General features: G+C 71.4%; 96 protein-coding genes and 1 tRNA gene (1 of these 97 cut by a window edge). 56 read left to right on the top strand and 41 right to left on the bottom strand.

All coding sequences use genetic code 11. The annotated features are described in order from the left end of the window. Positions 1–256: 256 nt before the first annotated feature. The 11 genes from pstB to ACFW6B_RS18830 all read right to left on the bottom strand — a co-directional run bounded on the left by pstB (position 257) and on the right by ACFW6B_RS18830 (position 12,018). Entirely contained in the window at positions 257–1,033 is a 777-nt protein-coding gene (pstB, locus tag ACFW6B_RS18880; protein WP_386597396.1) for a phosphate ABC transporter ATP-binding protein PstB, read from the bottom strand. 47 nt (positions 1,034–1,080) lie between these two features. Then, a complete protein-coding gene (pstA, locus tag ACFW6B_RS18875) occupies positions 1,081–2,139 on the bottom strand; it encodes a phosphate ABC transporter permease PstA (protein ID WP_386597394.1) in 1,059 nt (352 codons plus the stop codon). Further along, complete coding sequence (gene pstC / locus ACFW6B_RS18870; protein WP_386597392.1) at positions 2,136–3,143, bottom strand: phosphate ABC transporter permease subunit PstC; 1,008 nt, start codon at positions 3,141–3,143, stop codon at positions 2,136–2,138. The genes pstA and pstC overlap by 4 nt, the downstream gene beginning before the upstream one ends. Before the next feature lie 100 nt (positions 3,144–3,243). After that, entirely contained in the window at positions 3,244–4,374 is a 1,131-nt protein-coding gene (gene pstS, locus ACFW6B_RS18865) for a phosphate ABC transporter substrate-binding protein PstS (RefSeq protein ID WP_386597390.1), read from the bottom strand. Between the two features lie 458 nt (positions 4,375–4,832). Then, entirely contained in the window at positions 4,833–5,246 is a 414-nt protein-coding gene (locus ACFW6B_RS18860; RefSeq protein ID WP_386597388.1) for an NUDIX hydrolase, read from the bottom strand. A gap of 10 nt (positions 5,247–5,256) precedes the next feature. Then, positions 5,257–6,309 carry a CHAD domain-containing protein gene (locus tag ACFW6B_RS18855; RefSeq protein WP_386597386.1) on the bottom strand — a complete coding sequence of 351 codons (1,053 nt, stop codon included), beginning with the start codon at positions 6,307–6,309 and terminating at the stop codon, positions 5,257–5,259. Then, on the bottom strand, positions 6,290–8,521 hold the full coding sequence (locus ACFW6B_RS18850; RefSeq protein WP_386597384.1) for an RNA degradosome polyphosphate kinase: 2,232 nt from the start codon (positions 8,519–8,521) through the stop codon (positions 6,290–6,292). Before ACFW6B_RS18850 ends, ACFW6B_RS18855 begins: the two co-directional genes overlap by 20 nt. 308 nt (positions 8,522–8,829) lie before the next feature. Then, positions 8,830–9,753, bottom strand: coding sequence for a hypothetical protein (locus ACFW6B_RS18845; RefSeq protein ID WP_386597383.1), 924 nt, complete (start codon positions 9,751–9,753; stop codon positions 8,830–8,832). Further along, positions 9,750–10,706, bottom strand: a complete 957-nt coding sequence (locus ACFW6B_RS18840; protein ID WP_386597381.1) for a hypothetical protein — start codon at positions 10,704–10,706, stop codon at positions 9,750–9,752. Before ACFW6B_RS18840 ends, ACFW6B_RS18845 begins: the two co-directional genes overlap by 4 nt. Beyond that, positions 10,703–11,635 (bottom strand): ABC transporter ATP-binding protein, encoded by a 933-nt coding sequence (locus ACFW6B_RS18835; protein ID WP_386597379.1) that lies wholly within the window; start codon positions 11,633–11,635, stop codon positions 10,703–10,705. Before ACFW6B_RS18835 ends, ACFW6B_RS18840 begins: the two co-directional genes overlap by 4 nt. Next, the gene (locus ACFW6B_RS18830) at positions 11,632–12,018 is read right to left on the bottom strand and encodes a GntR family transcriptional regulator (protein ID WP_386597377.1); all 387 of its coding nucleotides are present in this window, start codon (positions 12,016–12,018) and stop codon (positions 11,632–11,634) included. Before ACFW6B_RS18830 ends, ACFW6B_RS18835 begins: the two co-directional genes overlap by 4 nt. A gap of 235 nt (positions 12,019–12,253) precedes the next feature. Here ACFW6B_RS18830 and ACFW6B_RS18825 point away from each other — a divergent pair, with 235 nt between their 5' ends. From ACFW6B_RS18825 to ACFW6B_RS18805, 5 genes are read left to right on the top strand one after another with little or no spacing between them, the layout of a single operon-like run. Further along, positions 12,254–12,796: an RNA polymerase sigma factor gene (locus ACFW6B_RS18825; protein WP_386597375.1), complete on the top strand. Its 543-nt coding sequence runs from the start codon at positions 12,254–12,256 to the stop codon at positions 12,794–12,796. Further along, a complete protein-coding gene (locus tag ACFW6B_RS18820; RefSeq protein ID WP_386597373.1) occupies positions 12,793–13,704 on the top strand; it encodes a zf-HC2 domain-containing protein in 912 nt (303 codons plus the stop codon). The genes ACFW6B_RS18825 and ACFW6B_RS18820 overlap by 4 nt, the downstream gene beginning before the upstream one ends. Next, positions 13,701–14,561 carry an ABC transporter ATP-binding protein gene (locus ACFW6B_RS18815; RefSeq protein ID WP_386597372.1) on the top strand — a complete coding sequence of 287 codons (861 nt, stop codon included), beginning with the start codon at positions 13,701–13,703 and terminating at the stop codon, positions 14,559–14,561. Before ACFW6B_RS18820 ends, ACFW6B_RS18815 begins: the two co-directional genes overlap by 4 nt. Beyond that, on the top strand, positions 14,558–16,132 hold the full coding sequence (locus ACFW6B_RS18810; protein WP_386597370.1) for an ABC transporter permease: 1,575 nt from the start codon (positions 14,558–14,560) through the stop codon (positions 16,130–16,132). Before ACFW6B_RS18815 ends, ACFW6B_RS18810 begins: the two co-directional genes overlap by 4 nt. Positions 16,133–16,140: 8 nt before the next feature. Further along, positions 16,141–16,842, top strand: coding sequence for an ABC transporter (locus ACFW6B_RS18805; protein WP_386597368.1), 702 nt, complete (start codon positions 16,141–16,143; stop codon positions 16,840–16,842). Positions 16,843–16,878: 36 nt separating this feature from the next. On the opposite strand, the gene mshD is transcribed toward ACFW6B_RS18805, so the two are convergent. Next, positions 16,879–17,805, bottom strand: a complete 927-nt coding sequence (mshD, locus tag ACFW6B_RS18800) for a mycothiol synthase (RefSeq protein ID WP_386597367.1) — start codon at positions 17,803–17,805, stop codon at positions 16,879–16,881. A gap of 466 nt (positions 17,806–18,271) precedes the next feature. Between mshD and ACFW6B_RS18795 the strand changes: the two genes are divergently transcribed. After that, the gene (locus ACFW6B_RS18795) at positions 18,272–20,068 is read left to right on the top strand and encodes a bifunctional metallophosphatase/5'-nucleotidase (RefSeq protein WP_386597365.1); all 1,797 of its coding nucleotides are present in this window, start codon (positions 18,272–18,274) and stop codon (positions 20,066–20,068) included. Between the two features lie 110 nt (positions 20,069–20,178). Here ACFW6B_RS18795 and ACFW6B_RS18790 read toward each other — a convergent pair whose 3' ends face one another. The 4 genes from ACFW6B_RS18790 to ACFW6B_RS18775 all read right to left on the bottom strand — a co-directional run bounded on the left by ACFW6B_RS18790 (position 20,179) and on the right by ACFW6B_RS18775 (position 23,859). Beyond that, positions 20,179–21,621 carry an ATP-binding protein gene (locus ACFW6B_RS18790; protein WP_386597363.1) on the bottom strand — a complete coding sequence of 481 codons (1,443 nt, stop codon included), beginning with the start codon at positions 21,619–21,621 and terminating at the stop codon, positions 20,179–20,181. Further along, positions 21,621–22,352 carry a response regulator transcription factor gene (locus ACFW6B_RS18785; protein WP_386597362.1) on the bottom strand — a complete coding sequence of 244 codons (732 nt, stop codon included), beginning with the start codon at positions 22,350–22,352 and terminating at the stop codon, positions 21,621–21,623. The genes ACFW6B_RS18790 and ACFW6B_RS18785 overlap by 1 nt, the downstream gene beginning before the upstream one ends. Positions 22,353–22,431: 79 nt before the next feature. Beyond that, positions 22,432–22,611: a hypothetical protein gene (locus ACFW6B_RS18780; protein ID WP_386597360.1), complete on the bottom strand. Its 180-nt coding sequence runs from the start codon at positions 22,609–22,611 to the stop codon at positions 22,432–22,434. A gap of 15 nt (positions 22,612–22,626) precedes the next feature. Then, positions 22,627–23,859, bottom strand: coding sequence for a S1C family serine protease (locus ACFW6B_RS18775; protein ID WP_386597358.1), 1,233 nt, complete (start codon positions 23,857–23,859; stop codon positions 22,627–22,629). A 516-nt stretch (positions 23,860–24,375) separates the two neighbouring features. Here ACFW6B_RS18775 and ACFW6B_RS18770 point away from each other — a divergent pair. Further along, the gene (locus ACFW6B_RS18770) at positions 24,376–26,133 is read left to right on the top strand and encodes a trypsin-like serine protease (protein ID WP_386597356.1); all 1,758 of its coding nucleotides are present in this window, start codon (positions 24,376–24,378) and stop codon (positions 26,131–26,133) included. Between the two features lie 112 nt (positions 26,134–26,245). On the opposite strand, the gene ACFW6B_RS18765 is transcribed toward ACFW6B_RS18770, so the two are convergent. Together ACFW6B_RS18765 and ACFW6B_RS18760 are read right to left on the bottom strand one after the other, a co-directional pair. Continuing rightward, positions 26,246–27,268 (bottom strand): LacI family DNA-binding transcriptional regulator, encoded by a 1,023-nt coding sequence (locus ACFW6B_RS18765; protein WP_386597353.1) that lies wholly within the window; start codon positions 27,266–27,268, stop codon positions 26,246–26,248. 23 nt (positions 27,269–27,291) lie between these two features. Then, positions 27,292–28,110 carry a winged-helix domain-containing protein gene (locus ACFW6B_RS18760; RefSeq protein WP_386597352.1) on the bottom strand — a complete coding sequence of 273 codons (819 nt, stop codon included), beginning with the start codon at positions 28,108–28,110 and terminating at the stop codon, positions 27,292–27,294. A gap of 253 nt (positions 28,111–28,363) precedes the next feature. Between ACFW6B_RS18760 and ACFW6B_RS18755 the strand changes: the two genes are divergently transcribed. From ACFW6B_RS18755 to ACFW6B_RS18715, 9 genes are all read left to right on the top strand, one after another. Then, positions 28,364–29,248 carry an alpha/beta hydrolase gene (locus ACFW6B_RS18755; protein ID WP_386597350.1) on the top strand — a complete coding sequence of 295 codons (885 nt, stop codon included), beginning with the start codon at positions 28,364–28,366 and terminating at the stop codon, positions 29,246–29,248. Positions 29,249–29,324: 76 nt separating this feature from the next. After that, positions 29,325–29,579: a MoaD/ThiS family protein gene (locus tag ACFW6B_RS18750; protein WP_355759864.1), complete on the top strand. Its 255-nt coding sequence runs from the start codon at positions 29,325–29,327 to the stop codon at positions 29,577–29,579. An 8-nt stretch (positions 29,580–29,587) separates the two neighbouring features. Next, the gene (locus ACFW6B_RS18745) at positions 29,588–30,733 is read left to right on the top strand and encodes a hypothetical protein (RefSeq protein WP_386597347.1); all 1,146 of its coding nucleotides are present in this window, start codon (positions 29,588–29,590) and stop codon (positions 30,731–30,733) included. Positions 30,734–30,918: 185 nt separating this feature from the next. Further along, positions 30,919–31,662, top strand: a complete 744-nt coding sequence (locus ACFW6B_RS18740; protein ID WP_386597345.1) for a DUF2993 domain-containing protein — start codon at positions 30,919–30,921, stop codon at positions 31,660–31,662. A gap of 312 nt (positions 31,663–31,974) precedes the next feature. Beyond that, a complete protein-coding gene (locus ACFW6B_RS18735; RefSeq protein WP_350310325.1) occupies positions 31,975–32,055 on the top strand; it encodes a putative leader peptide in 81 nt (26 codons plus the stop codon). A gap of 154 nt (positions 32,056–32,209) precedes the next feature. After that, positions 32,210–33,055, top strand: a complete 846-nt coding sequence (locus ACFW6B_RS18730; protein WP_386597342.1) for a sulfurtransferase — start codon at positions 32,210–32,212, stop codon at positions 33,053–33,055. 30 nt (positions 33,056–33,085) lie between these two features. Beyond that, positions 33,086–33,373, top strand: a complete 288-nt coding sequence (locus tag ACFW6B_RS18725; RefSeq protein WP_054232391.1) for a DUF1416 domain-containing protein — start codon at positions 33,086–33,088, stop codon at positions 33,371–33,373. A gap of 199 nt (positions 33,374–33,572) precedes the next feature. Then, complete coding sequence (locus tag ACFW6B_RS18720) at positions 33,573–33,836, top strand: DUF3099 domain-containing protein (RefSeq protein ID WP_386597338.1); 264 nt, start codon at positions 33,573–33,575, stop codon at positions 33,834–33,836. Between the two features lie 73 nt (positions 33,837–33,909). Continuing rightward, positions 33,910–34,302, top strand: a complete 393-nt coding sequence (locus tag ACFW6B_RS18715) for a VOC family protein (RefSeq protein WP_386597336.1) — start codon at positions 33,910–33,912, stop codon at positions 34,300–34,302. 48 nt (positions 34,303–34,350) lie between these two features. On the opposite strand, the gene ACFW6B_RS18710 is transcribed toward ACFW6B_RS18715, so the two are convergent. After that, positions 34,351–34,713, bottom strand: a complete 363-nt coding sequence (locus tag ACFW6B_RS18710; RefSeq protein ID WP_386597334.1) for a DsrE family protein — start codon at positions 34,711–34,713, stop codon at positions 34,351–34,353. A 146-nt stretch (positions 34,714–34,859) separates the two neighbouring features. On the opposite strand from ACFW6B_RS18710, the gene ACFW6B_RS18705 reads away from it, so the two are divergent. The 9 genes from ACFW6B_RS18705 to ACFW6B_RS18665 all read left to right on the top strand — a co-directional run bounded on the left by ACFW6B_RS18705 (position 34,860) and on the right by ACFW6B_RS18665 (position 42,983). Continuing rightward, a complete protein-coding gene (locus ACFW6B_RS18705) occupies positions 34,860–35,627 on the top strand; it encodes a hypothetical protein (RefSeq protein WP_386597331.1) in 768 nt (255 codons plus the stop codon). Beyond that, complete coding sequence (locus ACFW6B_RS18700; protein ID WP_386597329.1) at positions 35,624–36,514, top strand: hypothetical protein; 891 nt, start codon at positions 35,624–35,626, stop codon at positions 36,512–36,514. Before ACFW6B_RS18705 ends, ACFW6B_RS18700 begins: the two co-directional genes overlap by 4 nt. After that, positions 36,511–37,488 carry a hypothetical protein gene (locus ACFW6B_RS18695; RefSeq protein ID WP_386597327.1) on the top strand — a complete coding sequence of 326 codons (978 nt, stop codon included), beginning with the start codon at positions 36,511–36,513 and terminating at the stop codon, positions 37,486–37,488. Before ACFW6B_RS18700 ends, ACFW6B_RS18695 begins: the two co-directional genes overlap by 4 nt. Positions 37,489–37,750: 262 nt before the next feature. Beyond that, complete coding sequence (locus ACFW6B_RS18690; protein ID WP_103552303.1) at positions 37,751–38,326, top strand: FABP family protein; 576 nt, start codon at positions 37,751–37,753, stop codon at positions 38,324–38,326. Positions 38,327–38,631: 305 nt separating this feature from the next. Next, on the top strand, positions 38,632–39,303 hold the full coding sequence (locus tag ACFW6B_RS18685; RefSeq protein ID WP_386597324.1) for a hypothetical protein: 672 nt from the start codon (positions 38,632–38,634) through the stop codon (positions 39,301–39,303). Beyond that, entirely contained in the window at positions 39,296–40,876 is a 1,581-nt protein-coding gene (locus tag ACFW6B_RS18680; protein WP_386597322.1) for an N-6 DNA methylase, read from the top strand. Before ACFW6B_RS18685 ends, ACFW6B_RS18680 begins: the two co-directional genes overlap by 8 nt. Then, positions 40,873–41,514 (top strand): restriction endonuclease subunit S, encoded by a 642-nt coding sequence (locus ACFW6B_RS18675; RefSeq protein ID WP_386597320.1) that lies wholly within the window; start codon positions 40,873–40,875, stop codon positions 41,512–41,514. Before ACFW6B_RS18680 ends, ACFW6B_RS18675 begins: the two co-directional genes overlap by 4 nt. Positions 41,515–41,548: 34 nt before the next feature. Next, positions 41,549–41,974: a Fur family transcriptional regulator gene (locus ACFW6B_RS18670; RefSeq protein WP_386597318.1), complete on the top strand. Its 426-nt coding sequence runs from the start codon at positions 41,549–41,551 to the stop codon at positions 41,972–41,974. A 43-nt stretch (positions 41,975–42,017) separates the two neighbouring features. Continuing rightward, positions 42,018–42,983 carry a YgfZ/GcvT domain-containing protein gene (locus ACFW6B_RS18665; protein WP_386597315.1) on the top strand — a complete coding sequence of 322 codons (966 nt, stop codon included), beginning with the start codon at positions 42,018–42,020 and terminating at the stop codon, positions 42,981–42,983. Between the two features lie 22 nt (positions 42,984–43,005). On the opposite strand, the gene dtd is transcribed toward ACFW6B_RS18665, so the two are convergent. Next, positions 43,006–43,431, bottom strand: a complete 426-nt coding sequence (gene dtd, locus ACFW6B_RS18660; protein WP_386597313.1) for a D-aminoacyl-tRNA deacylase — start codon at positions 43,429–43,431, stop codon at positions 43,006–43,008. A gap of 194 nt (positions 43,432–43,625) precedes the next feature. On the opposite strand from dtd, the gene ACFW6B_RS18655 reads away from it, so the two are divergent. The 3 genes from ACFW6B_RS18655 (at position 43,626) to ACFW6B_RS18645 (ending at position 46,975) form a co-directional block, all read left to right on the top strand. Continuing rightward, positions 43,626–44,282, top strand: a complete 657-nt coding sequence (locus ACFW6B_RS18655; RefSeq protein WP_386597311.1) for an AmfC protein — start codon at positions 43,626–43,628, stop codon at positions 44,280–44,282. A 145-nt stretch (positions 44,283–44,427) separates the two neighbouring features. Continuing rightward, entirely contained in the window at positions 44,428–45,525 is a 1,098-nt protein-coding gene (locus ACFW6B_RS18650; RefSeq protein ID WP_386597309.1) for an asparaginase, read from the top strand. 85 nt (positions 45,526–45,610) lie between these two features. Beyond that, positions 45,611–46,975, top strand: a complete 1,365-nt coding sequence (locus ACFW6B_RS18645; protein WP_386597308.1) for a GNAT family N-acetyltransferase — start codon at positions 45,611–45,613, stop codon at positions 46,973–46,975. Between the two features lie 208 nt (positions 46,976–47,183). On the opposite strand, the gene ACFW6B_RS18640 is transcribed toward ACFW6B_RS18645, so the two are convergent. After that, positions 47,184–47,369, bottom strand: coding sequence for a hypothetical protein (locus tag ACFW6B_RS18640; protein ID WP_037622368.1), 186 nt, complete (start codon positions 47,367–47,369; stop codon positions 47,184–47,186). Between the two features lie 193 nt (positions 47,370–47,562). Here ACFW6B_RS18640 and ACFW6B_RS18635 point away from each other — a divergent pair, with 193 nt between their 5' ends. Continuing rightward, the gene (locus ACFW6B_RS18635) at positions 47,563–48,492 is read left to right on the top strand and encodes a GntR family transcriptional regulator (RefSeq protein WP_386597305.1); all 930 of its coding nucleotides are present in this window, start codon (positions 47,563–47,565) and stop codon (positions 48,490–48,492) included. Here ACFW6B_RS18635 and ACFW6B_RS18630 read toward each other — a convergent pair. Then, positions 48,482–48,676 (bottom strand): hypothetical protein, encoded by a 195-nt coding sequence (locus tag ACFW6B_RS18630; RefSeq protein ID WP_386597303.1) that lies wholly within the window; start codon positions 48,674–48,676, stop codon positions 48,482–48,484. The two genes, ACFW6B_RS18635 and ACFW6B_RS18630, sit on opposite strands and share 11 nt — an antisense overlap. Before the next feature lie 189 nt (positions 48,677–48,865). On the opposite strand from ACFW6B_RS18630, the gene ACFW6B_RS18625 reads away from it, so the two are divergent. From ACFW6B_RS18625 to ACFW6B_RS18605, 5 genes are all read left to right on the top strand, one after another. Next, positions 48,866–49,750: a GntR family transcriptional regulator gene (locus ACFW6B_RS18625; protein ID WP_386597301.1), complete on the top strand. Its 885-nt coding sequence runs from the start codon at positions 48,866–48,868 to the stop codon at positions 49,748–49,750. Then, the gene (locus ACFW6B_RS18620) at positions 49,699–50,487 is read left to right on the top strand and encodes an HAD family hydrolase (RefSeq protein WP_386597299.1); all 789 of its coding nucleotides are present in this window, start codon (positions 49,699–49,701) and stop codon (positions 50,485–50,487) included. The genes ACFW6B_RS18625 and ACFW6B_RS18620 overlap by 52 nt, the downstream gene beginning before the upstream one ends. Before the next feature lie 203 nt (positions 50,488–50,690). Next, entirely contained in the window at positions 50,691–51,770 is a 1,080-nt protein-coding gene (locus ACFW6B_RS18615; protein WP_386597297.1) for a phosphotransferase, read from the top strand. A 2-nt stretch (positions 51,771–51,772) separates the two neighbouring features. After that, positions 51,773–52,432, top strand: coding sequence for a TetR/AcrR family transcriptional regulator (locus tag ACFW6B_RS18610; protein ID WP_386597295.1), 660 nt, complete (start codon positions 51,773–51,775; stop codon positions 52,430–52,432). Positions 52,433–52,473: 41 nt separating this feature from the next. Then, on the top strand, positions 52,474–54,594 hold the full coding sequence (locus tag ACFW6B_RS18605) for a HelD family protein (protein WP_386597293.1): 2,121 nt from the start codon (positions 52,474–52,476) through the stop codon (positions 54,592–54,594). A gap of 89 nt (positions 54,595–54,683) precedes the next feature. Here ACFW6B_RS18605 and ACFW6B_RS18600 read toward each other — a convergent pair whose 3' ends face one another. Continuing rightward, positions 54,684–55,967, bottom strand: a complete 1,284-nt coding sequence (locus ACFW6B_RS18600; protein ID WP_386597292.1) for a hypothetical protein — start codon at positions 55,965–55,967, stop codon at positions 54,684–54,686. Between the two features lie 293 nt (positions 55,968–56,260). Further along, positions 56,261–57,157: an aminoglycoside phosphotransferase family protein gene (locus tag ACFW6B_RS18595; RefSeq protein WP_386597290.1), complete on the bottom strand. Its 897-nt coding sequence runs from the start codon at positions 57,155–57,157 to the stop codon at positions 56,261–56,263. A 127-nt stretch (positions 57,158–57,284) separates the two neighbouring features. Between ACFW6B_RS18595 and ACFW6B_RS18590 the strand changes: the two genes are divergently transcribed. The 3 genes from ACFW6B_RS18590 to ACFW6B_RS18580 all read left to right on the top strand — a co-directional run bounded on the left by ACFW6B_RS18590 (position 57,285) and on the right by ACFW6B_RS18580 (position 58,911). Further along, on the top strand, positions 57,285–57,797 hold the full coding sequence (locus ACFW6B_RS18590; RefSeq protein ID WP_386597288.1) for a helix-turn-helix domain-containing protein: 513 nt from the start codon (positions 57,285–57,287) through the stop codon (positions 57,795–57,797). Positions 57,798–57,853: 56 nt separating this feature from the next. Continuing rightward, entirely contained in the window at positions 57,854–58,456 is a 603-nt protein-coding gene (locus ACFW6B_RS18585) for a hypothetical protein (RefSeq protein WP_386597286.1), read from the top strand. Between the two features lie 116 nt (positions 58,457–58,572). Beyond that, a complete protein-coding gene (locus tag ACFW6B_RS18580; RefSeq protein WP_386597408.1) occupies positions 58,573–58,911 on the top strand; it encodes a DUF2516 family protein in 339 nt (112 codons plus the stop codon). A gap of 219 nt (positions 58,912–59,130) precedes the next feature. Here the strand turns inward: ACFW6B_RS18580 and ACFW6B_RS18575 are convergent, their stop codons facing one another. From ACFW6B_RS18575 to ACFW6B_RS18565, 3 genes are all read right to left on the bottom strand, one after another. Next, positions 59,131–60,459: a PP2C family protein-serine/threonine phosphatase gene (locus ACFW6B_RS18575; protein ID WP_386597284.1), complete on the bottom strand. Its 1,329-nt coding sequence runs from the start codon at positions 60,457–60,459 to the stop codon at positions 59,131–59,133. A 314-nt stretch (positions 60,460–60,773) separates the two neighbouring features. Continuing rightward, entirely contained in the window at positions 60,774–61,913 is a 1,140-nt protein-coding gene (locus tag ACFW6B_RS18570) for an NlpC/P60 family protein (RefSeq protein WP_386597406.1), read from the bottom strand. A 314-nt stretch (positions 61,914–62,227) separates the two neighbouring features. After that, positions 62,228–63,076: a class I SAM-dependent methyltransferase gene (locus ACFW6B_RS18565; RefSeq protein ID WP_386597282.1), complete on the bottom strand. Its 849-nt coding sequence runs from the start codon at positions 63,074–63,076 to the stop codon at positions 62,228–62,230. Between the two features lie 345 nt (positions 63,077–63,421). Here ACFW6B_RS18565 and mshA point away from each other — a divergent pair, with 345 nt between their 5' ends. Both mshA and ACFW6B_RS18555 read left to right on the top strand, forming a co-directional pair. Further along, positions 63,422–64,759, top strand: coding sequence for a D-inositol-3-phosphate glycosyltransferase (gene mshA / locus ACFW6B_RS18560; RefSeq protein ID WP_386597280.1), 1,338 nt, complete (start codon positions 63,422–63,424; stop codon positions 64,757–64,759). A 63-nt stretch (positions 64,760–64,822) separates the two neighbouring features. Further along, entirely contained in the window at positions 64,823–65,314 is a 492-nt protein-coding gene (locus ACFW6B_RS18555) for a YbjN domain-containing protein (protein ID WP_386597278.1), read from the top strand. A gap of 35 nt (positions 65,315–65,349) precedes the next feature. On the opposite strand, the gene ACFW6B_RS18550 is transcribed toward ACFW6B_RS18555, so the two are convergent. Next, positions 65,350–66,123 carry an AraC family transcriptional regulator gene (locus ACFW6B_RS18550; protein WP_386597404.1) on the bottom strand — a complete coding sequence of 258 codons (774 nt, stop codon included), beginning with the start codon at positions 66,121–66,123 and terminating at the stop codon, positions 65,350–65,352. Positions 66,124–66,190: 67 nt separating this feature from the next. On the opposite strand from ACFW6B_RS18550, the gene ACFW6B_RS18545 reads away from it, so the two are divergent. Then, entirely contained in the window at positions 66,191–66,715 is a 525-nt protein-coding gene (locus ACFW6B_RS18545) for a DUF2000 family protein (RefSeq protein WP_386597275.1), read from the top strand. Between the two features lie 90 nt (positions 66,716–66,805). On the opposite strand, the gene ACFW6B_RS18540 is transcribed toward ACFW6B_RS18545, so the two are convergent. Then, on the bottom strand, positions 66,806–68,173 hold the full coding sequence (locus tag ACFW6B_RS18540) for an MDR family MFS transporter (protein ID WP_386597273.1): 1,368 nt from the start codon (positions 68,171–68,173) through the stop codon (positions 66,806–66,808). 194 nt (positions 68,174–68,367) lie between these two features. On the opposite strand from ACFW6B_RS18540, the gene ACFW6B_RS18535 reads away from it, so the two are divergent. Together ACFW6B_RS18535 and ACFW6B_RS18530 are read left to right on the top strand one after the other, a co-directional pair. Next, complete coding sequence (locus ACFW6B_RS18535) at positions 68,368–69,129, top strand: phosphoglyceromutase (protein ID WP_386597271.1); 762 nt, start codon at positions 68,368–68,370, stop codon at positions 69,127–69,129. A 154-nt stretch (positions 69,130–69,283) separates the two neighbouring features. Next, the gene (locus ACFW6B_RS18530; protein WP_386597269.1) at positions 69,284–69,598 is read left to right on the top strand and encodes a hypothetical protein; all 315 of its coding nucleotides are present in this window, start codon (positions 69,284–69,286) and stop codon (positions 69,596–69,598) included. A 370-nt stretch (positions 69,599–69,968) separates the two neighbouring features. Here the strand turns inward: ACFW6B_RS18530 and ACFW6B_RS18525 are convergent, their stop codons facing one another. Then, on the bottom strand, positions 69,969–70,526 hold the full coding sequence (locus ACFW6B_RS18525) for a hypothetical protein (RefSeq protein WP_386597267.1): 558 nt from the start codon (positions 70,524–70,526) through the stop codon (positions 69,969–69,971). Positions 70,527–70,748: 222 nt separating this feature from the next. Here ACFW6B_RS18525 and ACFW6B_RS18520 point away from each other — a divergent pair, with 222 nt between their 5' ends. Next, positions 70,749–71,720, top strand: a complete 972-nt coding sequence (locus ACFW6B_RS18520; RefSeq protein ID WP_386597265.1) for an SGNH/GDSL hydrolase family protein — start codon at positions 70,749–70,751, stop codon at positions 71,718–71,720. A gap of 124 nt (positions 71,721–71,844) precedes the next feature. Here ACFW6B_RS18520 and ACFW6B_RS18515 read toward each other — a convergent pair whose 3' ends face one another. Both ACFW6B_RS18515 and ACFW6B_RS18510 read right to left on the bottom strand, forming a co-directional pair. Then, the gene (locus ACFW6B_RS18515) at positions 71,845–72,030 is read right to left on the bottom strand and encodes a hypothetical protein (protein ID WP_386597263.1); all 186 of its coding nucleotides are present in this window, start codon (positions 72,028–72,030) and stop codon (positions 71,845–71,847) included. A gap of 129 nt (positions 72,031–72,159) precedes the next feature. After that, on the bottom strand, positions 72,160–73,257 hold the full coding sequence (locus tag ACFW6B_RS18510; protein ID WP_386597261.1) for a glycosyltransferase: 1,098 nt from the start codon (positions 73,255–73,257) through the stop codon (positions 72,160–72,162). Between the two features lie 600 nt (positions 73,258–73,857). Here ACFW6B_RS18510 and ACFW6B_RS18505 point away from each other — a divergent pair. Next, the gene (locus ACFW6B_RS18505; RefSeq protein ID WP_386597258.1) at positions 73,858–74,331 is read left to right on the top strand and encodes a hypothetical protein; all 474 of its coding nucleotides are present in this window, start codon (positions 73,858–73,860) and stop codon (positions 74,329–74,331) included. A 29-nt stretch (positions 74,332–74,360) separates the two neighbouring features. Here the strand turns inward: ACFW6B_RS18505 and ACFW6B_RS18500 are convergent, their stop codons facing one another. Beyond that, positions 74,361–74,894, bottom strand: coding sequence for a hypothetical protein (locus tag ACFW6B_RS18500; protein WP_386597256.1), 534 nt, complete (start codon positions 74,892–74,894; stop codon positions 74,361–74,363). 168 nt (positions 74,895–75,062) lie between these two features. Beyond that, entirely contained in the window at positions 75,063–78,734 is a 3,672-nt protein-coding gene (locus ACFW6B_RS18495) for an AAA family ATPase (RefSeq protein WP_386597254.1), read from the bottom strand. 226 nt (positions 78,735–78,960) lie between these two features. On the opposite strand from ACFW6B_RS18495, the gene ACFW6B_RS18490 reads away from it, so the two are divergent. Beyond that, positions 78,961–79,542 (top strand): calcium-binding protein, encoded by a 582-nt coding sequence (locus ACFW6B_RS18490; protein ID WP_386597251.1) that lies wholly within the window; start codon positions 78,961–78,963, stop codon positions 79,540–79,542. A gap of 91 nt (positions 79,543–79,633) precedes the next feature. Here the strand turns inward: ACFW6B_RS18490 and ACFW6B_RS18485 are convergent, their stop codons facing one another. Continuing rightward, positions 79,634–79,786 (bottom strand): hypothetical protein, encoded by a 153-nt coding sequence (locus ACFW6B_RS18485; RefSeq protein WP_328451008.1) that lies wholly within the window; start codon positions 79,784–79,786, stop codon positions 79,634–79,636. A 267-nt stretch (positions 79,787–80,053) separates the two neighbouring features. Further along, positions 80,054–80,743, bottom strand: coding sequence for a phosphate signaling complex protein PhoU (phoU, locus tag ACFW6B_RS18480; RefSeq protein ID WP_386597249.1), 690 nt, complete (start codon positions 80,741–80,743; stop codon positions 80,054–80,056). A gap of 249 nt (positions 80,744–80,992) precedes the next feature. On the opposite strand from phoU, the gene ACFW6B_RS18475 reads away from it, so the two are divergent. Then, complete coding sequence (locus tag ACFW6B_RS18475) at positions 80,993–82,270, top strand: sensor histidine kinase (protein WP_386597247.1); 1,278 nt, start codon at positions 80,993–80,995, stop codon at positions 82,268–82,270. Further along, complete coding sequence (locus tag ACFW6B_RS18470) at positions 82,267–82,947, top strand: response regulator transcription factor (RefSeq protein ID WP_037622332.1); 681 nt, start codon at positions 82,267–82,269, stop codon at positions 82,945–82,947. The genes ACFW6B_RS18475 and ACFW6B_RS18470 overlap by 4 nt, the downstream gene beginning before the upstream one ends. A 184-nt stretch (positions 82,948–83,131) precedes the next feature. Here the strand turns inward: ACFW6B_RS18470 and ACFW6B_RS18465 are convergent, their stop codons facing one another. Further along, on the bottom strand, positions 83,132–83,788 hold the full coding sequence (locus ACFW6B_RS18465) for a DUF461 domain-containing protein (protein ID WP_386597244.1): 657 nt from the start codon (positions 83,786–83,788) through the stop codon (positions 83,132–83,134). Between the two features lie 871 nt (positions 83,789–84,659). On the opposite strand from ACFW6B_RS18465, the gene ACFW6B_RS18460 reads away from it, so the two are divergent. The 6 genes from ACFW6B_RS18460 (at position 84,660) to ACFW6B_RS18435 (ending at position 91,355) form a co-directional block, all read left to right on the top strand. Next, positions 84,660–85,142 carry a CarD family transcriptional regulator gene (locus ACFW6B_RS18460; RefSeq protein WP_003953493.1) on the top strand — a complete coding sequence of 161 codons (483 nt, stop codon included), beginning with the start codon at positions 84,660–84,662 and terminating at the stop codon, positions 85,140–85,142. Positions 85,143–85,495: 353 nt separating this feature from the next. Continuing rightward, entirely contained in the window at positions 85,496–86,248 is a 753-nt protein-coding gene (gene ispD / locus ACFW6B_RS18455; protein ID WP_386597242.1) for a 2-C-methyl-D-erythritol 4-phosphate cytidylyltransferase, read from the top strand. Further along, positions 86,238–86,780, top strand: a complete 543-nt coding sequence (gene ispF / locus ACFW6B_RS18450) for a 2-C-methyl-D-erythritol 2,4-cyclodiphosphate synthase (protein WP_386597240.1) — start codon at positions 86,238–86,240, stop codon at positions 86,778–86,780. Before ispD ends, ispF begins: the two co-directional genes overlap by 11 nt. 243 nt (positions 86,781–87,023) lie before the next feature. Beyond that, positions 87,024–88,424: a cysteine--tRNA ligase gene (gene cysS, locus ACFW6B_RS18445; RefSeq protein ID WP_386597238.1), complete on the top strand. Its 1,401-nt coding sequence runs from the start codon at positions 87,024–87,026 to the stop codon at positions 88,422–88,424. Positions 88,425–88,543: 119 nt separating this feature from the next. After that, the gene (gene rlmB / locus ACFW6B_RS18440) at positions 88,544–89,485 is read left to right on the top strand and encodes a 23S rRNA (guanosine(2251)-2'-O)-methyltransferase RlmB (RefSeq protein WP_386597236.1); all 942 of its coding nucleotides are present in this window, start codon (positions 88,544–88,546) and stop codon (positions 89,483–89,485) included. A gap of 124 nt (positions 89,486–89,609) precedes the next feature. Continuing rightward, positions 89,610–91,355: a DoxX family protein gene (locus ACFW6B_RS18435; protein WP_386597402.1), complete on the top strand. Its 1,746-nt coding sequence runs from the start codon at positions 89,610–89,612 to the stop codon at positions 91,353–91,355. A 140-nt stretch (positions 91,356–91,495) separates the two neighbouring features. Here the strand turns inward: ACFW6B_RS18435 and ACFW6B_RS18430 are convergent, their stop codons facing one another. From ACFW6B_RS18430 to ACFW6B_RS18420, 3 genes are all read right to left on the bottom strand, one after another. Then, on the bottom strand, positions 91,496–92,227 hold the full coding sequence (locus ACFW6B_RS18430; protein ID WP_386597234.1) for an NDP-sugar synthase: 732 nt from the start codon (positions 92,225–92,227) through the stop codon (positions 91,496–91,498). A 185-nt stretch (positions 92,228–92,412) separates the two neighbouring features. Then, the gene (locus ACFW6B_RS18425) at positions 92,413–92,862 is read right to left on the bottom strand and encodes a hypothetical protein (protein ID WP_386597232.1); all 450 of its coding nucleotides are present in this window, start codon (positions 92,860–92,862) and stop codon (positions 92,413–92,415) included. A 245-nt stretch (positions 92,863–93,107) separates the two neighbouring features. Then, a complete protein-coding gene (locus tag ACFW6B_RS18420) occupies positions 93,108–94,244 on the bottom strand; it encodes an ABC transporter ATP-binding protein (RefSeq protein ID WP_386597228.1) in 1,137 nt (378 codons plus the stop codon). 238 nt (positions 94,245–94,482) lie between these two features. Between ACFW6B_RS18420 and ACFW6B_RS18415 the strand changes: the two genes are divergently transcribed. Continuing rightward, positions 94,483–94,556, top strand: a tRNA-Thr gene (locus tag ACFW6B_RS18415). A gap of 51 nt (positions 94,557–94,607) precedes the next feature. On the opposite strand, the gene ACFW6B_RS18410 is transcribed toward ACFW6B_RS18415, so the two are convergent. Continuing rightward, positions 94,608–95,087 carry a GNAT family N-acetyltransferase gene (locus tag ACFW6B_RS18410; RefSeq protein WP_386597226.1) on the bottom strand — a complete coding sequence of 160 codons (480 nt, stop codon included), beginning with the start codon at positions 95,085–95,087 and terminating at the stop codon, positions 94,608–94,610. A gap of 137 nt (positions 95,088–95,224) precedes the next feature. Here ACFW6B_RS18410 and ACFW6B_RS18405 point away from each other — a divergent pair, with 137 nt between their 5' ends. Further along, positions 95,225–95,878: a rhomboid-like protein gene (locus tag ACFW6B_RS18405; protein WP_386597224.1), complete on the top strand. Its 654-nt coding sequence runs from the start codon at positions 95,225–95,227 to the stop codon at positions 95,876–95,878. 9 nt (positions 95,879–95,887) lie between these two features. Beyond that, on the top strand, positions 95,888–96,046 hold the beginning of the coding sequence (locus ACFW6B_RS18400; RefSeq protein ID WP_386597222.1) for an NAD(P)/FAD-dependent oxidoreductase. It continues 1,248 nt past the right edge of the window; 159 of the gene's 1,407 nt are visible here — the first part of the coding sequence; it begins with the start codon at positions 95,888–95,890; its stop codon lies beyond the right edge, outside the window.

The following is a 96,046-nucleotide window of genomic DNA, read 5'->3' as shown; positions in this document are numbered from 1 at the left end:
CCGTCCCCGGGGGCTCCGCCCCCGGACCCCCGCTCCTCAAACGCCGGAGGGGCTGGATTTCCAGGCGGCCGAGGGGCTGGAAATCGCGTCCGTGAGGGGATGAAGAGCCGGTGGGTGGGGTGGGAGAGGCAGGGGGCCTGCCCTCGGGAGCCAGGGGTGGGGAAAAGGCGGCGGGCCCGCCCCCGGGAGCCAGGGGCGGGCCCTTCTTGTCCTCGCGGTGGCACCGCCATGCAGCACCGCGAGGGGTTCGGTCCGGTCAGCCGAAGCGACCGGAGATGTAGTCCTCCGTGGCCTGGACGGACGGGTTGGAGAAGATGCGCTCCGTGTCGTCGATCTCGATGAGGCGGCCGGGCTGGCCCACCGCGGCGAGGTTGAAGAACGCGGTGCGGTCGGAGACGCGGGCGGCCTGCTGCATGTTGTGCGTCACGATGACGATCGTGAAGCGCTCCTTCAGCTCACCGATCAGGTCCTCGATGGCGAGGGTGGAGATCGGGTCCAGGGCCGAGCAGGGCTCGTCCATGAGGAGGACCTGCGGCTCCACCGCGATCGCCCGCGCGATGCACAGACGCTGCTGCTGACCGCCGGACAGGCCGGACCCGGGCTTGTTCAGCCGGTCCTTGACCTCGTTCCAGAGGTTCGCGCCCTTCAGGGACCGCTCGACGACGTCGCTGAGTTCGGCCTTCTTGTAGTTGCCGTTCAGCTTCAGGCCCGCCGCCACGTTGTCGAAGATCGACATGGTGGGGAAGGGGTTGGGGCGCTGGAAGACCATGCCGATGGTGCGGCGCACGGCCACGGGGTCTATGCCGTTCCCGTACAGGTCCTCGTCGTCGAGCAGCACCTTGCCCTCGACGCGGCCACCGGGGGTGACCTCGTGCATGCGGTTCAGGGTGCGCAGGAAGGTCGACTTGCCGCAGCCCGAGGGGCCGATGAAGGCCGTCACGGAACGGGGCTCGACCGTCATGGAGATGTCTTCGATCGCCTTGTGGGCGCCGTAGTAGGCGGTCAGACCGCTCACGTCGATTCGCTTGGCCATGTCAGTCACTGCTTCTTTCGGAAGGATCGGGTCGCTGATCGGCCGCGTCAGCGGCCCGTCTTGGGCGCCTTCCAGCGCGCGATGGCGCGGGCACCCATGTTGAGGATCATCACGAACAGGATGAGGGCGAGTGCGGCAGCCCAGGCCCTGTTGGTGGACGGTTCGGTTCCGGCGGCGTACTGCTGGTAGATGTACAGCGGCAGCGAGGCCTGCGGGCCGTCGAACGGGTTGTTGTTGATGAAGCCCGTGCCCCACACGAGCAGCAGCACCGGGGCGGTCTCACCGGTGATGCGCGCGACGGCGAGCATCACGCCCGTGGTGATGCCGCCGATGGAGGTCGGCAGGACCACCTTGAGGATGGTGCGCCACTTCGGGATGCCGAGGGCGAGGGAGGCCTCGCGCAGCTCGTTCGGGACGAGCTTCAGCATCTCCTCGGTGGAGCGGACCACCACGGGCATCATCAGGATCGACAGGGCCATCGCGCCGGCGAAGCCGGAGTAGCCCATGCCCAGGATCAGGATCCAGAAGCTGAGGACGAACAGACCGGCGACGATCGACGGGATGCCCGTCATGACGTCGACGAAGAAGGTGACGGCCTTGGCGAGCTTGCCGCGCCCGTACTCGACGAGGTAGATCGCGGTGAGCACGCCGATCGGCACGGCGATGAGCGAGGCGATGCCCACCTGCTCCAGGGTGCCGATGAGCGCGTGGTAGATGCCGCCGCCGGTCTCGGCGTCGGCGACCACGCCCATGGAGTGGCTCAGGAAATAGGCGTCGAAGACCTTCACACCGCGCTCGACGGTCTCCCAGATCAGGGAGACCAGCGGGACGACGGCGACGATGAAGCAGACCCACACCATGCTGGTGGCGACGCGGTCCTTGGCCTGGCGGCGGCCCTCGACGCGCGAGGCGATCACGTACGTGCCGAGGACGAAGAGGATCGCGGCGATCAGGCCCCACTGGACCTTGCTGTCCAGGCCGGCGGCCAGGCTGACGCCCGCTCCGACCGCGACGGATCCCGCCGCGATGGCCCACGGGGACCACTTGGGGAGGCTGCCGCCGCGCAGCGTGCTGGCGTGCTTGCGGGTGACGGGTGCGTTGCTCATGCGTTGGCCCCCGAGTACTCCTTGCGGCGGTTGATGATCAGGCGGGCCGCGCCGTTGACCAGCAGGGTGATCACGAACAGGACGAGACCCGAGGCGATCAGGGCGTCCTGGCCGAACTCGGTGGCCTCGTTGAACTTGGCCGCGATGTTCTGCGCGAAGGTGCCGCCGCCGGGGTCGAGCAGGCTGGCCTGGATGTCGAAGCTCGGGGAGAGGACGGTGGCGACGGCCATCGTCTCGCCGAGCGCGCGGCCGAGGCCGAGCATCGAGGCGGAGATCACGCCGGAGCGGCCGAAGGGCAGCACCGACATGCGGATGACCTCCCAGCGCGTGGCGCCGAGGGCCAGTGCGGCTTCCTGGTGCATCTGGGGCGCCTGGCGGAAGACCTCACGGCTCACGTTCGTGATGATCGGGAGGATCATGATCGCGAGCAGGACGCCGACGGTGAGCATGGAGCGGGGTGCTCCGCCCTGCCAGGTGAAGATGCCGGTCCAGCCGAAGTACGTGTCGAGCCAGCCGAACAGCCCGTTCATGTGCGGTACGAGGACGATGGCGCCCCAGAGGCCGTACACGATGGAGGGGACGGCGGCGAGCAGGTCGATCACGTACGCGATGGGCCCGCCGAGCCTGCGCGGCGCGTAGTGCGTGATGAACAGGGCGATGCCGACCGCGACCGGGACCGCGAGGGCCATGGCGATGATCGCGGAGACCACCGTGCCGAAGGCCAGCACCGCGATGCCGAAGACCGGCGGTACGAGGTTGGTGTTCCACTCGAAGGTGGTGAGGAAGTTGCCCTCGTTCTTGCCGATCGCGAGCGAGGCGCGGTAGGTGAGGAAGACCGCGATGGCGGCCATGATCACCAGGAGGAGGATGCCCGAACCGCGGGAGAGGCCGAGGAAGACGCGGTCTCCGGCGCGGGTGGCACCGCGGGCGGCGCGCTTGCGCGAGGTGCCCGAAGTCCGTGGGGAGGGGGGAGGTGCTTCAGTGCTCTGTGTCGATATGTCCATCGTGAGTCTCCGGTCTGCGGAGCCGGTTCGGGTGCCGGCTCCAGGCGGCGGTGCACCGGACGGTGCGGTCCGCCTCGGTGAGGCGGACCGCACACTCGGGTCAGCTCAGGTTCGAGATGACGGAGCGGACCTTGGTGATGATCTCGTCGGGGATCGGCGCGTACTGGGCGGCGGTGAGCTGCTTCTGGCCGTCCTCGCTCGCGGTGTAGGTGAGGAAGGCCTTGGTCGCGGCCAGGGTGTCGGCCTTGTTGCCCTTCTCGCAGAGGATCTCGTAGGTGACCAGCGTCAGCGGGTAGGCGCCGTCGGCGGTCGGCTTGTAGTTCAGCTCCAGGGCAAGGTCGTTGCCGGTGCCGACGACCTTGGCGCTGGCGATGGCCTTGGTGGCGTTCTCGACGGTGGCCTTGGCCGGGGTGGCGGCGTCCGTCTTGAGGGCGACGGCCTTGATGTCACCGGTGGCGTAGGAGAGCTCGAAGTACGAGATCGCGCCGGGGGTCTGGTTCACCTGCTGGGCGAGACCGGAGGAACCCTGCGCGGACTGGCCGCCCTTCGCCTGCCAGGCCTTGCCGCCGGAGTAGTTCCAGTCGGACGGGGCGACGGCCTTCAGGTACTTGGTGAAGTTGTCCGTGGTGCCGGACTCGTCCGAGCGGTGGAAGGCCTGGATCTTGGTGCTGGGGAGCTTCGCGTCGGGGTTCAGCTTCTGGATGGCCTCGTCGTCCCACTTCGAGATCTTGCCGTCGAAGATCTTGGCGAGCGTGGAGGCGTCCAGGACGAGGTCGTCGACACCGTCGAGGTTGTAGCCGATCGCGATGGGGCCGCCGACCATGGGCAGGTCGACCGCGTTGTTGTTGTTGCAGACCTTCTTGGCGGCCGTGGCCTCTTCGGGCTTGAGCGGCGAGTCCGAACCGGCGAACGCGGTCTGGCCCTGGGTGAACGCGGTGACGCCGGCGCCCGAACCGGTCGGGTTGTAGTTGAGCTGGACGTCCTTGCAGGCGGCCGTGAAGGCCTTGACCCAGGCGTCGATCGCGTTCTTCTGCGCGGAGGAGCCGGAGGCCTGCAGCTGACCCTTGGCGTCGTCACACTTGATGGCGCTGTTGTTGCCGGCCGAGGACGAGCTGCCGCCACCGCTGGTGTTACCGGTGTCGTCAGAACCGCACGCCGTGAGGGCCAGGGCGCCGGAGACGGCGAGAGCACCGAGGGTAAGGGCCCGCCGGTTCATGCGCTGAAGCTTCACTTCGGGAGTTCCTTCCAGGAGCCGCCGTCAGGTGGCGGCGTGCGATGTCTGAGTACTGCGGTCCGTAGCGGCGCGAAGGCCCGCCCCGGGGGCGTCCTTCTCACCGCGTAAGGCCGAAATTAAGCAGATCAGGTGAAGGCGCCGAAGGCCGTAAATGAACGAGGGGTGAACCCCTGACGGCGGTGCGGTGAGGTCACGGAACGCTCACGTCGAGGACACGGCCGCGTCCCGGCCGAGTGGGCCGGAAGGGAAACTCCAGGTAATCGAACGGGTGTGTACGTGACGTGCGGAGCCCACGTTCCCGTCATAGCTCATTCGCCCCGGCTTCCTCATGAGCAACAGCGACAGGCGCGCTCACTACGGTGCGTGCCCGTCAGCGGCTCCCCAGGCTCGATTCCGCGCATGACCGGACGCCGCACCGGATGCCACGGGCGACGCCCTACATACAGGGGAACACGTCAGGCCGGACGCAGCGCGTCCAGCAGCGCGTCGACCAGATCGCGGTCGCGCGGCTGGGTGATGCGGTGACGTGCCGCGGTGGGGGAGAGCCACAGCACGCGGTCGACCTCGTCGTTCGGGACGAAGCTGCCCTCGGCCGCCTCGGCGGCCCAGTAACGGACCTCCTTGGAGCGCCCGTCGACGAGGTAGTGGAGCGTGGGGAGCACGGGGCCGGGGACGGCGCCGTGGCCCGTCTCCTCCTCGACCTCGCGCAGCGCGCCGGCCAGGAACTCCTCGCCGCGCTTCAGCTTGCCCTTCGGGTGCGACCAGTCGTCGTACTTGGGCCGGTGGACGAGGCAGATCTCCAGGGTGGAGTCGACCGGGGAGCGGCGCCACAGGACGCAGCCCGCCGCGTGGATGGTGTCGTCGGCCATGGGGTCTCCCTCAGGGGGTGCGTACGGCTTCCTTCTGCCATGCCTGCTGGAAGGCGAACCGCGCCGCCTCCACCTCGTGCCGCTGGTCGGCGTGCAGCACGCCGAGCGCGTAGGCCGTCGCCGGCGCGATGCGCGGGGTGCGTGCCGCCGAGGCCGCGGCGGAGGCCGCCTCCGCCGCGTCCCGGTGCCGGTTCAGCGCCTTGCCCGCGCCGAGCAGGCGTACGTCGACGGGGTGCTCCTCCCGGTGCAGCACCTCACCGGCGTAGCGGTGCAGCCGCAGCAGCAGCCGGACCTGGTGCCAGGGCGCGTCCTGCGGCTGGGGGGCGGTGTCGGCGGAGAGGCCGTGCACCAGGGCCTCCGCGTTGTAGGGGCGGCCCGCGACGACCAGCGGCAGGGCGCTGACGGCGTCGGCCAGCCGCTCCTGGGCCGCCGTGGCCAGCGGACGCAGGTCGGCGCTGTCCGCGGCCGGGGCGAGCGGAACCTCGCTGGCGAGTAAGGCGACGCTGTCGGCGACGGCGTGGAAACGGGAGGAGCCGAGCGCCTGGAGGGCCGCCGAGTGGGCGCGGGTGCGGGCCAGCGTGAGCTGGCGGTCGAGGAGCGCGCCCGCCTTCGCCGCGCCGACGGTGAGACTGCCGGTCCTGGGGGCCGGGGCCCGCCCGGCCTGGCCGGGCAGGGCGGCCGTGCCTGACAGCCGGTTCAGCGCGCCGATCAGCCGCTCCAGGCGTGCGGCGTAGGCGTGTTCGCGCGCCAGGGTGCCCGAGAGCCAGGCCAGTTCGGGGCGCATCCCCTCCGACCAGTCCGCGTCGAGGAGCGGCCGGAAGGTGTGCAGGCTGCCGCTGATGCGGCGGGCGGAGTGGCGCAGGGAGCGCGCCGCGTCGCCGGATTCCCCTCCTCCGCTCGCCGCGCCGCCGGTCTCCCGGTGCTGGCGCAGCGAGCGGAGGAATTCCGTGGCCTGGGCCCGCAGGTAGCCCGCCAGGGCGTCACCGATCGGGGCGTCTCCCTCGTCGAGGGGGGCCGCTTCGGCCACGGAGCCGGTGGGGGGATCAAGGTGCTGCTGTGCCACGCCGGCGCCTCCGGGCGTCTATGAGCATCTCCTGGACGTTCCGCAGGGGTTGTCCCTCCGCGTCGGTCGCGTGGCGGATCCACTCGCCGTCGGGGCCGAGGTGCCAGGAGGCCGTGGTGTCGGACATGCCGGTCTCCAGCAGCCGGTTGAGGGCTGCGCGGTGAGCCGGGTCGGTGACTCTGACCAGGGCTTCGATCCGCCGGTCGAGGTTGCGGTGCATCATGTCGGCGCTGCCGATCCACACTTCGGGTTCGCCTCCGTTGCCGAAGGTGAAGATCCGGGAGTGCTCCAGGAAGCGGCCGAGGACGGAGCGGACCCGTATGTTCTCGGACAGGCCCGTGACGCCGGGGCGGACGGCGCATATCCCGCGCACCCACACGTCGACCGGCACGCCGGCCTGGGAGGCGCGGTACAGCGCGTCGATGAGCGCCTCGTCCACCATCGAGTTGACCTTGATGCGGACGAAGGCGGGGCGCCCGGCCTTGTGGTGCTGCACTTCCTTGTTGATCCGCGCGACCAGGCCGTCGCGCAGCGACTTGGGTGCGACGAGCAGACGGCGGTAGGTCTCGCGGCGCGAGTAGCCCGAGAGCCGGTTGAAGAGGTCGGAGAGGTCCGCGCCGACCTGGGGGTCGGCGGTGAGCAGTCCCAGGTCCTCGTACAGCCGGGCGGTCTTCGGGTGGTAGTTGCCGGTGCCGACGTGGGAGTAGCGGCGCAGGGTCTCGCCCTCCTGCCGGACCACGAGCGACAGCTTGCAGTGGGTCTTCAGCCCGACGAGGCCGTACACCACGTGGCAGCCGGACTCCTCCAGCTTGCGGGCCCACTTGATGTTGGCCTGCTCGTCGAAGCGGGCCTTGATCTCGACGAGGACGAGGACCTGCTTGCCGGACTCGGCCGCGTCTATGAGCGCGTCCACGATCGGCGAGTCGCCGGAGGTGCGGTAGAGCGTCTGCTTGATGGCGAGCACGTCCGGGTCGGCGGCGGCCTGCTCCAGGAACGCCTGCACCGAGGTGGAGAAGGAGTCGTACGGGTGGTGCAGCAGGACGTCGCGCTCGCGCAGCGCGGCGAAGATGTCGGGCGGCGACGCCGACTCGACCTCCGCGAGGTCGCGGTGGGTGCCGGCGATGAACTTGGGGTACTTCAGCTCGGGCCGGTCGAGGGAGCCGATGCCGAAGAGGCCGGTGAGGTCCAGCGGGCCCGGCAGCGGGTACACCTCGGCCTCGGAGATCTTCAGCTCGCGCACGAGCAGGTCGAGGACGTAGCGGTCGATGGACTCCTCGACCTCCAGGCGCACCGGCGGGCCGAAGCGGCGCCGCATGAGCTCCTTCTCCAGGGCCTGCAGGAGGTTCTCGGCGTCGTCCTCCTCGACCTCCAGGTCCTCGTTGCGGGTGAGGCGGAAGGTGTGGTGCTCGAGGACCTCCATGCCCGGGAAGAGCTCCTCCAGGTGGGCCGCGATCACGTCCTCGATGGGGACGTAGCGGTTCGGGGAGGCCTCCAGGAAGCGGGAGAGCAGCGGCGGGACCTTGACGCGCGCGAAGTGGCGGTGGCCGCTGACCGGGTTCCGCACGACGACGGCGAGGTTCAGGGACAGGCCGGAGATGTACGGGAAGGGGTGCGCGGGGTCGACCGCCAGCGGGGTCAGGACCGGGAAGATCTGGTGCCGGAAGAGGGTGAACAGGCGGGCCTGCTCCTTCTCGGTCAGCTCGCTCCAGCGGACCAGGTGGACGCCCTCCTCCGCGAGCGCGGGGGCGACGTCCTCCTGGTAGCAGGCGGCGTGCCGGGCCATGAGCTCGCGGGAGCGGGCCCAGATCATCTCCAGGACCTCGCGGGGCTGGAGGCCCGAGGCGGACTTGGTGGCCACGCCGGTGGCGATGCGGCGCTTGAGACCGGCCACCCGGACCATGAAGAACTCGTCCAGGTTGCTGGCGAAGATCGCCAGGAAGTTGGCGCGCTCCAGGAGGGGCGTGTTCGGGTCCTCCGCGAGTTCGAGTACGCGCTCGTTGAACGCGAGCCAGCTGCGCTCGCGGTCCAGGAACCGGCCTTGCGGCAGCATGATCCCGTCCTGCCCCGAGTCCTCGTACGCGTCGAGGTCGGCGTCGAGGTCGGGCTCCAGATCGGACACGTTCGCCGCCACGGTGTGCGGGCGGTGGGCGGCGATGGAGCCGACGGAGGGCTGCGGGTGCTGCACGGGTGCCTGGGCGCTTCGCTGGTTCATGGCCCCATTCTTCCGTGCCGGGGGCGAGACCGGCGCGTCGGAGAGGGCGGGCGTCAGCGCGGTGATTCGGAGGTTCCCGTTCCGATTGGCTGGCGCGTGCCGCCCCCTCGTGGACGCTGAGGGCTCGTCCTCCGGCGGGAGGGAAGGCTCGGGCACGGCGGGCTGCATTCCCCGAGCGTCGCAAGGTCACCTGAATCGATGGTTACGGCGACATGACGTGCGGGATATGTGGGGGAGGCTCCCGGACGTCTGCACGCCCGGGAGCCGTGCGCACACCCGCCCGCGTCGGCCGCCGGTGGCACCGCGGGTCACGCATGGCGGCGGCGCAGCAGCGCGAAGGCCGCGGCGGTCGCGAGCCCCGCGAGGGCCAGGAGCAGACCGCTCTCCACGAGCTGGAGGGGCCAGAAATGGGACTCCGGCTGATAGGTGGCCCAGATGCCGGACCGTCCGCCGGCGCCCGGCTCCGTACCGCCTCCGAGCACCATGGCGCCGCGCGGGAAGGGAAGGGGTGCCTGTCCGGTGATCGTCTCGGCGGGCCACAGGTGCATTCGCAAGGTGTCCAGCGCCTCGTGCAGGACGTACGCCGCGGCGAGGGCGGCCGCGGCGGCGGGCAGCGCCCTGCGCAGGACCAGGCCCGCGAGCGCGCCGAGGGCGAGACCCGCGAGGGCGTACGCGACGGCCACCGGCCCGGAGGAGACGAAGACGTTCGTCTCGAACCAGCCGTCGATCATTTCCCCCTTCCCGGCACGATAAGTCCACCCGGTCAGCAGTACCGCCGACGCGGTGCCCGCCGTGAGCAGGACCGCTGGGACGGCGAGCCTGGTGGCGAGCCAGCGGGCCGGGGTGACGGACTGGGTCCACGCCAGCTGCGCGGTGCCGTTCTCCAGCTCGCGGCCGATCAGCGCGGCACCGGCCCAGACCGCGACCGCGAACGCCAGGTACGTGACGCAGGCCGAGATCAGGCCGAGGCTGTAGCCGTAGAACTGGTACGCGGTGGTCACCGGGAAGGTTTCGCAGGTCAGCGGAAACGGTTCCGAGGTGTCGCAGTCGCCGACGGCGCCCACGTGAGCGGCGGCGGCTGCGTGCAGCCGGATCAGGGCCACCACGACGGTGAGCAGGCCGGCGGCCCAGACGTACAGGGCCGTGCGGTGCAGGCGCAGCACGGTCCAGGTCAGGCCGGACAAGCGGTGCGGGGCCGGGCCGGACGGGCGGTGCAGGGTCAGGGTGCTCATGAGGTCGACGTCCTCCTCAGGATGCCGAAGGCGACGGCGACCAGGATCACGGTGGCGGCCAGCAGGACGCCGGTCTCCAGGAGCTGGCGGGGCCAGTAGTCGGGGGAGGGCAGGTACTCGCGGGTGAAGCGGACGACGTCGTGCCGGGCGAGGCAGGCGCGGTCGAAGTAGCAGTCCGGGTTGGGGATCTCCGCACCCGTCGAGGTGATCGCCCGGCTCCGGACGGAGAGGTCGGGCTGCTGGTAACTGCCTTGGAAAGGCCAGGAGTTCGCGCGGAACGCGATGACCGCGTACTGCGCGAGACCCGCGACGGCCAGGGCGGGCAGGGTGCGGCGCAGCGCGAGCCCGGTGACGGTGCCGATGGCCAGACCGAGGAGCGGGGCGGCGACCGTGGCCGGGCCGATGGAGAAGTACACGGCCCGTGGTCCGATGCCGGCCAGCAGGAGATTGCCGTGGGCGGACCACAGCATCCGGTACAGCACGACCAGCAGGACCGTGCCCGCGGTGACGAACAGGGCGGGCACCGCCAGTTTGGCGGCGAGCCAGCGTGCCGGGGTGACGGACTGGGTCCAGGCCAGGCGCGCGGTGCCGTTCTCCAGTTCGCGGGAGGTCAGCGAGCCGGCCGCGAAGACGGCGACGGCGAAGGAGGCGATGTTCAGCAGGGAGGCCGGGTCGTAGAAGAGGTCGTTGTAGACGCCCGAGAACGTCGAGCCGGTGATGCCGCCGGACCAGGCGTCCCTTTGCACGCCCGCGTAGCCGAACGTGTCGAGCAGGTGCTGCGTGTGGTCGGCGCCGGGGCCCAGCAGCCACAGCAGCAGTCCGGCGGTGAGCACGACGAAGCCGCTCCAGATCCACAGCGCGGTGCGGTGCAGCCGCAGGACCGTCCAGACCAGGCCGTGCGGCGCGGGCAGGTGACGGCGTACGGGGGCCGCGGCCGGTGCGACGGCGCTCATCGGGCCACCGCCGCGGGGGCCGGGGCCGTGCCGGGGGTGAGCAGCGCGGGGGTCCGGGGGGACCGCAGATGGGCGAGGAGCAGTTCCTCCAGGGAGGGGCGCTCGGCCTGCCAGCGCTCGTCCACCGGTCCGTCGTCGCGTATCAGGGCGGTGAGGCCGCGGCCGGCGGCACGGGACTCGACGACGAGGTGCGGGTCGAGGTCGGCGGGGGTGCCGCGTCCGGTCACCACGGTGTGCGCGAGGAGCAGGTCGTCCAGGCCGCCGCCGAGCCGGATGCGTCCGCCTCCCAGGAGCAGCAGGTGGTCGCAGGCGTCGGCCAGTTCGGTGACGATGTGCGAGGACATCAGGACGGTGGTCCCGCGTTCGGCGGCGTCCGCCATGAGCGTGCCCAGCAGTTCGTGGCGGGCCAGCGGGTCGAGGTCGGCCATCGGCTCGTCCAGCAGCATCAGGTCGGGCCTCTTGCCGAGCGCGAGGGCCAGTGCCACGCGGGTCCGCTGACCGCCGGAGAGCTTTCTGACCTTGGTCCCGGGGTCGAGCGAGCCCTGCTCCACGACGGCGGCCGCGTACGAGGCGTCCCAGCGGGCCGGGTTGAGCTCGGCGCCCAGGCGCAGGGTCTCGGCGATCGTGAGCTGGGGGTGCAGGGGCTTGTCCTGGGCCAGGTAGGCGATGCGCTCGCGCGCCTCGGCCGGGCCGCCGCCGAGCACGGTGAGGGTGCCGGCGGAGGGGCGCAGCAGCCCGGCCGCCGTCGCCAGCAGCGTCGACTTGCCCGCGCCGTTGGGGCCGACGAGGGCGCTGACCCGTCCGGCCGGGAGGCTGAAGGAGCAGTCGTCCAGGGCCGCGGCGGAGCGCCGGCCGTGCCGCACGGTGAGACCGCGTGCCTCGACGGCGACGGTGGTGCTGGTGGTGCTGGTGGTGCTGGTGGAGCTCACTGGTCCCCCTTCGGGAAGTGTGTGTCCAGTACGGAGCCGAACAGCGCCGCCACGTCCTCGCGGTCGAGGCCGGCGGCGTGGGCGCGGCGGGCCCAGGCGTCGAGCTCCTCGCGCAGCGGCGAGTCCGCCGGGGCGGCGCCGAGCGTTCTGCGGACGAAGGTGCCGAGGCCGCGCCTGGCCTCGACCAGGCCCTCGCGCTCCAGTTCGCGGTAGGCCTTCAGGACGGTGTTCGGATTGATCGCGGTGGCTTCCACGACCTCGCGGGCCGTGGGGAGCCGGTCGCCCGGTTCCAGGAGACCCAGCCGCAGTGCCTGCTTGGTCTGCTGGACGATCTGGAGATAGGTGGCGACGCCGCTGCGCCGGTCGATGCGGTACGTGACCACTCGGACAACCACCCTTTCACTAATTGAGTAGTGAAAGGGTGGTGCAAGATGGTGCCCGAGGTCAAGTCGCCCACAGGCGGACGGCGTTGCCCCGGTGCCGGATCAGAGCCCGCTCCGGTGGTGAATCCGCTGGTGGGCGCGGTGACGGATCCGGCCGTCCGCCGGTTGGGGAAGGCGTTCGGAAAATCCCGGCCGAGGTGTGAACCGATCGGCGGGGCTCGTCCGATGAGGGGATGTGAGGGAAACGAGAAGCGACGGAGAGCTGCTGCGTGCCATCGCGGCGGACGGGGACCGTCGCGCCTTCGAAGAGCTGTACCGGCGGTACGCGCCATGGCTGGCCGCGCGGCTGCGCGGCCGGTGCGCCGACGCCGGGATCGTCGACGACGTCGTCCAGGAGACCTTCCTCGCCGTGTGGCGCGGCACCGCCCGCTACCGCGAGGAGGGCGACCCGGCCGGCTGGCTGTGGCGCATCGGCTCACGGCGTCTGGTCGACTCCATGCGCGGCGACGGCGCGCGCGGCCGGCTCCGCACCGCGCTGGCCAGGCTCCGCCACCGCGACGAGGTGTCCGCCGAGGAGCGCGTGCTGGCAGGCGTCGAACACGGCGACCTGGCGGGCGCGCTGACCAGACTCTCGCCGGAACTGAGGGCGGTGCTCCAGGCCACGGTGATCGACGGACTCAGCACCAGGGAAGCGGCCGTCCTGCTCGGAATCCCACCGGGCACGGTCAAGACGCGGGCACTGCGTGCGCGCAAGCAGTTGCGGGAGGCGCTGGCATGATCGACGACCGTCACGGAAGCGACGACGACCGGATGAGCGGCGACAGCCGTACGGCCTGGCACGTGCCGGAGGAAGACATCCGGGCCTACGTGCGCGGCGAGTTGGCGGCACCCCGCCTGTGGTCCGCCGACACCCACCTCACCACGTGCGCCCGATGCCGACGGACACTGGCCGAGGTCAGCGACCCGGTCGCCCTGGACGCCGGGTGGGAGCGGCTCGACGCCGAACTCGACGCCCCGCGGCCGGGCCCGGTGGAATGGCTGCTCGTCCGCCTCGGCGTCGCCGACCACACGGCACGGCTGCTGACCGCCTCTCCCGCCCTGCGCCGCTCCTGGCTGGGCGCGATCGCCGCCCTCCTGATCATGACCGTGGTCGCGGCCGACGTGCTGCGGGCCGGGAACACCCCCGTCCTCTTCCTGGCCCTCGCACCGCTGCTCCCGCTCGCCGGGGTCGCGGTGTCCTACGGCCCGGGCATCGACCCGACGTACGAGATGGCCGTCGTCTCACCGATGCACGGCTTCCGGCTCCTGATGATCCGCACGGTCGCGGTACTGACCGTGTGCCTGGGGTTCAGCGGCCTCGCCACCCTCGCCCTTCCCTCCTACGGACTGCACGCCCTGGCCTGGCTGCTGCCCGCCCTCGCCCTGACCGCGACCGGACTCGCGCTCACCTCCCGGCTCGGCCCCGTCCTCGCCCCCTCCCTGGTCGGAGGCGGCTGGGTCGCCCTGCTGCTCGCGGCCCGGGCGACCACGGAACCCGGCACCACCCTCGCCCCCTTCACCGCGGCAGGACAGGGCGTCTCCGGCGCCGTCGCGGTACTGGCCGCCGCACTCCTCTATCTCGCACGGGACCGCTTCGACGCGTCGCACCTCCCGTTCACCGACTTCACCGACAGGAACGCCGCATGATTCCCACCGTCTCCGCCTCCGGGCTGACGCTCCGCTTCGGCGGGACGCTCGCGCTCGACGACGTCTCCCTGCGCCTCCAGGAAGGAGTCACCGGACTCCTCGGACCCAACGGCGCCGGAAAGACCACCCTGCTGCGCGTGCTCGCCACCGCCGTGCCCGCCGACCGGGGCTCCTTCACGGTCCTCGGCCACGACCCCGGCACCACCGCGGGACGCCTGGACGTGCGGCGCGCGCTGGGCTACCTCCCGCAGACACCCGGCTTCCACCAGGACTTCTCCGCCTTCGAGTTCGTCGACTACGTGGCCATCCTCAAGGAGCTGACCGACCGCGGGGCCCGGCACCGCGAAGTGCGCCGCGTCCTGGACTCCGTCGGCCTGTCCGACGTACGGGGCAAGCGCATCAAGCGGCTCTCCGGCGGCATGCGCCAGCGGGTCGCGCTCGCCGCCGCACTGGTCGGCGACCCCGGCTTCCTCGTCCTGGACGAACCGACCGTCGGCCTCGACCCCGAACAGCGCATGCGCTTCCGGGAACTGATCGCACAGGCGGGAGAAGGACGCACCGTCCTGCTCTCCACCCACCAGACCGAGGACGTCGCGATGCTCTGCCACCGCGTGATCGTCATGGACGCCGGCCGCATCCGCTTCGAGGGCACCCCCGCCGAGCTGACCGAGCGGGCGGCCGGCCGGGTGTGGAGCAGCACGGAACGCCACCCGTCGGCCCGAGCCGGATGGCGCACGGGCACGGGCACCTTCCGCAACGTCGGAGATCCCCCCGAGGGCGCCGACCTTCTCGAACCGACCCTGGAGGACGGCTACTTGCTCACGCTGGACGCCCAGACCGCGGAGGTGGCGGCATGAGCACCACCACCGACACACCCGCCCGGACGGCGACCCCCGCCGGGGCGGAGCCGGCCGGCCGGGGCCGGGAGTCCCGGACAGCGGCGGTCCTGGCCCTCGCCCGCTTCGAGGCCCGCGAACTGCTGCTCCAGATCCCGGTCCTGCTCTTCCTCGCGCTGTACGTCGCCTACACCGGCTGGGAGATGTTCTCCGGCCGTGAGGGAATGGACGACTTCCCCGTCCTCCAGGACGTCGACCGGTCCACCCAGTCGGCACCCCTGCTGCTCGCCATCGCCGTGTTCGTCTGCGTCAACCGCGCCGTGCTGCGGTCCCGGAGGCAGTCCACCGACCGGCACTTCGACATCCTGCCCGTGGAGCACTGGCGGCGCACGGTGGCCCATGCGCTGTCCGCCCTGCCCTTCGCCGCGCTCACCGCGGTGGTCGTAGGCTTCCAGTACGGCTGGGCGGCGCTGAAGCCGGGCGCCGTCGGCCACGGCTCACCCGCCGAACTGGTCGTGGGCCCGCTGCTGGTCCTGCTGGCCGGTGTCCTCGGCGTCCTGCTCGCCCGGGTGATACCGGTCGGGTTCGTCGCGCCGCCCTTCGTGATCGGCGCGTTCGTCCTCACGACCCTGGTCTCCGCGGCGACCCAGGGGAAGCACTGGGTGCGCTGGCTCGGACCGTTCGTCGAGGACGAGGGCACCGACCCCTTCCCCTCCGAGCTGCTGGGCCGCCCGGCCGCCTGGCACGCGCTCTATCTGACGGGCCTCACGGTCCTGCTGCTCTGCCTCGCCGTGCTGGTGAGCGGTGGCCGGACACGACTGGTCAAGGCGGTGACCGCTCTCGCCCTCACCGCGACGGCCGTGGGCGTGGCCGGGCAGTCCCCCGACGAGCCGGCCTCGCTGATCGCGGCCCGCACCAAGGTGTCCGTGAGCCCGGAGAAGGAGCAGACCTGTGTGCGGCACGGACGGTCCACGTACTGCGCCTTCCCGGAGTGGACCGGCCGCACGGCCGACTGGGCCGACGCAGCCGACCGCATCCAGTCCCGTGCGGGCGGTGCGGCCGGCGGACAGCGGCTGACGGTGCGCCAGCGGGTCGACGCCCGCTACGGCCTTCAGAGCGATTCCGCGATCACCCCCTCCAGCGCACCGGCAACGGTGACCGTGGGCACGCGCTGGGGCGGCAACCGCCTTCCCGAGTTCGCGGTCGGCGTCGCCTCGGTCCTGATCACCGGCAACGAGGAGGCCGCCGGCGGCATGTGCGACGCACGCGTGGTGACCACGATGTGGCTGGCCCTGAGCACACAGCCCGACCCGCTCCAGTCCCTCCGCGACGTCCGGCTCGACGACAGCATCAGGGGCTCCGCGGTCGCACTGACCCCCACGGGCGCCGTGTCCATGTCCGCCCAGCAGACCACCGTGGTGCGCGAACTGCTCATGAAGCCGCACTACAGCGTCGCCGCGAAGGTGAAGGCGCACTGGACGGAACTGACATCCGCGAAGACCCCCACCGCACGGGTGGCCGAGCTGCTCGGCGTACCCGCCGGAGGCGAGGGGACCGCGGCGGACTCGGGGAGCGGCTCGTGCGAGGAGTAGTGAAGACGGTGACAACGGCTTCCGGCGGCCGCCCCGCAGCGGCCGCAGGACCCCCTCCCGCGCACGTCGTGGCCCTCTCCCTGATCCGTCCCGTCTGGCGCGGTCTGCCCCGGGGCGCCCTGCTGACCGGCGCCGCCCTCGGACTGCTGCTGGCCGGCTCCTCCCGGACGGTCGAAGGTCCCCCCGATCCATGGCTGTGTCTCAACCTGCTGAGGGCCGCCGCCCTCGCCTTCGCCCTCGGGCTGGCGTTCCTGCTCGACGATCCGGCCCGGCACACCACGGCCACGGCGCCGACCAGACGTCCGGTGCGGACCGGGCTGCGCCTGGGGATCGGCGTGCCGGTCATGGCGGTCTGCTGGACGGCCGCACTGTTCCTCGTCCCCGCAAAGGGCCGGCCCCCCGTGGGCGCGATCACGCTGGAAGCGGCCGTCGTCATGGTCCTCGCGCTGGCCTCCGCGCTCCTGGCCGTGCGGTACTCGCAGTCCACCGAACCGGGCATCACGATATCCGCCGTGCTCGTGGGCGTGTTCTTCGCCGCCGCCCTGCTGCTCCCCGAGCGCTGGGAGCTCTTCGTCGGCCCGTCCGACCCGCACTGGGACGACGCGCACCGGCGATGGGCGGGCGTCCTGGTCGTGGCGGTGCTGACGGGAGCCCGCTCCCTGGCCGAACCCCTGCGGCGACGCCGGACAACCGTCCTCGCACACCGCTGACTTCGGTCTCGGGACCGGTGCTCGCGCGCCGGTGGCTCAGGACTCCGTCCGGTACATCAGGTCCGTCTCGTGGGTGATGAAGCCGAGACGCTCGTAGACCGTCACCGCCGCCTTGTTGTCGGCGTCGACGTAGAGCATCGCGGTGGGCAGGGCCTGCGCGGCGAGGTGGCGCAGTCCGATCGTGGTCAGCGCCTTGCCGAGTCCGCCGCCCTGGGCGCCGGGCCGGACACCGAGGACGTACACCTCGCCCAGTCCCTCCTCGGCGTGGACCTTGGTCCAGTGGAAGCCGACGAGTTCGTCGCCGCGGAAGGCCAGGAAGAAGCCGGCGGGGTCGAACCACGGTTCGGCGGTCCGGTCGTCCAGGTCCCGCTGGGTGAGGGAGCCCTGCTCGGGGTGGTGGGCGAAGGCGGCGGCGTTCACGGCGAGCCAGGCGTCGTCGTCCTGGCCCGGTACGAAGGTCCGGACGGTGACACCTTCCGGCAGCTTCGGCTCGGGCAGGTCGAGGCCCTCCAACGGGCGCCGCATCTGGCGCAGTTCGCGGAAGAGGGTGAGGCCCAGGACCTGTGCGAGATGCCGGGCGGCGGAGTGACCGCCGTGGGCCCACACCCGCAGCCGCTTCCCGGACTCGATGAGCATCGCCGAGCCGAGCGCCCGCCCGTGTCCGTGCCCCCGGTGCGCCGGGTGGACGACCAGCTCGGCGGCCGGGGCCTCGACCGGATCGGTGTCCTCCAGCTGCGCGTAGCCGACCAGTTCGTCGCCGACGGTCAGCAGCAGATGCCGGACGCCCTCACGGCTCCCGCCCTTGAGCTGGAGCCGCCCCTGCTCGGACACGGCCTGCTGTCCATCGGCCCGAGCGGCCTGCGAGAGCAGCCGGAGCACGTCCTCGGCCTGGTCCGGGGAGAGTGCGGAGTAGGTCTCGATGGAGCGGGAGAAGGCGAAGGGCGCCGCGTCGTCGCTGGTCATGGATACGAGGGTACGGCTCGGCGGTGAGGGGACAAGGAGTTGGGCGACGTGGACACGGGGCGTGGCGGGGAGGGGGCCGCTGGGAGGGGGAGGGGAGGGGGGAAGGGGGTTTCGGCCGGAGGCGCCGGAGCGGGCCTCGGCCGTGGCGGACGGATCGGGCCCCGTGGATCGGATCCCATGAACCGGGCTTCGGGGATCGGGGCGGAGGGGATGAGGGCGTGGCCGTTGTGAGCTGCGGTGACGCGGTTTTCGGCTCTCGGTGTGGTGATGGCAACCAGCCCGTAACTCTGAAACCCCTTCCGCGCTACGCGCGTTGATTCTAAAGTGCGTGCGAGCCCATGGCTGTTCATCGGCCCGCACACGGTGCGCGCCGCACACGGCCCGCACCACCCGCTCGGCTCACGCTCGGCACGCCGTGCTCGCGCACGGCACCGTTTCGGCCTCTCACCGTTCTCCAGGGGGAACCTTGCCGCCCACGATCCGGTCCAGACACAGTCATCGCCTCCTCGCGGCCGCCGCGGGGCTCGCCACCGTCGGGGCGCTGGCCGCCGCGATCCCGGCGAGCGCGCACCAGGACCAGGGGACGCCGTCGTACCACCACGGCAGCGGCCGCTACCAGGACGTCCAGCTGCTGTCCTTCAACGACCTGCACGGCAACCTGGAGCCGCCGACCGGTTCCTCGGGCCGGGTCACGGAGCTTCAGGCCGACGGCACGACGAAGACCGTCGACGCGGGTGGTGCCGAGTACCTGGCCACGCACCTGCGCGACGCCCGCAAGGGCAACAAGTACTCGATCACGGCGGCCGCCGGTGACATGGTCGGCGCCTCCCCGCTGATCTCCGGCCTCTTCCACGACGAGCCGACGATCGAGGCGCTCAACGGCCTCGACCTCGACGTCACTTCGGTCGGCAACCACGAGTTCGACGAGGGTGCCAAGGAACTGGCCCGGCTGCAGAAGGGCGGCTGCCACCCGACGGACGGCTGTTACGACGGCAAGAAGTTCAAGGGCGCCGACTTCCCCTACCTCGCGGCGAACGTGACCGATGAGAAGAGCGGCAAGCCGATCCTCAAGCCCTACTGGGTGTGGAAGAAGAACGGCGTCAAGGTCGGCTTCATCGGCATCACGCTGGAGGGCACGCCGAACATCGTGTCCGCCGAGGGCGTCAAGGGCCTGAAGTTCGGCGACGAGGTCGAGACGATCAACAAGTACGCCAAGGAGCTCCAGCGCCAGGGCGTGAAGTCGATCGTCGCGCTGATCCACGAGGGCGGCGCGCCCGCGTCGACGGCGTACAACTACGACTGCGACAGCCCCGGCGCCGGCGACGGCATCTCCGGGCCGATCGTCGACATCGCGAAGAACGTCACGCCGGCCGTGGACGCGCTGGTCACCGGCCACACCCACCAGGCGTACGCGTGCACCGTTCCCGACCCGGCGGGCAAGCCCCGCATGGTCACCTCGGCCTCCTCCTTCGGCCGGCTGTACACGGACACCACGCTGACGTACGACCGCTGGACCGGCGACATCGCCCGTACGGCGGTGAAGTCCGCGAACCACGTGGTCACCCGTGACGTCGCGAAGGCCGCCGACATGACGACGCTGGTCACCAAGTGGAAGGCGCTCGCCGCGCCGATCGCCTCCCGTCCCCTCGGCTACATCGCGGGCGACATCGGCAACACCGGCACCGAGTCCCCGGCCGGCGACCTGATCGCCGACGCGCAGCTCGCGTACGCCAAGTCCGTCGACCCGGAGGCCGACCTCGCGTTCATGAACCCGGGCGGCATCCGCGCCGGACTCACCTACGCCGCCGGCGGCGGTGAGGGAGACGGTGTGGTGACCTACGGGGAGGCGTACACGGTCCAGCCGTTCGCCAACACCGTCAACCTGGCCGACCTCACCGGCGCCCAGGTGATCACCGCGCTCCAGCAGCAGGTCAGCGGCGCCAACGAGGCCGCCCCGAAGATTCTCCAGATCTCCAAGGGCCTGACGTACACGCTCGACCTGACCAAGACCGGCGCGGCGCGTGTCGTCGCCGACTCGGTCAAGCTCGACGGCACCGCGATCGACCCGGCCGCCACCTACCGCGTCGCGATGAACTCCTTCCTGGCGGGCGGCGGCGACGGCTTCGCCGAGCTCGGCAAGGGCGGCAACGTCCGCGTCGGCGGCGACGACCTGGCGGCCCTCGAGGCCTACCTGACGGCCAACTCCTCGGCCGCGACGCCGTACCCGGTGCCGGCGGCGAACCGGATCACGGTCCTGAAGTAGCCGGGACCACCGACCGGTCCGGCGCTCGTCCGCCGGCCCGGTCCGCGCACCGATGACGAGCGAGCCCCCACCCGTGGCCGGGTGGGGGCTCGCTCGCGACCGAGAGCAGGTCAGGGGGTGTCGGGCGGGGCCGTCGGAGCCCCCGGAAGCCGTACGGCAGCGATCGTGCCGCCGCCCTGCGCGGGTCTCAGCGTCACCTCGCCGCCGCACTGCTGGACCGTGCGGGCCACGATGGACAGGCCCAGGCCCGAGCCGGGCAGCGCCCGCGCGTCCGGAGAACGCCAGAAGCGGTCGAAGACGTGCGGGAGTTCGTCGTCGGGGATACCGGGTCCGTGGTCGCGCACGGTCAGTTCGCCGTCCTTCAACAGGACGTCGATCATGCCGCCCGGGGGGCTGAACTTCACGGCGTTGTCGAGGACGTTCACGATCGCCCGCTCCAGGGCGGAGGGCTCCGCGCGGACGAACCAGGGCTCCAGATCGGCCGTGATCGTCAGTTCCGGGCCGCGCAGCCGGGCCCTGCGCAGGGCCGCCTCCACGGTGTTCCGGAGCGCCACGACCTCCACCCGGTCGGCGGTGGGTCCCGCGTCCGAACGCGACAGCGTCTGGAGGTCGCCGATCAGCGCCGCCAGCTCGGTCATCTGCGCCGTCACCGACGCGAGCAGGGCCTTGCGGTCCGCAGGGGGGATCGGACGGCCGGTCTCCTCGCTGCGGGTGAGGAGTTCGATGTTCGTCCGCAGGGAGGTGAGCGGGGTCCGCAGCTCGTGCCCGGCGTCGGCGATGAGCTGCTGCTGCAGCTCGCGTGAGTTCGCGAGGGAGGCGGTCATCGAGTTGAAGGAGCGGGAGAGCCGGGCGATCTCGTCGTCGCTCTCCTCGTCCACGGGGATGCGGATGGTCAGGTCCTCGGTGCGGGCGACGTGCTCCACGGCGTCCGTGAGCTCGTCGACCGGCCGCAGCCCGGCCCGCGCGACCCAGAGCCCGGCGGCGCCGGCGCCCACCACTCCGATGCCGCCGACGAGCAGGAGGATGAGGGCGAGGTCGTTGAGGGTCTTCTGGGTGTCCTGAAGAGATACGCCGACTGTCAGTGCCACATCCGGATAGAGCTGAGCGCCGGGGCCGAATCCCACCACCAGGGGCGTGGTCCGGACCCGTACGTCGTTGCCGTCCGCATCAGTGGTGTTGTGGAACGTCTGCTTGCCCTGATCGGGGTTCGCGGCGATGCTCCTGTCCAGTGCCGAGGTCTTCACGACCCCTGCGGAGCTATCGAACACACATGCGGTGCCGTTCGGTTTGACCAGCTGTACGTAGTAGTCCCTGGGGCGCATGAGGTCGGTCGTGTCGTTCACGTGCTTCGGGCAGGTTGCCAGCAGCGCCGTGATCTGAGGCTCGGTCAGCCTGAAGTGCGCGTCATCGAGCTGGGCGTCGACCTGCTCGTACAGCTTCCCCTGCACGATGAACCAGCACGTCACCGAGACCGCCGCCACCGCGAACGCCACCGCGGCAGCGACCAGCAGGGCCAGGCGTGAGCGCAGGGGCAGGGACCTGAACCTGCGCATCACTCCGCGCCGCCGGACCGCAGTACGTACCCCACGCCCCGCACGGTGTGGACCAGACGCGGTTCGCCGCCCGCCTCCGTCTTGCGGCGCAGGTACATGACGTAGACGTCGAGGGAGTTCGACGACGGCTCGAAGTCGAAGCCCCAGACGGCCTTCAGGATCTGTTCGCGGGTGAGGACCTGGCGCGGGTGGGCCAGGAACATCTCCAGCAGGGTGAACTCGGTGCGGGTCAGCTCCACCGGGCGCCCCGCACGGGTGACCTCGCGCGTCGACAGGTCCATGCGCAGGTCGCCGAAGGCCAGCGCGTCGTCCTCGACCACCGCGCCGGCGGACGCCGCGTACGAGCTGCGCCGCAGCAACGCGCGGATGCGGGCGAAGAGTTCGTCGAGCTCGAAGGGCTTGACGAGGTAGTCGTCCGCCCCGGCGTCCAGCCCGGTGACCCGGTCGCCGACCGTGTCCCTGGCCGTCAGCATGAGGATCGGCGTGGTGGTGCCCGCGCCGCGCATCCGGCGGGCCGCGGTGAGGCCGTCCATCCGGGGCATCTGGATGTCGAGGACGACCAGGTCGGGCTGGTAGGCCGTCGCCTTCTCCAGGGCGTCCGCGCCGTCGACCGCGACCTCGGTGTCGTACCCCTCGAAGGCGAGGCTGCGCCTGAGTGCGTCGCGCACGGCCGGCTCGTCGTCGACGATCAGGATGCGCTGGGTGTCACGGTCGCCTTCGGCGGAGCTCATGGCTGTCGGGTTCCTCGGGTGGGGTGGGCGTGATCGGGTGCTTTCAGCCTCGCACGTTCCTCGGCTGTCCCGGAATGGATCAGCTTCGTACGGTGCGGCGGCGGCCGGGGGCCCGGCTCGGCCTGGGCCGGGAGACGGCGGGGACCAGCTCGGGGGCGCGCCGGGCGGGCCGGTGCAGTTCGCGGGCGACCGCCAGGGCGAGGCCGAGGGCGGCCGCGTCCCCCGCGGCGGCGGTGTGCTGGACGCTCTTGATCTTCATGGCGGTCTCCGGGTCCTAGTTGTCGGAACCGCCGGCCCGCAGGCCGGCGAGGTCGGACTTGACGGTGTTGATCGGGATGGCGAACCCGAGGCCGACGCTGCCCGCGCTCGACGAGTCCGACTGGGAGTCCGAAGCGGCCGAGTACATCGCGGAGTTGATGCCGACGATGTTGCCGTTCATGTCGATGAGGGCGCCGCCGGAGTTGCCCGGGTTGAGCGAGGCGTCGGTCTGCAGGGCCTTGTACGTCGTCGTGGAGGAGCCCGTGTCGCCGTTGAACTGCCGGCCGCCGAACTCGAACGGCCACCGGCCGTTGCCGCCGTCCTGCTGTTGCTGCCCCTGGCTCTCGTCGGTGGAGACGGTCACGTCCCGGTCGAGGGCGGAGACGATGCCGCTGGTGACGGTGCCGGTCAGGCCCTCGGGAGAGCCGATCGCGACGACCTGGTCGCCGACCTGGACGCCGTCGGAGTCGCCGAGCGTCGCCGGCTTCAGCCCGGACGGCGCGTCGTCCAGCTTGATCAGCGCGAGGTCCTTCTTGCTGTCGGTGCCGACCACGCTCGCGGCGTAGGACTTGCCGTCGTTCAGCTGCACCTTGATCTGGGAGGCGCCCGAGATCACGTGGTTGTTGGTGATGATCTCGCCGCCGGTCGTGATGATCACGCCCGAGCCGGTGGACGAGCCCGCGTTCGAGGTCGCGCCGATCTCGACGATGCTCGGGCTGACCGCCTTGGCGACGCCGGAGACCGTGCCGCGCTGGCTGGTGGGCACCACGTTGGTGCTGGTGGTGCTGCTGACGGCGGCGGTGTCGTCGCCGGTCAGCTCCTGGAAGGCGTACGCGGTGCCGCCGCCGATCGTCGCGGCGACGATCGCCACGGCGGCGAGCAGGGCGAAGGGACCCTTGGCGCGCCGCCTGGCGGCCGGGGCCGCGGGGGCTTCGGGGCCGCCGGGGCCACCGGGGGCTCCAGGGGCTCCAGGGGCCACCGTGGCGAACACCGCGGTGGTGCCGGCGGGGTCGGGCTCGGGATGGCCGGCGTACGGACCGGCGGTGCGGCCGCCGTCCCCGCCGTGACCGGAGCCCGGCCACACGGTGGTGCCCGGCTCGATGTGGACCGGTCCGGCCGGGTCGTACGCCGGGGGCGGGGGCCATTCGGGGTTCACGGGGGAGGAGGCGTGCGACTGCTGCTCCGGGTACGCGGACCCGTGGTGGTCGCCCTGGGGGTACTCGCCGCTACGGCGGAAGCTCTCGGTCATGGAAAAGAGACTGTCCCCCGATGATGAGAGCTCCCTGAGTGGCCTCTGAGAAGCCCGACAGAACCTCGTATGCCCGATATAAAGAAGCTTCCTGCGAGCCGGCTGGGAGACCCCTGCGGGAGACCTGGGGACTGTCTGTGAGCCCTCCGGGTGCCTCTGCCGGGCGTTCCGGCCGGGCTTCCGCCGCCCCGTCCCGCCGGTCTTCCGCCGTCCCGCCCCGCCGGGCTTCCGTCCTGTGCCCGGTCGCGCACCGTGTGCGCCTTCGCCGCTCTCCGGAGAACGGCGGGTTGCGTACCGGTGATGTCTCGGAACGCCGGGGGCGAACACTTTTCCGACCCCTGTGAAGGCCGTGTGCCGGGAGACCGGTGATGCCTAGGATTCCCGGGCCGGAGGGGGGCTCCGCGGTTACGCCCGATGTCGATGCGCGCTCGCCGTCGACGGTCGGGCCGGTGCGTCGTACGCCCTTCTCGGGCCTCGGACGAGAAGTCACACGCACCCGACACCCAGGAGTCCTGAGTGATACCTGCTCTGCGCGCCCGCTGGAGACGCCCCGCCACGGCGTTGCCGACGGCCGCTCTCGCGCTGGCGCTGACCTGCGTCGGCGCCCTCGCGGCACAGCCCGCCTCCGCGGCCGGTGACCCGGCCGGACTGCCCGACGCGAACGTCGCCCGGTCCACGGCGGCGCCCGCGCCGGCCACCTCCGACAAGGAGCTGCGCCACCGCGTCGTCGAGGCCGCCAAGACCCAGGCGACCCCCACCGCGGCGCCCAGGAAGACACCGTTCATCATCGGCGGCAGCCAGACGACGATCTCCTCCGCGCCGTGGATGGTCCAGCTCTCCTACTACGACAGCACAGCGCAGACCGGCTACTTCTGCGGCGGCACCCTCGTCGCCCCGAACAAGGTCCTGACGGCGGCCCACTGCGTCGCGGGGCTCGACTGGACGGACAACGGCGCGGTCGTCGCCGGTGCCACCGGTCTGCTGGACAGCGCCAACGGCACCGTCGCGGGCGTCTGGCGCCAGTGGAACCACCCGCGCTTCAGCAGCTCGACCCTCCAGAACGACATCGCGGTCCTCACCCTGGACCGTCCGCTGGAGCAGCAGTGGGCGAAGCTGGCGGCCGCGGGCGACAGCGCCTCCTACCGGGCCGGCAACTCCGCCACCGTCTACGGCTGGGGCCTGACCTCGGGCGCCGCGGACGCCGACCTGTCGGCGAACCTGCGCAAGGTCACCCTGCCGCTGGTGTCGGACTCGACCTGCAACACCGCGATGAGCCGGGTCCTCGGCGAGGACGACTTCGTCGAGGGCTCGATGTTCTGCGCGGGCACCCCGGCGACCGGCACCGACGAGGGCACCAAGAGCCCGTGCAACGGTGACTCCGGCGGCCCGGTGATGTTCGGCGGCAGGATCATCGGCATCGTCTCCTGGGGTGTCGCCGGCTGCACCGCCGAGGGCGCCTACCCGGTGTTCACCAAGGTGTCCTCGTACACCTGGGCGGCGCAGCCCCGCGTCGACGACGCGGACCTGACGTTCGACGGCCGTGCCGACCTGCTGGAGCGCACGCCCTCCGGCGGTCTGTTCGAGCAGGACAGCAGGGGCACCTCCCTCACCGCCCGCGCCTACCAGGGCAGCGGCTGGCAGAACGCGAGCTGGGCCCTCCAGGCCGATCTGGACCGGGACTTCTACCAGGATCTGATCATCCGGGACAAGGGCGACGGCAAGCTCTACCGCAGCTACCTGAACCACGGCTCGGGCGACTTCGAGTGGATGCAGATCAGCTCGGTGTGGGGCGGTTACAAGTCGTACGCAGTCCCGGGCGACCTGACCGGTGACGCCCGCCCCGACCTGGTCGCGGTGGACTCCGACGGCTCGGTCTACCTCTACCCGGGCAAGGGAACCGGCCAGTTCTACAGCCGGGTCAAGGTCGTCGACAGGGCGTGGAAGAACGTCAGGATCTTCGGTCACGGCGACCTGTCCGGTGACGGCCGCGCCGACCTGCTGGTCCGCAACAGCTCGGGCGTCCTGTACCTCTACCGGGGCACGCAGGTCGAGAAGACCCCGTTCGCCGCGCGCGTCCAGGCCCGCACGGGCTGGAACTTCACCTCGTACGTGGCCAACGGCGACGTGACCGGCGACGGCATCGCGGACGTCATGGCCCGCGACTCGGGCGGCACGCTCTGGCTCTACCCGGGCACCAACAAGGCCTCCGGCGACCTGTTCGGCACCCGCAAGAGCCTCGGCACCGGCTTCAACCAGTACAACCTGCTGTTCTAGGGCCCGCCGGGCCCGGTACGGCGGCTACGGCACCAGGAGATCCCCGCGTCCCCCAGGGGCGCGGGGATCCGCGCTGTCGTGCGCGGTGAGGGGCGGCGCGGGCCGCAGGGGCCTACTCGCAGCCGCAGGACTGGCGTACCACCAGGCGGGAGGGGAACAGCTTCAGCCGCTCGCGGCGGGAGCCGGGCACCCGCAGTCCGTCGTCCAGTACGAGGTCCACGGCCGCGCGGGCCATCGCCGAGCGGTCCGACGCGATCGTCGTCAGCGGGGGGTCGGTCAGGGCCGCTTCCTTGACGTCGTCGAACCCGGTGACCGCGAGCTGTCCCGGCACGTCGATGCGCAGCTCGCGCGCGGCGCGCAGGACACCGATCGCCTGGTCGTCCGTGGAGCAGAAGATGGCCGGCGGCCGGTGCGGTCCGGCGAGCAGTTCGAGGCCGACCTTGTAGGCGTCGTAGCGGTTGTACGGGGCCTCGAAGAGGCGTCCCTCGGTCGACTTGCCGGCCTCCTGCATGGCGCGCCGCCAGCCCTCGACGTGGTCGGAGACGGGGTCGCCGACGGCCGGGGTCTCGGCCGTGCCGCCGAGGCAGGCCACGTACTCGTACCCGTGCTCCAGCAGGTGCCGGGTGGCGAGGTGGGCGCCCCCTATGTCGTCGGTGACGACGGCGACGTCGTCGATCGCCTCGGGGCGCTCGTGCAGGAGCACCACGCGGGCGTCCCAGGCGTCGATCTCGGCGGCCGCGTGGTCGTTCAGCGCGTGGCTGACGAGGATCAGCCCGGAGACCCGCATCCCGAGGAAGGCGCGCAGGTAGTGGACCTCGCGCTCGGCGATGTAGTCGGAGTTGCCGACCAGGACCATCTTCCCGCGCTCGGCGGCGGCCTGTTCGACCGCGTGCGCCATCTCCCCGAAGAAGGGCTGGCGCGCGTCCGGCACGATCAGGCCTATGAGCTCCGTCCGCCGCGAGGCCATGGCCTGGGCGACCCGGTCGGGCCGGTACCCCAGTTCCTTGATCGCGGCGAGAACGCGCTCGCGCGTGGCCGGGGCGACCGGCCGGGGTCCGTTGTTGATGACATAACTGACGACGGCGGTGGAAGTACCCGCCAGCCGCGCCACGTCATCCCTAGTCACCTTGGCCACGCGCGGAGTCTACGCGGATGGACCTACCTCTGGGCAGGGCGTACGGCAGCTTCCTGGGGCTGCGCGGTGGCCTGCGTGGGAGCGGTCCCGTCCGGGTGCGCCGTCTCGTCCGCATCCTCCGGCTTTGGCTGGGCCGCCTTGGCCTTCGTCTCGTCGGCGCCGCGGTCCACCTTCTCGGGGGTAACGAATCGGTAACCGACGTTCCGGACGGTTCCGATCAGCGACTCGTGCTCGGGTCCGAGCTTCGCGCGCAGACGCCGTACGTGGACGTCGACCGTCCGGGTGCCGCCGAAGTAGTCGTAGCCCCAGACCTCCTGGAGGAGCTGGGCGCGGGTGAAGACGCGGCCGGGGTGCTGCGCGAGGTACTTCAGGAGCTCGAACTCCTTGAAGGTCAGGTCGAGGACCCGGCCCTTGAGCTTGGCGCTGTAGGTCGCCTCGTCCACGGAGAGGTCGCCGTTGCGGATCTCCATGGGGGAGTCGTCGTTGACGATCTGCTGGCGGCCCATGGCGAGTCTGAGGCGTGCCTCGACCTCGGCGGGGCCCGCCGTGTCGAGGAGGACGTCGTCGATGCCCCAGTCGGCCGTGACGGCCGCGAGGCCGCCCTCGGTCACGACGAGGACGAGCGGACAGCCGGGGCCCGTGGAGCGCAGCAGCTGGCACAGGCTGCGGACCTGCGGGAGGTCACGCCGTCCGTCGATCAGGATGACGTCGGCACCGGGGGTGTCGACGAGTGCGGGGCCCTCCGCCGGAGCCACGCGCACGTTGTGCAGCAGCAGGCCGAGAGCGGGAAGCACCTCCGTCGACGGCTGAAGGGCGTTGGTCAGGAGCAGGAGAGAACTCATCGGGCCTCACCCGCTCGGGTCGTCCTGCCTTCGTGCACGGTTCGCTCGCCCATAACGTCTGGTTCCTCCTCGGTCCCTGCGAGGACGTTTGCGGCACTGCTCTGTACATGCGGCTCCCGAGCCTCCGAGGGTCCGCCATGCCTGCCTGGCCCGTACACCTGCGGTTTCCCGCTTCGTATACAACGCTTCGGAAAGCACAAAAGGACCCGGGGGCTACTCTGCCCGAGTCCTCATGCCCAGCAGAATAGCCCACATGAGCTCTGGTACGGCAGGTCACGTGACGCGTTCCTCCGAGAGTCCACACTTCGGGACGCCGGCGCGCGCCCCTCTTCGGACGTTTCTGCGTACGGCCGACGGGGTGGAGATCGAGGCGGCCCACGACCCCGGAGCGGAGTCGTCCGGTGACCTCGCGTTCATCGTCGCCCACGGGTTCACGGGTGATCTGGACCGTCCGCACGTCCGCCGCGCGGCCGGTGTCCTCGCCCGCGGCGGGGCGGTGGTCACCTTCTCCTTCCGTGGTCACGGCCGATCGGGTGGCCGTTCCACGGTCGGCGACCGCGAGGTCCACGATCTGGCGGCGGCGGTCGCCTGGGCGCGTGAGCTCGGGCACACCCGGATCGTGACGGTCGGCTTCTCGATGGGCGGTTCGGTGGTGCTGCGGCACGCGGCGCTCTACGGGGGGACGGGCCCGGGGCCGGCGGGTGGTGAGCCTGTGCGGGGGCCGGAGCACGAGGGGCGCACGGAGGCGCGTACGGACGCGGTGGTGTCGGTGAGCGCTCCGGCCCGCTGGTACTACCGGGGCACGGCCGCCATGCGGCGGGTGCACTGGCTGGTGACCCGTCCCGAGGGCCGGATCGTGGGCCGGATCGGTCTGCGGACCCGTATCCACCACCGTGACTGGGACCCGGTGCCGGCGTCCCCGGTCGAGTGCGTCCCGTACATCGCGCCGACCCCGCTCCTCGTCGTGCACGGCGACCGGGACGGCTACTTCCCGCTCGACCACCCGCGCACGCTGGCCGAGGCGTCCGGCGGGCACGCCGACCTGTGGCTGGAGCGGGGCATGGGCCACGCCGAGAACGCCGCCCCCGACGACCTGCTGGACCGTATCCGCGACTGGGCCCTCACCCGGGCGGGCTAGCCTGGCGGGGTTCACGCAAACAGATGCGCGGACACCACACACCAGAACACCCCCAGATCGCTGATAGAGGAACGAGATGGCAAAGGGCACGGTGCGTTACTGGGCCGCCGCCAAGGCCGCGGCAGGCGTCGGCGACGAGCCGTACGACGCCGGCACGCTCGCCGAGGCACTCGACGCGGCCCGTGAGCGACACCCCGGTGAGTTCGTGCACGTCCTGCGGCGATGCTCGTTCCTGATCGACGGTGATCCCGTGGGGACCCGCGGGCATGAGACGGTACGGCTGGCCGAGGGCGGCACGGTCGAGGTGCTCCCGCCGTTCGCAGGAGGGTGAGCGAGACGATGAGCAACCAGCCGTACGAGGGTCGCCGCGAGGGACACGACCCGTACCAGCAGGCGCAGCACCACCAGTCGCAGGAGCCCCAGCAGCACGCCGACTGGCCGCAGCACACCCAGCAGTGGGAGGGGCGGACCTGGGAGACGCAGGCACAGGCGCCGGTCCAGGAGGCCGACCCCGCGTACCTGCCCCCGCAGGGGTACCAGACCTACGACGAGCCCCAGGGGTACGGAGCCGCGGGGGCGAGCCGGTCCCCCGAGGCCCCGGTGCCGCCGTGGCACGAGGACCACGCCGACGGCCCCGCGGACCCGTCCCGCCCCGGCGGGACGCTCCCCGGGAACGGGGGCGAGGCCGAGGTGGCCTACGGGCCCGCCACGGTCGCCGGCCAGAGCCGGATGACCGAGGCGCAGCGGGCCCGTGCCGAGGGACGGTCGCCGATCATCGAGCCCGGGATCCAGCCGGCCGCGCTGACGGCGCTGCTCGCGCTGCTGCTCTCCGGGACGGCGGTCGTCGGGGAGTACGCGCTCGTCGTGCCGCTCGTCCTGCTCCAGGCCGTCACCGCGGCGGGCTGGTTCCGGCTGAACGGCATGTGGCCCGCCCGGCAGGGCATCGCGCTGGCGTTCCTGGGCGCGGTGACCGCCGACGTGGCGCTGTTCGCCGCAGGCCGGGAGAACGCGCCCGCCGCGATCCTCGGCACCCTCGGCGTGTGGGTCCTGCTGACCCTCGTGCTCCAGCTGCGCAGCCACGCCGACCCGGACACCCGGATGTACGGCCTGATGGCGACCGTCGTCTCGGCGGCGCTGGCGATCATCGCGACCGGTCATCTGGCGGCCGAGCCGGACGCCGTCACGGTGGGCACGGCCGCGGTCGCCGCGGCGATCCTGGTCCGCGCGCTGCCGGTGCCCACGGTGGTCTCCGTGGTCCTCGCGCTGGCGGCCGCCGCCGGTGCCGGCTACGGGGTCGGCGGGATGACGGACCTGGGCACGCAGGGCACCTTCCTCGGCCTCGGCGCGGGCGTCTGCGCGCTGATCGGCCACCGGGTGGCGAGTTACGACTACCCGTCCCGCTTCGTGCACTTCACCGCGGGCGTCGCGCTTCCGCTGGCCGCCGCCGCCCCGGCGGTCTACCTGCTGGGCCGCGCGCTGGGCTGATCGGCCGGACCGCAGGGCGGTCGGCAGGTCGGCCGATTCCGGTCGTCCGGCCGCGCCGATTCGTCACAGGTGATCGACAACTACCTCGAAGGGCCCCCGATCCGGGGGCCCTTCGAGGTTAGGCTCGCGTTCGGTGGCCACCCGGCCGTCCGGACGGGACCGTTCCAGGTAGGGGAACAACGAGCATGCGCGCACTGCGAATAACCCTGATTCTGTTAGTCGTTCTCGGCGGACTGTTCGTACTCGTCGACCGGGTGGCGGTCTGGTTCGCGGAGGACGAGGCGGCGGGCCGGATCAAGAGCAGCGAGGGCCTCGCCGCCACTCCCGACGTGTCCATCGGGGGCTTCCCGTTCCTCACCCAGGTCGCCGCGGGCGAACTCGACGACGTGAAGATCGGCATCAAGAACTACGAGGCGTCGACCGGCGGCACGGGCTCCGCCGCGGGCACGATCCGCATCGACGACCTCAACGCCGAGATGCACGGGGTCGCCTTCAGCGGCGACTACAGCTCCGCCACCGCGGGCAGCGCCACCGGCACCGCGTCGATCTCGTACGCCGAGCTGCTCAAGGCCGCCAAGTCCGGGCCGGCGGAGGTGGCGCCCGGTGTCCAGGCCCAGGTCATCGGCCTGTCCGACGGGGGCAACGGCAAGATCAAGGTCACCGTCTCGGGGACCGTTCTCGGCACCAAGCTGCCCAAGCCGGTCTCGGTGCTCAGCTCCGTGTCCGTCTCCGGCGACACCGTGAAGGTGCACGCGGACTCCCTGCCCAAGCTGGGCGTCCAGCTCGCCGAGGGCCGGATCCGCTCGATCACCGACTTCGAGCAGAAGATCGAGCAGCTGCCGGGCGGGATCAAGCTCGACAAGGTCGAGGCGGCCCCGGAGGGCGTGGAGATCTCGGTGAAGGGTTCGGACGTCCGGCTGGTCGGCTAGGGCGTTCCGGTTGGTCGGGCGGGGCGTCCGGCCGGTCGGACGGGGCTTTGACGGGTCGGACGGAGCTTTGACGGGTCGGGCGGAAGGCCCGGCCGGACCGGCGCGGGACCTGCCGGAAGGGGCCGTTGTCCGAAAGGCGAGACGGCGCTGTCCGTACCGCAGATGCACTGGCGGAGGGCCGACCTGCGCGGCCCTCCGGAACCCGTGCGGGACGGGCGCCGGAGAGGTGTTCGTATCGCAGTTCGGACGATCGCGTCTCAATATCCGACACACCGGTGACACGCCCGCCTGTCCGTCCCTACGATCGGACCCATGAAGCGACAGGCGGATCTCACGAAGCGGCGGGCAGTAGACCTGTGCCGCGTCGCCGCCATGCTCTGTCGCACCTTCTGAGCGGAAGCGTTCCCGTCTTCCGCGAGCCGGGCCCTGGACCTCTCTCTCGTCCGGGCCGTCCCTTGCGCCGCGCAGCCCTCACCGGCATGCAGCACCGCACCGCGCACCTCTCCAACGCACAAACCCGCCGCAACTGCCCCGGAGGAGAACGAGCATGAGCCGCAGCGACGTCCTGGTAGACGCCGACTGGGTCCAGGACCACCTGGACGACCCGAACGTGGCGATCGTCGAGGTCGACGAGGACACGTCGGCGTACGAGAAGAACCACATCAAGAACGCCATCCGGATCGACTGGACCAAGGACCTCCAGGACCCGGTCCGCCGTGACTTCATCGACCAGGAGGGCTTCGAGAAGCTCCTGTCGGCCAAGGGCATCGGCAACGACACGCTGGTCGTCCTCTACGGCGGCAACAACAACTGGTTCGCGTCCTACGCCTACTGGTACTTCAAGCTCTACGGCCACGAGAACGTGAAGCTCCTCGACGGCGGCCGCAAGAAGTGGGAGCTCGACTCCCGCGACCTCGTCGACGGCTCGCAGATCCCCGAGCGCGCCGCCACCGCGTACAAGGCCAAGGCCCAGGACGCCTCCATCCGCGCCTTCCGTGACGACGTCGTCGCCGCGATCGGTTCGCAGAACCTGGTCGACGTCCGGTCGCCCGACGAGTTCAGCGGCAAGCTGCTCGCCCCGGCGCACCTGCCGCAGGAGCAGTCGCAGCGTCCGGGCCACGTCCCGAGCGCCCGCAACATCCCGTGGTCGAAGAACGCCAACGACGACGGCACCTTCAAGTCGGACGACGAGCTCAAGGAGCTCTACGCCGCCGAGCAGGTCGACCTCGCCAAGGACACGATCGCCTACTGCCGCATCGGTGAGCGTTCCGCGCTCACCTGGTTCGTGCTGCACGAGCTCCTCGGTGTGCAGAACGTCAAGAACTACGACGGTTCCTGGACCGAGTACGGCTCCCTCGTCGGCGTGCCGATCGAGCTCGGCGCCAACAAGTAACCCCCAAGGCCTGAAGGACGGAATCGAAATATGTGTGGAGCGAAGGCCGGCGGCCCCGACGCCTCGACGATCAAGCCCGGTGAGACCACGATCCAGGGTCAGGTGACCCGCGACGGCGAGCCGGTGACGGGCTACGTCCGTCTGCTGGACTCGACCGGCGAGTTCACGGCGGAGGTCCCCACCTCCGCGACGGGTCAGTTCCGCTTCTACGCGGCCGAGGGCACCTGGACCGTCCGCGCGCTGGTCCCCGGTGGCACCGCCGACCGCACGGTCGTCGCCCAGACGGGCGGCCTCGCCGAGGTCGCGATCGCCGTCTGAACAGCGGACCGCCGTCGATGACGGCGGTCGACCGAACGGCCGAAGGGCCGCACCCCCGGGGGTTGGACGCTTACCGGATCGGGGTGCGGCCCTTCGGCTTGCCCGGCTCTCCCGTCCCGGCCGCCCCGGCCCGTGCTCCCGGTCCTCCCGGGCCCGCGGGCACTGCGCCGGACGGGTTGTCCGGGCCTACGCTGGTGGTATGTACGCGCGCAGGCGTCATCAGTACTTCGCCATGATGGGGACGTGCGTCGTGCTGTTCGTCCTCGCCTGGTCGGTCGTGCGCCTGTGGTCGGTCCCGGCGGCCGTCGCCATGTGCGTGGTGGCCATGCTGATCCCGCCGGTGGCCGCGATGGTGGCCAACCGGCGGGGGCCCGAGGACCGGTGGTGGGACGACCCGTCCGGGGACGCCCAGTCCGACGAGTGGTGGGACGAGCTGGACGGCAAGAGACGGCGGCAGCAGTAGGCCGCGGCAGTGGTGGGACGACGGCCGCGGCGGTGAAGCGGCGGCAGCAGCATCAGGAGCGGAAAAGGCCTCTATGTCGCGTACGAGATTGTCCACCGTGGTGCTCGACGCGCCCGACGCCCACGAACTCGCCGGCTTCTACCGGAGGCTGCTCGGGTACGAGGTGCGGGCCGAGGAACCCGACTGGGTGCTCATCGGCCCGCCGTTCGGCGAGGTCGCGCTCGCCTTCGAGACCGAGCCGCTCTACACCCCGCCGGTGTGGCCCGCGGGCCCCGGCGACCAGCGGATGATGCTCCATCTCGACATCGAGGTCGACGACCTGGCCGAGGAGACCGTCCGCGCCGTGGAACAGGGCGCGCGGCTCGCCGAGCACCAGCCCCAGGAGGACGTACGGGTGCTCTTCGACCCGGCGGGCCACCCCTTCTGCCTCTGGGTGGACACGCGCGCACGGCGCAGACGCGGTTAGCGGCCCGGGGAGGCGGCGGCCCTCGGCGTCGGCCCGCTGCCGGCGTGGTCAGTAGACCAGCGCCTGCGTCCCGTCCGTCATCGTCTCCTGCACGAACACCTGCGCGCCCGCGATCCGCACGCCCTCCAGGACGTCCTTCTCCGTGATCTCGCGCCGGGCCGCGCACTGGGTGCACAGGGTGACGCGCCCGCCCGCCAGGACCGAGTCGATCAGGTCGGGCAGCGGTGCCGCGTGCGGCAGTTCGAACTCCGCGGCCCTGCCCGGCAGCGCGAACCAGGAGGACTCACCGGTCAGCCAGAGGGAGACCTCCACGCCGCTGGCCACGGCCACCGCGGCGACGGTGAACGCCTGGGAGCAGCGCTCCGGGGCGTCGGCCCCCGCCGTCACCTTGATCACGAGCTTGTTCGCCATGCCCGCCATGGTAGTCCGAATCGTGATCACCCTCCGGACAACCCCGTGCAAGGGCCATGAGTCTCTTGTGCGCGGATACGGAATCCGCGCTTCACCTTCTGTGGGGGGATGTTTTGGTAGTACCCGAAGGACCCGAAAGACCGGGCGTGCCCGAGGGCACGTCGATTGTCGTTCCTGAAACGACGGCGGACGCGCCGTCGGAACCCAGGCCCCGTCGCCGCGGCCGTACGACGCTGATCGTCGCCACGGCCGCCGTGCTCGGCCTCGTCGCCGGTACCTGTACCGGGTACCTGATCCAGGCCGACGGCGAGCCCACCGGACTGCCCTCGCTGTCGCAGCCGGTACTGACCCGGGCCGAGGGCCCCGGCCCCGAGCCGCTGTCCGCCGCCCGGGACCACCGGGTGAAGACGAACGGCGACCTGCGCAAGCTGCTGCTCGACCGGCCCAAGGGCACCAAGGAGGGCGACTGGGCGGGCAACGACGGCTGGTTGGGCATGACGGCGTACGCGGCCTCCTACGAGAAGCCGGCCAACGTCTTCCCCGACCTCATCACCGACGAGTTCCGCCGCGCGGCCGTGGTCGGCTGGGAGGAGGGCAGCACGTACACCGTGGAGATCCGCCTGGTGCAGTTCCGCCAGGAGGAGGACCTCGAAGCCGCCAAGTACGCCGAGAACGAGCACTACTGGGCGGAGAAGGAGTCCGGCACCCGTAGCTGGACCATCCCCGGCACCGAGGACGGCATGGCGTACGTCCACACCCGGCCCGAGACGAAGCCGGGCTACTACCCGATGTACTCGGCGGAGGCGCACGCCTGGCGCGGTGACATCGCCGTGGAGATCTGGATCAACGGGACCAAGCAGATCTCCAAGGACAAGATCATGGATCTGGCGAAGCGGCAGGTGGGACGACTGTGAGCGAGAACCCGACCGAGAACCCCGCAGAGGGCGTCACCGGGAACGTCGCCGAGACCCCCGCCGAAGCCCCCGCACCGAGCCCCGGGGCCGCTCAGAACACCGCCGCGCCCCTCGGTGGGGCCGCCGGTGAGGCCGCCGCGCCCAAGAAGCGTCTGCGTCCCGGCCGTGTCGCGGCCGTCTCCGGTGTCGTCCTGCTGGTCGCCGCCGTGATCGGCGGTGTCGCCTGGACCTCCGTGACCGTGGACGCCGCCGACCGTGATCCGGGGAAGCCCACGTGGCGCTTCCCGAAGGCCGTGAAGGACAAGGACGAGAAGACCGGGGCCACCACGGGCCTCGGCGGCATGCTCCTGCCCTACGACGAGGCCTACACGCGTGGTCCCGACCTCGCCGAGTTCGGCGCCGACGCCCAGTTGAACGGCCCTCAGGCAACCGCGCTGCGCAAGGAGTCGCTCCACGACCTGCCCCGCACCCAGCGGCGGCGGCTGGAGAAGGAGATCGACGCGCAGCACATCAAGGGTGTGGCCATGCGCAGTTACGCGAGCGTGGACCACCTGGCCGACGAGAAGTTCTTCACCGCGAGCGTCACGCTGTCCCAAATGGAGAACCAGCGGACCGTGCGGCAGATCTCGAGGGCGCAGATCGAGATGCTCGACTCGCTCGGCATCTTCCGCAAGGGCCCGAAGATCGAGGGACACGAGAACGCCGGGTGCTTCCTGCCGCCCAAGGACAAGACCGAGAAACTCGACATGATGTTCTGCTCCGCGTACGTGGGAGACGTGCTGGTGAGCGCCACCGTGTCCGGCGTCAAGCCGCTCGACGGCCCGTCCGTCGCCCGCTTCCTGACCGCCCAGCTCGACCGCATCACGGACCCGGGGGAGGCCGTATGACCGAGAACCTTGCCACGCCCGACGCTCCGGAAGCAGCCGCGGAAGCGGCACCGGAGACCGCATCGGAAGCAGTCGTGGAAACCGCCTCGGACACGACGTCGGAGACAACAGGGGAGACGGCGCCGGAAGTGCCGTCGGGCGCGGTGGCCGCCGTCTCCCCGGTCGAACCGCTTCCGGTCGAACCGCTCCCGGCGGCACCCCCGGTGAAGAAGGACCGCCGCGTCCTTCGTGCCGTGCTGCGCTGGACCGCCGCCGCCGTCGTGTTCGCGACGGTCGGCGCGGGTGCCGCGTACGGCATCACGGAGCTGCCGCGCACCGACGTCCCGGGTCTCGCGACCGCGTCCGACGGGCGCTGGGACTACCCCGAGATCCAGCTGCCCCCGCTGCCGTCGGGCAGCCCGGCCCCCTTCGCCGAGTCGAACAAGGCGGGCGTCCACCACGCCGACCTGCGAAAGCTGCTGCTGCCCGCTCCCGAGGGCGCGAAGGCCGACAAGGACCTGCGCGGAGCGGACGGCTGGCTGCCGAAGGCGGACTTCCTCGACGTGTACGCCTCGAAGGACGACCGCGATCACGTCGGCCGGCTGCTGACCGACTACGCCCTGCGGCACATCGCGGCCCGGGGCTGGACCACCCCGGACGGCACCCACACCCGGATCTACCTGCTCCGGTTCGACACCGCCGAGATCGTCGACTCCTTCCGGAGCGACGAGCTCATGGGCTGGGACAGCCCGAACTTCGTGCTGCGAGGCGCGGCCGACGTGCACAGCGACACCGGTTTCGCGGAGGACGCCCAGCTCGAGAACGTCTTCCGCTACGCGTACACGGAAGCCGAGCCGTACGGTGCCGAGGAGGTCAGGCAGGCGTACCTGACGGCCGGGGACACCCTCGCCCTCGTCGTGCAGTCACGCAAGGGCACCGCGGCCGAGGTCCCCTTCCAGCAGACGGTGGTCCTGCAGAGCCAGCTGCTCGGCTGAGCGTGAGGGCCCGGCAGGGCCCACCTGGAAGAGAGTGCCGGGCCCCGGCCGCGTAAGCTGGGGCCCGGCCTTTGTGTACCTCCCCAGTTCCGGCCTCGCCCGGGCGGGGACCCGTTCGCTCACCGAGGAGCACACCCCGTGGAGATCTTCTTCCAAACCCTGCTGGTCCTGGTCTGCGTCGGCGTGCTCGCCTTCGCGGCGCTGACCGTGAAGAAGCTGTACCAGGGCCAGCGCTGACCCCCACCAAGGAACTGTTCAGCTCATGATCGAGATCCCGTCGGACCTCCACAAGGACCTGGTCCCCCTTGTCTTCCTGCTCGGCGACTGGGCCGGAGTCGGTGTCCACGACTTCCCCGGTTCCGAGAAGTGCAACTTCGGGCAGGAGGTCAGCTTCACGCACGACGGGCGGGACTTCCTGGAGTACCGCTCGCACAGCTGGGTGCTCGACGAGAACGGCGAGAAGGTCCGGCCGCTGGAGACGGAGACCGGCTTCTGGCGCGTCGACGCCGACCGCAAGGTCGAGGTCGTCATGACCCGCGACGACGGCGTCGTCGAGATCTGGTACGGCGAGATCGCCGACAAGAAGCCGCAGATCGACCTGGTCACCGACGCCGTGGCCCGCACGGCCGCCTCCGGCCCCTACAGCGGCGGCAAGCGTCTGTACGGCTACGTGAACAGCGACCTCATGTGGGTCGGCGAGAAGCAGACCCCCGAGGTCGAGCTGCGTCCGTACATGTCCGGGCACCTGAAGAAGGTCGTCACCGCGGAGGACGTCGAGCGCTGGGCCAAGGCCCTGCCCGACGACATGCCGGACGACGGGATCGCCTTCTTCAAGTAGAGCGAGAGAAGACCGAGCAGGGCCTCGCGGGCGTCCGCGAGGCCCTGTTTCACACCCTCGGAGGGGTTAACAGATACGAGTGCACTGCAATGCGCTTGCTCTCGCTACTGCTGCGGACTATCGTTGACGCCAACGCACGGAACCCCGGCCGCACTTGGACTGCGGCCGGGGTTCCGACGAGCTGTGCCCTGGGTGGCGTGCAAGCAGAGGCGGCCCAGAACGTTCGGCATCGACCTTAGCACAGCAGTCCATTTCGTGAGGAGAAAGCGTCCCGGGCATCCGTGTGCCCGGAAGAAGGGGGAGCAGTGGTCGACAGGATGCCCGAGTGGATGAAGCGGTTCTTCTCCAAGCCGCGGCTCAAGCCCTACCTGCGGGCCGTCGGGGGAGACCCGCAGGCCGCGATGCGGCTGTACTGGTGGAACGTCGAGGCGTCGGCCGCTCTCTACGGCCCTCTGCAGTGCGTCGAACTCGCAGTGCGCAATGCCATGCACGACTGCCTGGTCGCCAAGTACGGCAGACCCGACTGGTGGGAGGCGGCGCCGCTCGACGTGCGAGGGAAGCAGCTCGTGGAGAAGGCGCGCGCCAAGTGCAAGCAGAACGAGGAGAGGAGGGCGGAGGAACAGCGGCGTCCGAAGCGACGGGTCACCGTGGACGACATCGTCACGGAGCTGAACTTCGGCTTCTGGGCAACCCTGCTCGTGAAGCGCTACGACCGGACTTTCTGGCGGATTGCTTTGCACGAGGCGTTCCCCCACCACTCCGGTCCCCGTGCCACCCTGTCCGACGACCTGTGGGCCGTGGTCCGCCTGCGCAACCGTGTGATGCACCATGAGCCCATCCACGAGGAGGACCTCGACGGCGACCATGCCAGGATCTACCGGGTGCTGGATGCCCTCGGCCCCGACCTGGCCAAGGAGGTGCGGACCATGGACCGCTTCCGGTCCGTGCTGGACGGCAAGGGGAACGTTCGTGGGTGACTTCGCCGAGATGCGCGTCTCACGCTCCGACATCGCCCGGATGGCGGGGGTGAAGCGCCCCGCCGTCACCAACTGGGAGCGGCGCCACCTGGGCTTCCCCGACCCCGTAGGGGGCGGCGACCTCGACGTGTTCCGCGCAGATCAGGTCTTGGAGTGGCTCTCCGGCCGCACCATCCCGGCCAACGCACTAGAGCCGGGTGAACCGACGGGGGCGACCTACGGGGACCGTTTCCGTGCGGCGCTCGGGGGCGGGCGCCGCTCCGGTGGTCTGCTCACGGCGGTCGAGCAACTGGCCGTGCGGGACGCGGAGCGGTTGCGAGGCCCGTGGCGGATGTCCGGGTACCTCTACCTGCTGCTGTTCCTCGTCTTCGTGCAGAGCCAGGATCCGGAGCGGTGGTCCGCCTACGTCGAGAACCCGGGACAGGCGCCGAGGGATCTGGACTTCGGGGAGATGTCGGGTCAGTCGCAGGTGTCCCACCTCGTCCGCTTCCTCGACCGGAGCCCGCCCGCTTCGCGGGGCGAGAGCAGGCAGGCCTTCGACCGGCTTCTCACCCTTTTCCAGGATTCCGACGCCCGAGCGTCCGACGAGTACTTCACGCCCCCGTCCGTCAGCCGGGTCATGGCAGGAGCTCTTGCCGGATCCGGTTTTGCCGCGAGCCGGCTGCATGACCCCTTCTGCCGTACGGGCGAACTGCTCGGTGCCTACCTGGACGCGGTCGCCGAGCAGGGCCGCAAGGCACCGACGGGGGTGAGCGGCCGCGCGCTGGGAGAAGGAGCGCAGCGGTTGGCGCGGATGAACCTTGAGTTGCACGGGGCGGAGCGCCCCCTGGTGCTTCTGGGGCCCCGGCTGCCTTCAATGCCTTTCGACGGCGATCTGTCAGGGCGGTTCGACGCTGTGATCACCAACCCGCCCTTCGGCGCAGTCGGCGCCCGGCAGGCCCCCCCACCGCACTACTGGCGCTATGGCACGCCCCGGTCCCAGGAGTTCGACTGGCTCCAGTACGTCGTCTCGTGTCTCGATGCCGAAGGCCGCGCCGCCGTTCTCATGCCCGCCGGTGCCGGGTTCCGCGGCAGTGCCGACCGGGAGACCAGGGCGCGGTTGGTCGAGGACGGTGTCGTCGAGTGTGTGATGGCTCTGCCGACGCACCTGTTCGAGCTGACCTCGATCCAGACGCATGTCTGGTTCTTGCGCGCGCCTCGAGGACGCCCGGCCGGGGTCCTGTTCGTGGACGGGGCAGACCTCGGCGGCATGGCCACCCGGACGCGTCGCGCGCTGTCGGACGCCGACGTGGACCGGCTTGTGCGGGCGTACACGTCTTGGCGAGGGACCGGACACGGCGGACAGCCGGGACTGAGCAGAGCGGTGGATCCGCAGGAGATCGCGGCCCAGGACCATCGGCTGGAACCTGCACTGTACGTACGGGAGCCGCTGCCCTCGGCGGACGCGTTCCAGGACCGGACTGCCGCGCGCAACCGGCTGGCCCAGCTGTCCGCACAGCTGAGAGAACTCCACGTCGAAGCCGAAGCTGTCGACGGCCTCGCGGAGGAACGGCTGAGGAGGTACGGACTGTGACCGACGGATTCGAGGGCCCGGCGGTGCTGCCCGCGGGGTGGCATTGCCTCCCCCTGAAGGACCTGTGTTCCTTCCGGGTGGGACCGGCCGTCAAGGCCGAGGAACGCACGGACGCCGTCGAGGGGGTGCCGCTCGTGCTGCCCCGGGACCTCGTCCAGCAGCGCGTCACTCCCGTGGAGAGCGTCGGGGTCGTCCTGCGGAAGGCGCGCACGCTGGAGAAGTTCCGGCTCGCGGAGGGCGACGTGATCGTGGTCCGGACCGGGACCGTCGGCCGATGCGCCATGGTCACCGGGGAGCAGGAAGGCTGGCTGTACCACGCGAACCTGGTCAGGCTGCGGCTCAACACCTTCGACCGGTCCCTGGCCGCCTACCTGACCGGGTATCTGAGCGCGGGCGTCGCGCAGAGCTGGATGCAGAAGCGGTCGGCCAGCGCGGTGATTCCGTCGCTGAGCACGCGCGAGCTGGGCGAGCTGCCCGTGTTCGTTCCTCCGCCTGCCGAACAGGGCGCCATCGGTGACACCCTCGCCGCGCTCGACGAGAAGGTGCGCGTGCACACGGAGATCGCCAGGGTGACCGGCGAGTATCGGGCGCTGCTGGCCGACCTGTTGATGGCCGGGGCGCTGTCTCCCGGAGCGTGACGCGCTTTCCCGGTGGCGTCCTAGACTGGACGCCGTGGTGAGCACCGACTGGAAGAGCGACCTCAGGCAGCGCGGCTACCGGCTGACGCCCCAGCGCCAGCTTGTCCTCGAAGCAGTGGACACCCTGGAGCACGCGACCCCCGACGACATCCTCGGCGAAGTGAGGAAGACGGCGTCGGGGGTCAACATCTCCACGGTCTACCGGACCCTGGAGCTCCTGGAGGAACTCGGGCTGGTCAGCCACGCCCATCTGGGGCACGGCGCGCCGACCTACCACCTGGCCGACCGGCACCACCACATCCACCTCGTCTGCCGCGACTGCTCGAACGTCATCGAGGCCGACGTCTCTGTCGCCGCCGAGTTCACCGCGAAGCTCCAGGAGTCCTTCGGCTTCGAGACGGAGATGAAGCACTTCGCCATCTTCGGACGCTGCGAGGACTGCCAGGCCCGGCAGAAGTGACCGAAATAAAATCGGGGACCGCTCGGTCGTAGTGTGTATGTCCATGAAGAGCTCCCTCCTGTCCCTGCCCGGCGCCGTTCCCGCCGAGGGCGTGGACGAAGGCGTCGCCGCCCACTACGGCGACCTGTTCCGTGAGCAGCGCGCCCTCGCCGACGGCGTCGGCTTCGTGGACCTCTCGCACCGCGGTGTCGTCACCGTCACCGGGGAGGACCGGCTGGCCTGGCTGCACCTGCTGCTCACCCAGCACGTCACCGACCTCCCGGCCGGCCGGGCCACCGAGGCGCTGATCCTCTCCGCGAACGGCCACATCGAGCACGCGCTGTACCTCGTCGACGACGGCACGACGGTGTGGATGCACACGGAACCCGACACCCAGGACGCGCTGGTCGCCTACCTGGAGTCGATGAAGTTCTTCTACCGGGTCGAAGTCGCCGACCGCACCGCCGACTTCGCGGTCGTCGAGCTTCCGGCCGGTTCGATCACCGAGGCCCCCGAGGGGGTCGTCGTCCGCGAGACGCCGTACGGCCGTGACCTCTTCCTGCCGCGCGCCGACCTGGAGTCCTACGCGGAGAAGGCCGGACCGCCCGCCGGACTCCTCGCCCACGAGGCCCTGCGCGTCGAGCAGCACCGGCCCCGCCTCGGCTTCGAGACCGACCACCGCACCATCCCGCACGAGCTGGGCTGGATCGGCAGCGCGGTGCACCTCCAGAAGGGCTGCTACCGCGGACAGGAGACGGTCGCCCGCGTCCAGAACCTGGGCAAGCCGCCGCGCCGCCTGGTCTTCCTCCACCTCGACGGCAGCGAGGTCGTCCTGCCCCCGCACGGCACCGAGCTGCGCCGCGCGGACGAGGACCCGGGCGGCCGCACGATCGGCTTCATCACCACGTCCGTACGCCACCACGAGCTCGGCCCGATCGCCCTGGCCCTCGTGAAGCGCAACGTGCCGGTGGACGCCCCGCTCATGGCCGACTCGACGGCGGCGGCGCAGGAGGTCGTGGTCGAGCCGTAGGCGCACCGCCCGGCCCCGCGGCTCACATCTCCAGGAGGACGGTGAAGGGGCCGTCGTTCGTCAGGGACACCCGCATCCGGGCGCCGAAACGACCCGTGGCCACCGTGGCGCCCAGGGCGCGGAGCCGGGCGACGACCTCCTCGACGAGGGGCTCGGCCACATCGCCGGGGGCGGCCGCGTTCCAGGTGGGGCGGCGGCCCTTGCGGGCATCGCCGTACAGCGTGAACTGGCTGACGACGAGCAGCGGCGCGTCGATGTCGGAGCAGGACCGCTCGTCGGCCAGCATCCGCAGGGACCAGAGCTTGCGGGCGAGTTGGGCCGCCTTCTCCTTGGTGTCCTCGTGCGTGACCCCGACGAGGACGCACAGGCCCTCGCCGCTGATCTCGCCGACCGTCTCGCCGTCCACGACGACGCTCGCGCCGTCCACTCTCTGCACCACCGCACGCATGCGGACCATGATGCCGTGTCATGGCTCCGTCGCGCGGTGCGGGCCCTTCGCGTGATTTTCCGGGGTAACCAACCCGCCATCTGGGGCTGATCGGGTCACTCGGTCACATAGCGGCCATCTGGGGTGGCACCATGCGGGGTGTTGCGGACCGGCCGTTGGGCGGACCGCGCCGGTCGAGGGGACGGTAGAGGTACATGAGCACATCGAGGACCGGGCAGCAGACCGGAGTCGTGTCACTGACCCGCACGAGCGTGCGGGCGGAAGCGATGACGGCCCGGCCGCCGGTGCAGCGCACCGACAGCGGTCCGCTGACGGCCGATCCGGCCCCGGCCGGCATCGCCGTACTCCGGCTGCCCGAGCTGCGGACGCTGCGCCGGGACGCCCAGCGGGACGAGGCCGACCTCAGCTACGTCCGGCGGCTGCTGCAGGGCCGCATCGACATCCTGCGCGCCGAGCTCGCCCGCCGCGGGGAGCGCCGGACGCCCGCCCCGGCCGCGGGGCACCTCCCGCCCGTGGACCGGGGGAAGCTCTCCGTCGTCGAGCGGCTCTCGGAGATCCTGACGGACGCGCCGGCCCGGTACCGCTCCTCGGCCCGCCACGTGACCGTGGGCACCCCGCACGGCGAGGAGTACCGGGCGCTGGCCGCCGACATGCTCGCCGAGGTGGAGCTGTCGGACCTGGAGGCCCGTACGGACGACGAGCTGGGCGCGGGACTCGGCCGTCTCGTGCGGTACGAGCGGCAGGTCTCCCGGCGGCGCCAGCAGCTCCAGCGCACGGCCGACGATTGCAGTGCCGAGATCGCCCGCAGGTACCGTGAAGGGGAAGCACAAGTAGACGACCTGCTCATGTGACGTGGAGGCCCCGGCGATCCCGGGGCCGAGGGGCGCGCCGGCATCCAGGAGGCGCGCTTCCGTTCCGCGCGGGCGGGGGCGCGGTACGGGGCACGACCCGGCCGCCGCCTTCCGAGCGGGTCCCCTCTCCGGAAGGCCACCGCCGATGTCCGCAGCTCCCCGTACGCCCGAAGGCCCGCCCATATCCGACGGCACCCGGGGTGCGCCGGGCGAGGCCGGCACCCCCAGCCCGTCCCGCACGCCGTCCGGTGCGGCGCCCGTGCCCGGCGGGACTCCCCGGCCCGGCACGTCCGGTACCTCAGGCCCGCTCCCGGTGCTCGCCGAGGTCGTGCGTTCCGGCTTCGTCGAGGGACACCACCGCGGCAGCCTGGTGGTGCTCGCCGCTGACGGGACGGTCGAGCTGGCGCTCGGCGAGGTCATGGCACCGGTCTTCCCGCGTTCGTCGAACAAGCCCATGCAGGCGGCGGGCATCCTGCGCGCGGGCCTGGACCTGGCCGGGGAACGCCTCGCCCTGGCCGCCGCGAGCCACTCCGGCGAGGTCTTCCACCGCGACCTGGTCCAGAAGATGCTCGTCGAGCACAAACTGGACGCCGGTCGGCTCCAGTGCCCGCCGGACCTGCCGCTGGACCCCGTCGAGGCCGAGACCTACCTCGCCTCCGGTGCCGTCCGCGAACGGGTCACCATGAACTGCTCCGGCAAGCACACGGCGATGCTCGCGGTGTGCGCGCTCCGCGGCTGGCCCACCGAGTCGTACCTCGACCCCGGGCACCCCCTCCAGCAGCTGATCCACTCCGTGGTGGAGGAGGCCGCCGGGGAGCCCGTCGCGGCGGTCGGCACGGACGGCTGCGGGGCGCCCCTGATGGCCATCACCCTCACGGGTCTCGCCCGCGCGTTCCGGTCCTTCGTCCTCGCGGCGCCGGGCTCCGCCGAACGCCGGGTGGCCGACGCCATGCGCGCCCACCCCGAGTACGTCGCCGGCACCCGGCGCCCCGACACCTGGCTGATGCGCGAGGTCCCGGGCGCCCTGTCCAAGATGGGCGCCGAGGCCGTCCAGGCGGTCGCGCTGCCCGACGGCCGCGCCCTCGCCTTCAAGATCGACGACGGCGGGGGCCGGGCACTGGGCCCCGTCCTGGCCCGCGGCCTGGACCTGCTGGGCGTGACGGGCCCGGTGGTGGCCAGGATCGGCAGCGCGCCCCTGCTGGGCGGCGGCCGCGAGGTGGGGGAGATCAGGGCGGCTTTCTGACCCGGGACCGGGACGGACGGCGAGGACCGGCCGGGTGCGCGGAAAACCGCGCGACACCCCGGCCGGGGCCGCCTAGCGTGGCTCCATGACCTCGCGCGAAGCCCTCGATGCCCGTGACGCCGTGGACCCGACAGACGCCGGAGGCGCGGGAAGCGCCGGTGACACCGGAGGTGCGGGAGGCGGCGACGCGCTCGCGGACGCCGGCACGGTCGACGTACGGCCGATCACCGCCTCCGACCTCCCCGACTGGCTGCGCGCCGTGAAGACGGGGTTCCTGCAGGAGCCGGTCGTCTCGGACGAGGACGTCGAGAACCGCAGGCCGGGGATCGACCTGTCGAGGACCCAGGGCGCGTTCGACGGCTCCCGCTGCGTGGCGACGTTCCGGTCGTTCCCGCAGGAGCTCACCGCGGTCGGCGGGGCGGCCGTCCCCGCGGACGCCATATCCGCCGTGACCGTCTCCCCCACGCACCGCCGCCGGGGCCTGCTCACCCGCATGATGAGGACCGACCTGGCGGCGGCGCGGGAGCGGGGCGATGTCGTCGCGACCCTCATCGCCGCCGAGTACCCGATCTACGGCCGGTTCGGCTTCGGCCCCGCCACCACCGCCACCGAGTGGACCGTCGACGTACCGCGCACCGGTCTCGACCCGCGCCGGGCGGGCCCGGACGACGGCGGCCGCATCGACCTCCTCGACGGCGAGGAGGTCCGCAAGGCAGGACCCGAACTGCACGAGCGGTTCCGGCGTGGCAGGCCCGGCGTGGTCGACCGCGACGACCGGTGGTGGCAGATGAACACCGGCCTCCTGAGGTTCGGCGGCTTCCCCTGGAAGGAACCGTTCTACGCCGCCTACCGCTCGGCGTCGGGCGAGATCGAGGGCCTCGTCTGCTACACCGCGGACGACGACTGGGGAGACTCCAACCAGCCCCACAACACCGCGGAGGTGAGGTGGCTGCTCGCGGTGACACCGGCGGCCGAGCGCGCCCTGTGGAACTACCTCTGCTCGATCGACTGGATCACCCGGGTCAAGACCGGACGGCGCGCCCCCGACGACCTGCTGCCCCAGTTCCTGCCGGACCCGCGCGCCGCCCGCATCACCAGCCAGTGCGACTGGCTGTGGGTGCGGATCCTGGACGTCGTACGGGCTCTGGAGGCGCGGACGTACGGAACCGCCGGGACGCTCGTGCTGGACGTGCGGGACGAGAGCGGGCCGGACGGAGGCCGCTACCGGCTGCGGGCCGCCCCGGACGGTACGGCGACCTGCGAGCCGGTCACCGAGGAGGCGGACCTGACGCTGTCCGTCGCCGATCTGGCGACGCTGTGGCTCGGGGACGAGTCCGCGGTGCGGCTGGCGGCGCTGGGCCGGGTCCGGGAACGGCAGGAGGGCGCCGCCGCTCTGGCCGACGCCCTGCTGCGGACGTCCAGGCGACCGTGGTGCCCGGACATCTTCTGAACTGCGGCTGCGGGTGCGGACGTTCTCCTTCCGTGCGGGTGGCGACTGCTGTGACTTCAGATGCCGCGACTTCAGATGCCGCGACTTCAGATCCGTAGCGATTCAGTTGTGGTCGTGCGGGTTGACGCGGTGGTGCGGGCCGACCGTGCTCCCGGCTCCCCTCCGGAGGGGAGTACGGCCGGCCTGACCGGCGGACGGTGGCGTCCGCTCAGCCGGACTGGGCGAGCAGCATCACGAGGATCACGGCCCCGATGCCGCTGACGGTGGTGTTCCGGGCCTTGAGCCCGACGGACAGCGCGACGAACGCGATGATGCCCATCGGCCCGTACTCCCACTGGATGAGTTGCTCGAATCCGATGGCCAGGGCGGCGACGGCGAGGGCGACGAGTGGCATGACGGTCCCTCCTCGGGGACGGGAAGCGGACCCCCGCTGAGGACCGTCCGCCCCGACCACCTGCGTCCAGGTGAAGCTTCGGCGGCCAACCCTCCGGAAGTTTGACCATGTTGTGCAAGTTGGCGACCAACTCACTCTTACTTATCTCCGTGTTGGGACGACTCATAACCACCTATCCGGCAACTGCCCAAAGATGGCGGGAAGTTGTAGTGTTCGGGTTGTGGAGCCGAAGCATGCCGTCGTCAACGGACGGAACAGGTCACCACGGCCGCCGAGGTCGCACCGGGAGGTGGCCGACGAGCTGCGCAGCCGGATCCGGTCCGGTGAGCTGCGGGCCGGCCAGCGCATGCCGACCCAGGCCAAACTGGCCGACGAGTTCGGCGTCGAGCGCGGCGCGGTGCGCCAGGCGCTGCGCATCCTCCAGTCGGAGCAACTGCTCGTCAACGTGTCCAAGGGGAGCCCGGCCACGGTCGCGGACCATCCCGAGAGGGTCCTGAGCGGGCCGCAGGCGCAGCCGCAGTCCACCATGGTGGCGCTCGCCCCGCGGATCACGGCGGCCTTCGAGGCCCCGCAGGTGCGGATCGACGCGCTGTGCCTGACCGCCGTCTCGCTCACCCTCGCCATGGGCGAGCCGTTGCGCGAGATTCACGCGGGACGCACAAAACCGGCCAGTGTCGACGTCCGGGTGCTGCTTCCCAGCCGGGACATCGACCTCGCGTTCCCCGCGCCGGTCGACGGCGCGGCGGACGACCGCCTGCGGCGCCGCTGGCTGGCCCAGCGCAACGCCCAGGTGCAGGTGCTGCGGCACAACCTGCTGGCACTGCGGGCCACGCACGCCGTCGACGTGCGGGTGTCCTTCCGCGCGCTGCCCTTCACCCCGCCCGTGAAGCTGTACCTGCTCAACGGGGCCGAAGCGCTCTTCGCCTACTACACGCTCGCGCGGCGGGGCGAGGAGATCGACCACGAGTACCTGGAGATGTACGACGCCCGGGGCACGCAGTCGATGCTGTTCCCCTTCGGTCAGGGGGCGGGACTGCGGGACACCACGTTCGTGGAGCAGTCCCACCTCTGGTTCGACGCGCTGTGGGAGACCATCAGTTCGGAACTGCTGATCACGAACTGACGGCCGGCCCCGCCACCAGCAGGGCCAGGACGACGGCTCCGATGGAGCTGCACGTGGGGTTCTTCGCCTTGATCCCGACCGTGAGCAGCAGCAGCCCGACGATGCCCGTCGGTCCGTACTGCCACTGGACGAGCTGCTCGAAGCCGACGAGGAAGACGGCGGAGAGGAGGGCGATGGCGGGCATGGTGGTTCCTCCGGCTTCTCTTCGGTGACCTGCTCGGGGTGCTCGATGCCACGGATGGGCGAGGGGGAGGCAAAACTTCCGCCATCTTGGCCAAGTTGGTAACCAACTCTGGTTAGGTTGTCCCCACTTGGTAAGCATCCATAAACAACTTCCGAGTAACTCCCCATAGATGGGAGAGAGTTGTACCGTTTGGTCGTGACACGGGAGAACGTTGTGGCGAGTGACAGCAACAGAAGGCTTTCGCCCCAGGAGATCGCCGACGTCCTGCGGGAGCGCATCCGCACCGGCGAGCTGAAGGCCGGTGACCGTCTGCCCACCCAGGCGGAACTGGCCGAGGAGTTCGGCGTCGAGCGCGGTGCGGTCCGCCTCGCCCTGCGCGAGCTCCAGGAGGACGGCCTGCTCAGCAACGTCAGCAAGGGCAGCCCGCCGAGGATCGCCGAGGCCGCTCCCACCCGGAACGGCCCCCAGCCGACCATGGTGGGCCTCGCCCCCCGGATCACCGAGGCGTTCTCCGCCCCCCACGTACGGATCGACGCGGTCTGCCTCACCGCGGAGACGCTGGGGGTGGCGCTCGGTGAACCGGTCCGCCGGATCCACGACGGCAGGATCGCCCCGGAGCGCATCGACGTGCGGATCCTGCTGCCCAGCCGGGAGATAAACCTGGCGTTCCCCGTCTCGGTCGACAACCACGACGACGAGGACCCGGCCCACAAGCGCTGGCTGAGGCAGCGCAACACCCAGGGCTACGTCCTGCGCCACAACCTCCAGTCCCTGCGCTCCTCCCACGGCATCGATGTCCACGTGACCTTCAGGGCCCTGCCCTTCACCCCGCCGGTGAAGCTGTACCTGCTCAACGAGGCGGAGGCGCTGATGGCGTACTACACGATCACCCGGCGGGAGGAGACGAGCTCGGAGGGCAAGAAGCTGGACATGTACGACGCCCTCGGCTCCGCGTCCCTGCTCTTCTCCTTCGAGAAGCGCGCCGGCGGCCGGGACGCCGCGTTCGTGGACGAGTCCCAGAAGTGGTTCGACGCCCTCTGGGAAACCATCACCACGGACCTGAAACTCACCTAGTGACTTCTGATACGACGCAGACTGATGCGGTGGCGACACAGACGGAGAACCTGCGGGAGACGATCACCGGAGCGCGCTTCGTGCTCTTCGACTTCGACGGACCGATCTGCCGGCTGTACGCGGGGCACGCCGCCGAGACGGTGGCCAGGAACCTGGTCGAGTGGCTCGAACAGCAGGGGATGCGGGGGCTGTTGACGCCCGAGGAGCGGGAGCACCCCGATCCGCTGGTGGTGCTGCACGCGGTCGACCGGCGGCGTCCGCGCAGCGACCTGGTGGCCGAGCTGGAGGCGCGGTTCACCCAGCAGGAGCTCAAGGCGGTGGCCAGGGCGTGGCCCACCGAGTACGCCGACGCGGTGATACGGACCTGGACGGCCGTCGGCGCCAGGCTGGCGATCGCCACCAACAACTCGCCCCGCACGGCGGCCCGTTACCTGGAGAGCCGCGGGCTGACCGAATGCTTCGCCCGCCACATCTACGGCCGCACCCAGGACCTGCACCACCTCAAGCCGGACCCCGACTGCCTCAACCGGGCCCTGACGGCCCTCGGGGCGGAGCCGTCGAAGGCGCTCATGATCGGCGACGCCCCCTCGGACCTGCACGCGGCCCGGCGGGCCGGGGTTCCGTTCCTCGGCTACGCGCGTCACGAGGAGAAGGAGAAACAGCTCCGGGACGCGGGGGCCGAGCACGTGGTGGCGTCGCTCGAGACGGTGCTGCGGGTGCTGCGGGGGCAGACCTGAGGGCGCGCGCTGCCCCGAGGGGGTGAATGGCGGGACGGCTCGCGCGACGACCGGGCCTCTTCTGGAATTATGCCGATCCACGAGTGGCGACGGAGCGCACGGAGTTACCGTTCTCCCCTCTTTTCTCTTTGGTGTGCGGTCGCGTGAGAGAACGGTCAATGTCACCCGAATCGGCTTCCCGGGCTCTGAAGCGAGCCGTTGAGTTGAGTGGCGACGCGGGCGTGGTCGAAGGGCCGCTCCACGGATACCACCACGAGACGTATGTCGCTCCGTTGCCGGGTGGAGAGGTCCGCTGGAAGTGCCGGGAGCCGAGGCCCGGGCTGCTGTGGTTCGACCGACGCTGTTTCGCCTCCGAAGAGGAGCTGCTTCGCGCGTTGCAGAGGCGCATCGACGGCATTCCCGACCTCATCCAGGCGGGCTCCGCCAGTCTTCAGCGGTTCATCGAGGGGGAGACGCTGGGGGCACTGTACGGATCCGGCCGTGAGATCCCCCCGTTCCTCCTCGGGCAAATCGTTTCCCTCTTCTGGCAGTTGGCTCGTGTGAAGCCCGATTCCCTGGCCGCGGAACGGACGTGCACATCCGACGACCGGGCGGCCGAAGGCGACACCGCCGAGTTCCTGGAGCGGCTCATCCTGTTCACGGAAAAGCGGGTGTACCGCAGGAATATGCCCAAGTTCGAGGGCCTGTTCCGCGATCTCGATCTGCACGCCGGCTCCTTCGGGCACCTCCGAAAGCAGGTGTCGGGACTGACCCGCCGCCCTTTCTGTCTGCTGCACGCCGATCTCCATCGTGAGAATTTCGTCATCGACGCGCAGGGCCGGCTCTGGACGATCGACTGGGAGCTGGCGATGTTCGGCGACCCGCTGTACGACCTGGCCACGCACCTCTATCTGATGCGGTATCCGCAGGACCAGGAAAGCCGGATGAAAGAGCGGTGGCGCGCGGCTGTCGAGGATGCCGCTCCCGGCAGTTCGGCCGGCTGGGAGGAGGACCTGCCCAAGCTGCTGGCCTTCAAGAAGGCCCAGTCCGTCTTCACCGACGTCAGCCGGACAGCTCTGTCGCTGGCCGAGGAGCCGGAGGTCGACGAGCGTGTCCTGGTTCACGCGGGTGGCAGGATGCAGGAGGTGCTGCGTGCCGCGGCGACACCGCTGGGGATCGATTCGCCGACGGTGGAGCACGTCACGGCCTCGCTGGAGAAGTGGTACTTCAAGAATTACACCCCGGTCGGCGCCGAGCGCCTGCCACGCCCCGGTCCGAGGCCCCGGCCATGCGTAGGCTCGTGACCATGAGTGACACCGGACTGCGTGAACGCAAGAGGCGGCGGATGTACCAGTCCGTCTCCGACACCGCCATCGGCCTCTTCCTGGAGAAGGGGTTCGACGCCGTGTCCGTCGCCGAGGTCGCGGCCGCCGCCGAGATCTCCAAGCCGACGCTGTTCCGGTACTTCCCGTCCAAGGAGGACCTGGTCCTGCACCGGTTCGCGGACCACGAGACCGAGGCCGCGCGGGTCGTCGAGGAGGGCCGGGCGGCCGGGCGGTCCGCGATCGACGCGCTCCGCGAGCACTTCACGGACGGTCTGCGCCGGGAGGACCCCGTCACCGGCCTCAACGAGCACCCGGGCGTCCTCGCCTTCCACCGGCTGCTCTACGGGACGCCGTCGCTGGTGGCGCGCATGTACGGGTATCTGGAGCGGTCCGAGGCCGCGCTCGCCGCCGCGCTCGCGGAACCGCTCGGTGCCGGGCTCGACGCGCGGCTCGCCGCCGGGCAGATCACGGCGGTGCGCCGCATCCTCGCCGAGGAGAACCTGCGGCGGATCTCGGAGGGGGAGCGGGTGGAGGCCGTACGGCCCGACGCGGTGGCGGCGGCCGAGCGGGCCTTCGCGCAGCTCGCGGCGGGGTTCCCGGGACTCGCACGACAGGCGCGCGACAGTCATGGGACCGGGTAAAGAATGTTACTCGGTTAAGTTATTCCGGTACGCTGGATGGAATGACGCCACCCGACGCCTCCCGACGGCCTGCCCCGGACCTGCCGCTCACCCGCTCCCTCTCCCGTGAACGCGCCTTCCACGACACCTGCCGCGCCGCCCTCGCCGCGATGGTCGACGGCGCCGAGGAACAGGTCGTCACCGGCGAGGACGTCTCCGCGTCCGGGGCCGACGCCGAAGTGCTCGGGTACCAGCTCCGCAGCAAGGCCAAGGAGATGCGGGAACTGCCCCGGGGCCCCCTGTTCTTCGGCCGGCTCGACTACCAGGACTCCGTGGCCGCGGCAGGCGACCACGCCGGGCAGAGCTACCACATCGGGCGGCTGCGGATCAGGGAACACCCCGCCGCCCCGCCCCTCGTCGTCGACTGGCGGGCCCCCGTCTCGCGCGCCTTCTACCAGGCGGGCGCCCGCGACCCCCAGGGCGTCGCCGTCCGTCGGCGGTTCGGCTGGGCCCCCGGCAGCCGCGGCGACTCCGCCGACCTGACGGGGCTGGAGGACGAACCGCTCGGCGCGGAGCCGCCGTCGCCCGGCCCGGCCCCCGCGGCGCAGGCCGGAGCGGGACCCGCGGGGAGCGGGACCGGCCCGGGAGGCTCGATCCTCGCCGAGGAGATCGAGCGCCCCCGCGTCGGCCCCATGCGGGACATCGCCGCCACCATCCAGCCCGAACAGGACGATCTCGTACGGGCCGATCTGGCGGCCTCGGTCTGTGTGCAGGGCGCCCCGGGCACCGGCAAGACGGCCGTCGGCCTGCACCGGGCCGCCTACCTCCTCTACACGCATCCGCAGCGCGTCCGCCGCGGCGGCCTGCTGATCCTCGGCCCCAACCGCACCTTCCTGTCGTACATCGCGGAGGTCCTCCCCGCGCTCGGGGAGACCGGCGTGCGCCAGTCGACCGTCGGGGAGGAGATCGCCCGCCGTCCGGTGACCGGCGAGGACGACGAACGCGCCGCGGTCGTCAAGCACGACGCCCGGATGGCGCGGGTGCTGCGCCGGGCGCTGTACGGGAACGTCGGCGCACCGGCCGACGACCTCGCCGTGCCGGACGGGACGTACCGCTGGCGCGTCCCCGTCGCCGTACTGCGCCGCATCGTGGACGACGTACGGGCCGAGGAGTTGCCGTACGCCGTCGGACGGGAGCGGGTGCGGACGCGTGTCGTGCACTACGTGCGGGAGAAGGCCGAGCTGCGGGCCGGGCCGCAGACGAACGCCTGGGCGCAGCGGATCTCGCGGGCCCGGCCGGTCGGCGCGTACGTCGACGCGGTGTGGCCCCGGGTGCGCCCCGAGGAACTGCTCGCCCGGCTGCTCACCGACGCCGGGGAGCTGGAGCGGGCGGCCGAGGGGATCCTCGACGCCGACGAGCGGAAGGCGCTCCTGTGGGCGAAGCCGCCGAGGTCGTGGAAGTCGGCGCGCTGGTCGGCCGCCGATCTCGTCCTCCTCGACGAGATCGCCGGGATGGTCGAACACCCCGAGGGATACGGCCACCTGGTGATCGACGAGGCGCAGGACCTGTCGCCGATGGAGTGCCGGGCCATCGCGCGGCGGGCCTCCTACGGGTCGCTGACCGTACTCGGGGACCTCGCGCAGGGCACGACTCCCTGGGCGGCGCGGGAATGGGGGGAACTCCTGGTCCACCTGGGGAAACCGGACGCGGCCGTCGTCCCCCTGACGGTCGGTTTCCGGGTGCCCGGGGCGATCGTCGAACTCGCCAACCGGGTGCTGGACCGCCTCGACGTGGGCGTCCCGCCGGCCCGCTCCCTGCGCGGTGACGGGGAGCTGAGGATCCGGCCGGCCTCCGACCCGTTCGCCGAGACCGTCACGGCCGTACGGGAGGCACTCGCGTACGAGGGGTCCATCGGGGTCATCACCGCGGACGCGGACGCCGAGAAGGTGCGGGACGCGCTCCGCGCCGCGGGGATGAGCGCCGCCGGGGCCGACGATCCGGGCGCCCGGATCGCGGTGGTGCCCGCGAGCCTGGCCAAGGGACTGGAGTACGACCACGTCGTGGCCGTCGAACCGGCGGCGATGGCCGAGGCCGAGGCGCGCGGGCTGCACCGGCTCTACGTGGTGCTGACCCGGGCGGTGTCACGCCTGGACGTGGTCCACGCCCGCCCGCTGCCCTGGTGACCACCTGAGCGCGGGCGGGACGGGCCGACGGCCGGTGTCCCGCCCGCCCCGTGCGGCGCGCACACCCTCGGGCGTGCGCGCCGGAAGGGTTACTGCCGGGCCGCGCGGCGGCGTACGACCAGGACCGCGCCCGCACCGGCGGCCACGGCCGCGGCCGCGGCGCCCGCGATGGGCAGCGCAGGGCCGGAACCGGTGGCGGCGAGGTCACCGCCCGTGGTGGAGGTGCCGCCCGAGGATCCGGTGGCCGAGGAGCCGCCGGTGGTCCCGGATCCGCCCGTCGTCCCGCTGCCGCCGGTGGAGCCCGACCCGCCGGTGGAGCCGCTGCCGCCGGTGGAGCCCGAGCCGCCCGTCGAGCCGTTCCCGCCCGTCGAACCGCTTCCGCCCGTCGAGCCGCCGCCCACGACGTCGAGCAGGATGTCGGCCTTGTCGTTCGCCTTGTTCACGTCGTACGGGCGGGGATCGGCATTGAGGATCGCCCAGCCCTTGGCTCCCGGCACCGCCTTGTCGATCTTCAGCTTGAAGGAGTAGGTGTTCACCTGGCCCTCCTCCACCCAGCCCTGCCCGGTGTGGCAGGAGTAGATTCCGGCTGACGGGCTCTTGCAGTGCGGTGCCTTGACCACGGTCGTACCCGCGGGCATCTTGATCAGGACCCGGGTCGGTTCCTCCGAGCGCGCGTGATACAGCACCCATCCGGGGCCGGCGTTGGTGAACTTCACCCTGGCCTCGACCGTCTCCCCGACCCGGCCCTTCAGCTCCGCTCCCGACAGCTGGAAGTCGGCCGTGTTCGCCGCGGCCACCCGCACCCGGGCCTCGGCGTACATCGCGCCCTTGCCGGTGAGGACGGAGCCGGACTGCTCCACCAGCTTCGCCGCGGGAGCGGTTCCGCGCACGGGCCCGCGGGCGCCCTCGTCGGTGCCGAAGTCCCAGCTCCCGACGGCGACGTCGAGATATTCGTACAGTGCCCGCTCGGAAGCCTTGAGGGTCAGCTTCTCGGGCGCGTAGACGACACCCGGTTCCATGACCTGGTCGAACTCGCAGGTCAGCTGGGTTCTGGGCACCATTTCGTCGTACGAGCCGATGGTCCACCGCACGCAGTTCGAGGGTACGTCGGCGTAATCCAGCTCCGTGGTGACGATGTACGACAGCCAGACCTTCTCCATCGCCTCGGGTCCCACGGTGCCGAAGGTGATCGGCGCCGCGAAGGTGCTCCCCGGCTTCACTCCGCTGATCGGCGCGGTGCCCCCCAGCACCAGCCCGGTCTTGGGAGGGTCGGCCACGGCGCCGGGGGCGGCACCCAATGTGATCAGCGCAGCGGCGCCGATGACGCCGACGGCGCTGCGAAGTGTGCGGAGGCTGTGCCCGGAGCGGAGCATGCGGTTACCTCGGGTGAAGTGGGGGAAATGGACGGTGAATTACGGGGGAACACAGGTTCCGTACGTCAGACACGCGCCGATGTCGAACAGTTGTACCGGTGGCCGTCACGATCGGCGGGAGATCTCGCGACGGGTGTCCCGTCTCAGCCGGGTCCGGGCGTCTGAGGTCCTCCGAGCGAACCGCTCCTGGAACGAGGGGGGTTCGGTCCGGACGGTTCCGGCGGCCGGGACCGCATCGATCCCTGTCGGCGGGTGCACGGCCGCCGGGGAGGCCCGGTCGATCCGTGCCGACGTCAAAGGCCCTTCAGGACACGATCAAGTGCGGACCGGCCCGCGGGCCCCCAGTTCGGCTTGCCGCCGGGCAGGCCGAGGTCTCCGTTCCGGCCCATCGACATCAGGAACAGGCCCTTCATCGCGGCCAGTCCGCGCGCCCGTCGCACCGCCGCCTCGTCCGCCCGCGCGTAGCTGTCGAAGAACCGTGAGGCGCCGCCCGCGGGGAGCAGCAGCCAGGCGGCCGCGAGGTCCCACGCCGGGTCGCCGGCGAAGAGCGCGCCGAAGTCGACGACACCCGCCAACGTCCCGTCCACGACGACGACGTTCGCGGGATGCAGGTCGCCGTGCACCCACACCGGTTGGCCCTCCCACCCCGGCGCCGCCACCGCTTCGTCCCAGACTTCACGGATCTCGTCGGCGCGGCCGGCGGGGGCGACGGCCTGGAAGAAGTGCTCGAAGCCGTCCGCGCAGTCCTTGGGGTGGGCACCGAAGTCCGAAGCGGTCGGCGCGTCGGCGGGCGCCTCCACGTGCAGAGCCCTGAGGAAGTCCGACAGCGTCTCGGCCGCGTGGTCGCCGCGGGTGATCGAGCCGTGGTCCAGCGGAGTGCCCTCGACCCATGTCATGACGGTCCAGATCTTGGGGAAGTGCTCGGACGGCGCACCCTCCCGCACGGGGACGGGAACCGGCAGCGGCAGGCGCGAGGCCAGAGCCGGCAGCCACCGGCGCTCCTTGAGCTGGAGAGCGGGGCTCGTGTCCATCCTCTGCATCCGGACGGCCAGCTCGTCACCGAGGCGCCACATCTGGTTGCCCCAGCCGCCCGCCACTTCGCGGACGGGCAGCTCGGCCAGGTCCGGATGCTGTTCCCGAAGCAGGTCGCGGACCAGATCCTCGCTGATCTCGATCTCGGGCTCGATCATGCCGAGTCACCGTACTCGAAGTCATGACCGGCCGGAGATCCCGCGACGGGGCCGGGGTTTCGTGGTGTGGAACACTTTTGCAAGCAGGTGCTTGCAAAAGTTAGCGGGATTGGGGCAAGGTGGGGGCATGGCATCGCTCAACGTCGGCAACCTTGGTGAGTACCTGCGGGAACAGCGGCGCACCGCGCAGCTGTCGCTGCGGCAGCTCGCCGACGCCGCCGGGGTGTCCAATCCGTATCTGAGCCAGATCGAGCGCGGGCTGCGCAAGCCGAGCGCGGAGGTGCTCCAGCAGGTCGCCAAGGCCCTGCGGATCTCCGCCGAGACGCTGTACGTGCGAGCCGGCATCCTCGACGCCGAGCGGGACCGCGACGAGGTGGAGACGCGCGCCGTCATCCTCGCCGATCCCACGCTGAACGAGCGGCAGAAGCAGGTGCTGCTCCAGATCTACGAGTCCTTCCGCAAGGAGAACGGATTCGAGATCGCACCGGCGGACGAGACCGGCCACGGCGTCGGGGCGCCCGGAGCCGACGCGCCCGAGGCCCAGGACATACCGGATGCCCAGCCCTCACAGGACACCGCCGTCCGCGGCCCCCGCACGGCCGACGGCAGCGATGCCGGTCCGCAGCAGACCGCAGGCTGACCACATGCGGATCACCGAAACCCTCAGCTGAAAGCGATTACGGGAGGACCATCGTCATGGCCATCACCGACGACATCCGCAAGGCCGCCACGGACCCGACCCCGCTCTACTTCCTCGCCGGCACCGCCGACCTGGCCGTCCAGCAGGCGAAGAAGGTCCCCGGCATCGTGGAGCAGATCCGCACCGAGGCCCCGGGGCGGATCGACACCGTGAAGAACATCGACCCCAACGCCGTCCAGGAGAAGGCCACCGCCCGCGCCAAGGTGGCGCAGGAGAACATCCAGACCAAGGTGACGGAGTTCCTCGGCACCCTCGACGCCGACCTCAAGAAGCTCGGTGAGTCCGCCCAGGACCTCGCCCTGCGCGGTGTCGGCGTCGCCGCCGAGTACGCCGTCAAGGCGCGCGAGACGTACGAGAAGGTCGCCGAGCACGGCGAGCAGACCGTGCGGACCTGGCGCGGCGAGGCCGCCGAGGAGATCGAGGAGTTCGCCATCGCCGTCGAGCCGAACTCCGAGCCGAAGTCGGAGCCGGTCGAGGTCAAGGAAGAGGAGAAGCCGGCCGCGGCCGCCGCCGAGGAGGCCCCCTCCAGGAAGAGCCCGGCGAAGAAGGCCTCGACGCGCAAGCCGGTCGCCAAGAAGACGACTCCGCCCGCGAAGTAGGCGAGCGGGGAGACACGATTCCGCCGTGTGCGGACGGGCCGGGCACTCTCTGAGTTCCCGGCCCGTTCTCCGGGTACGGTGGCCGTAGAGACGACTCGATCCGGGCGGTGGACATTGTGCTGATGACGGCATTCGGCGGTCTGATGTGGCTGATCTACACAGCCATGCTCGTGCTCGCCGTGGTGGCTCTGGGCATGGCCGCGGTCGCCCGCGAGGACGCCTACCGCGCCGCCGACAAGCAGAACAAGATGTTCTGGCTGATCATCCTCGGCATCACCGTGGCGGTGAACCTGCTGGTGCCGATGCTCTTCCTGCAGATCGCGGGCCTCGTCGCCACGATCGTCTTCTTCGTCGACGTCCGCCCGGCGCTGCGCCAGGTCTCCGGCGGCGGCAGGGGCCGCCGCGGCGGCAGCAGCAGCGACGGCCCGTACGGCCCGTACAACGGCGGCAGGTAACACCCCTCCCGGGGCTGGCACGCAAGCCACGGCGCCCCGCACCCGGCGACGCACGTGAGGGGCCGTGCCGGTACATCACATGCCCGTCGCCACCGACGGTCACCTCTGATCCAACGGCGACGGGCGGATGTACCGGCACGGCCCCGACCCACAACGCACCGGCACCGGACGCACAACGCACCGGCACCAAACCCGCGAACGCCAGCGCGAGCGACCCCGCTACGGAGCCCGGTCCAGCAGCAGCACCGCCACGTCGTCCGCCAGCTCCCCGCCGTTGAGTTCGCGCGCCTCGTTCACCGCCGCGCGCAGCAGGTCCTCGCCCTGGAGCCCCTGGGCGAGCTGGCGGCGGACCATGTCCACCATGCCGTCCAGCCCCAGGCGTTCCTTGCCCACGCCGGTGTGGCCCTCGATCAGACCGTCGGTGTAGAGCATCAGACTCCACGCGGCACCCAGTTCCACCTGCATGCGCGGCCAGCGGGCGTTCGGCAGCAGACCGAGCGCGGGACCGTTGTTGTCGTACGGCAGCAGTTCGGCGGGCCGGCCCGGACGGGCGATCAGCGGGGACGGGTGACCGGCCAGGCAGAGCCCGGCGCGGCGCCCGTCCGGCGCGATGTCCACGGTGCACAGCGTCGCGAAGATCTCGTCGTTCTCGCGCTCGTGCTCCAGGACCTGCTGCAGCGTGGACAGCAGCTCGTCACCGCACAGCCCCGCGAACGTCAGGGCGCGCCACGCGATGCGCAGCTCCACACCGAGTGCCGCCTCGTCGGGCCCGTGCCCGCAGACGTCGCCGATCATCGCGTGCACCGTGCCGTCGGCCGTGCGCACGGTGTCGTAGAAGTCGCCGCCGAGCAGCGCGCGGGAGCGGCCCGGGCGGTAGCGCGCGGCGAAGCGCAGCGGGGAGCCCTCCAGCAGCGGGGTCGGCAGCAGGCCGCGTTCCAGGCGGGCGTTCTCCTGGGCGCGGAGCTTGGACTCGGTGAGCCGGCGCTCGGCCTTGTCGGAACGTTTCCGCTCCACCGCGTACCGGATGGCGCGGCTCAGCAGCCGGCTGTCCAGCTCGTCGCGGAAGAGATAGTCCTGGGCGCCTACGCGCACCGCCTCCGTGCCGCGCTCGGCGTCACCGGACGCGGTGAGCGCGAGGACGGCGTGGCCGGGGGCGAGCCGCAGGACGTGCTTGAGCGTCGCCAGTTCGTCGTCGCTCTCCGCGGTCCGGCCCGGCGCGGGCAGCGCGAGGTCGAGCAGGATGCAGTGGACGTCGTCGGTGAGCAGCCGCTCGGCCTCGGTGAGGTTGCGGGCGGTACGGACCCGGACCGGCTTGCCGGCCGCGTCCAGCATCTCGGGCACGCCGAGCGAACCGGCCGGGTCGTCCTCGATGACCAGGAGGGTCAGATGGGTGGCGTTGGGGACAGGGGTCGTGGTGCGGGCTTCCGTCGCGGTTCCGGCGGGGCCGCCGGTGGTTTCGCCGGACGGGCCGTTGGGTGAGAACACGGCTTGAGCCTGACCACTCTCCACGGCCGGGATCGCTCTCTGCCGCGGTACGGGTACGGGCATCGTCTGGGTTCCTTCCCTCCCCCCGAGGGCGTGGTGGGCGAAGGACCTCGACCCACCGACGGGGACCATAGCGCCCGCCGGTGCCGCAGCGGAATGGCGTACGGCGCGGCGCCGGGCAAAGGGCCACCGTCATATGCCGCATCCCGTAACGCACTTGGACAGGACGCGGTTCCACCGGGAATGACGAAGGTCACGTCTCCGGGCCCGGGCGTCCGGGACGACCGTGCGGCAGGTCACGTGCGGTGCGTCACGCGTGCGCCGTCACGCGTGACGGCGCCCCCCGTTCGCGGTGCCGGGCGGGGAGGCGTGTGCCGTCACTCGTGACGGCGGCCCGCCTCGTTCGCGGCGCCGGTGCTCGACGGACCGGCCTGCGCGTCCGGCCGTACGACGCCCAGGATCTGCATCGAACCCGCCCCTGCGATCGTCACCGTGCGCCCGGGGCGCGGGGCGTGCACGATGGCGCCGTCCCCTATGTACATCCCGACGTGGCTGGCGTCGTCGAAGTAGATGATCAGGTCGCCGGGGCGCATGTCCCTGATGTCGACGTGCCTGAGCTGCCGCCACTGCTGCTGAGAGGTGCGGGGGATGGGACGGCCGGCGACCGCCCAGGCCTGGGAGGTGAGCCCCGAGCAGTCGAACGTCTTCGGGCCCTCGGCCCCCCACTCGTACGGCTTGCCGATCTGGTCGGTCGCGTACTTCACGGCCTTCTTGCCCTGCTCGGACGCGTCGCTCTTGATGTCGGCGAGGACGCCGGAGCCCAGCCAGGCCGACTGCGCCTGGTGGGCGGCCTCCTCCTCCAGCTTCGCGAGGCGCTCCTTCTCCTTCTTCTCTAGCTGGGCCTCCAGCTTCTCGGCGGCGGAGATCCGCTGCTTGATCTTCTTCTTGGCCTCGGCCCTGGCCTCGCGGTCGGCTTCCAGCTTCCGCCACTGCGCGGAGGCGTCCTTCGCGTACTGCCGCAGGTCCTGCTGGGTGCGCGCCATCTCGTCCAGCAGTCCCTTGGTGGCGTGCTGGCCCTGCCGCACCCGTCCCGTGCCGTCCAGGAAGTCCTGCGGGTCGTCGCTCAGCCACAGCCGCGCCTCCGGCGGCAGCCCGCCGCCCCGGTACTGGGCGCGGGCCGCGGCGCCCGCGCGGTCCTTCAACGTGTCCAGCCTCGCCTGGCCCTTGACGATCTGCTGGGCCAGTTCGACGATCTCGGTGGACTGCTTCTGGGTCTTCTCCTCGGCCGCGTTGTACGCGTCCGTGGCGACCGCCGCCTCGTGGTAGAGCTTGTCGAGCTTCTTGCGGACCGCCTCGATGTCCTTGTTGCTCACGGGTTTCGGGGTCGCCGCGGGGGTCCTGGTCGGCGTCGGTGCCGGGCTCGCATGGGCCGTCCCTGGCGACGCCAGCACCACACAGGCGCATGCGCAGGCCAGGGCCATGGCCGCTGTGGTCAGGCCCCACTTGCCGGATCCCATTACTTTGCCCCCCACCTGATTTACCATCAGTAACATACGGACGCCTGAGGGATCGTGCCATGTCGGCGCGCATTGCGACAGAGCCGGGCAAGAACTCCCCCCGCCTCGCGCGCGAGGCGGGCAGGAACTCCCTTCCCCGGAGCCCGTGTCGGCATGACGATCTCATCCCCCGGCGTGTGTGACGTGTGACTCACCGAGATCGTTCCCCCCGGGTCACGCGTCGGCCGTCTCCAAGGCACCGCCGAGTCTGCACTTTCGGCCCCTCAGGGCTGCGCTTTCGGTCCACCGGGCCCGCGCTCGGCCTGCCCGGCCCGTTAGGCGCGAGGCGCCAACGCCTCCCAGCGCAACGTGACTTCGCCCTGGCGCCAACGGGTGTTCCCGTCCACGACCGGCCAGTCGGCCCTCAGATCGCGGACCGTGCGTATCCAGCGCTGTCTCGCGCCGTACGCGGCGTACGGGGCGGCGGACGCCCAGGCGCGGTCGAAGTCGCGCAGGAACGCGTGCACGGGCTCGCCCGGCACGTTGCGGTGGATGAGGGCCTTCGGCAGTCGCTCGGCCAGGTCGGACGGGCGGTCCAGGGAGCCGAGCCGGGTGGCGAAGGTGACCGTGCGCGGGCCTTCGGGGCCGAGGGCGACCCAGACGTGCCGACGGCCGATCTCGTCGCAGGTGCCCTCGACGAGCAGTCCGCCGCGGGAGCCGGGGGCGGCGGGCGCGAGCCGTGCGCAGAGCCGCCGCCAGACCTCGGCGACCTGCTCCTCGTCGTACTGGCGCAGCACGTTCGCGGCCCGGATCAGGTGTGGCCGGCCCGGCACCGGCACCTCGAAGCCGCCGTGCCGGAAGTCGAGGCCCTCGCGCTCGTACGGGCGGGCGGCGGCGACCCGCGCCGGTTCGATCTCGATGCCGAAGACGTGGGTGCGGGGAGCGGCGGTGCGCAGGCGGGCCAGCAGCTCGACCGCGGTCCAGGGCGCGGCGCCGTACCCGAGGTCCACGGCCACCGGCTGCGGTGCCCGGCGGAGCTCGGCGCCGTGCGTCGCCGCGATCCAGCGGTCCATGCGGCGCAGGCGGTTGGGGTTCGTCGTCCCGCGCGTCACCGTGCCCACGACGGGGGTGCCGCCGCTCGGGCGAAGCCGAGAGCAGGGAAGGGGCGCTGCGCGGGTTGTCATGCGTACGAGAGTAGGCGGCCCCGGCACGGACCGGGCGCCCCTGTGGACGGCCGACGGCCGCCCCGGCCCGCCTGTGGAAAACCCGGAGACCGACCCGGACGGCTCGGGGATCGTCCCGGACGGGCTCGGGGCCCGGCCGGTCCCCGGGCGGGCGGTGAAGCGGGCGCCGGGAGCAGTGCAGAGAGCGGACGCGGAAGAGCAGACGCCTCCCGCTATCGAACGGTTGAGCGACACCGGGTAATGATTCGGCAAAGGGGAAATGGAGCGGAGACTTCCAGCGTTCCACCTGGTGGAGGGCGTGACACGTCCTCCGACCGGCATGCCCGCAGCAAGGAGGATCGCCACGTGAGCCAGTACATGAGCAGGCTCGGGCGCCGCTCCCCGGCGGCATCCTCGCGGCTCAGGCTGCACCGCAGGCCCCGGCGCGTGGCCATGCTCTCCGTCCACACCTCGCCCCTGCACCAGCCCGGCACGGGCGACGCCGGCGGCATGAACGTGTACATCGTCGAACTCGCCCAGCGGCTCGCCGCGATCAACATCGAGGTCGAGATCTTCACCCGGTCCACGACCGGAGCGCTCCCGCCGGCCGTCGAGCTGGCACCGGGCGTCCTCGTCCGGCACGTCGACGCGGGCCCCTACGAGGGCCTCGCCAAGGAAGACCTCCCCGCCCAGCTCTGCGCCTTCACCCACGGCGTCATGCAGGCCTGGGCCGGTCACCGCCCCGGCTACTACGACCTCGTGCACTCGCACTACTGGCTCTCCGGCCACGTCGGCTGGCTGGCCGCCGAACGCTGGGGCGCGCCCCTGGTGCACGCGATGCACACCATGGCCAAGGTCAAGAACGCGGCGCTCGCCGAGGGCGACACCCCCGAGCCCGCCGCCCGCGTCATCGGCGAGACCCAGATCGTGCGCGCCGCCGACCGCCTCATCGCGAACACCGCCGAGGAGGCCGACGAACTCGTACGCCACTACGGCGCGCACTCCGGCAACGTCGCCGTCGTCCACCCCGGGGTCAACCTCGACCGCTTCCGGCCCGCCGACGGCCGGGCAGCCGCCCGCGCGCGGCTCGGCCTCCCGCAGGACGCCCTGATCCCCCTCTTCGCGGGCCGCATACAGCCCCTCAAGGCCCCCGACGTGCTGCTGCGCGCGATCGCCGTCCTGCTCGACGAGCGGCCCGACCTGCGCGGCCGGATCGTCGTCCCCGTGGTGGGCGGCCCGAGCGGCAGCGGCCTCGCCAAGCCCGAAGGCCTCCAGAAGCTGGCCGCGCGGCTGGGCATCGCCGACGTCGTACGGTTCAGGCCGCCCGTCGGGCAGGACCAGCTCGCGGACTGGTTCCGGGCCGCCTCGGTGCTGGTCATGCCCTCGTACAGCGAGTCGTTCGGGCTGGTCGCCATCGAGGCGCAGGCGGCCGGCACGCCGGTGCTCGCGGCCGAGGTCGGCGGTCTGCCCGTGGCCGTACGCCACCAGGAGACCGGCTTCCTCGTCCAGGGGCACCATCCCGCCGACTACGCGCGCGTGCTGCGCGCGTTCGCCGACGACGAGAGCCTCGTGCCCCGGATGGGCGCCGCCGCGGCACGCCACGCGGAGCGCTTCGGCTGGGACACCGCGGCGGCGGAGACGGCGGAGGTGTACACGGCGGCGGCACAGGACCACCGGCGCCGCATGCGCGCACGCCACGCGTGACGCCGTCCGACCCTCGTCCGACCGGGCGCGTCACCGCCCGAGCGGGTCACGTACGCTCGGGCCATGGCTGACGCAGCGTCGATCATCGAGCGGGTCCTCACCGAGGCCGAGCTGGAGTGGGAGAGCCCCGGCGCGGGCTCGTACGTCGTGAAACTGCCCGGCACCCGCAAGCTCTGGACGACGGTCTCGCTGATCGTCGGCCGGCACTCCCTGTCGCTGAACGCGTTCGTGATCCGCCACCCCGACGAGAACCACGAGGCGGTCCACCGCTGGCTCCTGGAGCGCAATCTCAAGCTCTACGGGGTCGCCTACGCGGTCGACCCCCTCGGAGACGTCTACCTGACCGGCAAGCTGCCGCTCACCGCCGTCACCCCGGAGGAGGTGGACCGGCTCCTCGGATCCGTCCTCGAAGCCGCCGACGGCGCCTTCAACACCCTCCTGGAGCTCGGCTTCGCCTCCGCGATCCGCAAGGAGTACGCCTGGCGGGTGTCCCGCGGCGAGTCGACGCGCAATCTGGACGCGTTCACCAACCTGACGCAGCGCCCCACCGCCTGACCCGGCGGCCGGGCCGCCCCTCTCCCTCCCCGGTGTCACGACCGCGCGTACCGTCCCGGGGTCACCCCCACCAACCTCCGGAAATGACGGGTGAGATGGGACTGGTCGTAGAAGCCGGTCAGGCCGGCCACCTCGCCCGGTGACCGCCCGTCGAGGAGCAGCCGACGGGCTCGGTCCACGCGGCGGGACATCAGGTACTGGTGCGGTGCGATGCCGAACGCGCCGCTGAACGCCCGTACGAGGTGCGCGGGGTGGGCGTGCACGAGCCGCGCGGCCTCGTCGAGCGTGATCCCCTCCACGACCCGCTCGTCGAGGAGTTCGCGCAGCCGACGGGCGAGCGGCCGGTCCGCGTACGGGAGTTCCGGCGCGGACCGGGGGAGGAGCAGCCCGCGCAGCCGGTCCGCGACCAGCGTCAGCCTGCTGTCGGCCTCCAGCTCGTCCCCGGGGCGGGCGAGCGCCGTGTGCACCTGGGCGACCCGGGTCCGCAGGACGGGGTCCGCCAGACCGGGGCCGTCCACCGCGGGTCCGACGAGGTCGTCGGCCAGGCGCGAGTCGTCGAGGTAGAGGACCCGCTTGCGGAAACCGCGCGCGGTGGCGGGAGCGCCGTTGTGCGGTACGTGCGGGGGGAGCAGGGTCACCGTGTCGCGCGGGGTGCCGTGCTCGTGCCGGTCGAGGTCGTAGCGGACGGCGCCGTCGTCGACGATCAGCAGGGTCCAGACCTCGTGCACGTGCATCGGGTACGCGTACTCGGTGTAGTGGGCGTGGAAGACCTCGACGACGCCCGGGACGCTCGGGCGCCACGCGGACATCTCACGCCGGGGGGACACGCAAAGAACGTACAAGACGGTGCCGTACGCCGCTCGGCACTCTTCTCGCATGAGCAACGAGACCGACATGAGCCCGTCCGGCGGGAACGACGCGAGCGGTACGACCGGTACGGGCCTGCCCGGCGGCGTGGTGAGCGGCACGGGCCTTCCGGAGGCTTCCCCCGTTCGCTTCGACACCAAGATCACCGTCGTCCTGCGTGACGACCTGGAGCCCTGGCAGCGGCTCAACGTGACCGCCTTCCTCGTCAGCGGCCTGGGGACGGCCGTCCCCGAGGTGGTCGGGGAGCCGTACGAGGACGCCGACGGGGTCGCCTACCTGCCGATGTTCCGGCAGCCCGTGCTGGTCCTCGAGGCGTCGAAGGAGACGCTGACCGCCGCCCACGGCCGCGCGCTGTCCAGGGCGCTGCCGCGGGCGGTCTTCACCTCCGACCTCTTCGCCACGGGCAACGACCGGGACAACCGCGCGGCCGTACGAGCCGTACCGACCGGCGGACTGGACCTGGTGGGACTCGCGGTGCACGGGCCGCGGAACGCGGTGGACAAGGTGGTGAAGGGGGCGCGGATGCATCCGTGAGGTGGCCCCCGGGGGCGTCGGGCGGGCTCCCGCGGTCCGGGGTTTCCGGACCCCGGGAGCCCGGCTGAGGGTTCCGCCGGCCTGGACCCCTCAGGCCCGGCTCACCTCGGCCTGCGGGGAGTCCCGCACCGGCTCCCGGACCACGGCGTCGCGTACCACCGATTCCCGCGCAGCCTCCGGGACGGACTCCCGGACCTTCCCCGGGACGGACTCCCGGACCTTCCCCGGTACGGGCTCCCGTACCGCGTCCCGTGCCGGCTCCTCCGCCGGGAGCCGTCGCATGAGCAGCCCGTACCCGAGCCCCGCCACCGTGCCGACCACCGCGCACAGGGCCCAGAGCCAGGCGGCGCCGAAGCGGTCGATGACGACGCCGGACATCACCGGGGCGACGAGCGAGGCGAGCGCCCAGGAGAGGGTGTACATGCCCTGGTAGCGGCCGCGCCCGTGCACGGGGGAGAGGCGCACGACGAGACCGGTCTGCGTCGGGGCGTTGACGATCTCGGCGAGGGTCCACACGCAGACGGTGAGCGTGAAGGCCCCGACCGACCCCGCGAAGGCGGTGAGCCCGAACCCGTACCCCGCGAGCAGCGACGAGACCACGAGCAGCGACTTGGGGTCCCGGTGCTCGATGAAACGGCCGACCGGGATCTGGAGCGCGACGATCAGGACGCCGTTGACGGCGATCGCCGTGCCGTAGTCGGCCGGGGTGAACCCGGCCCCGCCCATGGCGACCGGCAGGCCGACGGAGCCCTGCTGGAAGACGAGGGCGACGAGGAACGACAGCCCGACCACGCTCATGAACCGTCCGTCGCGCAGCACCGTCCCGAGCCCGACCGCGGGTTCCGTCTCCTTGGCGGTCGGCACGGGCTTGGACTCCGGGAGCTTCGCGAAGACGACGAGCGCGCAGGCGAGGGTCATGCCGGCCTCGATGAGGAAGCCCGCGAGATAGCTGAACTCGGCGATGAAGCCGGCGCCCATCGAGGAGACGGCGAAACCGAGGTTGATGGCCCAGTAGTTGAGCGAGAAGGCGCGGACGCGGTCCTCCGGGCGGACGATGTCGGCCATCATCGCCTGCACGGCGGGCCGGGAGGCGTTGCTCGCCATGCCGACCAGGAAGGCGACCGAGGCGATGGCCACCGGGTCGTGCATGAAGCCGAGCAGGGCGACCGAGGCGGCCGTCGACACCTGCGCGACGAGCAGCGTGGGCCTGCGGCCGAACCGGTCGGTCATCACTCCGGCGAGGAGCGAGGAGATCACCCCGCCGAGCCCGTGCAGGGACGCGACCAGACCCGCGTACGAGGCGGAGTAGCCGCGGTCGAGCGTCAGGTACAGGGCCATGAAGGTGGCGACGAAGGCGCCGAGCCGGTTGACGAGCGTGCTCGTCCACAGCCACCAGAACTCGCGGGGGAGCCCTGAGACGGTCTCTCGGACGGCACGTCTCATGACGGCGGCTGGCATGGGTCCCCCATGGATGTAAGCGGCTCGGGCGGTGATCACAACTTACGAGTCGCCGGTCCCGGAGAGCCACTCAATTAACAGATGCCGTCAACCGAGGGACGCCGGAGCGGGCGGGGACGGCCGTCCGGGCGCTCCTGTGTCCGACTGATGGCTGAGGGAGCGAGCTGCGGCGGGGTTCGATTACGCTCGGAGTCATGGCCGACGCACCGTACAAGCTGATCCTCCTCCGCCACGGCGAGAGCGAATGGAACGCGAAGAACCTGTTCACCGGATGGGTGGACGTCAACCTCAACGAGAAGGGCGAGAAGGAGGCAGTCCGCGGCGGTGAGCTGCTGAAGGACGCCGGCCTGCTGCCCGACGTCGTCCACACCTCGCTCCAGAAGCGCGCGATCCGCACCGCGCAGCTCGCGCTCGAGGCCGCGGACCGCCACTGGATCCCGGTCCACCGCAGCTGGCGCCTGAACGAGCGTCACTACGGCGCCCTCCAGGGCAAGGACAAGGCCCAGACGCTCGCCGAGTTCGGCGAGGAGCAGTTCATGCTGTGGCGCCGCTCGTACGACACCCCGCCGCCGCCGCTGGACCGCGACTCCGAGTACTCCCAGTTCGACGACGCGCGCTACGCGGCCCTGCCGCCGGAGCTGCGCCCGCAGACGGAGTGCCTGAAGGACGTCGTCGTCCGCATGCTCCCGTACTGGTTCGACGGCATCGTCCCGGACCTGCTGACCGGCCGTACGGTCCTGGTCGCGGCCCACGGCAACTCGCTGCGCGCCCTGGTCAAGCACCTCGACGGCATCTCCGACGCCGACATCGCGGGCCTGAACATCCCCACCGGCATCCCCCTCTCCTACGAGCTGGACGCCGACTTCAAGCCCCTCAACCCGGGCGGCACCTACCTCGACCCGGACGCGGCGGCGGCCGCGATCGAGGCGGTCAAGAACCAGGGCAAGAAGAAGTAACACGAACTGATCGAGCCCCCTGCCCGCGGTTTCTTCGCGGGCAGGGGGCTTGTCGCTGGGTTGGGGCCGTCTCCGGGAGAGGGGGACCGTCACTAGGGTGCCCGTATGACGGAGACGGAGAGAGCCGGGCGGGCGGCTGGGTGAACTGGGCGATGTGCACGGCTTCCTGGAGGAAGTGCGACTGCGTCCGGGCATGTGGGTACGCCGTAGCTCCTTGCGGCATCTGGAGTCCATCCTGCTCGGCTACCGGGTCGCCTTGGGCATCCACGGCATCGAAGAGCCCTTCGACTTCTGGAGCCCCGGAAGCCGGGGCGCTTTCGAGGAGTGGCTGTGGAGCCGGCCCGGCATGCCCGACGCGAGCGCTTTGGGCTGGGCGGCGGAGATCGAGCGAGCGGCCGAGCAGGCCGACAGGCCGGCCATGGAGATGTTCTTCGAGCTCTGGGACCAGTTCCGCGCCACGCACCACTGACGGGGCTGTCCGCATCTCCCGCCCCCGCTCGGGGCGTCCTCGGAACCGCTCGGCTTGATCCCCGGCCGACCCCGGCTCGCCGAAGGCCCGTCGCTCATACGGCCGGCTCGGCAACGGCAGCACCGAATCCCGCTACGACGCCGTGAAGATCCTCAAGGAGGGCTCGGCCGTCAAGGACGTGGTGGTCTCCCTGGGCGGCAACACCACCTACGCCTACTGAAAGACCCGCACCGCGAACGAGCGCCCAGGGGCCTTCCCCTGGCCGCTCGGGTGCTCGGCCCGGCCTGCGCGGCCTACGCCACCGGGCATCGGCCGGGCCGCTGATCCGCCGGGCCGAGAGCGGAGGGCCGGCGGTCGAGGTGACGCGATGTCACGGCTGTCCGCCGAGCCCGAGCTTTTTCACCCCGAGCGGAGAGAAGACCATATGGGCGGCCCAGCCGTGGTGGACGAGAGCGATCTGGGACGGCACCGGCGTCAGCGGATGGACGGCCCTGCCCCGCGACCAGTTCGCGAGCAGGCCCTCGGTGGTGTCGACCGCGGAGACGACCATCGTCACCCGGAGCTTCCCGTCGCCCCACGTGTTCCACAGGGCCCACCCCTCGGGCCGGGCCTCGACCCCGAGACGGGCGCACGCCTCCTCATAGGTCTCCTCCATGCCGTCCGGCATCGCCCCGGGACGCAGGATCACCACGCCCGCGAGCCTCAGCTCGGGGCGATCCGCCTCGTCGTCGAGGCAGCCGTCCCCGGGGAAGTGGTAGTGGCGAAGCTCCCGGGCCAGCGCGTTCACCGCCCGCCGCAGGGGCGTCGCGTCGTCCGCTTCGGGTTGGTACGAGAGCCAGCCCTCGGCCGAGGCGGCGCCCACGACCACGCCGGCGAGCCGTTCCATTTCTCGCAGGTGGTCGAGTTCGGAGAGTTCAGGTCGCGTCACGGCGGCCAGTCTCACAGTGGCGCACGGCCGGGGCATCCCGGTTTCCACGCGCCTCGGACAGGAGACCGGGCCCTCGTCGGCCGACCCTTCCCGGACGCTCCCGCCGTGAGCGGACATATCTTCAAACTCCACGAAACGTAACTTTTTGTACGGGATTCGGTGCGCTGAGTAACTATTCTTCCCAGTGCAAAGACATGCCAAAGGCATATTTCAGGAGGATTCGTGGCAAGGTTCCGTACGCGTCTGACCCTGCTCGGCTCGGCCGCGGCCCTCACCGCCGGCGCCCTCGCTCCCGCACAACTCGTCGGGGCGCAGCCCGCCGCCGCGGCGGACTACGACTGGGTCGCGCTGGGCGACTCCTACACCGCCGGGGTCATCCAGGCCGCCGGAGACGTCTTCGAATTCCCCCGGAACGGCTGCGAGCGCACCGACCGGTCCTACCCCCAGGTCATCGACCGCGACCTCGGCTCGTTCTTCGAGCTGACCAACGTCAGCTGCGGCGCCGCCACGATCAAGGACGTCACCTCCAACGCGCAGGTGCCGACCGGCCGTGGCGTGCCGGGCAACCCCGACCCGGAGTCCCCCTTCGCCCCGGTGCCTCCGCAGTCCGACGCGGTCAAGTCCGGCACCGACGTGATCACCGTCGGCGTGGGCGGTAACACCCTCGGCTTCGGCGATCTCCTCTTCAAGTGCGTGGAACTGGGCCAGGGCAGCGGCGGCGTGGGCACGCCGTGCAAGGACGAACTGGCCGCCTCCATCCCCGCCAGGCTGACCAAGGTCGGCACCGAGTACGACGAGATGCTCGCCAAGCTCCACGAGAAGGGCCCGCACGCCAAGATCCTGGCGGTCGGCTACCCCACGATCATCCCCGAGGACACCTCCAAGTGCCGGTACAACGACATCCACCAGTTCCTCTCGATCACCTCCGGTGACCTGGACTGGCTGCGCCAGGACGTCCTGGAACCCCTCAACAAGACCATCGAGAAGTCGGCCGGCACCCAGGACTCCGCCAGCTTCGTCAACCTCTACGACTCCACCGAGAACCACAGCGTCTGCGACGCCGGCAAGTGGGTCGAGGGCATCCTCGACAGCGACAACAAGCTGACCCTCGTGCACCCCAACGCCAAGGGCCACCTCAACGCCGCCGACCACGTCACCTCGGAGATGCTGAACGCCATCGCCCCGAAGGGCTGACCCGCGCGCGGTACCTCGCCGTCGGTCCCGCAACGCGCTGCCGCGAGGCCGGTGTCCGCGGATCACGGCGGCAGCCCCCGGCGCACTCCAGTGGCCGGGGGCTGCCGCGGTCGACGGTTCCGGCTCAGTGACCGGCCGCGTGGGCGTCGCGGCGGCGTCGGCGGGCGGCCGCGGTGTAGGTCGTCAGGCCGCCCAGCACCAGTGCGAGGCTGGCCGCGATGATGAGGCTGGTCGTCGACGACGTACCGGTGGCCGCGAGGGAGGCGGTTCCGGCGACGATTCCGGTGCCGGTGCCGTTCAGGTAGTTCATGAGGTTCTTCCTCTCGGCGACCTGTCGGTCGCGTGGGTGGGGTGGGGCGTGTGATTCGGGTGGTGAGGGCGTGCGGACGCGGACGCGGCCGCACACCGGTCACTTCCCGGCGGCGCGGCCGTGCGCCGGTCACTTCCAGGCGGAGACACCGGTGGCGTACGACTTCAGCACCGAGGTGACGAACCAGTACGCGCGAACGGTGGCGAAGACCAGGCCGGGCAGCATCAGGACGTCGACCAGGACGCCCTTCCAGCCGAGGTGGCGGGTGCGGAAGGCGGCGTACGCGGCCCAGAAGGCGACCAGGCACAGCCAGATCGGATCCAGCACGAAGCCGCTGCTCGCGATCACGCCGGTCCAGGTGGCCAGCCAGGCCAGGGTGTAGAGGAATCCGGCGAAGCCGAACACCATGCTGGTGATGGAGAACCAGGTGTGCTTCGTCCAGCCGCGGCGGCGCAGGGTGTCGACCGTGCCGCGCCCCCAGCGCTCGCGCTGGCCGATCAGCTCCCGCAGGGTGGGCATGAGGTCGGTGTAGGCGATGCAGTGCTGGTTGGCCGTGACCTTCCAGCCCGCTTCCTTCAGGGCGAGGGTCGTCTCGTAGTCCTCCACGAGGTTGGCGTGGTCCTCCCAGAACACCTCGCCGCGCCAGCGCAGGATGCTCAGCAGCGCCTCGGTGCGGTAGAAGGAACCGGCGCCCGACATGCTGTGGATGCCGATGCGGTAGCGGCCCCGCGCGTAGCGGCCGTACTCCATGATCTGCATGCCCAGCAGGTAGCGCTGCCAGAGGTTCTTCCACAGGCCGGTACGGCCGAGGCAGGTCGCGCTGAGGCCGCCCACGCGCCGGTCGGAGGCCATGACGTTGCGAGCCCGCTCCAGGAACTTCGGGTGCAGACTGGTGTCGGCGTCCATGACCAGCAGGTACTTCGCGGCGGATGCGAGGCCGCCGGACGAGCGGTTCAGCCAGGCGATGCCGTGGTTGAGGGCACCGGCCTTCTTGTGCGGGTTGTCCGGCAGATTGAAGACGACGGTGCGCGGCACGCCCGTGCGGTCGGCGAACTCGCGGGCGAACTCCTCGGTGCGGTCGGAGGAGTTGTTGACCACCACCACGATCAGGTCGGGCGGAGTGGTCTGCGCGGCCAGTGATTCCAGCGCCAGCAGAACGCCGGCCTCTTCGTTGCGGGCGGGAAGGATCACGGCGGTCTCCAGCACGGAGGCCGCCGCCCGTGTCACCAGCCGTCGTCTGTGGTGACCGTGCCCGCGCCGACCTTTGTTCCCCTGGTCGGGCCGGCCGCGATCGCGGCTCTCGTCAGGCGACAAAGACCTCGCGTCGGGTGGCAAAGGTCCTGACGGCGCTCGCGCCGCTGTGTCCAGGCGCCCAGCGGCAGCCATGTGGTCGGTCATGATGTGCTGTTGCCCCCAGGCGGCATGCTGCCGCTTCTTTCCTCGACGGCGGTCGAGCCGTCTCTTGTCCACTGGTTGCCCGATGCCGTTTCCCCCGGCGCGAAGCAGACGCCACCGCTGCGACGAGCGGGGTCATAGAAGGCCATTGTCGAGGCACGGGTTACGGCCCCGGAAGGGTGATGAAGGGGCGCGCGGGTGCCTTGTGGCGGGTTGTGGGGCGCGAGGGGGTTTGGGTGGCGAGTGCGGGGCGCGCGCTTTCCGTGCGCACTCCTGGGAAGTGGAGGGGGCGGTGGAGGGTCGGGAATCCGCCGAGTGGAGGGGGCTGGTCGGATTCTGTGGTCTTTGCTGGCTTTACCGTATTTGGCGGGTTTTTGTGTGGGGTATTCGAAAAGGGGGCGAGGGCTGTCTCGCGGTTGGCACTGTCGGGGCGTGACTTCGACAACCCTCGTTTCTTTCCTCGGTGTTGTGCTCGGCGGCCTCGTGTCGACAGCGGCCCAGTACTCGCTGGGGCGCGCCTCGGAGCGGGCCGAGGTGCGGCGGAGCGCCCGGGAACGCGCCGAGTCGCGGCGCAACGAACGCGTCGCCCACCTCATCGACTTCCTCTCCGCGGTGCAGGAGGCCGAGCGGGTCGCCGTGGACCGCCATCACCACGATCTCGCCGACGAGGAGTGGCAGGCGCGGGCGAAGCAGTCCATCGACCGGATGTGGGTCGCGCAGAAGACGATCCACATGCTGTGCGCGTCGGAGGTGAACGACGCGGCGCGTGATCTGGCGTACGACGTCCAGGACGTGATCAGGAAGGGTCCCACCGATCCGGGGGAGCCGCGGGACGAGAGGGTCTGGGCGTACATCCGGCCCAGCCGAAGGGCGTTCCTGGACGTCGTGCGCGAGCAGTTGGAGTAGGGCGGGACCGGACGCCGGTCGGCCCGGGGCTATCCGTTCGCTTCGGGGGAGCGGGCCGGTACGACGGTGCGGAGCCAGTCGGCGAGCGCGGAGAAGTCGTCCTCGGTCAGGCCCTTGGACGGGTCGACGCGGTGCAGCAGCGAGGGGCCCTCGTACTGCGCGGCGACCCACAGGCGGTCCACGGCGCCGATCTCGTCGTCGACCCAGATGAACGGACGGCCGCCGGCCCGTTCGACGAGGGCGGGGGTCTTCCAGTGCAGGCCCCGCGGCCCCGCTTCGGCGCTCTCGGGCCACTCCACCACAGGTAGCGGGGGCAGTCCGATCAGCGGGCCGACGGATTCGTTCGCCTCCGCCATCCACGTCGTGGCCCACACCAGATCGCACCCCAGTGCCGTCAGGGACGGGCCCACGGCCGGGTCGAGCCGTCCCAGCAGCGGGTTTCCCCGGCCGGGTGACGGTTCGCCGCGGTCCGGTCCGGGGCCGGAGACCTCGTGGCGGGCGGACGAAGGACCGAACGGGATGAGGGGTCCGTCGACGTCGAGGAAGAGGATCGGGCGGTCCACCGTGTTCCATGGGGGGAGAGGAGAGGGTTCTGGGCGGGCGTTCCCTGGGTTGGATGCCGGGGGCGGGTGCCTCCCGGCATCCAGTCAACCGGTGGGGTGGGTCGCGGTCAATCCGTCGTCGCGTCGCTCAGCAGCTCAGCAGTACAGCGGCTCAACCGCTTCGACCCGTCAATCGGTCAGGCGCAGGGCGGTTCGTGCGGCCGGGCCGTGCCAGCCCGCCTCGGTCCGCCACACGACGTGCACGCCGAAGGCCTCCCGGATCGCGTCGGGAGCCCAGTCCTCCATAGGCGGCTCGGACAGGACCAGGTACCGGGCGTCCGCGGTGCGCGTTTCCACCCGGTCGAGCTCCATGAGGCGGGCGGCCCCGGCGCGCAACTGCGGGTAGTGGCAACGGTCGGCGCCGAGCACCTCGTAGCGGACGAAGCCGTCCGGGCCCTCCAGCGTCGCGTCGGAGACCCGGGAGTCCGAGGGCCGTAGTCCCGCCCGCAGGAGCGCGGCCTTCAGTTCGTAGCGCACGGCCTCGTGCGTGTTGCAGTCCCGGTCGGCCTGGGCCTCGACGTCCACCCGTCGCGCGAGTGCCTCGCTCCACGCCGTCCGTTCCTCGGACGGGGCGGTGACGGGCTCGGTTTCCAGGAGAGCGGCAGTGTCCATGGGGTCGGTGTCCTTCTGTTCGAGTGTTCCGCGTGGCTCGGCGGGTGGGGGCGTGATCGTCACGAGGGGTGCCGCTTCCGTCGGCGTCCCGGTCTCGGCCGGCGTCCCGGTCTCCGTCCCGGTCTCCGTCCGAGGGCCGGGCTCGGGTGGTGTTCCCGTTTCCGGGCCGGTGTGGATCCGGTGGTGGAGTTCGTCGCGGGCCCGGTCGAGAGCGTCGGCCCAGTGACGGAACGCCGGGTCGTCCGCGAGGGCGGCCCGCAGGCCGGGAGCGTCCGAGCCGATCGCCTGCCGGGTGCGCCGGGCGAGGTCCGCCAGGTCGTTCAGCCGGTCGCGGTCGGCGGACCCCAGCAGACGCCAGACGCCCAGCCAGTCGACCCGGTCGCGCCTCAGACAGCGGGTGGCCATGCCCTTCAGCTCGGAGAGCAGGGCCGCCGTCTCCGGCGGGGCCGCACCGTCGCCGTGCGCGATGTCCCGCAGGACGCCGAGCGCGGCCTCGTAACGGGGGGCCATCCGGGAGGAGATGGGCCGACGGCCGAAGTCGCCGGCCGACACCAGGCTCAGCTGGCCTTCGTTCCGGGTCACCCAGCCGTCCAGCCGGGAGCCCGTGGCCGGGGTGGGTTCGCCGTGGCGCGGTACGAGGAGGACGGTCCGCTCGGTGGCGGGTGCGAGGACCTTCACCTTCAGGTGGGAACCCGGTCCGGGGCCGAGCACCCGTACCTCCACGGGGGTGCCGACCGGCAGGTCGTCACCGACGGAACCGAAGGAACCGAAGGAACCGAAGGAACCGAAGGAACCGGTGGAGCCGGTGGAGCCGTCCCCGGTGGACCCGACCGGGGCACCGGCGCGGGTGGGGTGCCCGCCAGTCTCCGCACCACGCTCCGACGGTGTCACCACGGTTGCCAGGTAGGCGTACGCGGACGTGGTGTCACCGCCCGTGTCGTCCGCCGGAGTGCCGAGTTCGGGCGGCAGCGGTGTCGTGTGCAGGACCGTCAGCGTCTGGGTGCTGCGGGACAGGGCGACGTACAACTGGCGCAGCCCCGCCGGACCCCGCTCGGCGACGGCCGTCGGCTCCAGCACCAGGACGTGGTCGAACTCCATGCCCTTGGCCTGGGCGGCGGGCAGCACGGACACGGTCCGCGAGGTCTCCTCGGTCATGCCGTCCATGAGGTCGACGCGTCGGCGGACCTCCGCCGTCCAGTCGGAGTCGTCGGGGACGATGACGGCGATCGACCGCGGGGTGCGGCCGTCGTGCGTGCCCGCGAGGAGCGCCGTACGGGCCGCCGCGTCGTCCAGCAGTTCCCAGGGGGTCGTGGGGACGAGCCGTACGGCCCCGTCGTCGCCCTGTCGTACGGCCGTCGGGTAGGGCAGGGAGGGGGCGATGGCCCGGGCCAGCGGCGCCACGAACTCCATGATCTCCGCGGGGACGCGGTAGCTGGTGTTCAGCTCGGCCACGCGCCACTCCCCCTGGCCGGACAGGATTCCGCCCAGCCGTTTCCAACTGGTGTAGGAATGCGGTCCGGTGGCCTGGGCCAGGTCGCCGAGCACGGTCATCGAGCCGGTCGGACACCGTCTGCGCAGGGACCTCGCCTGCATCGGGGTGAGGTCCTGTGCCTCGTCGACCACGATGTGCCGGTACCGCCGCGGGCTCTCGCCCGCTATGAGGAAGCGCAGCTCCTCCAGGCACACCAAGTCGTCCTGTGTCCAAGGCTCTTCGGCGGCGCTGTCGGACTTCTGCCGTTGCAGACAGGCCTGTTCCGCCTCGTCGAGGATCCCGTCGGCGCATTCGCGCAGCCTGGCGGGGGAATTGAGCAGTCCGCGCAGTGCCTCCTCGGGGCTCAGCGCGGGCCAGACGCGCTCCACGAGCGTGGTGACCTGCCGGTTGCGCTCCAGGTCGCGGCGCACGGTCGCGTCCCTGCCCCGGGACGGGGCGACGCGTACGAGTTCGCCCAGCAGCCGGTCCACCAGCAGGGTGCGGAACCGGTCCCTGCGCGTCCGGTAGTGCTCGGTTCCCTCGCGGGTGTCCCGGAGGAGAGCGAGCACCTCCGAGCGCGGCAGACGCAGGGACGTGCCGCCCACGACCACGACGAAGGCCGGTTCGTCCTGGGCGTGGGAGGGCGCGGAGACGACGGTGTCGAGGGCTTCGGGCCGGCACTCGCCCTCCACGCGCCTGCGCAGTACGGCCGCCATCCGCTCGTCGGACTTCACCAGCCGCGCGGCGGCGGAGTCCGCGCCCCGGACCTCCCCCTCCCAGAGGCGGGCGAGCTGCACGGCGGTGACGTTGCGGGTGCCGAGGGTCGGCAGTACGCGCCCCACGTACTGCAGGAAGTTCTGGTGCGGGCCCACGACCAGGATGTCCTGGGCGCGGAAGTGGTCGTTGTTGACCAGCCAGGTCACCCGGTGCAGGCCGACCGCGGACTTTCCGGTGCCGGGTCCGCCCTGGACGACGAGGATGTCCGCGGGGGAGCCGGTGACCAGCGCCATCTGGTCACGCCTGATCGTCTCGACGATGTCGCGCATCCGGCCGCTGCGGGACCGGCGCAGCTCACGCAGGAGGAGCTCGTCGACCGTCTGCGGCTTCTGACGGCGCCTGCCCGTGGGCCGACGGGGCGAGGGGATCGCGGGCGGCCTTGCGTGGCGGCCTCCGGCGGGCGGTTCCAGGAGGTCCGGGGCTTCGGGCGCGGCGGGGTCGGCCGTGGGATCCGGCGGCGAGGCGGCCCCCGGCGGGTGCGCGTACGGGTCCGGGACTGGAGTGATCTCGTCCAGGAAGTCCTCGACCAGGCGCCCGGCGCAGCGTAACCGGCGCCTCAGGAGCACGTCGCCCGGTGTCTCCGGCAGGGCGTTGTGCCAGCTCACGGCGATCGGGTTCGTCCAGGAGACCACCACCTGGTCGCGGGTCTCGGTGTCGAAGACGTGGCGCCGTCCGACGTAGAACGTCTCCGGCTCGGCGTCGCCCGCCTCCTGGACGTCGACACGGCTGATGACCAGGGCCTCGCCCCCGAGACCGCCGTACTCCTCCGCCGCGCTCTCCGCCTTCTCGCGGACCGCGATGCCGTCCTTGCCGCTCGCGGAGGCCGTGGCCGCCGACGGCGACGTCATCTCCGCGAGCCGGGCCTCGTAGCAGTCGTAGGCGCGGTCCACGGCCTTCTGTTCGACGGCGATGACCGCGTCCCGCGATGGTGTCGTGCTCACGTGTGTCCCCTCCTGACGGCGTCCTTCGCGCCGCCGCGGGACAGGCCCTAGGGCCCGCCTCCCCTGTCCCAGAGGTAGCAGAGTTCGCCGGTCGGACCACGGTCAATCAAACAACGGCACCATAATCGAGCGTATAGCCGCCTAAATCGAACACATCTGGTCCATGGGGATCCCGTCCGAGCCCGTCTGCTCTCCTCCGGGGCGCATCTGTCGGCGCGTCAGGGCCGTGTCCGGGGACGATGTCGTTCTCGGCATCACCGATTCCAGGACGATCACCGTCCAACTGGAGGCGAGCGACAACTCGGGAATCACCGTCGCGGACTTCACGCTCTTTCACGGCTCGACCCTGGCCGAGGCCGACGCCGTCCTGAAGAGCACCGGGGCGGCACCGAGCTGCACGGCCTCCGGCACGAGTTCCGTGTGCACGAAGCACTTCACGGTCAACCCCGGGCGCGACCTCCACGACTCGCTGGCCGGCATCTGGAAGGTGGCCGTCGACGTCCACGCCGAGGACGGGGACTACGTGAAGACGGAGGGGTACACCACCTTCTTCATGAAGCGGTTCTCCAAGCTGACGGCCAACGCCGCTCCCGAGCCGGTCAAGAAGGGCAGTGCCCTCACCGTCACCGGCAAGCTCTCCCGGGCGAACCGGGACACCCACGACTACCGCGGTTACGCGGGCCAGCGCGGCTATCCGGAGTTCCGGACGCCGGGCACCGACTACTACCAGTCCCTCGGATACACCACGTCGAGCACGACCGGGACGTTCAGCGCCAAGGCCGCCGGGGACTTCGTCGACGTCCGGTAGGCGCCCGCCGCCACCGCGCCGACCGTCACCGCACGGAGCGGACGAGGGGTCCCGTCGCCATGACGGGACCCCTCGTGACGTACGTACGTGATCAGCCGCACTGGCAGGGATTGCCCGACTGGCAGCCGCAGCCGCAGCCTGAGCCGCAGCCGCAGGCGCCGAACAAAGGGAGGTTCTTGATCTCGGCGGGCTGTTGGGTGTCGCGGTCCTGGGTCGGGTCGGGCGTGCTGGGGGATTCGGCCATGGGTCCCTCCTTCAGGCACGGGGCGTCGGCGCACACCGCGCCGCACGGCTCCTGTCGCCCATCTCATGCCCAGCCCGGCGGGCGCATCAACGGCGCACTGAGGCGTCTTACGCGCCCGGGGCGCGGATTCCGCGCGGGGCGGCCCGGAACCAGGTCACGCGACCCCGCCCGCGAGCCGCCCCTGCCCGAGGGCCGGCCCGGGCGGGCCGGCCCTCGGGCAGGCGCCCGGTGGGGCTGGGCGCTCCCCCGGTCCCCGCCCGGCGAGGGCTACGCGCTCTCCGTCCCCGTGACCGGCTGGATGTCCGACTGGAGTTCGTCGGCGTGTTCGCCCGTGACCAGGTAGACGACCCGCTTGGCGACCGAGACGGCGTGGTCGGCGAAGCGCTCGTAGTAGCGGCCGAGGAGGGTCACGTCGACGGCGGTCTCGATGCCGTGCTGCCACTTGTCGTCCAGCAGGTGCTGGAAGAGCGTGCGGTGCAGGAGGTCCATCTCGTCGTCGTCCTGCTCCAGCTGCATCGCCAGGTCGACGTCCTTGGTGATGATGACCTCGGCGGCCTTGGCCATCAGGCGCTGGGCGAGCTGGCCCATCTCCAGGATCGTGGCGTGCAGGTCGTGCGGGACCGCGCGCTCGGGGAAGCGCAGCCGGGCCAGCTTGGCCACGTGCTGGGCCAGGTCGCCGGAGCGCTCCAGGTCGGCCGACATCCGCAGCGAGGTGACGACGATGCGGAGGTCCGTCGCGACCGGCTGCTGGCGGGCCAGCAGGGCTATCGCGCGGGCCTCCAGCTCGTGCTGGAGGTCGTCGACCCTCTGGTCGGCGGCGATCACGCTCTCGGCCAGCTTGAGGTCGGAATCGAGGATGGCCGTCGTGGCGCGCCCGATCGCCGACCCGACGAGCCGGGCCATCTCGACCAGGCCGTCGCCGATCGAGTCAAGTTCCTCGTGATACGCGTCACGCATGTGGTCGTCCCTCTCGTACGTCTGCCTTCGGGGTCCGGGGTCCGGGGTCCGGGCCCTGGCCGTTCCGGCCGCCGGCCGGCAGCCGGGGGACCCAGGAACCCCACGCTCCCACGTTCGGGCCCGTACGCGTCCGTTTCCGACATCTCAAGTGAATCAGCCCTGGCTCCTGGGTGAACTCTGGGCGACGAGTGTTCGAGCTCGCGCTCGCATGGCTGTGGCCGGGACGGACGGCATGCCTAACCTGGGGGCATGGACGTGAACGCGGCGGTCGCCGCAGCGGCAGCGATCGCCGGAGTGCTCACCGGCGTCATCGCCATGCTGGCGTTCCGATGGAGCGAGCGCGACCAGAAACGCCCCACCCGTACCTCCCTGCACACGGACGCCGTGCTTCCGCCCGGTGTCGACACGGTGCTGTCCGTACTCAGGTCATCGGCGGTCGTGCTCGACGAGGCGGACGCCGTGGTCAAGGCCAGCTCGGCGGCGTACGCCCTCGGACTGGTGCGCGGCGGCAAGCTGGCCGTCGAACCGATGCTCCACATGGCGCGTGACACCCGTCGTGACGGGGAGATACGTCAGGTGGAGCTGGACCTGCCGAGGAGGGGCACGGGACGGGGAGAGGCCCTCGCCGTCTCCGCGAGAGTGGCTCCGCTCGGATCCAGGCTCGTCCTCCTCCTCGTGGAGGACCTGACGGAGGCGCGCCGCATCGAGGCGGTGCGGCGGGACTTCGTCGCGAACGTGAGCCATGAGCTGAAGACCCCCGTCGGAGCGCTCTCCCTTCTCTCCGAGGCCGTCATGGACGCCTCGGACGACCCGGAGGCCGTCGAGCGCTTCGCCGGACGCATGCAGATAGAGGCCACCCGGCTCACCAACCTCGTGCAGGAGCTCATCGACCTGTCGAGGGTGCAGAACGACGACCCGCTGGAGGACGCCGAGCCGGTCCGGGTCGACGAGCTGGTCGCCGAGGCGATCGACCGCTGCCGCCACCAGGCCGGCACGAAGCAGATCACCATGGCCGCCGGCGGCACCGCCGACCTGAGCCTGTGGGGGAACCGGGGCCAGCTCGCCGCGGCCCTCGGCAACCTCGTGGAGAACGCCGTCAACTACTCGCCGGCCCGCACCCGCGTCGGGATAGCCGCCCGCCGGGTCACGGCACCCGGCGGGGAACACATCGAGATCGCCGTGACCGACCAGGGCATCGGCATCTCGGACAAGGACAAGGAGCGCATCTTCGAGCGCTTCTACCGTGTCGATCCCGCCCGCTCCCGTGCCACCGGCGGTACGGGCCTCGGGCTGGCGATCGTCAAGCACGTGGCCGCCTCGCACGGCGGGGAGGTCACGGTGTGGAGCTCCGAGGGTCAGGGCTCCACGTTCACCCTGCGGCTGCCGGAGGCGAGTGCGGCCCGCGAGCGCGTCACCGATCACCACATGCCCGGACTCGGCGAAGAGGACGAGACCGGGCAGCCCGACGGGACGACCACCGTCACATCCCCGTACGAACCGCTTCCTGCCCCGGAGGTCCTTCCGTGACCCGTGTGCTCGTCGTCGAGGACGAGGAGTCGTTCTCCGACGCCCTGTCGTACATGCTTCGCAAGGAGGGCTTCGAGGTCGCCATCGCGACCACCGGGCCCGACGGCCTCGACGAGTTCGAGCGCAACGGCGCCGACCTCGTCCTCCTCGACCTGATGCTGCCGGGGCTGCCCGGCACCGAGGTCTGCCGTCAGCTGCGTGGCCGCTCCAACGTCCCGGTGATCATGGTCACCGCCAAGGACAGCGAGATCGACAAGGTCGTCGGACTCGAAATAGGAGCCGACGACTACGTGACCAAGCCCTTCTCCTCGCGTGAGCTGGTCGCCCGTATCCGGGCGGTCCTGCGCCGCCGCGGGGAGCCGGAGGAGGTCGCGCCGGCCGCCCTGGAGGCCGGACCCGTCCGGATGGACGTCGACCGCCACGTGGTCACCGTCTCCGGCGGCAAGGTCGACCTCCCGCTGAAGGAGTTCGACCTCCTGGAGATGCTGCTGCGCAACGCGGGCCGCGTGCTGACCCGGATGCAGCTCATCGACCGGGTCTGGGGCGCCGACTACGTGGGTGACACCAAGACCCTCGACGTCCACGTCAAGCGCCTGCGCGCGAAGATCGAGCCGGACCCGGGCGCGCCCCGCTACCTGGTGACGGTCCGCGGTCTCGGGTACAAGTTCGAGCCGTAGACCGGCCCCGTCACCCGGCGGCAGGACACGACGGTACGCGCGGCGGCGGGACACCGCGGTACGAGCACGGAGGCACGCCGAAGGGCGGGACCCTCTCCAGGGTCCCGCCCTTCGGCGTGCTGTCTGCCGCGCGCGTACGGCCTCGGGCCGGGGACCGGCCCGAGGTGCCGGCACGCGTCCGGCGTCACTGCTCGGCGGACTCCGACGCGGTGGCCGTCGCGGTCGTGTCGGCCTCGCCCGACGCGGACTCCGAGACGGACGGGGACGGGGAGCCCGAGACCGACTCGGACGGCGAGGCCGCCGGCGAGGTGGTGGCCGGAGCCGACGGGATCTCGCTCGGGCCCCACTCGGAGAAGTAGCTCTCGGCCGGGACGACGAAGGCGGACAGGCTCACGTCACCGGTCTCGCTGAAGGCGAAGGTCACCTTCTGGACGCTGCCGTTCAGGACGGTCTCGGACGGGCTGGACAGCACCGCGGAGGCGTTGCCCTTGCCGCCGATGACGACCGAGCCACCGGCCGGGACGGTCAGCGCGCCCTTGCCGTCGGCGGCCTTGATCTGGGCGGTGCCCTCGCCCTCGACGCTGATCGAGTCGACGGTCTGCGCGGTGGTGCCGTTGTTGTACAGCGTCGCGGAGACGACCGCCGGGCCGGTGGCCTCGACGTCGGGCTGGGTGATGACGAGCGCGTTCTGCACCTTGACGACACCCACGGAGGTGGCCGCGTTGTCCGGCTTGATCTGCTGCGTCTGGGCGTCGTTGCCGGCGCCGCACGCGGCGAGCGAGGCGATCGAGAAGGCGATGGCGGCGGCGGCGAGAGAGCCGCGTCGAAGGCTGCTGCTCACGGCGGCGGCAACTCCTTGAACGTGGGCGAAGGGGGACGACCTCTGTGTAAAGCCGCCCTAAGGGTCTGTCAGCGGCCTTAGGTTACCGATCCGTTCCCGCCCGACCGCACCCGACCCTCCCCAAGCCGCCGACTTTGCTCACCCGGAGGAAACAAGGGGTGCGCGGGGCCGCCCCGGCCGGCTCGCCCGGAATCCCTCCGGACCGATCCGCCCGGGACGCTCGGGCCCGGATCGCCGGGGGCGGCCAGGGGCGGTCAGGGGTGGCTCGGAGCGGCCTGGGGCGGACGGTTCGGGGGCGCGTCCGGGTGGGGGCGGCGGGTAGGGGCGGGCGGGCGCGGGCGGTGTGCGACCGGGGGCTTCGGCGCGCCGGGTGTGCGCCCTGGCGGCCCGTCCGACACGCCGTGCTCCGGCGACGCGCCCGCGCTTTGATCGCGTGCCCGCCCGCCATTCGCATAAGTTCCGCGGACTTAGGCTCGCGCATTTCGCGGAATGAATGCCCGGCTCTCCGGGAAAAGGATCACCGTGTCATCCAGGGCCGTTGAGCGCGTGATCATCGAACGTCTTGATCAATTCCGGATTCGTCTCGTACTCGGCTCCGCACGCCGAACGGAGTAGCGGAACTCGCACTCCTGGAGCAGGACAAAACGGGATGTTCGGACCCTGCGGGCGGGCTCCGGGTGGGTGTAACGTGCGCGTTTCACTTCGCCTGGGCAGCGGCTCCCACCTGCGAATACCCTCTTCCGTTCGCCCCCCGCAGCACGTTCCTGTTGCGGTTGTCAAGCCCCGAGATATGCCCTGACCTGCGAAAACGCCATTCAGAAGACGCCGTTTCCGTGTTACTCTGGATAGCCACGGAAGGGGTACCTGTCACATGACGTTCAAGGTTGGCGACACCGTGGTCTATCCCCATCACGGGGCCGCGCTGATCGAGGCCATCGAAACTCGCCAGATCAAAGGCGTGGACAAGACCTACTTGGTGCTGAAGGTCGCCCAGGGTGACCTGACGGTACGTGTGCCAGCGGACAATGCGGAGTTCGTCGGCGTGCGTGATGTGGTCGGTCAGGACGGGCTGGACCGGGTCTTCGAGGTGCTGCGCGCGCCGTACGCCGAGGAGCCCACGAACTGGTCGCGTCGCTACAAGGCAAATCTGGAGAAGCTCGCCTCCGGCGATGTCATCAAGGTCGCGGAAGTCGTGCGTGACCTGTGGCGTCGTGAGCGCGAGCGCGGACTCTCCGCAGGTGAGAAGCGCATGCTCGCCAAGGCGCGCCAGATCCTGGTGAGCGAGCTCGCCCTCGCGGAGAACACCAACGAGGACAAGGCCGAGGCCCTGCTCGACGAGGTGCTCGCGTCCTGACGCCGGCTCAGTCGCCGAGGCGCGAGCCGTCTTGACGTACGCCCAAGCCCGCGCAGCAGCGCAATGAAATGCCGCGGTGCCCGATGACGCAATTGCCATATTGCTGTCGCCGGGCGCTGCGGCATGTTCGTACCCGCACCCATTCGGTAAACCGGCCGTTCACCCGGCGTCGGCTTTCCCGCGGTATACCGGCGTGACCGATACTTGGGTGCCGACCCGGGCGGTCGACTTGACCGGATGTCACGGAAGGGTCCGGTCAAGACGTCGCGCCCGGCGCTCCCCCAGCTCTCCGGGCAGGGGGTACCCCCAGGCCATACCCATCCCGGTCGAGCACACAAACCTGACAGGAACCGATGTCTGACGTTTCGCTCCCTTCGCCGCCGGAGGCCCGCACCGCAGCCGTGATCCCGGCCGCCGGACGAGGTGTGCGCCTCGGTCCGGGCGCCCCCAAGGCGCTCCGCGCGCTGAACGGCACGCCCATGCTCATCCACGCGGTCCGCGCGATGGCCGCCTCGCGGGCGGTCTCCCTGGTCGTCGTCGTGGCCCCGCCGGACGGCGCGGCCGAGGTCAAGACGCTGCTCGACGCGCACGCGCTGCCCGAGCGCACCGACTTCGTCGTCGTCCCGGGCGGTGACAGCCGCCAGGAGTCCGTGAAGTACGGCCTCGACGCGCTGCCGCCCGGCTTCGACATTGTTTTGGTGCACGACGCGGCCCGGCCGCTCGTCCCCGTCGACACCGTCGACGCCGTCATCGAGGCCGTACGGGACGGCGCTCCCGCCGTCGTTCCGGCGCTGCCGCTCGCCGACACCGTCAAGGAGGTCGAGCCCGCGGCCGTCGCCGGGGAGGTCGAGCCGGTCGTGGCCACCCCGCAGCGGGCCCGGCTGCGTGCCGTGCAGACGCCCCAGGGCTTCGACCGCGCCACGCTCCTGCGGGCCCACGAGACCGTCACGGACGACGTGACCGACGACGCGAGCATGGTCGAGCAGTTGGGCCTGCAGGTCGTGGTCGTGCCGGGCCACGAGGAGGCGTTCAAGGTGACGCGCCCGCTGGACCTGGTGCTGGCGGAGGCGGTTCTCGCACGACGGAGGCTCAACGATGGGTTCTGAGACGCCGGAGCGGACGGCAGGACAGGAGCACGGCGGGGGCCCCGTCCAGGGACTGGTGCTCCCGCTGGTCGGGATCGGCACCGACATCCACGCCTTCGAGGAAGGGCGGGAGCTGTGGTGCGCCGGCCTGAAGTGGGAGGGGGAGGGGCCCGGACTCGCCGGGCACTCCGACGCCGACGTGGTCGCGCACGCCGCGTGCAACGCGCTCTTCTCCGCGGCGGGCCTCGGTGACCTCGGGGCCCACTTCGGCACCGGGCGCCCGGAGTGGTCCGGGGCGCCGGGCGTCGTGCTGCTGAAGGAGGCGGCGCGGATCGTCCGCGAGGCCGGGTTCGCCGTCGGCAACGTCGCGGTCCAGGTCGTCGGGCCCCGCCCGAAGATCGGCAAGCGGCGGGACGAGGCCCAGAAGATCCTGTCGGACGCGGTGGGGGCACCGGTGTCGGTGTCGGGCGCCACGACGGACGGGCTCGGGTTCCCGGGCCGCGACGAGGGCCTGATGGCGGTCGCCACGGCCCTGGTCGTACGAGCGGACTGAGACACCGGCTGTCCGGGCGGCCGGGCACCGGCCGTTCGGGTGGTCGGGGGCAGCGACCGTCCGGCGGTCCGGAACTCCGGCGTCCGGGTGGTCCGGAGCACCGGCGTCCGGGTGGGCGGGGCCACCGGCCGGTCTCCCGGGCGCTCCCCCATACACCCCCCGGCTCCCCCGTATGTCACGAATACGTGGCAAGGCTGGGGGAAGGGGCTCGGGGCACTGCCCGGGGCCCACTACCCTGGAGTCGTGACTATTCGCCTGTACGACACCAGCGCCCGGCAGATCCGTGACTTCGCCCCCCTCGTGCCGGGTTGTGTCTCGATCTACCTGTGCGGCGCCACCGTGCAGGCCGCACCGCACATCGGGCACATCCGATCGGGCCTCAACTTCGACATCATGCGCCGCTGGTTCGAGTACCGCGGCTATGACGTGACGTTCATCAGGAACGTCACGGACATCGACGACAAGATCATCGCCAAGTCGGCCGCCGAGGGCCGTCCCTGGTGGTCCATCGGCTACGCCAACGAGCGTGCCTTCAACGACGGTTACGACGTGCTCGGCTGCCTGCCGCCCACGTACGAGCCCCGTGCCACCGGTCACGTCCCCGAGATGATCGAGATGATGCGCGGTCTCATCGAGCGCGGTCACGCCTACGAGGCCGACGGGAACGTCTACTTCGACGTGCGGTCGTTCGACGGCTATCTCGAACTCTCCAACCAGGAGCTCGACAACCTGCTCCAGCCCTCGGGCGAGGGCGAGACCGGCAAGCGCGACCCGCGCGACTTCGCCATGTGGAAGGCCGCGAAGCCGGGCGAGCCCAGCTGGGAGACGCCCTGGGGCCGCGGCCGTCCGGGCTGGCACCTGGAGTGCTCGGCCATGGCCCACAAGTACCTGGGCAGCGCCTTCGACATCCACGGTGGCGGGCTCGACCTGATCTTCCCGCACCACGAGAACGAGATCGCGCAGGCCAAGGCCTTCGGGGACGAGTTCGCGACGTACTGGGTGCACAACGCCTGGGTCACGCTCAAGGGCGAGAAGATGTCGAAGTCCCTCGGGAACTCGGTCCTCGTCTCCAAGATGGTCAAGGAGTGGCGCCCGATCGTGCTGCGCTACTACCTCGGCACCCCGCACTACCGCTCCATGATCGAGTACAGCAAGGAGGCCCTGCGCGACGCCGAGTCGGCGTTCGCGCGCATCGAGGGCTTCGTGCAGCGGGTGGTCGAGAAGGCGGGGGGCGTCGTCGAGCCCGCCGCCGAGGTGCCGCTCGCGTTCGCCGAGGCGATGGACGACGACCTGGGCGTCCCCCAGGCGCTCGCCATCGTGCACACGACGGTCCGCCAGGGGAACTCCGCCCTAGCCGCCGACGACAAGGAAGCCGCCGTCGCCCGCCTCGCCGAGGTACGGGCCATGCTCGGCGTCCTCGGACTCGACCCGCTCGACCCGGCGTGGGCCGAGGAGGGCGACCGCGGCGACGATCTGCACGGGGTCGTCGACACCCTCGTCCACCTGGTCCTCGACCAGCGCGAGGCCGCCCGCGCCCGCAAGGACTGGGCCGCCGCGGACGCCATCCGCGACCAGCTCAACCAGTCCGGCCTGGTCATCGAGGACAGCCCGCAGGGGCCGCGCTGGACGCTCGGACCGCGCTGAGGACCCGCTCCGGCGATTCCGGCCGACCCCGGTCGGCCTTGATCGATTGTGCCGCCCGGACCTCCGGGCGGCACACTTCATATACGTACGCACGCACGTCTCGAACAGACAGGTAGGTCATGGCTGCTAACAACCGCCGCATGTCCGGCAAGAAGGGCGCGCAGGTCGGCAGCGGTGGCCAGCGGCGCCGTGGCCTGGAGGGCAAGGGCCCGACCCCGCCCGCCGAGATGCGCAAGGGCCACAAGAAGAACCGCATCGCCAACGCCAAGGCGAAGCAGGTCGTCCGCCGTCCCGCGCCCCGCGGCCGCGGCGGCAAGGGCACCTCCGAGATGGTCGTCGGCCGCAACCCCGTCGTCGAGGCGCTGCGCGAGGGCGTCCCCGCGACGACTCTCTACGTCCAGCAGTTCATCGACAACGACGAGCGGGTCCGCGAGGCGCTCCAGCTCGTCGCCGACCGCGGCGGCATCCACCTGATGGAGGCCCCGCGCCCCGAGCTCGACCGCATGACCAACGGGCTCAACCACCAGGGTCTCGTCCTCCAGGTCCCGCCGTACGAGTACGCGCACCCCGAGGACCTCGCCGCCGCCGCGTACGACGAGGGCCAGGACCCGCTGATCGTCGCCCTCGACGGCGTGACCGACCCGCGCAACCTCGGCGCGGTCGTCCGTTCCGCCTCCGCCTTCGGCGGCCACGGCGTCGTCGTACCCGAGCGGCGCGCGGCCGGCATGACCGCCGGTGCCTGGAAGACGTCGGCCGGCGCCGCCGCCCGTACGCCCGTCGCGCGCGCCGCCAACCTGACGCGCGCCCTGGAGGCGTACAAGAAGGCCGGCCTCGTGGTGGTCGGCCTGGCCGCGGACGGCGAGGCCGAGGTCGGCGACCTGGAGGCGCTGGGCGGCCCCGTCGTCATCGTCGTCGGCAGCGAGGGCAAGGGCCTGTCCCGACTCGTCGGCGAGACCTGCGACTTCCGGGTGCGGATCCCGATGCCCGGTGGCACGGAGTCGCTGAACGCCGGTGTGGCCGCGGGAATCGTGCTGTACGAGGCGGCGCGCCGACGCGCCTGAACGGACGTGCGGACGGTCACCCCTCGCGGGGTGACCGGGGCGTTCTGAATGATCTTGACGCGGTCCGGACAGTTCGGCGTGGTCAAGGCAGTGTCCTAACCACACGTCACTCGGTTAGATGAGTGTGGACACCAGAACACCCCGCACACCCACGGGGGACCGCTCGTCGGGATACGACGACGCTCCCGCGCTGAGCATGGTGAAGGTGCCGAGCGATCCGGCGCAGGTCATCGTCAACCATGCGAGCTTCCGCGTCCAGTTGGCGGGTGCGTCACGGGGCCAGTCCCCGCGCATCGCGCGGCACTCGGGATCTCCCGGCGCCGGCGCCGGCGCGCCGGGCCGGGCGGGCGTGGCCCGGCCGGCCGGCGGAGCCCGCCGCCGCGTGCCCGTCGTCTGGAGCGGGAAGTCCGCGCCGGACGACACCGGCGCCCACCGACTGCTCCAGGCCGCACGGAACGTGGGCACGGCCCAGGGTTCCACCGGGCCGACGGCCGACGCAGGTTCGACCCGGGTCATCCCGCGCATCGGCGAACAGCCCGGCTACGCGGGCGACCTGACGGTCGACACGGTCGAGACGCCCCTCGTCGGCAGCCAGCGCTCCCCCCTCGGCGAACAGCAGCGACTGCTGCCCCAGATGCGCGGCGCGGGCAGCGCCTACGACGAACCGCGCTACGGCGAACACGCCTACACCGGCGACGGCTTCGCGGGCGACGGCTACGCGGGCGACGGTTACGGGGACGACCGCTTCGAGGACGACGGCTTCGAGGAACCGGAGCGCGACGCCCCCGTCAGGCGGCGCGGCTCCGACACGGTCCGGCACGCCTATCACCCCGGGCGCCGCATGAACCTCGGCGTCGTGCTGCTGCCGCTGCGCGTCCTCCTCGGATCCATCTCCGTCTACGCCGGCATGGGCAAGCTCTGCGACCCCGTCTACTTCGACGGCGGCAAGCGCGGCTCCATGACGAAGTGGCTCGACACGCTGCACCCGTGGGAAGTCGCCGAGCCGCTGCGGCAGTTCGCGCTCCAGCACCCCGTCGGCTCCGGACTGGTCATCGCCTTCCTCCAGGTCATCGTCGGCGTCCTGACCGTCCTCGGGCTGTGGCAGCGGTTGGCGGCCGGAGTCGGTGCGATGCTGTCGGCGGCGTTCATCGTCACCGTCAGCTGGAAGACGGTGCCCGTCTACGAGACGCCCGACATCATCTACCTCGCCGCCTGGTCCCCGCTGATCATCGCGGGCGCCCCGGTCTACTCCGCCGACGGACGGCTCTCCAGCGAGGCATGGCGGACGCTCGGGCCGCGTGCCGACATCTGGGACCTGCGCGCTCGTGTGCTGCGGCGGGGCGCGCTGCTCACGGCCGTCGTCGTCGGACTGGTCCTGCTCGTCGGCTCGCTCCTCGGCGGAGCCGTCCGCGACTCCAGCCGGATCGTGGTCCCCGGTCCCGGCGAGGCCCCGCGCAACGAACTGCCCGGCTCCCCGCTCCCCGAGACGCCCGGCGAACGGCGTCAGAAGGCCACCCCGTCGGCCTCCGAGGAGCCCACCCGGAGCAGCTCCGCGACCCCGTCGCACACGGCGGGCACGCCGGACGCGACCCAGGAGACGGCCCCGGTGGGCGGTGGGCAGCAGCCCAGCCAGACCCAGGGCAGCGGTCAGGCGCCGCCCGAGCAGCCCTCGCCGGTGGAGCAGGCCCCGAGCACCAGCACGGGTCCCTCCAGCGGTGGCGGTGGCAGTGGCGGTGGCGGTGGCACGGCGCCCGGCGGCAGCGCCGGCACCGGGAGCACCGGCGGCACGGGCACCGGGAGCGGCACCTCCTCCACCGGCGGGAGCTCGTCGGCCGGCCAGCCGGGCCTGGTCGGCGGCCTGCTGGGCTGACGTCCCACTCACGCGCGACGGCCGTCCGGCCGGGCGCGACGACGGCAGGGCCCCGCACACGGACGTGCGGGGCCCTGCCGTCGTGCCGTCACCTCCGGCGAGGCTCTCGGCGGCGGTGCGGGGGTGTCTCCAGTGCGGCCCTAGCGGCTCAGGGCCGCGAGTTCCTTCGCCGCCTCCGTGAGGTCCTTGGCGGTGTCGATGGCACGCCAGTAGGCGCCCTGCGGGATCGGGAAGCCGGACAGCCGGCGTTCGCGGGCCAGCCGGGGGAACGTGGTGCGCTCGTGGTCGCCGCGCTCGGGGAGCATGTCGGTGAACTCGGGCGAGAAGACGTAGACGCCCGCGTTGATCTCGAACGTGGAGGGCGGGGCCTCGATGAAGTCCGTGATGTGACCGAAGCCGTCCGTCTTGACGGCGCCCCACGGGATGCGCGGACGGGCCAGCGCGAGCGTGGCGACGGCGTCGCGCTCGGTGTGGAAGTCCGCCATGTCGCGCAGCGAGAAACGGGTCCAGATGTCACCGTTCGTCGCGTACCAGGGCCGGTCGGGGTGCGGCAGGCGGGCGGCGGCGTACTTGAGGCCACCGCCGCGGCCGAGGGGTTCCGTCTCGACGACCGTCGTGACGTTCAAGGGGAGGTCGGCCGAGTCCAGCCAGTTCTGGAGGACGTCGGCGAGGTGACCGCAGGAGACGACGACGTCGGTCACGCCCTCTTCGGCGAGCCAGGTGAGCTGGTGGCCGATGATCGGTGTCCCGGTGCCGGGAATCTCGACCATCGGCTTGGGCCGGTCGTCGGTGTAGGGACGCAGCCGGGAACCCTGGCCGCCGGCCAGGACGACGGCTTGAACGGGGCGCAACGCGGCGTTCGGATCGGTCATGTCCGAACTGTACGTGCCACCCCCGCACGCGCTTTCCCGGGCAGCCGTTCCCCGGCCGGCCGTCGCCGGGGGCGGCACCCCTCGGAGGGAGCTGGGAGCCGGGGTCTCCGAGGGGAGCGGTCCGGGTGCGGCGTTCGGGCGCCGGCCCGGGCGCGGGAGGGGGTACGGGCCCGGGCGCGGTGACCTCAGAGACGGGTGGCCGCGACCCCCGAGGCGAACGCCGTGTCGCAGACGGGCCGGGCGAAGGACTGGGCGCGCGTCGGGCCGTACGCGCGGACCGCGGCGCGGCCGAGGGCGCGGGCGATGGAGACGCAGTGCTTCGCGAGCGACGGACGGCCGTTCACCGCCTGCTGGAGGTGGGTGAGGGCCACGCCCGGGTTCTTCTCCTGGAGCTCCAGGAGGAGCCTGTCGCGCAGGACGTCCTGTGGAGCGCGGGAGACGGCGCGCGTCGAGACCTCCTCGGAGGACGCGGTGAGCACCGAGCTCGAGGGGTTCCCCGACCAGGCGACTTGGGTGACCGCGAGAGTCCCGGAGAGCACCAGGACGACAGGCAGAACGAGGGCGAGGGTCCGGCCGATCTGGCGGGCGGGGCCACGGCCGCGCCGGGGCCGCTGGTTAGTGGTGGAGTACTTCACGCGAGTGAGGGTAGCGCGGAGTGATGATTTGGCGACATTTAGTCACCGGTTAGGGGGACGGGGAAGCGGGTTTTCCGGGTGGCGGGTTGACGTACGGCTTTCGTGCGGAGATCGAAACGACCGGTCTGCCACGATATCCACCGGCAACGAAGAGGGCCCCGCGGCCGGCCGCGGGGCCCTCTTCGTCAACTTGGGTGGATTCAACCCTTCCGGGGGTGAGTGCTTCCGCCCGGATGACGCGGACGTCAGTCGGACAGGCGCTCGCCCGTCGAGGTGGAGAACACGTGGATCTCGCCCGGGCGCGGCACGACGTGCAGGGTGGCGCCCTTGTCCGGGACGGCGCGGCCGCTCACGCGGACGACGAGGTCCTTCTGCTCGTCGCCGACCTTGACGGAGCCGTAGACGTAGCCGTCGGCGCCGAGCTCCTCGACCACGTTCACGGAGACGGCGAGACCGGCCGGGGCGTCCTCGGTGTCCTTGGAGAGCGACTTGGCGGCTTCGCCGTTGTGCTCCACGACGTCGAAGTGCTCGGGGCGCACGCCGACGGTGACCGTGCGGTCGCCCTTGTCGGCGGCGGCCTGGAGGGCCTCGCGGCTGACCGGGACGACGCTGTTGCCGAACTTCACGCCGCCGTCGGTGATCGGGACCTCGACCAGGTTCATGGCCGGGGAGCCGATGAAGCCGGCGACGAAGAGGTTGGCCGGGCGGTCGTACATGTTGCGCGGCGAGTCGACCTGCTGGAGCAGGCCGTCCTTGAGCACGGCCACGCGGTCGCCCATGGTCATGGCCTCGACCTGGTCGTGGGTGACGTACACCGTGGTGATGCCCAGGCGGCGCTGGAGCGAGGCGATCTGCGTACGGGTCGAGACGCGGAGCTTGGCGTCGAGGTTCGACAGCGGCTCGTCCATCAGGAAGACCTGGGGCTCGCGCACGATGGCGCGGCCCATGGCGACACGCTGGCGCTGACCGCCGGAGAGCGCCTTCGGCTTGCGGCCGAGGTACTCGGTGAGGTCGAGGATCTTCGCCGCGTCCTCGACCTTCTGGCGGATCTCGGCCTTGTTGACGCCGGCGATCTTGAGCGCGAAGCCCATGTTGTCGGCGACGGTCATGTGCGGGTAGAGCGCGTAGTTCTGGAACACCATCGCGATGTCCCGGTCCTTGGGCGGCAGGTGCGTGACGTCGCGGTCGCCGATGCGGATGGCGCCGCCGTTGACGTCCTCGAGCCCCGCGAGCATGCGGAGCGAGGTGGACTTGCCGCAGCCGGACGGACCGACGAGGACAAGGAACTCGCCGTCGGCGATCTCGATGTCCAGGCCGTCGACGGCGGGCTTCTCGGAACCCGGGTAGATCCGGGTCGCCTTGTCGAACGTGACAGTGGCCATGGTGATGGGCCCCCTTCACCGGCAGGAACGTGCCGGACGATCCGTTGTAAAGGTGGTGATCCACTATGGAAACGCCCATAGTGGTGTAGTCCATGCGAGTGGACCGGGTAAGGACGCTACCCGGCGGTCGTGCGTTCTGTCAGTACTCGGCCCCTGTGAAGTTCCCGGAAACTTTCGACGGCCCCCCACTGCGACGTGGGTACACTGCACGGGCACGCACGCCCCGCGCGCGCTGCACGCCTCCTTAGCTCAGATGGCCAGAGCAACGCACTTGTAATGCGTAGGTCGTCGGTTCGAATCCGACAGGGGGCTCCGGGAGGGTCCAGGTCGTCCAAGATGCGACCTGGGCCCTTTCGTCTGTCCTCAGCCGCGCTTCCCGAGGGACTCCAGTGCCCCGTCCGTCAGCCGGTACACCGTCCACTCGTCCTGCGGGCGCGCGCCGAGCGACTCGTAGAAGTCGATCGAGGGCCGGTTCCAGTTCAGGACGGACCACTCCAGGCGCTGGTAGCCGCGCTCGACGCAGGTCCGCGCGAGTTCCGTGAGCAGTGCCTTGCCGTGGCCGCCGCCGCGTGCCGCGGGGCGCACGTACAGGTCCTCCAGGTAGATGCCGTGGACTCCGCGCCAGGTCGAGAAGTTCAGGAACCACACCGAGAAGCCGACCGGCTCGCCCGTGGAGTCGTCCTCGGCGATGTGCGCGTACGCGGCCGGGTTCGCCCCGAACAGCGCCTCGCCGAGCTGTTCGGGCGTCGCCCTCGCCTCCTCCAACGCCTTCTCGTACTCGGCGAGTTCGCGGACCATGGCGTGGATGACGGGGATGTCGTCGGGAGTCGCGGTGCGGATCATGGGGCGAGCCTAGGGTGCTCCCGGCCCGTCGCCGGGAGCGGGTGCCGTTCGCCGTCCGGCGGGGGTTCCCGCGGGCCTGGTGTCCGTCCGGAATGTCGGTCGCGTACGGGATGCTTCCGGCATGGGTGAATCAGGTCATGCGCGGTGAACGGTTCGTCCACAGGGTGTGGACATATGTGCGTCGCGCACCGGGCACGTACGTCTGGCTGACGATCCTCTTCGTCACCACCGTGGCCCTGCACCACATGTCCCCGGATTTCGAAGCGGACTTCCTGCGGCAGCGCTCGACGAACATCCGCGAGCTGTCGAGCAGGCCGGTGCAAGTGCTGTTCGCGAGCGCGATGTGGATCGACGGCGGCCACTGGCTGCCGTACGCCGTCCTCTACACCGTCTTCCAGGCGCCCGCCGAACGCTGGCTGGGAACCGCCCGCTGGCTCGCGGTCAACGCGGCCGCGCACGTCCTGTCGACGCTGGTCAGCGAGGGTGCCCTGCTCTGGGCGATCAACCACGGCCTGGCGCCGCGCTCCGCGGTCGACACCCTCGACATCGGCGTGAGCTACGCGCTCGCGGGGGTCGTCGGCGTGCTCACCTACCGGATCGCGCCGCCCTGGCGGTACGCGTATCTCGTGGCCGTCCTGGCGGCGTACGGGATTCCCTTCGCGATCAAGCCGACCTTCACCGATCTCGGGCATTTCACCTCCGTCCTCGTCGGACTCGCCTGTTATCCGTTGACCCGGGGGCGCGGAAAAACAGGGAATCCGAAGGAGACAGCCGGCGCCCCCCGGGGCTAACGTCCCGCCATGAGCAGCTCGGCGGGCAGTGTCGTGAACGGTGGCGTCTCCTTCTGGTACGCGGACGACGGCCTCCCCGCGCCCCGGGAGCCGCTGCCCGGCGACGCGAGCGCCGACGTCGTCGTGGTCGGCGGCGGATACACGGGACTGTGGACCGCGTACTACCTG

This window comes from Streptomyces sp. NPDC058751, from assembly GCF_042746485.1.
Classification (GTDB): Bacteria; Actinomycetota; Actinomycetes; order Streptomycetales; family Streptomycetaceae; genus Streptomyces.
This window is presented reverse-complemented; position numbering and strand designations above follow the sequence as displayed.

Bases quoted from the DNA above. Each gene is read 5' to 3' on its own strand.
- pstB (WP_386597396.1), bottom strand. From the start codon at position 1,033: ATGGCCAAGCGAATCGACGTGAGCGGTCTGACCGCCTACTACGGCGCC.
- pstA (WP_386597394.1), bottom strand. From the start codon at position 2,139: ATGAGCAACGCACCCGTCACCCGCAAGCACGCCAGCACGCTGCGCGGC.
- pstC (WP_386597392.1), bottom strand. From the start codon at position 3,143: ATGGACATATCGACACAGAGCACTGAAGCACCTCCCCCCTCCCCACGG.
- ACFW6B_RS18860 (WP_386597388.1), bottom strand. From the start codon at position 5,246: ATGGCCGACGACACCATCCACGCGGCGGGCTGCGTCCTGTGGCGCCGC.
- ACFW6B_RS18850 (WP_386597384.1), bottom strand. From the start codon at position 8,521: ATGAACCAGCGAAGCGCCCAGGCACCCGTGCAGCACCCGCAGCCCTCC.
- ACFW6B_RS18845 (WP_386597383.1), bottom strand. From the start codon at position 9,753: ATGAGCACCCTGACCCTGCACCGCCCGTCCGGCCCGGCCCCGCACCGC.
- ACFW6B_RS18840 (WP_386597381.1), bottom strand. From the start codon at position 10,706: ATGAGCGCCGTCGCACCGGCCGCGGCCCCCGTACGCCGTCACCTGCCC.
- ACFW6B_RS18820 (WP_386597373.1), top strand. From the start codon at position 12,793: ATGATCGACGACCGTCACGGAAGCGACGACGACCGGATGAGCGGCGAC.
- ACFW6B_RS18815 (WP_386597372.1), top strand. From the start codon at position 13,701: ATGATTCCCACCGTCTCCGCCTCCGGGCTGACGCTCCGCTTCGGCGGG.
- ACFW6B_RS18810 (WP_386597370.1), top strand. From the start codon at position 14,558: ATGAGCACCACCACCGACACACCCGCCCGGACGGCGACCCCCGCCGGG.
- mshD (WP_386597367.1), bottom strand. From the start codon at position 17,805: ATGACCAGCGACGACGCGGCGCCCTTCGCCTTCTCCCGCTCCATCGAG.
- ACFW6B_RS18790 (WP_386597363.1), bottom strand. From the start codon at position 21,621: ATGCGCAGGTTCAGGTCCCTGCCCCTGCGCTCACGCCTGGCCCTGCTG.
- ACFW6B_RS18785 (WP_386597362.1), bottom strand. From the start codon at position 22,352: ATGAGCTCCGCCGAAGGCGACCGTGACACCCAGCGCATCCTGATCGTC.
- ACFW6B_RS18780 (WP_386597360.1), bottom strand. From the start codon at position 22,611: ATGAAGATCAAGAGCGTCCAGCACACCGCCGCCGCGGGGGACGCGGCC.
- ACFW6B_RS18775 (WP_386597358.1), bottom strand. From the start codon at position 23,859: ATGACCGAGAGCTTCCGCCGTAGCGGCGAGTACCCCCAGGGCGACCAC.
- ACFW6B_RS18760 (WP_386597352.1), bottom strand. From the start codon at position 28,110: ATGAGTTCTCTCCTGCTCCTGACCAACGCCCTTCAGCCGTCGACGGAG.
- ACFW6B_RS18755 (WP_386597350.1), top strand. From the start codon at position 28,364: ATGAGCTCTGGTACGGCAGGTCACGTGACGCGTTCCTCCGAGAGTCCA.
- ACFW6B_RS18750 (WP_355759864.1), top strand. From the start codon at position 29,325: ATGGCAAAGGGCACGGTGCGTTACTGGGCCGCCGCCAAGGCCGCGGCA.
- ACFW6B_RS18745 (WP_386597347.1), top strand. From the start codon at position 29,588: ATGAGCAACCAGCCGTACGAGGGTCGCCGCGAGGGACACGACCCGTAC.
- ACFW6B_RS18740 (WP_386597345.1), top strand. From the start codon at position 30,919: ATGCGCGCACTGCGAATAACCCTGATTCTGTTAGTCGTTCTCGGCGGA.
- ACFW6B_RS18735 (WP_350310325.1), top strand. From the start codon at position 31,975: ATGAAGCGACAGGCGGATCTCACGAAGCGGCGGGCAGTAGACCTGTGC.
- ACFW6B_RS18730 (WP_386597342.1), top strand. From the start codon at position 32,210: ATGAGCCGCAGCGACGTCCTGGTAGACGCCGACTGGGTCCAGGACCAC.
- ACFW6B_RS18725 (WP_054232391.1), top strand. From the start codon at position 33,086: ATGTGTGGAGCGAAGGCCGGCGGCCCCGACGCCTCGACGATCAAGCCC.
- ACFW6B_RS18720 (WP_386597338.1), top strand. From the start codon at position 33,573: ATGTACGCGCGCAGGCGTCATCAGTACTTCGCCATGATGGGGACGTGC.
- ACFW6B_RS18715 (WP_386597336.1), top strand. From the start codon at position 33,910: ATGTCGCGTACGAGATTGTCCACCGTGGTGCTCGACGCGCCCGACGCC.
- ACFW6B_RS18710 (WP_386597334.1), bottom strand. From the start codon at position 34,713: ATGGCGAACAAGCTCGTGATCAAGGTGACGGCGGGGGCCGACGCCCCG.
- ACFW6B_RS18695 (WP_386597327.1), top strand. From the start codon at position 36,511: ATGACCGAGAACCTTGCCACGCCCGACGCTCCGGAAGCAGCCGCGGAA.
- ACFW6B_RS18690 (WP_103552303.1), top strand. From the start codon at position 37,751: ATGATCGAGATCCCGTCGGACCTCCACAAGGACCTGGTCCCCCTTGTC.
- ACFW6B_RS18665 (WP_386597315.1), top strand. From the start codon at position 42,018: ATGAAGAGCTCCCTCCTGTCCCTGCCCGGCGCCGTTCCCGCCGAGGGC.
- dtd (WP_386597313.1), bottom strand. From the start codon at position 43,431: ATGCGTGCGGTGGTGCAGAGAGTGGACGGCGCGAGCGTCGTCGTGGAC.
- ACFW6B_RS18655 (WP_386597311.1), top strand. From the start codon at position 43,626: ATGAGCACATCGAGGACCGGGCAGCAGACCGGAGTCGTGTCACTGACC.
- ACFW6B_RS18650 (WP_386597309.1), top strand. From the start codon at position 44,428: ATGTCCGCAGCTCCCCGTACGCCCGAAGGCCCGCCCATATCCGACGGC.
- ACFW6B_RS18645 (WP_386597308.1), top strand. From the start codon at position 45,611: ATGACCTCGCGCGAAGCCCTCGATGCCCGTGACGCCGTGGACCCGACA.
- ACFW6B_RS18640 (WP_037622368.1), bottom strand. From the start codon at position 47,369: ATGCCACTCGTCGCCCTCGCCGTCGCCGCCCTGGCCATCGGATTCGAG.
- ACFW6B_RS18635 (WP_386597305.1), top strand. From the start codon at position 47,563: ATGGCGGGAAGTTGTAGTGTTCGGGTTGTGGAGCCGAAGCATGCCGTC.
- ACFW6B_RS18630 (WP_386597303.1), bottom strand. From the start codon at position 48,676: ATGCCCGCCATCGCCCTCCTCTCCGCCGTCTTCCTCGTCGGCTTCGAG.
- ACFW6B_RS18610 (WP_386597295.1), top strand. From the start codon at position 51,773: ATGAGTGACACCGGACTGCGTGAACGCAAGAGGCGGCGGATGTACCAG.
- ACFW6B_RS18605 (WP_386597293.1), top strand. From the start codon at position 52,474: ATGACGCCACCCGACGCCTCCCGACGGCCTGCCCCGGACCTGCCGCTC.
- ACFW6B_RS18600 (WP_386597292.1), bottom strand. From the start codon at position 55,967: ATGCTCCGCTCCGGGCACAGCCTCCGCACACTTCGCAGCGCCGTCGGC.
- ACFW6B_RS18595 (WP_386597290.1), bottom strand. From the start codon at position 57,157: ATGATCGAGCCCGAGATCGAGATCAGCGAGGATCTGGTCCGCGACCTG.
- ACFW6B_RS18590 (WP_386597288.1), top strand. From the start codon at position 57,285: ATGGCATCGCTCAACGTCGGCAACCTTGGTGAGTACCTGCGGGAACAG.
- ACFW6B_RS18585 (WP_386597286.1), top strand. From the start codon at position 57,854: ATGGCCATCACCGACGACATCCGCAAGGCCGCCACGGACCCGACCCCG.
- ACFW6B_RS18575 (WP_386597284.1), bottom strand. From the start codon at position 60,459: ATGCCCGTACCCGTACCGCGGCAGAGAGCGATCCCGGCCGTGGAGAGT.
- ACFW6B_RS18570 (WP_386597406.1), bottom strand. From the start codon at position 61,913: ATGGGATCCGGCAAGTGGGGCCTGACCACAGCGGCCATGGCCCTGGCC.
- ACFW6B_RS18565 (WP_386597282.1), bottom strand. From the start codon at position 63,076: ATGACAACCCGCGCAGCGCCCCTTCCCTGCTCTCGGCTTCGCCCGAGC.
- ACFW6B_RS18555 (WP_386597278.1), top strand. From the start codon at position 64,823: ATGGCTGACGCAGCGTCGATCATCGAGCGGGTCCTCACCGAGGCCGAG.
- ACFW6B_RS18550 (WP_386597404.1), bottom strand. From the start codon at position 66,123: ATGTCCGCGTGGCGCCCGAGCGTCCCGGGCGTCGTCGAGGTCTTCCAC.
- ACFW6B_RS18545 (WP_386597275.1), top strand. From the start codon at position 66,191: ATGAGCAACGAGACCGACATGAGCCCGTCCGGCGGGAACGACGCGAGC.
- ACFW6B_RS18540 (WP_386597273.1), bottom strand. From the start codon at position 68,173: ATGCCAGCCGCCGTCATGAGACGTGCCGTCCGAGAGACCGTCTCAGGG.
- ACFW6B_RS18535 (WP_386597271.1), top strand. From the start codon at position 68,368: ATGGCCGACGCACCGTACAAGCTGATCCTCCTCCGCCACGGCGAGAGC.
- ACFW6B_RS18515 (WP_386597263.1), bottom strand. From the start codon at position 72,030: ATGAACTACCTGAACGGCACCGGCACCGGAATCGTCGCCGGAACCGCC.
- ACFW6B_RS18485 (WP_328451008.1), bottom strand. From the start codon at position 79,786: ATGGCCGAATCCCCCAGCACGCCCGACCCGACCCAGGACCGCGACACC.
- phoU (WP_386597249.1), bottom strand. From the start codon at position 80,743: ATGCGTGACGCGTATCACGAGGAACTTGACTCGATCGGCGACGGCCTG.
- ACFW6B_RS18475 (WP_386597247.1), top strand. From the start codon at position 80,993: ATGGACGTGAACGCGGCGGTCGCCGCAGCGGCAGCGATCGCCGGAGTG.
- ACFW6B_RS18460 (WP_003953493.1), top strand. From the start codon at position 84,660: ATGACGTTCAAGGTTGGCGACACCGTGGTCTATCCCCATCACGGGGCC.
- ispD (WP_386597242.1), top strand. From the start codon at position 85,496: ATGTCTGACGTTTCGCTCCCTTCGCCGCCGGAGGCCCGCACCGCAGCC.
- ispF (WP_386597240.1), top strand. From the start codon at position 86,238: ATGGGTTCTGAGACGCCGGAGCGGACGGCAGGACAGGAGCACGGCGGG.
- rlmB (WP_386597236.1), top strand. From the start codon at position 88,544: ATGGCTGCTAACAACCGCCGCATGTCCGGCAAGAAGGGCGCGCAGGTC.
- ACFW6B_RS18430 (WP_386597234.1), bottom strand. From the start codon at position 92,227: ATGACCGATCCGAACGCCGCGTTGCGCCCCGTTCAAGCCGTCGTCCTG.
- ACFW6B_RS18420 (WP_386597228.1), bottom strand. From the start codon at position 94,244: ATGGCCACTGTCACGTTCGACAAGGCGACCCGGATCTACCCGGGTTCC.
- ACFW6B_RS18410 (WP_386597226.1), bottom strand. From the start codon at position 95,087: ATGATCCGCACCGCGACTCCCGACGACATCCCCGTCATCCACGCCATG.
- ACFW6B_RS18405 (WP_386597224.1), top strand. From the start codon at position 95,225: ATGCGCGGTGAACGGTTCGTCCACAGGGTGTGGACATATGTGCGTCGC.